Consider the following 100,013-nt stretch of genomic DNA (forward strand, 5'->3'; position numbering starts at 1 on the left):
TCCGGGGAAAGCAGATCTTTGATCAAATCCCATGCTGCGTCTGGGAGTTCGTAGCGCCTTGCCATGTGGGCCTCCAGCCAATCATGGCGGCTATTCTACTCATATCGACTTTTCGTACAGAACCTAGCGCCGCTCGATCAGGCTCGCCAGCGGCTGCTACGTGACGCTCGACGACGGCATGGATTCAGCCCGATGCCGTGGCGGTCGGTGCTCGAACAGCGGCTGGGCAGCAGCTTACCGCGGTGGCGGGGTATCTTGGGAGATTGGGCGGCCGGTGGGCTTGGCATCTGATGTGGCAACGATGCCATCCTGGTATTCGCAAGCATCGTTTGGGGCAGCGAAGTACACCACCATTTTCAGATGCCTGTGCTCATCGACCAGCAGCGTCTCATGCTGGAAGTCCATACGCACGCCATCGGCATTTTCGACCGAGCCGATGCCGTGCCGGGCGATTTCTCCATTCGTCGTTTGCCAGCCCTGCCTGAAACTGGGCGAGAGCCGCCGCAAATCCTCGACCAGGGCCAGCATGGCCGGGTCATCCGGCGCCACGGCGAAGTCATGGCGAAACTGCGCCAGCAGCTTGGGCGCATCGTCGTGCCAGGCGGGCAGTCGCCGCCGCATGTCGGGGTCGGAGAACATCATGCGCAAGAGGTTGCGCGCATCGCGGTCGCGCTGGCTGAAAGCGAACAGCGCGTCGGCCGCCGCGTTCCACGCCACCACGTCCCAGCGCAGGTTGAGCACATAGGCCGGCCTTGCCGTCAAATCGTCCAGCAACCGCTGGATCAGCGGCGTGACCGATGCCAGGTGGTGGGCCTCGGGTGGCGGCGGTCGCTTGTGGGCGAGCAGGAACAGGTGGCTGCACTCGGCATCGTCCAGCCTGAGCGCGTAGGCCAGGCTCAACAGGAATTTCTCCGAGACCTGGATGTCGCGCCCTTGCTCGAACCAGGTGTACCAGGTCAGGCCGACGCCGGCCAGCGCGGCCACTTCTTCCCGACGCAGGCCGGGTGTGCGTCGCCGTCCGCTGGAGGGCAGCCCGACGTCGGCGGGCGTCAACTTCTGCCGATGCCTGAGGAGAAACTCGGACAGCTCGTTCTTGGTGCGGCTGAGGCTTCGCTCGACCATGGCTATTGCCCTTGGTAATAGGATAATTACTTAAATTGTAATGTGATGATATTGCCCTGAGGATGTGCTCTCCGCAACCGATCCGAACACATCCGGAGGCCCATCTTGACAGCCCATGGCGATCCATTCCCGTGCCTGGAAAGACCTGACCAGACAAACTCTCCCTACCGCCGGGCTGCCGGGCCGCGTGAATGGATCGGGCTGGCGTTGCTGGCGCTGCCTACGCTGCTGATTGGGCTGGAAGTCACCCTGCTGCACCTGGTCTTGCCGGTTCTGCTGGTGGACTTGCGCCCAACCAGCGTGCAGGCGCTGTGGATCGTCGATATCTACGGTTTCATGATCGCCGGCTTGCTCGTCACCATGGGCACCTTGGGCGACCGCATCGGTCGGCGCAGACTGATGATGATCGGTGCCGCCGGCTTTGCGATTGCCTCCATGATCGCTGCCTTCTCGACCAGTGCGAACATGCTGATCGCGGCGCGTGCGGCACTGGGCGTGGCGGGTGCGACCTTGATGCCTTCGACCCTGGCGCTGATCAGCAACCTGTTTCTCCAGCCCCGGCAGCGCGCCCTGGCCATCGGGGTGTGGACCACCATGCTGGCACTGGGCATGGCCGCCGGTCCGGTGGTCGGCGGCGCACTGCTGGTGCATTACTGGTGGGGCGCGGCGTTTCTCATCGCGGTGCCTATCGTCGCCTTGCTGCTGGTGGCCGCGCCCATTCTGCTGCCGGAGTACCGCGCCCCGCAGCAGGGCCGGCTGGACATGCCGAGTGTCGTGCTGTCGCTGGCGGCCTTGCTGCCGATCATCTACGGCATCAAGCAGTTCGCCAAGGATGGACCCGGCGCTGTGGCGCTGCTCGCCATCGTCGCCGGGGTCGCGCTCATGGCCTTGTTCGTTCGGCGGCAACGCCGGCTGGCCAGCCCCCTGATCGACCTCGAGCTGTTCGCCAGCCGCACATTCAGCGTTGCCCTGGGTGTACTTCTGGTCGCGCTCGTCAGTGTGGGGGGCACACTGTTGCTGGTCACCCAGTACCTGCAACTGGTCGCTGGATTGTCGCCGCTGACAGCCGGGCTATGGCTGATGCCGCCAGCCCTGGCCATGCTGGCGGCCGGCATCGGTGCCCCTCTGCTGGCCCGGCGCATGCGGCCCGCAAATGTGATCGGTCTGGCGCTGGCACTGTCCAGCGTCGGCTACCTGATGCTGGCGCAGCTCGATGCTGCCGCCGAGGGGATTGCCTGGGTGGTCGCGTCCTTTTCGCTGGTGTACCTCGGCCTGGGCACGCTCGCCGCGTTGGGTACGGATCTGGTCGTGAGTGCCGCGCCCGCCGAGAAGGCCGGATCGGCCTCGGCCCTGTCGGAGATGGTTCAGGAACTGGGGCTGGCGGTCGGCATCGCCACCCTCGGTAGTCTGGCCGGCACGGTCTACCGCTTGCGCATGACCGCCCAATGGCCAGGCGGGCTGCCTCCCGACGTTCGCGACGCGGTAGCGGACAGCCTGGCGGGAGCCGTGTCGGTGGCACACGCATTACCGGCCGGTTTGCTGGAGCAGGCGCAAGCCGCTTTCGTCGCGGGATTGAGCATGGCGGCGGCCGTCTGTGCCATCGCAATCGCACTGCTCGTGCCGCTGGCAGCCGCGATGCTGCGACAGGCCCGGTGATACGCTGGTACCACGACTTGCGCGGCGTCCTGGCCGTCGCCCGGGCACATGGCGCAGAGATAGGATGGCCGGCGGCGGACGCCGCCGGCCAGGGGACTTACTTGATCTTGTCCAGCTCTTCGTCCGGCAGGGCGTAGCTGTGTTTCTCGTGGATCATGGTGGCGATCAGCGCGTAGAGGCTGACAGCGGCGACCAGGAAGCTGATGAACATCAGGACGGTCGGCTTGTCGGCGAAGGTGAAAACGGCGCTGGCGCCTTCGAAGGTGGTAATGCTCATGGCGATGCTCCTCGTGTAGGCCCGCCGCCGTCCGGCGGCGGGTCATGGCCTCAGGCCGTTTTGGTTTCGACGATCAGGGTGGTGCGCTCGACGCCGCCGCCCACGCTGGTGCTCTCGCCGTACATGGCGGCCCATTCCGGATAGGCCTGGGCCGGTACTTCGGTCAGATCGAGGCCGCGTTCCTCGGCATGCGCTGGAACCCGCAGCATGTCGAAGCGCTTGAGGGCGTAGGAGATGGCATAACCGGGGATGAAGCCCAGTGCCGCCATGACCAGGGCGCCGCCCACTTGGCCGGTAAAGCTGATTTCCGGCATGCCGTTCACGTTCGGATAGCCGGCGAGGAAGATGCCGCTGATCACCAGCCCGGCGAAACCGCCGAAGCCGTGTACGGCGAAGGCGCCGACCGCGTCGTCCAGCTTGAACTTGAGCAGCAGGTTGTTGACCAGCGGCGCCAGGGCCGACACGCCCATGCCGATCAGGTAGGCCAGCCCGGGATGGTAGAGATCCAGGCCCGGCGCCACCGAGATGATTCCGACCAGGCCGCCGGACATCATCCAGTACGGCTCGCGGGTGGTCAGGTAGGCGCCGATCAGGCCGCCGGCGAAGCCCATCAGGGTGTTGAAGGCGAAGGCCGAGAGGTTGGTCGGCTGGCCGTAGATGTTGATCCACTGGGCGCCGGCGTTGTAGATGATGCAGCCGCCGAGGAAGCCGAAGAAGCCGACGATGATCAGCATCAGGCCGACCACGCTCATCGGCATGCTGTGGCCGACGATGGCGTTGGCGCTGCCGTCCGGGTTGAAGCGGCCGATGCGCGCGCCGAGGTTGATCAGCACGCCCAGGGCGAAGAAACCGGCGATCATGTGCACCACGCCGGCGGCGCCGACGTCATGGTAGCCCCACTTGACGGTCAGCCAGCCTTCCGGGTGCCAGCCCCAGGCCGCGGCGAGCAGCCAGAGGAAACCGCCGAGAACGATGGTCATGATGATGAAGGCGCTCATCCGCGCGCGCTCGATGATGGCGCCGGAGAGGATAGAGCCGGTGGTGGCGGCGAACAGGGCGAAGGCGCCCCAGAAGATGCCGGTGGCATTGTCCTGGATGTTCGGACCCATGGCCTGGCTCCACGGCATGCCCTCGAGGAGGGCGTCCATGCGCGGTACCAGGCCGTCCGGGAAGGCGTTGTACACCGCCCAGCCGAGGAGGAACACGCTGGGAACGATGAAGCCGAACGCGAGGATGTTCTTCACGCCCGCGGCCAGGGCGTTCTTCAGGCGCGAGGCACCGATCTCGTAGGACAGGAAGCCCGCGTGAATGCAGATCATCAGGGCGATGCACCACCAGTAGAACATTTCCATGTTCAGGGTGTTGGTCATCTCTATCAGAGCCTGCAGCTCCTCCAGAGTGAGTGTCTTCTGCTCTTCCATCAATCAATCCTCGATGCGGTTCATTGGAATAGGTAAGTGCTGGCAGATCGAGTCAGGAGGTAAGGCCCCGGTTTTATCTATGGTTATAAAAAGTTCCCTTCAAGAAAAAGCAAGGCTTGTGCCAGCTCTCTCTTCCCGCTCCAGGGCTATCTGGCCTGCGCCTGTCCGCTGACGCCCCGCCTCGTGGCCGGTGAAAATTGCCCCGTTTTTGCCCGTCGAGCTGGCGCAGCGCCTGAATTTGGTTCAGCCGCGTTGCTGCAACATGGCCTGAATCTGCTGCACCGATTCCTGGGTACGTCGGGCCAGGTTGCGTACCTCGTCGGCCACCACCGCGAAGCCGCGTCCCTGTTCGCCGGCGCGCGCCGCCTCGATGGCCGCGTTGAGTGCCAGCAGGTTGGTCTGCTCGGCGATGCCCTTGATCACGCCCGCGACCTGGGCGATCTGCCCGTAGGTGTTGTGGATGCTGGCCTGCTCGCGTTCGCGCAGGGCGGCGGCGGTTTTCTCGTCGCTGATCTCGCGTACCGCGCCGGTGACGTAGAGCAGCTTGCCGTGGGCATCGCGCAGGCAGCGGCCGCGTTCGCGGAACCAGACTTCGCCACGGGTCTTGTGGCGCATGCGGTACTCCACGGCGTAGAAACCGTCGCCGTTCTTGTCCACCATCGAGGCGTTGAAGGCCTGCATGACCTGCTTGAGGTCGTCCGGGTTGACCACCTCGAAGTAGCTGTCCCAGCCGTCCGGGAATTCCGCCTGGCCGTAACCGATCAGTTCGCGGAACTGCTCGGACCAGCGGATCAGGTTCTGCGGGTGATCGGGGTCGCCATTGACCACGTTCATCGCCCAGCAGCCCTCGGTCAGGGTGCGCTTGGTCAGTTCCCAGACCTGGCGCTCCTCGTCCCAGTGCGCGCGCTCGGCCGTCAGCGTTTCGAACTGCTGGCGGCTGGCGTGCAGCTCGTCCTCCAGCAGGGCGCATTGCTGCTCGGCCTGGGCCAGGCGTTGTTGCAGCACGGCGTACTGCTCGGCGCTGCAGGGTGGCGGCGGCAGCCGCTCGGCATGCTGGCGGATGCGCTGCAACTCGGCCCAGTCGCGCTGCAGCCGCTCCAGGCTGCCGAGCAGTTGCGGCTGGCGCTGCAGGTGCGGCCGGGTCGCGTCCTGCGGCTGCTCGGCGAGCAGCCGATCGAGCCATTGGTTGAGTTCACTGGCCAGGTTCCTGGTCGCATTGCTGAACCACATCGGCCGATCCTCCCCAGGATGGTAGTGGTGGGTTGCCCTCCGCGATCGGCAACCGCCACCACATTCCCTAGCAATTCTCTTTCCAGAAAACAGCGGCAAGCCGGAAAAGCAGCGGCAAGCTGCAAGCCACAAGCAAACCGTGGGAGCCGCGACCCCGCGGCGAATAGCGGCCATGCCATGGATTCTGCGGAATGGCCGCCATCGTATCGCGCCGAGGTCGACGCTCTTACACGGTCGGTGGTTTTCCGCGATATCCGTAGGAGCCGCGACCCCGCGGCGAATAGCGGCCATGCCATGGATTCTGCGGAATGGCCGCCATCGCATCGCGCCGAGGTCGACGCTCCTACACGGTCGGTGGTTTTCCGCGATCTCCGTGGGAGCCGCGCCCCCGCGGCGAATAGCGGCCATGCCATGGATTCTGCGGAATGGCCGCCATCGTATCGCGCCGAGGTCGACGCTCCTACGCGGTCGGTGGTTTTCCGCGATCTCCGTGGGAGCCGCGACCCCGCGGCGAATAGCGGCCATGCCATGGATTTTGCGGAATGGCCGCCATCGCATCGCGCCGAGGTCGACGCTCCTACGCGGTCGGTGGTTTTCCGCGATCTCCGTGGGAGCCGCGCCCCCGCGGCGAATAGCGGCCATGCCATGGATTTTGCGGAATGGCCGCCATCGCATCGCGCCGAGGTCGACGCTCCTACGCGGTCGGTGGTTTTCCGCGATCTCCGTGGGAGCCGCGACCCCGCAGCGAATAGCGGCCATGCCATGGATTCTGCGGAATGGCCGCCATCGCATCGCGCCGGGGTCGACGCTCCTACACGGGTGGCGGTTTGCCGCTCTTGCGTGCGGACGCCTGACTTTTCTTGCAGCTTGAGGCTGTTTTCACGCTCTAACCCGGGTCTTTTCCGGGTCGTAGGCGATGGTGCTGCTGGCGACCGTGGCAGGAAGGCGTTTCTGCTGGCCGTCGAGCTTGCCGATTTCCAGGGCCGTACCCGGTTCGCAGTAGCCGACATCCAGCCGGCACAGGGCGATGTTCCGGCCCAGCAGCGGCGAGCGCGTGGCGCTGGTGATCACCCCGACCCGGGCGCGCCCGACGTGCACGCCGTCGCCATGGGCGGCCGGCTCGTTGCCCTGCAGTTCGAGGCCGACCAGGCGCTGTTGCGGATGGATATTGCGCCGCAACAGGGCCTCGCGGCCGATGAAGTCGTCCTGCTTGCTCTTCAGCGGTACGCTGAAACCGATGCCGGCCTCGAACGGATCGGTCTGGTCGCTGAACTCGTAGCCGGCGAAGATCAGCCCGGCCTCGATACGCAGGGTGTCGAGGGCGTGCAGGCCCAGCGGCACCAGGCCGAGGGGTTCGCCCAGTTGCCACAGGCGCGTCCACAGGGTCATGGCGTCATCCGGGTGGCACCAGACTTCATAACCCAGCTCGCCGGTGTAGCCGGTACGCGAGACCATCAGCGGCGGGCCGTCGTAGTCGTCCAGGCGACCGATCAGGAAGCGGAACCAGCCCAGTTCGGCGAGCGCCGGCTGGGTGCCGGGGGTCCAGATCATCTGCGCCAGCAAGTCGCGGCTGCGCGGCCCTTGTACGGCGATGTTGTGGATCTGCTCGGAGGCCGATTTGATCCATACCTTCATGCCCAGCTTCGCCGCCTGCTCGCGCAGCCAGACGCCGGCGTAATCCTCGCCGCAGATCCAGCGGAAGGCATCGGCGCCGAGGCGCAGCAGCGTGCCGTCGTCGAGCATGCCGCCATGCTCGTAGCACATCGCCGAGTACACCACCTGACCGACCGCCAGCTTGCGCACGTCGCGGGTCAGGCAGTAGTTGAGCAGCGCTTCGGCATCGGGGCCGATGACCTCGAACTTGCGCAGGGCGGAAAGATCCATCACCGCCACCCGTTGGCGGCAGCCGTGGTACTCCTCGATGGCGCCGTAGCCATCGTACTGGGTCGGCGTCCACCAGCCGCGGTAGTCGATGAACTGCCCGGTGAGGGCGCTGGTGCCCGGATGGAAGCCGCTTTCGCGGGTCAGTACCGGGTCTGCATCGGGTGTCTTGCGTGTGGCCATGGCGATACTGAAGCGCTCCTTGGCGTCGTAGAGTCGAACGTGGATATCGGTGGGCTGCCAGCCATTGGCCGGGTCGATGTCGTCGGGGCAACTGCTGCTGGCGCAGAGCAGGTCGCTCATGGCGCGCAGCAGCACGTAGTCGCCGGGGCGCGACCAGGGCTCGTCCAGCGTCAGTTGCTGGTGCGCGTCGATCGCGGTGTTGAAGAAGAAGTTGATCGCCGGCCAGCCGCGCCGGCCCTGCACGCCATGGGGCCGCAGGGCGCGGCTGATGTTGTCGCTGCAGTTGGCGTGGCCGAAGTAGCCCTGGGCTTCGTAGTAGCGCGCGGTGCAGGCCAGGGCGAAGGTGTCGTGGCGGCCGACGGTGTCGCGCCGCACCTCCAGCATCGGCTGCAGGTCGCGGCCGAAGAACTTGCCGAACAGGCCGGGACCGGGATAGGCAGTGCCGTTCAGGGTGCGGGTGACGGTGGGGTCGAGGTCGATCTCGCGGCCGCCGTCGAGGGCGCGGCGGTCGAAGGCGACGAAGTCCGAACACTGGCGCCCGGCGACGTCGATGACCTGGATGTACTGGCCGGCGCCGATCAGGTAGTCGCGGGCGCTGCCGGGGGCGATGGTGAATTCGTCGAGCACCTCGCCGAGGGGAGGCGGCAGCGTGGGGGTGAGCAGGCTGGGCGGATTGGCGCGATGGATCAGCAGGCGCAGTTCGCTGGCCCGTCGCTGGCTGTCCACCGCCGTGGCGGTTGCGGGCGCGGCGACGATCACCAGCAGTTCGCCGGCCGCCTGCAACAGGCGTTCGCTGCCAGCGGGCGAGCGGGGTGGCCACAGCGTGGCGGCCGCCGGCAGGTGCTGGCAGTCGATGGCGCGTCTGCTCAGGCCGAGGCGCACATGGGCCGACTCGCGGCTGCCGTCGGCCAGCAGCCGGGCGATGAAATCGGCGTTCGCGCTGGCCCGCAGACCCAGTGCGGCCAGCGCCTCGCGGCCATCCGCGGCGAAGGCCAGCAGCTCGGCCTGCTGATCGCCTTCGAGGTCGATCACCTGCAGACGGTCGTCGGCCTGCAGCGCCACCACGGTCAGCCCGCCGGGGGCGACGCGGTGGCGCTCCAGGGCCGGGGCGCGGGCGAACAGCGCCGGCTCCAGCGGCCGCGAAATCACGGGCGGATTGCTCTGCAGCGGCATGCTCAACTGGCCGTCTTCAAGGCGGCGGGAGACGTCGCCAGGTAGGCCGCCAGCGAGTCGTCGAGGGCTTCCAGCCAGGGCGTGTGATGGGGCGTGGCCAGGGTGCCGGTCATCAGCGAGCGATGGCACTTGTTGCGGTAGCCCATGATGTCTTCGTACTTGTCGTGCTTCCAGTCGAGGAAGGTCTGGTTCACCGCGGCGATATCGAAACTGGGGTAGTCGGTGGCTTCGATCAGCTGGCGGATGTACTCGCCCTGGAACTCGAACATCTGCTGGGCGCTTTCCAGGGCCAGCTCCCGGTCGCGCCAGGCCAGGTCCTCGGCGTGCATGTCGGCGTAGGCGGGCAGGGCGATGCGCCCGAGGATCACGTCGCGGGCGTACCAGGCCTGGGCATCGAACATATTGAAGCTGTACCACTGATCCTGCATGCCGAGGTAGATCAGCCTGGGGTTCTGCTCCCAGAAGATGCCCTTGTACAGGTTCAGCGGCCACAGGCGGTTGTCGGTCTTCAGCCGCAGCTCCTCGGCGAGGAAGGGGAAGTGGTGCTGGTAGCCGGTACACAGGATGATGGCGTCGACGCGCTTGCTGCTGCCATCGGCGAAGAACGCGGTGTTGCCGGCGACCCGGCTCAACAGCGGCTTTTCTTCCCAGTTCTCCGGCCACTTGTAGCCCATCGGGGCGCTGCGGTAGCAACTGGTGATCGAGCGCGCGCCGTACTTGTAGCACTGCGAGCCGATGTCCTCGGCCGAATAGCTGGCGCCGATGATGAGCACGTCCTTGCCCTTGAATTCCAGGGCATCGCGGAAGTCATGGGCGTGCAGCACGCGCCCGCCGAAGCGCTCGAAGCCATCGAAGGCGGGGACGTTGGGCGTGGAGAAATGGCCGCTGGCGACGATCACGTAGTCGAAGCTTTCGCTGTGGGTCCGATCCTCGTCGTAGTTGTGCACGGTGACGCTGAACCTGCCGCTCGCCGGGTCGTGGCTGACGCCGCGCACCGCGGTGTTGAACTGGATGTACGGGCGCACGCCGGCCTTCTCCACCCGGCCCTGGATATAGTCCCAGAGCACCTCGCGCGGCGGGTAGGAGCCGATGGGACGGCCGAAGTGCTCATCGAAGGTGTAGTCGGCGAACTCCAGGCACTCCTTCGGCCCATTCGACCACAGGTAGCGGTACATGCTGCCGTGCACCGGTTCGCCATGCTCGTCCAGGCCGGTGCGCCAGGTGTAGTTCCACATGCCGCCCCAGTCGCTCTGTTTCTCGTAGCAGACCAGTTGCGGAATCTGCGCGCCCTTGGCGGCAGCGGCCTGGAAGGCGCGCAACTGGGCCAGCCCGCAAGGGCCGGCCCCGATGATGGCGATTCGCATGCTCATGGTGATCTCCATGGTCCGGGTTTGTGGGAAATAAATTTTCCTGCCGAGAAAACCTTAAGGCATCGACCCGTGGCTGAAACTCTCCCGGAAGGGGTATCTCCTTGGGGGTAGCCGAACGCGCCCCGGAAGGAAGCAGAACCATGTCCGCAAGCTTCGCGATGGGGCGGGCCGCGCTTCTGTCGCGCCTTCGGAGAATTTCCTGCAGATTAAAAATCTTTCTTATCAGTGCGTTCCAGCGTCACCCGGACGGGGCATGGAACTTGCTCGATGGCTTGGCATGCTCCGTTGCCGAGAGGGGAGGGCGGATGTTCCACCTACTCATGCGCCGTTTCCCGCTGGCGTGGACCTGGCGCCGCGAGCCGCCATCGTCGGTGTGCCGCGCGTCGCTGCTGGAGTTGCCCTTGCGTCTGTTGCAGCAGCCGGACAGCGATGCGCCGTTGCTGAGCGTGCTGCCGCAGCTGGGCGAAGCCGTGCAGGCCCGCGCTATCGGCCTGCTGCTGCCGCAGTCGCAGCGGCCTGGCTGGCGCCGCCTGGGCGATGGCGCTGACGCCGGCGACTGTCTGCGCCATGCCGATGGCGCGCTGCCGCTGCCCGGGGCGATCCGGCTCTGCCGCGCCTGTCTGGCCGTGGGCCGCTATCGGGTGCTGTGCGGGCTGTCGGTCGAGGACGGCCGCCCGGCCATGCTGTGGCTGCAGTTCGCCGCCGCGCCGACCGATCCGCAGTGTGCGCTGCTGCGCGATCTGGCCCGGCGGTTCGGCGAGGTGCTGCAGGCTTTCGGCGAGGACCGGCGCCTGCGCCGCCGCGAGCTGAGTGCCGAGCGCGCTGTGCTGGCGCGCGAGCTGCACGACTCGGTGGCGCAGCAGCTCGGCTACCTGCAGATTCGCGCCAGCCGCTTGCAGGCGGTGCTCGATGATCCGGCCCAGCGCGACACCGCCACCGACATGCTCGGTGATCTGCGCGACACGCTGCAGCTGCTGCAGCGCCAGGTGCGCGAGCTGATCAGCGGCGCCCGCCTGACCATGGACGGCCGTAGCCTGCGCCAGGCCCTGGAGGCCTCGGTGGAGGAGTTCTCCCGGCGCAGCCGTTGCGTGTTCAGCCTGGACAACCGCCTGCCGGCCGACCGTTTGTCGCCCACCACGCAATTGCAGGTGCTGCAGATCGTGCGTGAAGCCCTGGCCAACGTGGTGCGCCATTCTCATGCGCGCCAGGTGCGCATCCAACTGCTCGATCTGAGCGCTGGCGGGATCGAGGTGCAGGTCAGCGATGACGGGGTCGGGCTACCCGACAGCCTGCCGCTCGACGGTCACTTCGGCCTGCGCATCATGCAGGAGCGTGCGGCCACCATCGGCGCCGAGCTGTGGATCGGATCGCTGTCGCCCCATGGCACCTGCGTGCGCTTGCGCTGGGGCTGCCCATGAACGGCCCGCTGAGCCTGTTGCTGATCGACGATCACCCCTTGCTGCGCCGTGGCCTGGCCGAACTGTTCGAGTCCAGCGGCGCGTTCCGCGTGGTCGGCAGCGTGGCCAATGGCGCCGAGGGGCTGGAACTGGCCAGCCGCCTGCAGCCGGATATGGTGCTGCTGGATCTGCATATGCCGGGCTTGGATGGTCTGGCCACTCTGGCGCGGCTCAAGCGCGGCCAGCCCCACTGCCGGGTGCTGGTGCTGACCGCGTCCCAGGCGCGTGACGACCTGCTGGCCGCGCTGCGCGCCGGCGCCGACGGTTACCTGCTCAAGGATCGCGAGCCGGAGGCGCTGCTGGCCGCGGCACTGGCCTGCGCGCGCGGCGAGCAGCGCCTGGAGCCGAACCTGACCGCGCTGCTGGTCAATGGCCTGCAGGGGCGCCATGAACACGGCGAGGCGTTTCCCGGCGCCGAACTGACCGAGCGCGAGCGGCAGACCCTGGCGTTGATCGCCGAGGGTTTCAGCAACAAACTGATCGCCCGCCAGCTGGGCATCAGCGACGGGACGGTGAAGATCCATGTGAAGCACCTGTTGAGCAAACTCAACCTGCATTCGCGCCTCGAACTGGCAGCCTGGGTTCATCGCAGCGGCCTGTTCAGCCTGGACGGAGCGCCGCGATGAGCTGGCGCGACGCCTGCCATGCCGGCCTGCTGCGCCTGCGCGCCGGGTTGGCGCGGCTATCGCGTGGGGCACAGCGCCACGACGGTTTCGATCAACTGCCGCTGGCGCTGGTGTGCCTGGACGCGGCAGGGCGCATGACCCGCCTCAATCCCGCCTGGGAAGAACTGACCGGCTACCCTTGCCGTGACTGCCTGCGGCGCAGCCATGCCCAGTTCCTGCATCTCGAAGACCAGCCGCTCTGGCAGCAGGGGTTGCAGGCATTGCGCGATGGCCAGCGCGACTGGTTGCGGATCCTCCGCTATCCGCACCGCGGCGGCGAACTGCACTGGGCCGAAGTGCGCCTGCGCCGCCGAGCCGATGGCTTCATCGCCAGCCTGGCCGACGTCACTGCGCAGATGCCGCAACGCCAGCAACTGCAGGCTCGCCATCGCAGCCTGAGCAACCTGCTCGACGGCCTGCCGCTGATGGTCTATCGCTGCCGCAACAACCGCCACTGGAGCATGGAGTACGTCAGCGCCGGCTGCCTCGCGCTGACGGGCTACCAGCCCGAGCAACTGATCGACAGCCACAGCCTGACCTTCAACGATCTGATCCATCCCGCCGATCGCGAACGGGTATGGCACAGCGTTCAGCAAGGGCTGCGCGGACGGCAGCCCTTCACCTTCGAGTACCGCCTGTTGTGTGCCGACGGCAGCGAGAAGGCGGTACTGGAACGGGGCTGCGGCATCTATTCCGATGCCGGCGACGTACTCGGCCTGGAAGGGGTGGTGCTGCAGCGCCAGGAGCATGAGGCGGGCTGCGCGTCGCGGCTCCCGGCCGAACTTGGGGACCGTGTGCCGGAGCCCTGAGTAGCGGCCCGGCGACGCCGCTGCAGAACGAAAGAACCGCGCCTGGGGCGCGGTCCGTTTCGTCGGGTGCCCGCCTGCCGAAGCCAGCCGGCCCGGGGCGCGACGCGGCTCAGGCGGCCGGCTTGAGCACCACCTTCGTCCAGCCCTTGTCGCGGTTGTCGAAGTGTTTGTAGGCCCTGGCGGCCTCGTCGAGCTTGAGGCTATGGGAGATGATCTGCGACGGCTTGGCCAGGCCGGCGTGGATCAGCGCCGCCAGGCGCCGGTTATAGGCCTTGACGTTGGCCTGGCCGGTGCGGATGGACTGGCCCTTGAACCAGAAACTGCCGAAGTCGAAGGCCATTTTCCCTTCCTTGGCCAGCTCGTTCTTGGCCCCGGGGTCCTCGGGTATGAACACGCCGACCACGCCGATCCCGCCGGTTGCCTTGGTCGACTGCACCAGGTTGTTCATGGTCAGGTGATTGACCTCGTGCCCATGCCGGTCGCAGCACTGATAGCCCACGCACTCGCAACCGCGATCGGTGCCGCGGCCATCGGTGAGGTTGAGGATCTGCTCCACGGCGTCATCCTCCACGGCGAGCACGGTGCGTGCGCCCATCTTCTCCGCCAGCTTCAGGCGATCGGGCTGGTTGTCGACCACGATCACATCCGCCGCGCCACGGATGATGGCCGAATGCGCGGCCATCAGGCCGACCGGCCCGGCGCCGTAGATGGCGATGCTCTCACCGGCCTGCAGGCCGGCCAGTTCGGTGGCATGCCAGCCGGTGGGGAAGATGTCCGAGAGCATGACGTAGTCGTCCTCGCGATCCTGCGCATCCTCCGGCAGTACCAGGCAGTTGAAGTCGGCGTAGGGCACGCGCAGCAGTTCGGCCTGCCCGCCCTGGTAAGGGCCCATCTCGGCAAAGCCATAGGCGGCACCGGCGCTGCCGGGGTTGGCGGTCAGGCAGAAGCCGGTCAGGCCTTTCTCGCAGTTCTCGCAAAAGCCGCAACCGATATTGAACGGCAGGCAGACACGATCGCCGACCTGGATGCGATCCACGCCCGAGCCGACCTCGATCACCTCGCCGAGGTTCTCGTGGCCGAAGATGCGCCCGGTTTCGAAACTGGTGCGGCCTTCGTACATATGCAGATCCGAACCGCAGATATTGGTGGTGGTGACCCGGATAAGGGCGTCGGTCGGTTTTTCCATCCGTGCGTCCGGTACGTTGCTGACACTGACATCGCAAGGCCCGTTATAGACGACTGCTTTCATGAACATCCCCCTTTGCCTACGGTGCATGCGCCGCGGCGGTCTTGTGGTCGAGTCACCCTTCGTCGAGCGAAGGGCACCTGTAGTGTTCGGGTCCCGCCCGCCACGGGAGTTCAGGTGCAATGCACGTCCACTCGACGGGTGGGCGCGTAGCGTTTCGGCTTTCGACAGGGGGAGGTCGTGGCCTGACCGGGGGCTGTTTTGCGCATGGCGAGACCATGTGGCGCCTGAGCCACAGGAGCGGAACGTCCGTTGCCGATGCTCTGCACGCTGCGGCGCTTTGGCGAGAAGAGGCGGCACACGATCGGCACCCCCCTGGCGCAACGCTATCGAGCCTATGGATCGAACTGGCGGCGCAGCCATGAGAAGGGGCCGACGAGGCAGAAGACCGTGTACGCCAGGGTTCGCGTCAGGACACGCAGCAGAAGTGGAGCGGGTTTCCAGCCAGGCTCGGGCACGAAGGTCCCGGCGGGGCGGAAATGCGCCAGGGGACGGGTCAGGAAACCATGCCACAAGCCTTCATGGGAAATCAGCACGCGCAGATTCTCTGCCACGAAGAAACCCGAGTGGCCGAAGTCGGCATGGCGGACGTTGAGCGTGCCCTTGGCGGCATAGCCTGCCGCTCCACCTGGGCCGGCCCCCGGAATGCTGTACTGGGCGAACGGCACGGCCCTGTCCTGCCCGCCGACGTGGTTGAGAACGGCTTCCAGCCGGCCATCGGCAATATGGCGATCCCAATCGAAATCGGGGCGTACGATGCTGGCCGCAGTGATGACACGGCCGAATCGCAGGTCGGCGAAGTCCGCATCTTCGAGGATGAGCGAGAAGAGATGAGTGCCGAAGCTGTGCGCGATGATGTCGGGGCTGGCGGGATGCCGGCTGTGCCTCGCCTGGCGGATCGCAATCCGGATTCTCTCGCCCAGCCGCTTCGCCAGCCTGCGATGCAGCCAACTGGCCAGCACGTCGATGGTCGCCCAGCCATATTTGTAGATGAGCACCGGCGCCGAATAGCTGAGACGGTTGGCGATCTCCCAACTGAACTCCTCCTGCCACTTGGCGCGGCTTTTCATGCCATGGATCACGATCACCCACCTGATGTCGCGGCTGCTTGCTCCCGCGAGCCGGTAGCAAGGCTCGGCGATGAGCTCTTCGCCCGCCTGCCGGTAATCCGTGTGGCAATAGGGGCAGATATCGTTGGTGGCGCCAGTCGGGAGCATGCGCCGGCACTGCGGCATCGGGCAACGGTAGGCCTCGATCCGCCTTGCCGTGGCCGACGCCACCAGGCTGTCGAAGAAAGCGTGCAGCGCTTCGTCGTCCGCCGATACGCCGACCGCCTGGGCGAACTGCGCCAGCGAGAATTCCAGGTCGTTGCCCTGCTCCAGGCGCTGGGCGATTTCCGCGCGCCAGCGGCTTTGCGGCGATGTCGAGGTGTTCATGGCTGGTTGTTGTAACCCCACAGCAGTTCGACGATCCTGAACACATCCTCGCGCTTGCATTGCGCCCAGATCCGCAGCCTGGCCTCGCGGCCATGGACCTGGACGGCGATGCGCCGGCTCATGCCGTGCTCTTCGGCAGCGAAATGCAGCATGCCCTGGGCCCTGTCGAACTGGCTCGTGTCCACGGCCTGGAGCACGACGCGAACCGGCTCCACGGCGTCGATTCCACCTTCGGCCAGGGTGGAGGCCATCTCGACATAGCCGCTGGCGAGTTCGAAGCGTGTCGAATGCACGCCTTTGCCCTTCATGGCCGCGACCTTCACCGCCTGGTCGAGCGGTATCGGCAGCGGGGACGTTTCGGCGCAGCCGATTGCCGCCAACGTCGCGCGGATGGCCGCGAACACTGCCTTGTGGTCGATGCCGGGGTTGCGATGGATGAGGATCGCGCAATAGGGATCGGCGAAGCGCCATTCGTAGCGAACGACGCTGCGCTCGAGGCGTTGGCGATAGGCATCGAAGCGATAGCGCTCCAGCTCCTCCTCCACGACGAAATCCTTGGCCTTGCAGCGATTCCAGCCTGCCTGGCTCTGGTGCCAGACCAGGGACAGGCCGCCGTTGCCCAGGCCGATGTGCTTGAGCTCGAGGGCGTCGGGAAAATCGAGGCTGGCGCTCGCATTCAACAGGTCGGCGTGCGGGCTCGCGGCGATGCCGGCAGCCAGCGCGGCGGGGTCGATCTGCGGCGGCTCGATCAGGTACAGATGCTGGTCGCCCCAGCCCTCGACTTCCGCGAGCCATGCCTCCAGCATTTCCTGGGTGATGCTGTCGGCCTCGATGGCCGCATCGAGGTTGGCCGCGAAATCGTCCTTCGTCGCCCCGATCCTGCTGCCGCTGCTGCGTAGCAACTCCTTGATGAACGCGTTGCCCTGGGCGACGACGACCCGGTGTACCAGTTCCTTGAGTTGCGCTTTGCTCAGCGGTTCCGTGGCCATGTCCCCTCCTGGTAATCCCGACCGTCATGCCAGGTCGAACGGCAGCGACAGACGTCCCGCGCATGAAATGGCTATGCGCCATCATACTGGTTCGGGAGGCGTTTCGCTGCTGTGGGATGAGCACCTGTCGGCGGGGCTGCAGCGAATAGGGCTGGTAGGCGAGCGGCCGCAAATCGAGGTGAACTAACGCGCCAGCGGCATGATCCTCTCTTTATAGGTGCGGGCCGCGTGAGCCGGATGGGCCTGCGCACCGAGCATCATCCCAGGATCGTTGAACGTTAAGGAGCCGCCGTGACCATTGCCGCCCACCCCGTCTACCGATGCACGCCAAGCCCGCTTCACGCGATCTTGCTTGCCGGAACCGTGCCTCTGTTTCTCGGCGCCTTGCTGAGCGACATCGCCTACTTCAAGACCTACCAGATCCAGTGGAGCAACTTCGCCTCCTGGCTTATTGCCGGGGGACTGGTGTTCTGCGGGCTGGCGCTGTTGTTCGCGCTGGTCAATCTGATCCGCGCGCAGCGCAAGGCCGGACGGCCCGTGACGTATTTCCTGCTGTTGCTGGTCGCGTGGGTGCTGGGCCTGGTCAACGCCTTCGAGCATGCGCAGGACGCCTGGGCCGCCATGCCCTCGGGCCTGATTCTGTCGGTAATCGTAACCCTGTTGAGCGGCGTTGCCGCGTGGCTGGGACTCAGCAACCTGCGTTCGGGAGATGTGCGATGAGACATTCGAGCGCACTGACCGTATTGAGCATGGCGCTGTTGCTGAGCGCATGCGGTGGCGAAGGGGACAGCACACAGGCACGCGGCCCGGATCCGCAACTGCCGGACCCTCAACGCAGCCTGTTGCCCAGCATGAAGATCGCCGAACCGGTGGAGTGGGGCGACCAAAGGCCAACGGTGCCTGAGGGCTACAGCGTCACGGCGATCGCCACCGATCTGCAGATTCCGCGGCAGACCCTGGTCCTGCCCAATGGCGATATCCTCGTGGCGGAAGGCCGTGGCGGCAACGCCGCGAAGCTCAAGCCGAAGGACGTGATCGCCAGCTACATCAAGGCCCAGGGCAACACCAAGGTCAAGGGCGGCAATCGCCTGACGTTGCTGCGCGATGCCGACGGCGACGGCACCTACGAGCTGCAGAGCGTATTCGCCGAGAACCTCAACGCGCCGTACGGCCTGGCCTTTGCCGATGGCAATCTGTACGTGGCCAACCAGGATGCGCTGGTTCGCTTCGATTACGAAGACGGCCAGACCGAGGCCAGCGGCCCGCCGACCAAGGTCGCCGACCTGCCTTCGGCGATCAACCACCACTGGACCAAGGCGCTGACCATCAGCCCCGATGGGCGTTTCCTGTATGTCGGGATCGGTTCCAACAGCAATATCACCGAGCGAGGCATGGAGGTCGAGATCGACCGGGCCATGGTCTGGCAGGTCGACGCCGAGACGGGGGCCCACAAGCCTTATGCGACCGGCCTGCGCAACCCGACGGCGCTGACGATCCAGCCTGAGTCCGGGCAGTTGTGGGCGGTGGTCAACGAGCGCGATGAGCTGGGGCCCGATCTGGTGCCGGACTACCTGACCTCGGTGCGTGAAGGCGGGTTTTACGGCTGGCCCTACAGCTATTGGGGCCAGAACGTCGACACGCGCGCGCAGCCGCAGAACCCGGAAAAAGTGGCCGCCGCGATCGAGCCGGACTACAGCCTGGGGTCGCACGTCGCCGCGCTCGGCGTCGATTTCTCCATCCCGGCCATGGGCGAGCAGTACGCCGACGGCGTCTTCGTCGGCGAGCACGGCAGCTGGAACCGTGCCAATCCGGTGGGCTACAAAGTGATCTTCGTGCCGTTCAGCAACGGTCGCCCGGCGGGCGAGCCGCTCGACTTCGCCACGGGCTTCCGCGATGCCGATGGGAAAACCCGCGGGCGTCCCGTGGGGGTCACCGTCGATCCAAGCGGCGCCCTGATCATCGCGGACGACCTCGCCAACACGGTGTGGAGGGTGACTCGCGATCAATGAGCGCCCGGGGCGTCCCGTCGGTCACCGCGCAGCAGCCCCTCATGAGCGCTACGCGGTGGACGGCGGAACAAGGCGCCCTTGCGCGGTCGTGGCCGACAGGAGCCTGAACCATTCCCAGGGAGATGCAGCATGGATCGACTCACCGGTGGCTGCCTTTGCGGCAATGTCCGGATCGTGGCGTCGGGGCTCCCCTACCGGGTCGGCCTTTGTCACTGTCTCGACTGTCGCAAGCACCATGGCGCGCTCTTTCACGCCTCCGCGATATTTCCTCGGGATGCGGTGACGATCGAGGGTGAAACACGTGACTACGCCGGGCGCTTTTTCTGTCCGCGCTGCGGCTCGTCCGTTTTCTCGCGCAGCGCAGATGAAATCGAAGTGAACCTGGGGTCTCTGGATGCCCCTGACCAACTGCTGCCAACCTACGAAAGCTGGATCGTCCGGCGCGAGTCCTGGCTGCCGCCGTTTCCGTTGACGCGGCGATACGAGGGGGATCGTGACCCCACGAGTCGCTTTGAGGAGTAGCGGCCAGGCGCGATCGCATACGCCTGCCCATCGCCGACTCGAGCATGGAGCCGTTTCCGCGACTCCAAGCCGGGTGGCGGCGATCAGGTCGAGGCGGTTCCGATGATCCACGTGAACAGTCGCTCCCGCGCTGCGTAGCCCGCTTGAAAGGTGAGAAATCGACGCGGTGCGGCATCGCTGCCTTTCCTTGTCTCGGGCTCGATAGGAACCTACCATCGGTCGTTCGCTGGAGCTGGGCTGCCAGCAGGCTGGCAACGAGGACACGAGGAAGTGAAGAGCAAGAGCAAAGGTGTGTCGGATGTAGAGGCGGCTTCGCGCCGGCTGTCCAGGAAAGAGCGGCGGCGTCAGTTGCTCGATACGGCGCTGCTGATCGTCCGGGAGGACGGGGCCGACCGGCTCACCCTGGGGCATCTGGCCGCGCGCGCCGGGGTCTCCAAACCGGTCGCCTACGATCACTTCGGAACACGTTCGGGGCTGCTGATCGAGCTTTACAAGTCGATCGACATCGAGCAGGTGAATGCGCTTCGGGAGGCCTTGACCCGCGGCGAGCGGAGCTTCGAGGAAACCATCCAGGTACTTGCCGCCGCCTACATTCGTTGCGCCGCCGATACGAACGGCGATTGGCATGCGGTAGGCGCGGCATTGGCTGGCAGCGCGGAGAAGGATGCCGTCTTCCAGGAACTGCTCGACAACTGCGTCCAGTTGTTCGTCTCGGTGTTGAAGCCGCACAGCACCCTGGCGCCGACCCAGCTGGAACACTGCTGCATCGGCCTGATCGGCGCGGGCGAGGCGCTCTCGGCCGCGCTTGTGCGCGGCAAATGCAGCGAGGCTGCCGCTGCCGCGGCGTTCGCCGCGTTGATCCGGGGCGGGGTGATGGCGACTCCGGGAAACTGAGCCATCCTGGGGCCAGGCTGAATGCAGCGCCCGGCAGACACCGCTCTTGGGAAATGGCCAGACGCTACGGATTGCGTCGGCTCGCAACGGCAGTTGCCTCACGCAGCCACTGAGCGCGGCTGGGTGGACGAAACGTTCCCGCGGCTGCGACGCCGCCGGGATCGTTTCAGCGCTGGCAAGGGCTGGCTCAGGCGCTCAGTTGCCCGGTCGCTGCTTGGTTGAATCCAGCTCAGCCTTTTTACCCGTTGTGACTTCGGTGATCTTCGCGGACTTTTCGATGGCGAAGTCGAAGACATCCTGCATTTTTGCAATGGCTTCGGTCGCCGTGCCGTTCAGGCCGCCATCGGCGGCCCAATCGAAATTCCAGACACCGGAGAGATCATCGGCACCCGCCACGTCATGGGTTTCGATCGCCGTGAATACATCCGGGTGACGTTGCATGTACTTGGCCGCATCGGCCACATCGGCCGGGACACTGCCCGAGGCGTTATTGGCCAGTTGCGACAGTTCCTGGCCGGTAATCGCGGACTTGCCGTTCTGTCGCAGGTAATCGGCAATGATCTTGCTCGATTTGGCGATATTCAATTTACCGTCGAAAATCGAGCTCGTGGAGTTTTGCAGATTCGAGTTCCCGCCAGCGGGTGAAACTGTAGTCATTGGCCCTGCTCCCCAGAAGATTTGAACGCAATGATGGTGCACACGCCGCTGACGGTAGCATGGGGCAACTGGCCACTGCGCAGCGGCTTCACAGCAATTCGCATCCAGACGAAGATTTCACAGCGTTTCACAGAGGGTGATCCGGCTGAGTGAGACGGCCAAGGCAGCAGTGGCTGTGCGCTGCGACCGACTATGTCGCCGATTGCGTTCAGGTACCGCACTCCTCGAAGCAAGAGGCACGGCTATCTCAAGTGCGGTGGGGATAATCCCCTGATACGTAGCGAAACTGCCGCCAGTCGCAGACTGTGACATGATCGCTATAGAGCCGAGACGTCCTGTAATTTAATGGCGCTGTTGGCCGCAACGCATATTTTCGGAGGTGCTGATGGTGGAGTTACCAGTGCCGGTTATCAGATCGCGAGTATTACATCGCCCATCTTGAAGACACTGCGGTAGGTTCATCCGCTTACGCCACCGGCTGGCTTGTGACAGATCCTTTCAGTCAGGCAAGATTTACGATTTAAGTTCAGGGAAGATGTTCATGACCGCTTTATTGCAGAGCGCTGCCGCGCAAATCCGCCATGCAGTTCGTGTCGCCACCGAAGGCTTGGTGGGGCGAGAGCAGTTGGCCGAGTTGATTGTTCTGGCCGCTGTTGCCCAAGAACACATCTTGGTGGTCGGCCCGCCTGGTACAGCCAAAAGTGCAGTAGTGCGGCGGGTTGCGCAGTCCATGGGGGGGCGCTATTTCGAGTACCTGCTTGGTCGTTTTACTGAACCTTCGGAACTGTTCGGCACAGTAGATCTGAAGAAATTGCGCGAAGGTACGGTGGAAACGGACGTCAGCGGTATGCTTCCTGAAGCCGACATTGTGTTTCTCGACGAAGTTTTTTTGGGCTCTACAGCAATCCTCAACACGCTGCTGGGAGTGCTTAACGAGCGACGCTATCGTCGAGGCCACACTCAGATCCAGTGTCCTCTGCGGGTCTGCGTCGGGGCTGCCAACGGCCTGCCTGACGACGAAGCCCTGGCGGCATTCGGGGACCGGTTCCTATTGCACCTTTTTGTTGAATCGATTCCCGATAATCAGTTGGAAGCCATGCTTGCGGGTGGTTGGCAGTCCGAGCAATGGCCTGTTCAGCAGTTGCTTGGATTAAGTGAGTTGGACACCCTCAGTCAGGCCCTGAAAGATGTCGACCTCATGCTTGTTCGCTCCACTCTGGCCCAGGCTATCCGTCGTCTGCGTGAGGCCGGTATTCAGTTGTCAGATAGACGCATCGTCAAATCCCAACGTTTGATTGCCGCTGCTGCTTTGCTCGGTGGTCGTATTGAGGCCAGCGAAGCGGATCTGTGGCCACTGTTGTATGTTCTGCCCACCAAGGAAACTCAGCAGCATGGCCGCGAGGTTCTGCGTGAGATCTTCGCGCAATCCAGTAACAGCCATTTGTACAGTGCTGTGGAGGAAGCGACCTTGCAGCCCATGTCACGGCTAAGTCGCCTACTGGAAACGGCCGAGGAGTACTTGGCACGCACCGAACCGCCGGCAAGCCCCTTACTAGAAAGTCTGCTGCGGGAGATCGATGCCAACTTCAATAGTCAGACCATGCCGGCACAATTACAGGAAGTGCGTGGGCAAATAACCTGCCTGTTATCGCCTGCGGTATGAGTGTCTCAGCAAGGGGGTGGACTTGGCGGCCACGGATGGTACCTGCAGAACCGCTGGCTGCCGTAGCTTGGGGAGCGGCCGCACGACGTCTGCATGCAAGGTTGGCACTGATGTCTGCAGAACAGGCAACACGCCTGCAAGCCACTGCCAATCGTGATGTATTGGTGGTGATGGGGGCTGCCAGCGATCTGCCTTGGATAGATGGTGTCGAGTACGCCTCGACAGATGAGCGGGCGCCAGGGTTGTGGCTACCCACCAGTTGGGAGCCTGAGATGCCGACTGATCTGCTGAGCCAGGCGTTGTCGGCGACATTTGCACGCTCACCGCTGCTGCTGTGGCGTTCTCCGCCGGCGGCGGTTCCTCTTGATCGACAACTCCCAGTGACGCCGCAGCTTCTGCAGCGAATCGAAGCGTATTGGGCGGGACGCTGATGCAGTTACCTGAGTCCCTACATCCCTGGCGTCAATGGCTGGAGTGGTTTGCTCCTGAGCAACTGCCGTTGTTCGCAGACCTGTTGGGCCGTATCAACCCGATTCTCGGGCCGTTTCGCGGTCTTCAACAGGGTGGTGTACCCGAGCCCGACGGATTAGGCGATCTGCAGCGCCGTGGAACTTACGAGCGGCTGTTATCCAGTGAGTGGCTGCTAGCCGATGAGATGCCTGACGAGTTCTTGCGTCGGGCAGCGGTCGGTGAGCATATGTTCCTCGCGCCGCAGTACCACGCTCGTCAGGCCAATCGCTTGATTGTCGTCTTGTTTGATGCCGGTCCTCTGCAATTGGGCGCAGCACGTCTGGTTCATCTTGCTTTGTTGATGTTGCTGGCGCGGCGGGCCTTGGAGGTTGGGGCCGAGTTGTGTTGGGGCATTCTGCAAAACGCGCCTGTTCTCTATGAACTCGAGAGCTCGGCGCAGCTCAAGCAGTTGCTCAACGCCCGCACCTATCAAGTGGTGGACGATGAACACTGGCAAACTTGGCGCGCCTGGCTGAGTGAACAGCAGCACAATGCCGGAGAGTGCTGGCTTGTTGGTCAACGTTTGCCCACAACTGATGGCCGGTCCTGCACCCACCGGGTTCAGATACATCGCAACCTTGACGGGCGAAGCCTGTCCTTTGAGTTGCAGGCTGCTGACCCCCGACGTGTATCGCTGCCCATTCCCGACGAACGTTTGGCTTTGCAACTGCTCAAAGGCCGGTTTGATGGTGAGGTGGTGGTCGTGCCCGTCAAGGGCAATGTTCCGCGCGTATCCTTGACCTTGCCGCCGGTCATCTCCGACGCGGGTACCCATGTTGCGCTGAAAATGCTCGATGACCCTGGAATGGTGGTTATCAGGCTACCGACTGAAAATCAGAAGAAGAACCTGGACGTGCGCCGTAGCCTCTGGAGTTCCGGGCGGGCTCCGCTGACTATAACCTTCGTGAACCGCACAGTTGGCGCGGTGTTGAGCGATGATCGGCAGCTTTGGTTCTGGAATATGCCAGGACTATTCCCGATCGATAAGCCTAGCCGCGAAGAACTACAACTACCTCCCGGTACTGCCACGCTTTTACCCGCAGTCTGGTTGCGTGGCAGCTCGACCGGCCGCCTCTTTCTGCTGGATAACCAGGGGCATCTCGCCAGTTGGGGAGCGCGGACGACAATATCTTCCAACCGGCACAATATAGGTAAAGCCCACCCTTGGGCGGATAAGGTTCTAGGCTTGGCCAAGGTCGATAAGGATGTCGTGGCCTATGTACGTAATGATGGTGGGCGCTTGTATGCCCATTCTATCGGTGCCGACGGCAATGCATCTTCCGCCCATGTGATTGGCGTAGCCGAAGGTGTGAACCAGGTACTGTTTGCTGCCAGTCAACTGTGGCGCCGGTCATTCGGTGGCTGTGCGTTGCGCTCTACCGACGATGGCAACGAAAGCTGGAGGGTGATCTCTGCCACCAGTTTCCCGGTGCAGGCGGAGCAGATCACTCTTGCTCGTGGTTGGAAAGCCCTAGGGTTGTTGCTGCAAAAGGGCGATGATCACTATTCACTGGTATTGCGTGGCCCCGATAAGCAAACCGTCGCCCTGTATTGCGAAGGCCAGCAGCGTGTCTTGTTCACAACATCCCATGCCATTTCCAGAGTTAGCTTCTGCCCCATGAGTGGTCTGGTCGCAGCCTTGACCAGCGCTCGCGAGTTGCTGGTGTACTCGGTTCATCTTCGAAGCATGCGCCTGCAAGTGTTCTGTACCCAAGCACCGGAAAATCCCAAGGCAGGCGCTGATGTTTGAGCGTGACACCGCGTTGATTCGCTGTCCGGTACTGATCGGCCATCAACAGATTGAAGGGATTTGGTTTCCCCACGAACGTTTTGACGAATGCGAGCGTATGCGCTTGATTTTGGCTCAATGGCAAGCCGGCGCCAGCGCCTACCGCTTCGTCGATGGCGACTTGCTGCGGTTTCGCCAGCCGTTATCAGTTCAGTGCGAAGCGCTGATTGGATGGCCGCTGATCCGTCAGGGGCGTGCGTTGTGTTCTGCGCTGCTGACTCAGCAGGAAATGCATAGCTTGTCCCCCGCCGATGTCTGGTTGGTACGTGGCAGTCATGTCAGCGCCTTGCAATTTCGCGATGCCTCACCGCTGGCACCAGGTCAGTGGGTTGATGTCAGCGATTACACCTTGCTGGACACTTATGACTGTCGCAGTACGTTGCCAGAACCTACGCTTGAATCTTTGGCGGTGCCAACCGATGTGCGGGAGATCCTTGGCGGCCCATTAAGGCCGGCCAGTCCTGAGCGGGAAGGAGTAATACAAGCGCTGCTGGAACGTCAGCGAAATGCGACAGAAACCCCGCCCCGAAAAACCGCCCTATCAGCGCACAACGGTTGGAGCAGCGCTGAAGGTCCTTCAACGCCTTGGTCCAAGCTGGGCATAACCCTTCTGTTATTTGGGGCCTTGTTCTGGATGGGAGGCCAGGACAGAAGTAGTGGCATATCCGAATTGCCGAAAAGTTCAGGATCCGTGTCGTTTGAAATAGGCAGCATGTTTATAGGCACGCTGATCGGTGCGGCGCTGTTCACCCTCTTCTTGGTAGGCATCCGAAAACTTCTGCATCGCTCCGCGCCAATGTCGGAGGCAACATCACAGGCACAACTTGCACAGCGTGCCACCCATGTTCAACACAAGCCCGCTGCCTGGCGTCGCTGGTTGACCCGGCTGACCCTTCATTCGCGCTTATCCGGGCTGTACGGCAAGCGTCAGGCTGCCTATATGCGGCGCATGCTAGAAATGTTCGAGAATGGTGATCTGGAAGAGGCGCTGCGACACGCGATTCCTTTGGGCAGCGGGCAGAGTTCCGGCGAACAGGCATTCGGTACTCCACAGCGTCGTCAGCAACTGACGATCAATCCGCAGCTTGGGCCAAGCCGCTCGATGATGTTCGAGGCTGATCTGGAGTCCCACCTCAGGCAAATCTACCGGCAGACGTTTGAACGTCTGGATCGTGAGGGACGTGTCGAAGAAGCAGTATTTGTCCTTGCTGAATTGCTGAAGGTGCGCAAAGAGGCTCTCGACTATCTGGAAAAACACGGCCGGCATCAGCAAGCAGCTGACCTTGCCTTTGCCTGGGATATGCCAGCAGCTGTGATCGTGCGTCTGCTTTGCTTGGCCGACAACTGGCAGCATGCGTTGCTAGTGGCTCGTCGTGACGACGCCTTTGGAGAGGCGGTGGTGATGCTGCAGGAAAAGTGGCCGGAGAGTGCCGACCGTCTGCGCCTCGAGTGGGCCGAAGCCCTGACCGGCAAGGGGCTCTGGCTGCAAGCCGTGGAGGTGATCTGGGATTTGCCGGGCGAGCGTGAGCGGGCTGCGCAGTGGTTGCTCAATGCCGAAGCAGCCGGAGGACGGCTTGCTGTCGGTGCGCTGGTCAAGCGGGCAATCTTACTGCCCGATACTCTGGCGGCCTACGGACCTTGGATCGAACGACTACGGGACGACTCCCGGCGTTTTGCCGAGCGTACTGCCCTTGCCGAAGCGTTGTTGTTGCATAAGGTTCAGGGAGGTGCACTGGCCTGGCTCACAGGCGCCACGATACACGCCATCGTCGCTGATCACGCATGCGGCCATGGGCGTCTGACTTCAAACCAGCTTCAAGCGCTAGTCAAAATGAGCAAGGACAAACTGCTGCAAGCCGATCTGCCGGGTAAGGCGCTGGTACTCCCGGACACGCCGTCGCTGGACGCAGTCTGCTCGACTCTTGAATGGACGGCACCGGAAAGAGGGGGGCGAGCCATTCTTGATGCGGTGCCGTTGGAAGATACACGCTACCTCGTGGCCCATGGTGAGGCTGGAGCGGTGGTGATTGATGCAACCGGCAAGACTCTCTTTCATTTCCCTGTGCCTGCACAGGCCATGGTCATCTCCCACAGTAGGCAAATGGCACTAGCGCTGGCCCGGCGCGATGACGTTTGGCGGATCAGTAAACTGGATCTGGTCAACCGTACTGCGACTGATCTGGGTGTGCTGATGCTGGATGTTTTCGCCAAATCATTCGACGGTATGGCCTGGACCATCGGCCGCGGGAATCAGTTACGTGTGGTCGACGTTGATCGTGGGCTTGCAACGCTGTGGCATGTCAGTGACTTGCCGGGCCAGATTTTCAGCTTGAGGGACGATTCGCAAGGCGAATACCTGTTGCTGGCTGATCCTCAGGAGGGCAGTCAGCTTTGGCACTACCGCCTGCCTGATCGCCGGCTAGTCAGCCGAGAGCCGATGCCCGCCAGGATTCGTGAAGATGGCTACCAGTTGTTCAGTGCCTCCAATGAAGCCGCTGAGTATTGGATCAAGTTCAGAGACGATGAACAACCAATCCTTGTGCTGGCGCAGCGCGGTGACCGTAAGGGTTACCGTTTACCCGATTTTGATGAAGGGGTTGCCCCCGATGATCCCCTACTCCTGTTTCTGTTCGAGGACTGGCTGCTGGTCGGCTATGCCGTTTCCGGGCAGGAAACCCGCTGGCATTTCATTCACCGCAGTAGTGACCAACTCTGCGCAGCAATTCAGTGGCCGTCACAACATGTGCAAGTGCGTCGCCAGGGATCCGATTGGTTGCTATTTGACGACCAGGGGCGTCTGAGCCATATCACTGTTGGTGATGCTAGCCAGCGTAATATCTCCCTCAATTGAGCGAATTCGCCCGATACCAGCGTTGCTGGAAGCGAAAAGAAGCAAAAGAGAGCAGATTTATTTACTGGCCTGTCCACACCTGCCTAAAAGTAAATTTATCTCTTTGCTGCCCTTTGCCTCGCTGCCTGCTGACCTGCGGGTTCGGGCAGGTCCCTTAGGGGCTGAATGACGACAGGTTCAGCCGTTGGCGCAGCGAAGTCCTTCAGAACCCCAAAACGAAAAACCCGCCAGAAGGCGGGTTTCTTGTGGTTTCAGAGAGCTTGGAAGCCTTCTCTGGAACCTTGTATGGTGCCGGCACCAGGAGTCGAACCCGGGACCTACTGATTACAAGTCAGTTGCTCTACCAGCTGAGCTATACCGGCATTTGAGGGCCGCCATTATAGCCATTGGCGAGGCCTTGTAAACTGGCTTATGACCTGTTTGCTTGGATGACGAGCTCGCCGAGAACGCCGGTTCGTTCGGCATGGCCGCTCAGGGCGAATGCGGGTTGGCCGAGCGGAGTGCGGCGGGCTACCCGGCACGGCTCGGCTGGTGAGAATATCTGGCTGACCAGCCGGCTTGCTGCCAGGGTTGACCCAGGCCCCATTCGAGGTTGCCATGCGCATCGAAATCAGAGTTGCCCGCGCGGACGACGCTGCCGCAATCCAGGCGATCTACCGTCCAGTCGTTGAAGGCACTGCGATTTCCTTCGAGGAGGTGGCGCCTACGGTCGAAGACATGCGGCAGCGGATCGTGTCGACCCTCCAGACCTATCCGTACCTGGTGGCCGTTCGCGAAGGCCGCGTGGTCGGCTATGCCAGCCAGCCAGCCAGCCAGCCAGCCAGCACCGCGCCCGCGCGGCGTATCGCTGCGCCTACGCGGGCATATCGTTGCCCAATGCTGGCAGTGTGGGACTGCATGAGCGCATGGGGTTCGACCACATCGGCACCTTCGCGCAAGTGGGCTACAAGCTCGGTAAGTGGCACGACGTGGGCTACTGGCGCCTGGAACTCTCGGAACGGTCCTGCCGTCCTCCGAGCGAGCCTTGTCCGTTTCCAAGCCTCGGGGCGTGAGCGCCCCTCGCATGCACTCCGCTTATATCCATTCGTTTGCTTGATTCCAGTCGCTTCAAGCCGGTTTTTTCTGGTCTGCCTGGAGGCTGTCTGCGGCGGCTTATGCACAAATCAGGTGCAGCTATAACGCTTTAGGAATTTTTCTGTGCGGTAATTTGCATGTTTCGCAAGTGACTGTTTTTAATGTATTTTTATTGTGTTCAAAAAATGAGCAGTTTGCCCGGCGCCTGATCTGCAGGGCGCTGGCGGGTTCTGCCCAGAATCTATCAACAAAGTTATCCACAGATTGTGTGTGCAACTTGCGGGCGTTCGGCGAGCAGCAGCAGGTTGCGTGGTGTGAGCTGTGCGGGGCAGAACTGGCCGAGGCGTACCGCGAAGCCCCGTTCCCCCAGGTACAGGGCGCGATCCAGCACCAGCCAGAGTTCCAGCGGGCGACGAAACAGGCCGCGCAGCAGTTCCAGGTTGCGCACCTCGGCGAGGCGCTGCCAGCCTGCCGCCTGCAGGGCCGTCCAGTCCTGGCTGGCGGGCGGCGCCGGCAGAGCCTTCAGGGATGCCAGGTCGCGGCAGTACCGGGCGAAGTCCTTCTTCAGCCAGGCGGGTGGTAGCGAAGGGGTCGGCAGGTAGTCGTCCACGCCGCGCAACTGGCGTTGCAGCAGGTCGAAGGCCAGGCGCCAGGCCATGGACTGGTCGCGCTGGCGACGCACCCGGTTGCCCGCGGTGACGGTCTCGCTCATCGGCAGCGCCAGGTCCTCCAGTGACAGCTCCAGCCGGGTGCTGCCGGCGGCTGCGGACAGGGGCTGGTAGCTGCTGGCGCGGGTGCGGTTGTAGCAGCACGGCGCGATGGCCAGGTGTGCGCAGCCGCTGGCGCTGGCCAGGCGCATCAACTGTACGTGCAGGTCGCCGCAGGCGTGCAGGGCGACGGGGCTGTGTTCGGGGCTGAGCTGCTCGGCGGCGCCGGCGCCGAGCACGTCCTGTTCGATATGCCGGGCCGGTATCCGCAGGCGCTGGCTGAGCTGGCGGCCGCTGTCGACCAGGGCGCGGTCGTGCTCCAGGCAGGTGAGGGCCTGTCCGTCCTGGGCCAGCACCCGGCCCAGGTGGCCTTTGCCGGCGCACCAGTCCAGCCAGTGGTGGGGCGCCCGGGCGAACTGCAGGCTGTCGGCGAAGGCGCGTATCTGTTGCCATTTGCGCCCGGGTACATCCACCGAGAAGTGGGCGGGCAAGTCCTTGCCCGCCCGCTGCGGCAGCTCGCCGACCTCGCTCAGCGCCCGGGCCTGGGCGGCGAGGCTCGGGAAGGGCGCCGGGGCATCGTGCAGCGTCGCCGGCTGGTTATGGCTGGCCTCGGCCTGCTCCAGGCTGCGTGCCCTGAGCCAGTTGGCCAGCTCGGCATGCTGCTGTTCCCAGGGCAGGACGTGGTGGCTGAACGGGCGCGGCTTCCACAGCGCCTGATGGGCACAGAGAAAGGCGTCCAGCGCCTGGAAGCGCTGGAGCAGGGCGTCGCCACTGAGGGGCGGGATGGGGTCGGGCTGGTTCATGGCGTGTCGACGGGCTGGGCACCCCGTCGGTTCAGCGGCCCTGGCAGGCGTCGACGCGCAGCCAGCGCTCCAGCAGCTTGAAGGCGTTGATCAGCACGAAGGTGATCAGCAGGTAGAACACCCCGGCGGCGAAGAAGCCTTCCACCGGCAGGTAGGTGCGGGCGTTCATGGTCCGCGCCATGCCGGTGAGTTCCAGCAGGGTCACGGTGCTGGCCAGGGCGCTGGCCTTGAGCATCAGGATCACCTCGTTGCTGTAGGCCGGCAGGCCGATGCGCGCGGCGCGCGGCAGCACGATATGCAGCATCGACTGCGCGCGCGACATGCCCAGGGCGCGTGCGGCCTCGATCTCGCCCGGCGGCACGGCCTGGATCGCGCCGCGCAGGATCTCGGCGATATAGGCGGTGGTGTGCAGGGTCATGGTGATCACCGCGCACCAGTACGGGTCACGCAGGTAGGGCCACAGTGGCCCTTGGCGCACCGCGTCGAACTGGGCCAGGCCGTAGTAGACCAGGAACAGCTGCACCAGCAGCGGCGTGCCGCGGAAGAAGAAGATGTAGCCATAGGGCAGGGCGCGCACGTACCAGTGCCGCGAGGCCCGGGCGATGCCCATGGGCAGGGCCAGGATCAGACCGGCGATGACGGCGACGGCGACCAGCTCGATGGTCAGCAGGGCGCCATCGGCCAGGCGTGGCAGCCATTTGATGATGACGTCCCAGTTCATGCCGCACTCCTGATGAAGCCGCGGCTGGCGCGCTTCTCGAGGAAGTGCAGGCCGATCATGGCGAGAATGGTCAGGCCGAGGTAGATGAACGCGGCGACGAGGTAGAAGGTGAAGGGTTCCTTGCTGGCGGTCACGGCGATCTGCGAGCGGCGCATCAACTCGTTGAGGCCGATCACCGAGACCAGGGCGGTGTCCTTCATCAGGATCATGAACAGGTTGCCCAGGCCGGGCAGGGCGACGCGCCACATCTGCGGCATGATCAGGCGCCAGAAGATCCGCGGCTTGGACAGGCCCAGCGCCTGGCCGGCCTCACGGTGGCCCCGGGGAATGGCCAGGATGGCGCCGCGGAACACCTCGGTGGCGTAGGCGCCGAAGCAGATACCCAGGGCGATGACCCCCGCGGCGAAGGGCGACAGCTCCAGGCTGTCGATACCGAGCAGGTCGGCCAGGCTGCGCATCAGGCCGACGGTGCCGAAATAGATGAGCAGGACCCAGAGCAGTTCGGGAATCCCGCGCACGATGGTCGAATAGGTGCCGCCAAGCCATTGCAGCGGCTTGTAGGGCGATGTCTTGGCGAGGGCGCCGAGCAGGCCGAGCACCAGACCCAGGCACAGCGCGGTCAGCGCCAGTTGGACGGTCATCAGGGTGCCGGCGGCCAGGGCCGGGCCGAATCCGGAAAGGTCGAAATTCATGGAAACTCAAGCGCCCGCACCGCCTGAAGCGGTGCGGGCAGGCTGCTTAGTAGATGCTGAACGGGAAGTACTTGTCGTTGATCTTCTTGTAGGTGCCGTCGGCGATGATTTCCGCCAGGGCGGTATTCAGGCGCTCGCGCAGGGCATCGCCCTTGCGCACGGCGATGCCGATCTTGTCGTCGTCGAATACCGGCTCGCCCTTGAACTCGAAGTTCTTGCCGGCGTCGCTCTTGAGCCATTCCCAGTTGACGAAGGTATCGGCCAGCACGCCGTCGACGCGGCCGGAGGACAGGTCGAGGTAGGCGTTTTCCTGGGTGTCGTAGAGCTTGATGTCGACCACGCCGTCGAGGTTGTCTTCCAGCCAGGTACCGGCGATGGTCGCGCGCTGCGCACCGATCACCTTGCCCTTGAGGCTGTCCTTGTCGCTCTTGAAGTCGCTGTCTTTCGGCGCGATGAACTGCAGCTTGTTGGTGTAGTACGGATCGGTGAAGTCGACGGCCTGCTGGCGCTCTTCGGTGATCGACATGGAGGCGACCAGGAAATCGAACTTCTTGGCGTTCAGGGCCGGAATGATGCCGTCCCAGTCGGAGGTGACCACTTCGCACTCGGCCTGCATCTTGGCGCACAGGGCCTGGGCGATTTCCACGTCGAAGCCGCCGACCTGGCCGCTGGCATCGATGAGGTTGAAGGGTGGGTAGGCGCCCTCGGTGCCGATCTTCAGTTTGTCAGCAGCGACGGCACTGGTGCCGAAAGCCAGAGTGGCGGCAGCTGCCAGCAGGATCTTCTTATAGCTGTGCATGCGTAGTTGCTCCGTGTTAACGATTGCTGGACATGAATTGTTTGCAACGTACCGACTTGGGATTATCGAACACCTGTTCGGGCGACCCCTGTTCTTCCACCAGCCCCTGGTGCAGGAACACCACTTCACTGGAGACCTGCCTGGCGAAATGCATTTCGTGGGTGACCAGCAGCATGGTTCGGCCTTCATCGGCGAGCGCGCGGATCACATTAAGCACTTCTTGTACCATTTCCGGGTCGAGGGCCGAGGTCGGCTCGTCGAACAGGATGACTTTCGGCTGCATGGCCAGCGTGCGGGCGATGGCGGCGCGCTGTTGCTGGCCGCCGGACAATTGATTGGGATAGGTATGGCGCTTGTCGCCAATCCCCACCTTGGCCAGCAGGGCCTCGGCGACGGCGGTGGCCTCGGCCTTGCTCTGGCCGAGCACGCGGCGTGGCGCCTCGATGATGTTGTCGAGCACGCTCATGTGCGGCCAGAGGTTGAAGTTCTGGAAGACGAAACCGATTTCGCTGCGCAGGCGGTTGATCTGTCTGCTGTCGGCGGCGACCAGCTCGCCATTTTTCTGGCTTTTCAGCTTGAGTTCTTCACCTGCGACGATGATCTGACCCTGGTGGGGATTCTCCAGCAGGTTGATGCAGCGCAGGAAGGTCGACTTGCCGGAGCCGGACGAGCCGAGGATGGAGATCACGTCGCCGTCGCGGGCGGTAAGGGAAATGCCCTTGAGCACTTCGAGGTCGCCATAGCGTTTGTGCAGATTGCGGATTTCCAGCGCGGGCGGGGCCTCAGCCATCAAGCAGTCCTCTTAATTCTTATGCGGATGGGGTCCGTGAGCGGCAGGGCTTTGGGCTGCAAACCTAGCATAGGCTCCAGAGGGCGCCAAGGGTGCTGCTGGCCTGCTGCCGCTACGGCTGCGAGGGGTGTCGCATCGCTGCAGTTGCTTGTCGCCCCGCTACAAAAACGCGGTTCGAGCGCCGCTCACTTCGAAAAAGACGCGCACCTTAGGTCCGTTGATGTTCCAGCGCAAGCCGCGTTGCGGTGAAGCATTGACAGACCCTCCCCATCCGTCTGGCAATTCCGGTGCCAGTTGCCGGGAGAATGCTTCAGGCGCCCAGCATGCCCTGCACCTTGTCGCGCAGGTCATTGAGGGAGAAGGGCTTGCCGATCATGTCCATCTGCGTGGCCAGTTCGCTGCCGTCGATGTCGACGATCTCCGCGTAACCGCTGGCGAACAGCACTTTCAACTCGGGGCGCAGGCGGCGGGCGGCGGCGGCCAGCTCCTGGCCGTTCATGCCCGGCAGGCCGATATCGGTCATCAGCAGGTCGATCCGTTCGTCGCTCTGCAGGATGGGCAGCGCCTGTTGCGCATCGCTGGCCTCGAGCACGTTGTAACCGAGTTCTTCCAGCACCTCGAGGGTGAGCATGCGCACCACATCGGAGTCCTCGACCAGCAGGATGCGTTGCTGCGGGGCACTCGCCTGGGCGTCGGGCTGTGATGATGGTTCTTGTTCCGGCATGGTTATACCTCGGTGGAAATAAAGGGTGACGCAGGTTCCCTGATCGATTTCGCTGTGTAGCCTGATCTGGCCCCCCGACTGTTTCATGAAGCCATAGACCATGGACAGTCCCAGTCCGCTGGCTTGGCCGATGCGCTTGGTGGTGAAGAACGGGTCGAAGGCATGGGCCAGCGTGTGCGCATCCATGCCGCAGCCATTGTCACGCACGCTGAGCGCAATGTAATCGCCCGGCGGCAGATCGGCGCAGCGGGTGTCGTCGCTGACCTGCACGTGTTCGCTGCCGATCTCCAGGCGACCACCGTTGGGCATGGCATCGCGGGCATTGTCGATCAGATGCAGCATAGCCTTGTGCAACTGCTCGGCATCGCTCGCGGTGTTTCCGGGGTCGGCGGCCAGTTGCAGGTGCAGACTGACGCCTGCGCCGGCCTGGGCCCGCAGGCTGGGTAGCATGGCACGAATCAGGCGGTTGATCTGTATCGGCTGGATGTCCAGCGACTGACGGCGGGCGAACGCCAGCAGGTTGCTGGTCAGGGTGGCGCCGCGCTGCGCCGAGGTCGAGGCGGCGCTGAGAAAGCGCGCGACTTCGGCGCGGGGGCCGGGCTGCAGGCGTCGCTCGATCAGGTCCAGGCTGACGATGATGCCGGCCAGCAGGTTGTTGAAATCATGGGCGACCCCGCCGGTGAACTGCCCCAGCGCTTCCATCTGCTGAGTCGTGGCCAGGGCCTCTTCGGCCTGGTGCAGGGTCTGTTCGGTGTGTTTCTCGCCGCTGATGTCGCGTCCGGAGCCATACAGGAAAGCGGCGCCGGGGGTGGCGCTCCAGGCGATCCAGCGATAGCTGCCGTCACGGTGGCGCAGGCGATGCTCGAAACGCCGGACCTTGCCTCCCTTGGCCAGGGTCTGGCGGGTATGTTCGCTGCCTGGCTGGTCGTCGGGGTGCTCGAGCCAGCGGGTGCTTCTGCCCAGCAGATCGTGGCTGCTCCAGCCGAGTGTTTCACTCCAGGCCGGGTTGATGCTCTGCAGCCTGCCCGCCAGGTCGGTGACGCACAGCAGGTCCTGGCTCAGGGCCCAGAGGCGTTCGTGTTCATGGGTCGCCTGCGTGCCCGCCAGCGCGGCTGCAGGTTGCGGTTCCGAGGGGGGCAGGGAGGCGTGCGCGTGCATCTTGGGAGTATCCGTGAATCGACAGGGCGATACGCCGCTGTGCTGCCTCCTTAGAGGGGAGGCCGTGGCGAAGATTCAAGGAATCGCCTGTGCCGGCAGGTGATTTATTGGTCGAACCAAAAGCCGCGGCGGATTTCCAAGGGCACTGGTCGTGGAGCATTGGCCAAAGCTCAGTCAGCACATTACCATCCGCCGTTTCGCGACTCCTTCTCGGCAGATCGATGAATCTGCCTTCCATGGCCAGGGATTTCCGATGACCAGTTCCGCTTCCATCGACGAGAACAGATTCAAGCGCATTCTGAGGCGCAATGTCGCATTGCCGCTGGGCGTCGGGGTGGTCGGTGCGATCTTCTTCGTGGGGCTGATCAGCTATCTGTTGTATGTGCTCGGCTGGGTGCAGCACACGGATCGGGTACTGAACAATGCCAGTGAAGGCCTCCGGTTGTCGATCGACCAGGAAACCGGTTTCCGGGGCTACCTGCTCTCCGGCGATGCGCGCTTCCTGCAGCCGTTCGAGGTGGCCCGGCCGCGGGTCAAGGCCGAGATGGAGAGTCTCAGCAAACTGGTGTCGGACAACCCGGCGCAGGTCGACCGTCTGCGCGGCATCATCGCCTTGCAGGAGGAGTGGAACACCTTCGCCCAGGAGGCCATCGCCGCCAAGCGTGCCGGGGGCAACTACCTGGACCCGGTACGCGATGGCCGTGGCAAGCAGTTGACCGACGCCATCCGCGCCGAGTACGACGCGTTCATCGCCATGGAGCAGCGTCTGCGTCAGGAGCGCAACGACAAGGCCACCAGCACGGCGACCAGCACCATTATCCTGTACCTGTTGTTCAGCCTGTCGTTCAGTGGCGTGCTGGCGTTTTTCGGGCGGCGTGAGCTGGTGCGCCTGACCGCTACCTACAGCGCCACCCTCAAGCAGCAGGCCGAGCATGCGGAGCACCTGCAGGCCCAGGCCTGGCTGCGCAACGGCCAGACCGAGTTGGGCGAGCGCCTGATCGGTCAGCAGGCCTTGCCCGTGCTCGGGCGCAACATCCTGGAGTTTCTCGCCGGTTACCTTGACTCCGCGGTGGCGGCCGTCTACGTAAGGGAAGAGCACGGTGGCCTGCGGCGCATCGCCTCCTACGGTTTTTCCCGCGAGCAGGAGGCGGCCGATCAGTCGTTCTACAGTGCCGAGGGCATGGTCGGCCAGGTCGCGCTGGGGCGCCGGCTGCTGACCCTGGAGCAACTGCCCGACGACTACCTCAAGGTCAGCTCCGGCCTGGGCAGCGGCGCGCCATTGACGGTGGCGCTGTTGCCGATCGACAACGATGGCGAGGTCAATGGTGTGGTCGAGCTCGGTTTCCTGCGCCCCTTGCAGGAACGTGACATGGATTTCCTCCGGCAGATTGCGGCCAGCCTGGGCGCCTCGGTCGAGGCGGCGCGCTATCGCCAGCGTCTGCAGGAAGTGCTGGCCGAGACCCAGCAGCTCAACGAAGAGCTGCAGGTGCAGCAGGAAGAGCTGCGCACCGCCAATGAAGAACTGGAAGAACAGTCGCGCATCCTCAAGGATTCCCAGGCGCACCTGGAGACCCAGCAGGCCGAGCTGGAGCAGACCAACGAACAGCTGTCCGAGCAGCGCGACGCCCTGGACGATCGCAACAACGCGCTCAGGCGCGCCCAGGAGCAGCTGGAGGAGCGCGCCGAGGAGCTGCAGCGCGCCAGCCGCTACAAGTCGGAGTTCCTCGCCAACATGTCCCACGAGCTGCGCACGCCGCTGAACAGTTCGCTGATCCTGGCCAAGCTGCTCGCCGACAACCAGAAAGGCAACCTGGACGCCGAGCAGGTCAAGTTCGCCGACTCGATCTACTCCGCCGGCAACGACCTGCTCAACCTGATCAACGACATTCTCGACATTTCCAAGGTCGAGGCCGGCAAGCTCGACCTGCGGCCGGAAAACGCCAACGTCCTGCGCCTGGCCGAAAGCCTGGAGAACACCTTCCTGCCGCTGGCCGGGGAAAAGAACCTGGGCTTCAGCGTGCAGGTCGATCCGGACGTGCCGCGCATGCTCTATACCGACCGCCTGCGTGTCGAGCAGATCCTCAAGAACCTGCTGTCCAACGCCATCAAGTTCACCGAGCAGGGCGCCGTGGGGCTGAGCGTGACGCGGGTCGACAATGGCGTCGCCTTCGCCGTGCGCGACAGCGGCATCGGTATCCGCGAGGACCAGCAGGCGTACATTTTCGAGGCCTTCCGCCAGGCCGATGGCACCACCAACCGGCGTTTCGGCGGTACCGGCCTGGGCCTGTCGATTTCCCGGGACCTGGCCGAATTGCTCGGCGGCTCGATCAGCGTTTCCAGCGTGCCGGATCAGGGCAGCGTGTTCACCCTGGTGCTGCCGGAAAGCTACGTGGCGCCCGAGTACGAGGAGCCCGTTGCGCTGCTCCCGCCGGCCCGCGGCAGTTCGCCGGAGGCGCTCCTGCCCGTGCCGGCCGCCGGGGCGACCGACGAGGAAGTGGCGCCGGCGAGTTTCCCCGATGACCGTGGCATGGCCGTGCTGGGTGGGCGCTGCGTGCTGGTGATCGAGGACGAGCCGCAATTCGCCCACATCCTGTACGACCTGGCCCACGAGCTGGACTACCGCTGCCTGGTCGCCCATTGCGCCGAGGAGGGCATGCGCCTGGCCGACAGCCACAACCCCGATGCGATCCTGCTCGACATGCGCCTGCCCGACGAGTCCGGTTTGTCGGTGCTGCAGCGTCTCAAGGAAAACCCGCGCACCCGGCACATCCCGGTGCACGTCATTTCCGTCGAGGACATGGCCGAGGCGGCCTTGCACATGGGCGCGGTGGGCTATGCCCTCAAGCCGGCCACGCGCGAGCAGCTCAAGGGCGTGTTCGGCAAGCTGGAGGCGCGCCTGACGCAGAAGATGAAACGCGTGCTGCTGGTCGAGGACGACAAGTTGCAGCGCGACAGCATCGCCCGCCTGATCGGTGACGACGACATCGAGATCGTCGCCGTGGAATTCGGCGAGCAGGCGCTGGAGCAACTGCGCCACAACCTGTTCGACTGCATGATCATCGACCTCAAGCTGCCCGACATGCAGGGCAACGAACTGCTGGCGCGCATGGGCAGCGAGCAGATCCGTTCCTTCCCGCCGGTGATCGTCTACACCGGACGCAACCTGACCCGCGGCGAAGAGACCGAACTGCTCAAGTATTCGCGCTCGATCATCATCAAGGGCGCGCGTTCGCCCGAGCGCCTGCTCGACGAAGTCACCCTGTTCCTGCACATGGTCGAATCCGAGCTGTCCAGCGAACGACAGAGCATGCTCAAGACCGCGCGCAGCCGCGACAAGGTGTTCGAGGGCCGGCGCATCCTGCTGGTGGACGACGACGTGCGCAATATCTTCGCCCTCACCAGCGCCCTGGAGCACAAGGGCGCGCAGGTCGAGGTGGCGCGCAACGGCCGCGAGGCCATCGACAAGCTGGAGGCGGTGAGCGAGATCGATCTGGTGCTGATGGACGTGATGATGCCGGAGATGGATGGCTACGAGGCCACCCGGCGCATCCGTGAGAACCCGCGCTGGCGCAAGCTGCCGATCATCGCGGTGACGGCCAAGGCGATGAAGGACGACCAGGACCTGTGCATGAAGGCCGGTGCCAACGACTACCTGGCCAAGCCCATCGACCTGGATCGCCTGTTCTCGCTGATCCGCGTCTGGCTGCCGAAGCTGGAGCGCATCTGAATGCCCGACCGCACGCTGGATATCGAGCTGCGCCTGTTGATCGAGGCGATCTACCTGCAGTACAGCTACGATTTTCGTGACTACTCCGGCTCGTCGCTCAAGCGCCGGATGGTGCACGCCATGCGTCAGTTCGATTGCTCGAGCCTCTCGGCGCTGCAGGCGCGGATCATCCATGACCCGGCCGCCTTCATGCAGTTGCTGCAGTTCCTCACCATTCCGGTGAGCGAGATGTTTCGCGACCCCTCCTACTTCCAGGCATTGCGCCAGGAAGTGGTGCCGTTTCTGCGCACCTACCCCTCGCTCAAGCTGTGGGTCGCCGGTTGCAGCACCGGTGAGGAGGTCTACTCGCTGGCCATTCTGCTGCACGAGGAAGGCTTGCTCGAGCGCACCCTCATCTACGCCACCGACATCAATCCGCATTCTCTGGAAAAGGCCAAGAGGGGCATCTTCCCCCTCGGCAGCATGCGCCTGTACAGCGAGAACTATCAGCGCTCCGGTGGCAAGGGCTCGCTCGCCGACTACTACACGGCCGCCTACGACGGCGCCCTGTTCGACAAGGCCTTGTGCGAGAACGTGACCTTCGCCGACCACAGCCTGGCGACCGACAGCGTGTTCTCCGAGACGCAGTTCATCTCCTGCCGCAATGTGCTGATCTACTTCAACAAGAAACTGCAGGATCGCGCCTTCGGCCTGTTCCATGAGTCGCTCAGTCACCGTGGCTTTCTCGGTCTGGGGAGCAAGGAGAGCCTGGATTTCTCTGCCTACAGCACCCGCTTCGAGGCGGTGAACCGGCAGGAACGGGTGTTCCGCAAGTTATGAGCAGCCAGGTGCGGCCGTTGCAGGCGGTGGTGATCGGGGCCTCGGCGGGTGGCGTCGAAGCGCTGCTGACCCTGTTCGGCACCTTGCCGGCGGCTTACGGCCTGCCGCTGGTGGCGGTTCTGCATCTGCCGGAGGAACGCGACAGCCTGCTCCCCGAGCTGTTCTCCCGGCGCCTGGCGTTGCGCGTCAAGGAAGCCCAGGACAAGGAGCCGCTGCAGCCCGGCACCCTGTACTTCGCGGCTCCCGGATACCACCTGTGCATCGAGGCCGACCGCTGCTTCTCCTACAGCCGTGAAGCGCCCGTGCACTATTCGCGTCCCTCCATCGACTACCTGTTCGAGTCCGCGGCTGACGTCTACGGCCCGCAGTTGCTGGGCATACTGCTGACCGGCGCCAACCAGGATGGCGCCATCGGCCTCGCCACGATAAAGCGCAGGGGCGGCCTGACCGTGGTTCAGGAGCCGCAGGAGGCACAGGTTGCGACCATGCCGGAAGCGGCACTGGCGCTGCACCGTCCCGATTTCATTCTTCCCTTGCGGGGTATTCTCGCGTTGCTAGCTGAACTGGACTCGACCCATGCTGAGTAGCACCGGATGCAAGTTACTGATCGTCGACGACCTGCCGGAGAACCTGCTGGCCCTGGAAGCGTTGATTCGCCGCGATGACCGCGAGGTGTACAAGGCGCTGTGTGCCGATGATGCGCTGGTGCTGCTGCTCGAGCACGAGTTCGCGCTGGCCATTCTCGATGTGCAGATGCCGGGCATGAACGGCTTCGAACTGGCCGAGCTGATGCGGGGTACGGAGAAGACCAAGCACATTCCCATCGTCTTCGTCAGCGCCGCCGGGCGTGAGATGAACTACGCCTTCAAGGGCTATGAAAGCGGCGCCGTGGATTTCCTCTACAAGCCCCTGGACATCCAGGCGGTGCAGAGCAAGGTGGCGGTATTCGTCGACCTGTACCGCCAGCGCAAGGTGATGACGCGGCAGCTGGAAGCCCTGGAACAGGCACGCAAGGAACAGGATGCGTTGCTCGGCGAACTGCGCGCCACCCAGGGCGAACTGCAGCACGCGGTACGCATGCGCGACGATTTCATGTCGATCGTCTCCCACGAGCTGCGCACCCCGCTCAACGGCCTGATCCTCGATACCCAGTTGCGCAAGATGCACCTTTCCAGGGGCAACATGGCGGCCTTCAGCGAAGACAAGCTCAAGGCCATGTTCGAGCGTGACGAACGACAGATCCACAGCCTGATCCGCCTGATCGAAGACATGCTCGACGTGTCGCGCATCCGCACCGGCAAGCTGTCGATCCGCCCGGTGGAGTTCGATCTGGCCCAGACCGTGCGCAACGTCGCGGAAAACTTCGCCCAGCAGATGGAAGTGGCCGGCTGCGAATTGCAGCTCGACAGCGACGAGGCGCTGCCTGGCCGGTGGGATCAGTTCCGCGTGGAACAGGTGATCAGCAACCTGCTCAGCAACGCCTTGCGTTACGGCGCCGGTCGGCCCATCGAAGTGCGGGCGCGGGCGGTCGACGGCGGCGTGCAGGTCGAGGTGCGCGACCATGGCATCGGCATTTCCCGGGAAAACCAGCAGCGCATCTTCCAGCAGTTCGAGCGCGCGGTCGGCAGCGAAGCGGTGGCCGGGCTCGGCCTGGGGCTGTTCATCTCCGACCAGATCGTCAAGGCCCATGGCGGCCGTATCGAGGTCGACAGCCGTCTCGGTCAGGGTTCGGTGTTCAGCCTGTGGCTGCCCCAGGAGCAAGGCGCAGATATAGGTTGAACTCGGCTGGGCGGCAAGGTCGAAGCGAAGGTGAAAAAGCCGCCCGCCGTCGGGCCAAGGAGCTGGTCGCATGAGTCATCCCACGCCAACCGTGCTGATCGTCGAGGACGATCCGCTCCTGTTGATGCTGCTCGCCGAATACCTGCAGGGCGAGGGCTACGTCGTGCTGCAGGCCGATTGCGCCACGGCGGCCTTCGCCATTCTCGCGGCCAGGCCGCACCTGGATCTGCTGATCACCGATTTCCGCCTGCCCGGTGGCGTATCCGGCGTGCGCATCGCCGAGCCGGCATTGCTGCTGCGGCTTGATCTCAAGGTCATCTTCATCAGCGGCCATCCCGCCGAAGTGCGCGAAACCGGTAGTGCGCTGCTCGACTCCGCGCCGCTGCTGAGCAAGCCTTTCACCCTCGACACCCTGCGCGCGCAGATCGACCACCTGCTCGACTGAAGCCAGGCTCAGGCTTTTCACGGCAACGGCTCTTACCGCGATGGTATCGATAGGCGCCTCGCCTTCACCCATTCCCAGGCTCGCCTGCGCCATTAGGCAGCGCTGCCTGCAAGCATGCCTATGGGACGATCCGAGGCCAGGGCTAGTGTCGGGTCGGTTTCGGCGCTTGTGGCTCTTCCACGGGGCGCTGCGGGCGATCCGGCTCCCTGGGCGGAACCGGTGAGCGCGGCGGCAGGTCCGGATCGATCACCGAACCCGGGTCTTCGTTACCCGGATCGTTGATCGGCTCCTCGTCCGGCAGCTGTGGATCGTTCGCGGCATTCAGGGCGATGGTGACGTGCATGGCTGGCTCCGGCTACGTTCGGCACGGATCGATAGATCCGTCCATGCAGGTTGGAGGAGCGGCCTGCCACAGGTGTTCAGGCTATCCGCCAGGCGGTGTTTTTCCGCGGACAATAAAAATGGCCGGGGGCCATTTTTGACGTCGCTTGCGACGGTCCGCAGGATGCCGCCACGGATGGCAGGCCACAAAGAAACCGGCTCGAGGCCGGTTTTCCGTTTTCTCCGATGCTGCTGGCACCACGGATGTTTATCCCGGTGCGATCGAATCCCGAGAATATCGAAGCGAGTTAGTTTCGCCCGATCCGCCGTCGTCAATTGAGTATCCATGCCCGCGACCTGGGCAAAAGTCGGGCTACATGCCTCACTCGCTCAACTTCGTGTCGGTGATAGGGTCACGCGGCGTGGTGATAGAGGCGCTTGACGACGGGCTGGTCGCGCTGTTCGGCCTGCCACAGGTCGTAGCTCGCCTGCATGGTCAGCCAGTGGCGCGCCTGGCCAATGCCGGCGCGCTCCAGACGTACGGCCAGGTCGGGTGTGATCGAGGCGTGGCCGTTGAGCACCTTGGACAGTTGAACCCGCGAATAGCCCAAGGCCGTGGCGAAGTCGGTGATCGTGATATCCAGCTCGGGGAGCACGTCCTCGCGCAGGGTTTCCGCAGGGTGCGGCGGGTTGTGCATACGCATGGCAAGTCCTCTAGTGGTAGTCCTGATAATCGACCAGTTCGGCGTCCTCGCCGATGAAGCGGAAGGTCAACCGCCAGTTACCGGAGACGCGCACCGACCAGTGGCTTGCCAACTCGCCTTTCAGAGGGTGCAAGCGCCAGCCGGGCAGATCCATGTCGGTGGCCTGGGTCGCGTCATTCAGCGCGAGCAGTTGGCGAGACAGGCGTCTGGCATGGTCAGCCTGGATGCCCTTCGTCTTGCCGGTCGTGAAAAAGACCTCAAGCCCTTTGTGTTTGAATGTCTTGATCATGAGGGGATTGTAAACAACATGTTTACGCTAATTCAAGGCATCTCTGTAAATAACCTGTTTACAGTTCGACACACGCTGAAGCAGGTTGCGGTGGGCTTTCTGGCTGACGCATCGAAAGACACGCCATGCAGCGGCGTTGTTAAACCATGTTAAGGGCTGAAGACATATCAGCGGCCTGTGAACATGCAGGTTTTCTAAGGTGTCTTGCGCTGCTTGAGTCACGCCTTTTCCACTTAAGCTTTTTGCTAAGTGGTCATAGCGACTCAGCAGCACAAAAAACGAAGTGTTCTCAGGTACGAAAGCCATTTCAATCTGCTGGCGGAGCTTGAGCCGCCCCGCCCAAACAGGCGAAATCCATTTGTCAGCGTCACCGCAATGGTGACGAAGATAGTTCGCGTTCTACCGGTAACCGCCGTTATCCAGGCTGCTCAGGATAGGCCGTTCAGGCAATCCGCAACAGGGTACGAATAGCGGCCAACTCGGCGGAGGTTGCCGACTGGCCGCTGGCTATGATCCTGTCAGCCCACTGGGCGCCGCTCAGTTCCTCGCCACGCTCGACCAGATGGCCGAAGCGCTCGAAGGCCCGCTCCAGATCATTGACCATTGCAGGATAGAAGGGGCCACCATAGAAGCGAATCCTCAAGCGCCCTGAGGCAGAACGTTTGATCCCATACCGAGCACCAGGCCGGCACATATCGATTAGCCCGGCGGCGGTATCAACCAAATAGGATGCCCGTAGTCGCTGTGTCACCCATTTCCCCATCTGCACCATGTGCGATCTCCCTTGAATCGCACATGCTATCTAAAACCCATTTTGGGATAAACCTAAAACGGGTTTATTTAGGTTGCCGGCCCACAATCCGGTATACCCATGAAAACCATTCATTCCGCACCCTACCAGCGGCTGCTCGCCTTGTTGATAGAAGCACGCAGGGACGCGGACATGACGCAGCAGGAATTGTCTGCGAGGCTGGGACGGCCACAGTCGTTCGTGTCGAAGTTCGAGCGCGGCGAACGCCGGCTGGATGTCATCGAGTTTCTGGAGGTGGCACGCCACATTGGCGCCAACCCCTATGTACTGTTGTTCCAGGTGGAGCCCTTGATGGCTCTACCTTCGCCGACATGATGGTGACATTGAGTGGCGACTGATGCGCCATGGCCTGTACTGGGACAGATGGAAAGGTTGGGGGGGGAGGTGTTCGGCATCGGCTTGCGTGACCGGCCTTGGAGTCCGTTGCTATGGCTGTCTTTAAGGCTTTGGCTTCGGGGGGCTTTTGGGTGGCCGAACTGGATATGTCCCAAAGATGTCCCTAAGCGTTTGAACATGCAGTGGGGAAAATTGCAGACAACAAAAAGCCCGCACTGGGGCGGGCTCTCTGCTGGGTTTTCGGGTGATTTTGGCACCACCTGAAAACGAAAGGTGGTGCCCAGGGACGGAATCGAACCGCCGACACGGGGATTTTCAATCCCCTGCTCTACCGACTGAGCTACCTGGGCAACGGGGCGCTATTAGACGGATTTAGCTTTTGCCTGTCAAGCGCGAGTTGGAAAAATATTTAAAGATAACGGGCGTTTACGTGGCGAGGGGCTATTCGCTGGGGGGAACGTAGCCGTCCGCCTTGGCGTAATCCTCGCCGGAGAGGAACTTGTCCATCTCGGCCTGGAGGAATTTGCGGTCCTCGGCGTTCATCATGTTCAGGCGACGTTCGTTGATCAGCAGCGTCTGGTGTTTCTGCCATTCCTCCCAGGCCTGCTTGGAGACGTTCTGGTAGATGTCCTCGCCTTTGGCGCCCGGGTAGGGCGCGCGATCCAGGCCGGGCAGTTGTTGCTTGTGCTTGCGGCACATCACGGTGCGGGTCATGCCATTTCTCCTGTGTTCAGTGCTTCGGCCGCGCGTTTGAGCAGGGTCTTCACCGGAGCGGCGAGGCCCAGGCGCGGCGGGGTGGCGAGGTTATACCAGAGCCAGTCGGCCTCGGCCACGTGGCCCGGCGTGCCGTCGACCTCGATCAGCCAGGGCTCGATGGCCAACTGGAAGTGGCTGAAGGTGTGGGTCAGGCCGCTCAGTTCGCGGCGGGCGCCGAGCTGCAGGCGGTGTTGGCTGGCCAGTGGCGCCAGGGCGGCGAGGTCGTCCAGTTCCGGCAGGCTCCACAGGCCGCCCCAGAGACCGGTCGACGGGCGTCGGTAGAGCAGGATGTCGCCGTCACGGTTGGCCAGGATCGGCATCAGCGTGCGCTTCTGCGGTAGCGCCTTGCGGGGCTTGGCCACCGGGTAGCGGATTTCCAGGCCGAGCATATGGGCCTCGCAGCCGCTCTGCAGGGGGCAGATCAGGCAACTGGGCTTGCTCCGCGTGCACAGCGTGGCGCCCAGGTCCATCATTGCCTGGGTGTAGTGGTTGACCCGGGTCTGCGGCAGGAAGCGCTCGGCCACGGCCCACAGCTGTTTCGCCACCTTGGGCTCGCCCGGATAGCCTTCCTGGGCCACGTAGCGGGCCAGTACGCGTTTGACGTTGCCATCGAGGATCGGCGCGCGCAGGCCCATGCTCAGGCTGGCGATGGCGCCTGCGGTGGAGCGGCCGATGCCGGGCAGGGCGGTGAGGGACTCGACGTCGCGCGGGAATTCGCCGCCATGCTCGCGCATGACGATCTGCGCGGTCTTCTGCAGGTTGCGGGCGCGGGTGTAGTAGCCCAGGCCCGTCCACAGGTGCAGCACTTCGTCCTCGGGCGCCTCGGCCAGGTCGCGCACCGTGGGCAGGGCGGCCATGAAGCGGTCGAAATAGCCGAGCACGGTGCTGACCTGGGTCTGCTGCAGCATGATTTCCGATACCCACACGCGGTAGGGCGTGATGTCCTGCTGCCAGGGCAGGTCCTTGCGCCCGTGCAAGTCGTACCAGTTCAGTACCGCGCTGGAAAACTGCTCGGCGTTCATCGGTTGAACAGGCCCTTGAGGGCGTCTTTCAGTTCCGGGCTGACCTTGTCGCCGAGCTTCTCTTCGAGTTTTTCGTTGATGCGGTCACCGGCCAGTTTGGCGGCGACCTTGCCCATGCCTTCCTGGTCCAGGCGGCAGGCCTTGGCGCCCAGTTCCAGCGGGCCGCGACAGTGCAGCGGCCAGGCAATGCCAACGTAGCGACGGTTGACTTCGCAGGCGGGGTCCGGCATTTCGCGCTGGTCGCCTTCGATGGTGATGCCGACCCGGTAATCCAGGCCCAGCACGCGCAGGTCGAGGTCGCCATTGCCGGCCACGCTGAGGCCGGGGACGCGGGCCTTGAGGTCCGGGTTGTGGGCCACGCCGTTGCGCAGGCTGAGGCTGCCCTGCAGGGTCTCGAAGGGGGTGTCCTTGCTGCGCGGCTCGCCTGCCAGCGGCTTGCGGTTGAGGGTGGCAATGCCGCGGCACAGTTGCTGCTCGAGGTTGGCATCGACCAGCACGCCGTCATTGAGCAGGAAGCTGGCCGTGCCGTTGAGCGCCTCGACCCAGGCTTTCTGGCTGTTGCCGCTGGTGGTCAGGTCGCTCTGCAGGTCGAGCAGGCCCTTGAGTGGTGCCGCGCGCTCCGGGCTTTTCAGGAACGGTTCGAGGGCAATGCGTTGCAGACGGCTGTGCAGGCCGAGTACCGGCACGGCCGGGCGTACGTCGGCCGTGGCCTTGACGTCGAAGGTGCCGCTGCCCAGGTTGCCGCGCAGTTCTTCCAGGGTCAGCGAGCCGCCCTGGCTGCGGGCCTTGAGGCTGAGGTTGTCGATTGCCTGCTGTTTCAGGGTCAACTGGCCGAGGTTGAGGGCCACTTGCAGGTCGAGCTTGCGCAGGGTGTTGATCGGCAGCACCTCGGCCGAGCTCCAGGCCTGCTGGGTGGGCGCGCTGGGCACCGGGGTGCTGCCGTTCTGTCCGGCATTGGCGATGCTTTCGCGCACTTCGGCCTGGCGTGCGGCCCCGGCACTCTTGTCGTCCTTGGCGGGGGCGGGCAGATAGCGGTCGAGGTCGAGGCGGTCGCCCTTGAGTTGCAGGCGCAGCGCCTGCTTGGCGAAGTCGGCCACGGCGATCTGCCCGGAGAAGCTGCTGTCGTCGAGCTTGATGCTCAGGTCATCCAGCGACAGGCTGTTCGGCGTGCCGTTGAGGCGGGTGACCAGTTCGAATTGCGCCAGGGTCTTGCCGTCGCTCATCGCTGGCAGCTTCTGGCCGAGGCTGGCGAGGAATTCGCGCAGGTTCACCGGCGCCACCGACAGCCCGCCGCTGAGCTTCGGCGCATCGTTGAGGTCGCGCACCTTCAGCTCGCCCAGGGCGCGCAGCTGGTTGGCCGAGAGTTTCAGGCCATTCCACTCGGCCACCTGGGCGGCGAGGTCGACCAGCAACTGGCCCTGCATGGCGTAGGTCAGGGTCTGGCCGTTGAACGGCTCGCCGGAGGCCTCCCCGGAAAGTTTGGCGTCTTCGAGCTGATAGCGCTTGAGCACGCGGTCGAAGCGCAGCTCGCCCTGCAGTTCGCTGCGCGCCCGCATGACCGGCTGGTTGCTGCCGAAGAAGGCGCTGAGCTTGATCGGCACGCTGGCGCCCTCGCGGATCGCGCCGGTGGTCAGCTGGATGCTCTCGGCGCTGAATTGCTGGCCCTTCTGCGCGTCGTGGTAGTCCACCCGGGCGCCATTGACGATCAGGCTGTCGATGTCCAGCTTGATCGGCTGGGCGCTGCTTGCTGTGCTGCCGCTCGGCACGGACTGCGGCGTGTCGCTGGCGGCGCTCTGGTCCGCCTGGGCATCCGCCGCCGCGGCTGTGCGTGGTTGGCCGACGTCTTCCCAGTTGCCGTGGCCGTTCTCGTCGCGTTGCAGGTCCAAGTTGAGGCCGTCGACGCGGATGTCGCTCATCTGCACTTCCTTGCGCAGCAGCGGCAGCACGCGCACCGACAGGCCGAGCAGGCGCAGGGTGGCGAAGGGCTTGTCCGGGGTGCTGGCGCTGGCCAGGGTGGCGTCGGTCAGTTCCAGGCCGAGCCAGGGGAACAGGCTCCAGCCGATATCGCCATTGAGGGTCAGCTCCAGGTTGGCCTTGTCCCTGGCCAACTGACGGATTTCGTCTTTGTAATCGTTGGGATCGAACAGGTGGGTCAGGGCGAAGCCCAGGGCCACGATGATCAGCAACAGCCCGAGGAAGAACAGACCCAGGAGTTTGCCGAGCGCTTTCATGGACGAATCCTTTTCGATGACGAGAAATTGGAGTGCGCGAGTATAGCGCCGACGAGCGCGGCGGGGCTAAAGACGATCCGCCACACGCTCGGCAATCGCCAGGCTGGCGGTCAATCCCGGTGATTCGATGCCGAACAGGTTGACCAGCCCCGCGAGGCCGTGATCCGTGGGCATTTGGAGAACGAAGTCGGCGGCCGGTTCCCCGGCGCCGCTGAGTTTCGGCCGGATGCCGCTGTAGCCGGGGATCAGCCTGTCGGCGTCGAGCGCCGGAAAATAGCGGCCGATGGCAGTGGCGAAGGCGTCACGCAACTGCTCGTCGACGCGGTAGTCGATCGTCTCGAGATAGCGGGTGTCCGGGCCGAAGCGCAACTGGCCGCCCAGGTCGAGGGTGGCGTGCACGCCGAGGCCGGCGGTGTTGGCTTCCGGCATCGGGTAGACCAGATGCCGAAACGGCGAACGGCCGCTGTAATTGAAGTAGCTGCCCTTGCACAGGTGCAACTGGGGGATGTACTGCGCCGCCAGGCCCTGGGTATGGCGGGCCAGGTGCTGGGCGAACAGCCCGCCCGCGTTGATCACCCGCTGCGCCTTGAGGCTGAAGGCCTCGCCGGCGCTGGTGCCGCTGGCGATCCAGCCGTCGCTGGCCAGTTCGAGCCGGTCGACCCGGGTCTGCAGCACCAGTTGTGCGCCCTGGCGTTCGGCCCGGGCCAGCAGCGACTGCATGAAGGCGTGGCTGTCGATGATGCCGGTGTTCGGCGACAGCAGGGCGGCCACGCCGCGCACGGCGGGTTCCAGGGTGGCGAGGCGGGCGGCCGAGATGGGCTGTAGTTCGTCCACGCCGCAGGCTCTGGCATTGCTGGCGAGTTGCTCGAGCTTGCCGCGTTCTTCGGCGCCGACCGCCACCAGCAGTTTGCCGAGGCGCCTGTAGGGCACCCGGTGCCGCTCGCACCAGCCATACAGGCGCTCGCGGCCTTCCAGGCACAGTTCGGCCTTCAGCGAGCCGGGCGCATAGTAGATCCCGGCATGGATCACTTCGGAGTTGCGGCTGGAGGTGTGGCTGCCGATCAATGTCTCGGCCTCGACGATCAGGGTGCTGCGCCCGGGCTCCGCCAGGCGGGCGGCGCAGGCCAGGCCCAGGGCTCCGGCGCCGATGATCAGGGTGTCGATGCTATCCATGGCGTACCGTCGAATGCAGGGAGCGGGCGGCTGAGCATAGCAAGCCGCGGTGGCTTCCGTGTGTCACGCTGGCGGCCGTCTGGTGAATTGTCGTCCGCTGAAGAGCGGATCGCCATCCCGCCCGGGAGCTCTGCGCCGCGCCTGTCCCCTCCTGCCGCCGGTGTCGGCAATCCGCGGCGTTGGCAGGCCCCGCGAGCCGAGACGGATGATTCGTTTAAAAATATTTTGCTTTATGTTTAACACCGTTATTCTTGCGTTTCCCAAGTGCTCCCTCACTGGTTTGCCAACAACTAACAATTAAAGAGAAGAAAATGACTGACGCCATCGTGCAAAACGGCGCTTCAGCGACGACTCCAGCGTTCCTTTCCAAGGAGCGCATCATCGCGAAGCCGGGCTTCAACCGCTGGCTGGTTCCACCAGCCGCCCTCGCAATCCACCTGTGCATCGGCATGGCCTACGGGTTCTCCGTATTCTGGCTGCCGTTGTCGAAAGCCATCGGTATCGACAGCGCCGTCGCCTGTGCGCCGGATATCGGCTTCTTCGAGCAGATCTTCGCCAGCAACTGCGACTGGCAGATTTCCATGCTGGGCTGGATCTACACCCTGTTCTTCGTCTTCCTCGGTTGTTCGGCCGCCGTATGGGGCGGGTGGCTGGAGCATGCCGGCCCGCGCAAGGCCGGTGTGGTCTCGGCGCTGTGCTGGTGCGGTGGCTTGCTGATTTCCGCGTTCGGCATCTATACGCACCAGATCTGGCTGTTGTGGATCGGCTCCGGGGTGATCGGTGGCATCGGCCTGGGGCTGGGCTACATCTCGCCGGTTTCGACCCTGATCAAATGGTTTCCGGACAAGCGCGGCATGGCCACCGGCATGGCGATCATGGGCTTCGGTGGCGGTGCGATGGTCGGTGCGCCGCTGGCCGCCGAGCTGATGGGCCACTTCGCCAGTGAAACCAGTGTGGGTGTCTGGCAGAGCTTCGTGGTCATGGCGGTGATCTACTTCATCTTCATGATCGGTGGCGCGCTGGCCTACCGTGTTCCGCCGACCGGCTGGAAGCCGGCGGGCTGGGTCGCACCGGCGGCCAAGGCCAACAACGCGATGATCACCAAGGGCCACGTGCACGTGAACACCGCCTGGAAGACGCCGCAGTTCTGGCTGGTCTGGGCCGTGCTGTGCCTGAACGTGTCGGCCGGTATCGGCATCATCGGCATGGCTTCGCCGCTGCTGCAGGAGGTCTTCGCCGGCAAGTTGCTGGGCAACGATCTGTCCTTCAACGAGCTGAACGCCGTCCAGCTGGGGCAGATCGCCGCCATCGCCGCCGGCTTCACCGGCCTGCTCAGCCTGTTCAACATCGGTGGGCGCTTCTTCTGGGCCTCCTGTTCGGACTTCATCGGTCGCAAGGGCACCTACTTCGTGTTCTTCGCCCTGGGCTTCGCGCTCTACGCCGCCGTGCCGATGCTCGGGCACCTGGGTAGCCTGGCGCTGTTCGTCCTGGCGTTCTGCATCATCCTGTCGATGTACGGCGGCGGTTTCGCCACGGTTCCCGCCTATCTGGCGGACCTGTTCGGCACGCAGATGGTCGGCGCCATCCACGGACGCCTGCTCACCGCCTGGGCGGTGGCTGGTGTGCTTGGTCCGGTACTGGTCAACTACCTGCGCGAATACCAGCTGAGCATCGGCGTGGAGCGTGCTGCCGCCTATGACATCACCCTGTACATCCTCGCCGGCCTGCTGGTGCTGGGCTTCATCTGCAACCTGCTGGTGCGTCCGGTGGCGCCCAAGTACTTCATGACCGAAGAAGAGCTGGCCGCCGAGCGTGCTCATGGCGAGAAGGCCGCGCCGAGTGCGAGCGAACTGGAATGGGCGGCCAACCCGGCCACCCGGCCGCTGGTGATCGCCGCCTGGCTGGCAGTGGGTATTCCGCTGGCCTGGGGGGTGTGGATCACCCTGCAGAAGACCGTCGTACTGTTCCAATAAAAGCCGAGAAAAGCGCTGGAGGCTGGAAGCTGGACGAAAAAGCCTGGTAGCCCGGGTTGAGCGGAGCGACACCCGGGGAGGTTTTACCTGGGTGTCGCTCCGCTCAACCCAGGCTACGGGGCAGAAGCCGATAAGAGCGCCAAAGGCTGGAGGCTGGACGAAAAAGCTTGACTGGGGCAAGGCCGACCACAACCCTGTCCAGCCTCCAGCCTCCAGCCTCCAGCCTCCAGCCTCCAGCCTCCAGCCTCCAGCCTCCAGCCTCCAGCCTCCAGCCTCCAGCCTCCATTTTTCCCCTATGGATTTCTAGGTTCGTCGCTAATTGGCCTATAATGCCTGCCCTTTCGCCCAACGATTTTGTGGAGCAGGTGATGGCCGAACGTACGGCATTCGTCGAGCGCAATACCCTGGAGACCCAGATCAAGGTCTCCATCAACCTGGATGGCACCGGCAAGGCGCGTTTCGATATCGGCGTGCCTTTCATGGAGCACATGCTCGACCAGATCGCCCGCCACGGCCTGATCGACCTGGACATCGAGTGCAAGGGCGACCTGCACATCGACGATCATCACACCGTCGAGGACGTCGGCATCACCCTCGGCCAGGCCTTCGCCAAAGCTGTCGGCGACAAGAAGGGCATGACCCGCTACGGCCATTCCTACGTGCCGCTGGATGAAGCGCTGTCGCGCGTGGTGATCGACTTCTCCGGCCGCCCGGGCCTGCAGATGCACGTGCCGTTCACCCGCGCCGTGGTCGGCGGCTTCGATGTCGACCTGTTCCAGGAGTTCTTCCAGGGCTTCGTCAACCATGCCCTGGTCAGCCTGCACATCGATAACCTGCGTGGCGTGAACACCCACCACCAGATCGAGACCGTGTTCAAGGCCTTCGGCCGCGCCCTGCGCATGGCCGTCGAGCTCGATCCGCGCATGGCCGGGCAGATGCCATCGACCAAGGGCGTGCTCTGATGCAGACGGTTGCTGTCATCGACTACGGCATGGGCAACCTGCACTCGGTGGCCAAGGCGCTGGAGCACGTCGGCGCCGGCCGCGTGCTGGTGACCAGCGATGCCCAGGTGATCCGCGAGGCCGACCGGGTGGTATTCCCCGGCGTCGGCGCGATTCGCGATTGCATGGCCGAGATCCGCCGCCTGGGCTTCGATGCGCTGGTGCGCGAGGTCAGTCAGGATCGGCCGTTCCTCGGTATCTGCGTGGGCATGCAGGCATTGCTCGAGCGCAGCGAGGAGAACGACGGTGTCGACTGCATCGGCCTGTTCCCCGGCCAGGTGCGCTTCTTCGGCAAGGACATGGTCGAAGACGGCGAACCGCTCAAGGTGCCGCACATGGGCTGGAACGAGGTGAGCCAGGCGATCAGGCATCCGCTGTGGCACAACATCCCCGATCTGGCGCGCTTCTACTTCGTGCACAGCTATTACATCGAAGCGGGCAATGTCCGCCAGGTGATCGGACGCGGCCACTACGGCAAGGATTTCGCCGCGGCGCTGGCCGACGGCTCGCGTTTCGCTGTGCAGTTCCACCCGGAGAAGAGCCATACCCATGGCCTGCAGCTGCTGCAGAACTTCGCCGCCTGGGATGGCAGGTGGTGAAGACGCGCGCTGCGCGCGAGGCTGGACGCCGAAGGCCGGACGATACCGTACCGCTTTTTCGTCCAGCCCTCAGCCTTTAGCCTCCAGCGAACCTGACAGTCAGTTTTTTGAGGAATATTTTCCAATGTTGATTATCCCCGCTATCGACCTCAAGGACGGCGCCTGCGTGCGTCTGCGCCAGGGCCGCATGGACGACTCCACGGTGTTCTCCGACGACCCGGTGAGCATGGCCGCCAAATGGGTGGAAGGCGGTTGCCGGCGTCTGCATCTGGTCGACCTCAACGGCGCCTTCGAAGGCCAGCCGGTCAACGGCGAAGTGGTCACCGCCATTGCCAAGCGCTACCCGAACCTGCCGATCCAGATCGGCGGCGGTATCCGCTCGCTGGAAACCATCGAGCACTACGTCAGGGCCGGGGTCAGCTACGTGATCATCGGCACCAAGGCGGTCAAGCAGCCCGAGTTCGTCGCCGAGGCCTGCAAGGCCTTTCCGGGCAAGGTGATCGTCGGCCTGGATGCCAAGGACGGTTTTGTCGCCACCGACGGCTGGGCTGAAGTCAGCAGCGTGCAGGCCGTCGACCTGGCGCGCCGCTTCGAGGCCGATGGCGTGTCGGCGATCGTCTATACCGACATCGCCAAGGACGGCATGATGCAGGGCTGCAACGTCGAGGCCACCGCGGCCCTGGCCGCCGCCAGCCGTATCCCGGTGATCGCCTCGGGCGGTATCCACAACCTGGGCGATATCGAGAAGCTGCTGCTGGCCCGTTCGCCGGGCATCATCGGCGCCATCACCGGGCGGGCCATCTACGAAGGCACCCTGGACGTCGCCGAGGCCCAGGCGTTCTGCGATCGGCAGGCAAAAGACGAATAAAGGCGCTGAAAGCTGAAGGCTGGACGATGGCCGAGTTGCCTTTTCGTTCAGCGTCCAGCGTCCAGCCTCCAGCGAATTCAGGATTGGGAGGCCCGCATGGCCCTCGCTAAACGCATCATCCCCTGCCTCGACGTGGACAATGGCCGTGTGGTCAAGGGCGTCAAGTTCGAAAACATCCGCGACGCCGGTGACCCGGTGGAAATCGCCCGGCGCTACGACGAGCAGGGCGCCGACGAGATCACCTTTCTCGATATCACCGCCAGCGTCGACGGTCGCGACACCACGCTGCACACCGTCGAGCGCATGGCCAGCCAGGTGTTCATCCCGCTGACCGTGGGCGGCGGCGTGCGTACCGTGATGGACATCCGCAACCTGCTCAACGCCGGCGCCGACAAGGTATCGATCAACACGGCTGCGGTGTTCACCCCCGAGTTCGTTGGCGAGGCCGCTTCGCGCTTCGGCTCGCAGTGCATCGTCGTCGCCATCGACGCCAAGCGGGTATCGGCGCCGGGCGAAACGCCGCGCTGGGAAATCTTCACCCATGGCGGACGCAAGCCCACCGGCCTCGATGCGGTGGCCTGGGCGCAGAAGATGGAAGGCCTGGGCGCTGGCGAGATCCTCCTGACCAGCATGGATCAGGACGGCGTGAAGAGTGGCTACGACCTCGGCGTGACCCGTGCCATCAGCGAGGCGGTCGGCATTCCGGTGATCGCTTCCGGCGGTGTCGGCAACCTGCAGCACCTGGCTGACGGCATCATCGAAGGCAAGGCCGCGGCGGTGCTGGCGGCAAGCATCTTCCATTTCGGCGAATACACCGTGCCGGAAGCCAAGGCCTACATGGCCAGTCGCGGAATCGTGATGCGCTGAGCGCTTGCTCGGGCCGAGCATTCCTGTGCAGGCTGCACGGGAACGGTCAGGCTTGGGTGCACGGGCAAGAGCGGCCTTTCGTAGGGTGGACGACGCTTTATCCGTCCACCGCTCTGCAATCGCAATGGTGGATGAAAAGAGCGTCATCCACCCTACGACTGGCGGTTGAGGCCTAGGCTCTCGTTTCGGTATGAACTGCAGGATCAAGGCGATAGCGGCCGTTCGTAGGATGGGTGAAACCCATCGGCAATTGATGGGTTTCACCCATCCTACAGGCTGCCTCGCTTCTAGCTTGAAGCTTGTGGCTTGCAGCTCAACGTCCGCTTCCGTCTTATGGCTGCCATCTCAATTACGCATGTTGGCCCGGTTCAGGCGTTCAGCGCCTCGTCGGCATGCAGGCTGCGTTTGAACTCCGACGGTGACAGTCCCACTTTCTTCCTGAAGAAGCGGCTGAAATACGCCGGGTCGTCGAAGCCCAGGCGGGTCGCCACCGTGGCGATGTTGAACTCGGAATGCGCCAGCAGGCGCTTGGCCTCCAGCGCCAGGCGGTGCTGGATGACTTCGGTGGCGGTCAACCCTTCGGCGACCTTGGTCGCTTCGGAGAGTCTGCGCTCGGTGATGTGCAGCATCGAGGCGAAACGCCCGGCGCTGACCAGGGTGATCGGTTCCTTTTCCAGCAGTTTGCGAAAGCGTCGCGCCAGCACGATGTTCGGCGAGGCGTGATCCTGGATGTCCGTCACGCTGATCAGCCGCGCCGCGTGCAGGAAGAAGATGTGCAGGTAGGAGCGGATGATGTCGTGGTAGCCGGTGCGCTCGCCGCGGTATTCCTCCTCGATGCGGTCGATGACCCGTTGCAGCTGGATGGCGACCTCGTCGGTCAGGTACAGCGCCTGGATCGGATCGGCCATGCGGAAGAACGGGATGTCGCTGATTGCCACGTCGTTGCGCATGTTCAGCAGGAAGTACTCCGCGCTGAAATTGAGGTTGTAGCCGGCGGTGTCGTCGGACAGTTCGAAGTCGTGGATCTGCCCCGGCATCATGAAGAACAGGGTGTTGGGTTTCACGCAATAACGCACCGAGTCGATGACGTGCGTGCCCGAACCCTGGGTGACCCAGATGACATGGAAGAAATCGTGTCGATGGGGGTAGGGCAGGATATTCATGCGGTGCTGCATGCGCGCGAAATCGAATGTCGCCGACTTCACCGAGTCGCCGAAATCCCTGATCTTGTACGTGGGAATGCTGCAGCAATTGCAGGCATACATGGCTCGCTCTCCTGCCCTTCGGGCTTTTGTTCTTGTTAGGAAAGTGTCGCTATACGAGCGCCAGCCCCGGGGGCTTTCAGCGCCGACTGACGATGAGTTGAACACAGACTTGGACAATTAGTACAGGCAAAAAACCGCCCTGGAAAAAAGTCCAAGAATGCCGTGTCTATTGTCCTAACGACGTGCGTGGCGGCCTTCCTATACTCGCCTCCATCGACCTTCCAAGGTGCCCTGATCCAGAACGACGCCGGGACTGGAAGCTGCCATCCGGCCGGCTGTCTCCGCCCACGAAAACCCCGCGAGGGAAAACAGCGATGAATAATAAGAACAAGACATTGGCATTCGACGAGACAGGAGGGAAAGGGGCGCGACCGCGCTTCGACCCGCTGGCCGTCGTCGACCGTCTCAACGACCTCGTCACCCGGCTGTGCGGCCTGGCCATGCTGGTCATGGTGCTCTGCGTGGTCGCCGGTATCCTCACCCGCTTCGTCTTCAGTCACCTGCAATACGACCTGGCCCTGCCCTGGACCGAGGAAGTGTCGCGTTACCTGATGATCTGGGTGGTGTTCCTCGGCGCCGCGGTGGCCGCGCGCAAGGGCAAGCTGATCGGCGTGCAGGTGCTGATCTACGCCCTGCCGCGCAAGCTCGGCGCCGGGCTCAAGTACCTGTCGATCCTGCTCTCGCTGGGCTTCTACCTGATCCTCATCTGGGTCGGCCTGGAATGGGCCGAGCTCGGCCGTACTCAGGGCTCTCCGGTCATGGAGCTGCCCATGGTGGCGACCTATTCGGCGATGTCGGTGGGTTTCAGCCTGTCCGTGCTCAATACCCTGGCGCTGGTCTACGAGGCCTGGCGTTCGCAGGACGGCATCCTCGGCGCCGAGGAGGACGATGAAATCGTCACCGCTCTGGCGGAGGGCAAGGCATGATCGGCATTCTCTTCATCTCCCTGCTGGTGCTGATGTTCGTCGGCGTGCCGATCGCCATCGCCCTCGGCGCGTCCTCGATGGTGGTGCTGAGCTACCAGGGCATGCCCTTGGTCACCGTGGCGCAGAGCGTGTTCGAGTCCCTCGACTCGTTCAGCCTGATGGCCATTCCGTTCTTCATTCTCGCCGGCAACCTGATGCAGTCCGGCGGCATCGCCAAGCGCCTGGTCAACCTGGCCAACGCCATCCTCGGCTGGATCCGCGGTGGCCTCGGCGGTGTGGTGGTACTGACCTCGATGTTCTTCTCGACCATGTCCGGCTCGTCCTCGGCAACCACCGCGGCGGTCGGCTCGGTGCTGATCCCGGCGATGGAGAAAAAGGGCTATCCACGCCCCTTCGGCGCCGCGGTGGCGGCCAGTTCCGGCGAGCTGGGCGCGATCATTCCGCCGTCGATCCCGATGATCGTCTACGCCCTGACCGCCAACGTCTCGGTGGCCTCGATCTTCCTCGCCGGCATTCTGCCCGGCCTGCTGGTCGGCCTCTCGCTGATCGTCTGCACCTGCCTGATCGCCCGGCTGCGCAACTACGACATGATCGAGCCGATCACCCTGCGCCAGTGGACGCTGGGCGTACTGCTCGCGCTCAAGCAGTCGTTCTTCGCGATTCTCATGCCGATGGTGATTCTCGGCGGTATCTACAGTGGCATGTTCACCCCGACCGAAGCCTCGGTGGTGGCGGTGGTGTACGGCCTGGTGGTGGGGCTGTTCATCTACCGCGAACTGAGCTGGCGCGACCTGCTGGATGTGTTCGGCCGCTCGGCGGTGACCTCGGCGATCATCCTGATCATCGTCGCCTTCGCCGCGATCTTCGCCTACATGCTGACCATCAATCGCGTGCCGCACATGCTCGGTACCCTGATCACCGGCATTTCCGACAACCCGCTGGTGTTCCTGCTGATCGTCAACGTGGCGCTGTTCCTGATCGGCATGTTCCTCGAGACCCTGGCGGCGATCATCATCCTCGCGCCGATCCTGGCGCCAGCGGCCATGCAGTTCGGCATCGACCCGGTGCACTTCGCCTGCATCATGGTGGTCAACCTGGCGGTCGGCATGGTCACCCCGCCGGTCGGCGTCAACCTGTTCGTCGCCTGCCAGGTGGCCAACGTGCGCATGGAGCAACTGATGCGCCCGCTGCTGCTGTTCCTCGGCGTACTGATCATGGACGTGATGATCATCACCTACGTGCCGGCGCTGTCCACCTGGTTCCTGCCCTGAGTCCTCCACACAACAACAATTAGGAGAGTCACCATGAAACCCATCATCCGTTCGCTCGCGACCTGCCTGTGCGCCCCCGCGCTGCTGCTCGCCGCCGGCTCAGCCTCGGCGCTGACCCTCAACCTCGGCCACACCCTGGCGCCGGAAAGCCATTACCAGGTGATGGCGGAAAAGCTCGGTGAATTGATCGAGCAGAAGTCCGCCGGCGAGATCACCATCAACACCTTCCCGCAGTCGCAACTGGGCGGCGAGGTGAAGATGATCCAGTCGGCCCGCAGCGGCACCCTGGACATGTTCGTCACCGCCCAGGCGCCGTTGACCTCGACGGTCAAGGCCTTCAGCTTCTTCGACGTGCCCTACCTGTTCGACAGCGTCGACCAGGCCAACACAGCGTTGGCCGGGCCATTGGGCAAGCATTTCCTCGAGATGCTGCCGGACTACAACCTGGTCGGCCTGGGCTGGCTGTCGGCCATGGAGCGCAACGTGTTCGCTTCCAAGCCGGTCGACAGCGAGCGAGGCATGCACGGCCTCAAGCTGCGCGTCATGCAGTCGCCCGGCTATGTCAGAACCTACGAGGCGCTGGGCGCGCAGCCCACGCCGATGGCCTACGGCGAGCTGTACATCGCCCTGCAGCAGGGGGTGATCGACGGTGGCGATACCTCGCCCGATCAGTTCGTCATGGACAAGTTCACCGAGGTCAGCAAGTTCTACAGCATCACCCGGGTGCACTACCTGCCGGGCCTGCTGATCATGTCCAAGCGTCGCTGGGATTCGCTGAACGACCAGCAGAAGGGCTGGCTGCAGGAAGCCGCCGACGAAGCCCTGGCCTACGGCATCGAGTACTACAAACGCTCCTACGACGAATCCATCGAGCGCATGCAGGCGGGTGGCGTGACCGTGGTCGAGACCGATGTCGCCCCGCTGCGCGAGAAGAGCGCCAAGGTGCGCGAGCAGCTCATCGAACAGGTTCCCGAGGGCCGCAAGCTGCTCGAGCTGCTGGAAACCTCCACCCAGGCCGCACCACAGTGAAGGAGGGCGCCATCATGCAAGCCAGAGCCAACATGGAACGCTACGCCATGGGCGATATCGAGCGTTTTTCCAAGACCGTCGGCGAATCGGACGTCTACCTGTTCGCCGGTATCGTCGGCGACTTCTACGGCGTGCACCTGAACGAGGAGTTCGCCAAGCAGACCCGCTTCGGCAAACGCATCGCCCAGGGCGCCTTGTCGATCGGTTTCATCGCCACGGTGATGGGCTATCTGGCGGCGCGCGCCGAGGGCCCGGGGGCGGTGTCCTACCGCTACGACATCACCTTCCGCGCCCCGGTGTTCATCGGCGAGACGGTGACCGCGCAGCTGGAGCTGATCGAGAAGAACCTCGAACGCAGCATCTGCATCTTCAAGGCCACCGTCCTCAATCAGGACGGCGTCACCGTCGCCGATGGGCAGACCTATCTGAAAGTCCTGTGAGCGAAAACCGATGAACGATCCGCGAAACGACGGCGGCGGGCTGAGTGTGCGCCGCGAAGGGGCGGTGGCCGTGCTGGCCATCGACCGGGTGCACAAGCACAACGCCCTGAGTCCGGCGATCCTGCAGCAGCTCGACACGCAGCTGACGCTGTTGCAGGCGGCTACCGAGGTGCGTGCGCTGGTGCTGACAGGCGAAGGTGAACGCGCCTTCATCGCCGGCAACGACATCGAGCACCTGGCCCAGGTCGATGCTCACGAGGCGTTCGCCTTGATGGAAGCGGGCCAGCGCCTGGTCAGCCGCCTGCGCGACTACCCCAAGCCGGTGGTGGCGATGGTCAATGGCTACGCCCTGGGGGGCGGTCTGGAGCTGGCGCTGGCCTGCGACTTCATCGTCGCCTCGCGCCAGGCCAGCTTCGGTTTCCCGGAGATCCGCCTGAACACCTTTCCCGGCTGGGGCGGTACGCAACTGGCGGTGCGTGCGATCGGCCTGGCGCGGGCCAAGGAAATGATCATGAGCGGCCGCCGCTACAGCGCCGAGGAGGCCTGGGAAATGGGCCTGGTCAATCGCCTCTGCGAGCCCGCCCACCTGCACGAAGAAACGCTGGCGTTGGTTGCCACGCTGATCGAGCGTGACGCCACCTGCCTGAGCCTGGCCAAGCGCCTGTGCAACGGCGCCGAGGATTGGGCCTTCGCCGACGGCCTCGGCAGCGAAGCCGCCCTGTATGGGGTGAATTTCAGCCGGGCGGAGGCGCGCGACGGTCTGCGCGCCTTCCTCGGCAAGAGTGGAGAACGCAAGCATGGCTGAATCACTGACAAGCGCGCTGAGTTCGCTGCCCATCGGGCTGAGCGAGGAGCAGGGGATGATCCGTGAGTCCGCCCGGCGTTTCGCCGAGGCGCACATCGCGCCCGTCGCCGCCGAGCTGTGGGAAGAGCAGGGCTTTCCCTATGCCGTCTGGCGCGAGGCGGCGCGGCATGGCTTCAGTGGCCTGCCATATGCCGAGCAGGACGGCGGCAGCGGCGGCGACTGGCTGTCGTTCGTCATCGTGCTGGAGGAGTTCGCGCGCATCGACTGCGCCATCGCCAATGCCTTCATGGCCAATTCCAGCGTCGCCACCCTGCTCGCCGAGTTTGGCGACGCGGCGCAGAAAGCCACCTGGTTGCGACCAATCCTGCAGGGCGAGGCGATCGGCGCGATCGCCCTCACCGAGCCGGACGCCGGTTCCGATGCCGCGGCCATCCGTACTCGCGCCGAGCGCGATGGCGACGGCTGGCGCCTGAATGGGGCGAAGACCTTCATCAGCAATTCCGGCACCGAGATCACCGGGCCCATCGTGGTGGCGGCGGTCACCGGCACCCGGCCGGACGGGCGCAAGGCGATTTCCAACCTGGTGGTGCCCCATGGCACGCCGGGCCTGAGCTATGGGCGCAAGCTGAAGAAGATCGGTTGGCGCGCCTCGAGCACCTGCGAGCTGTTCTTCGACGACTGCCGCGTCCCTGCCGGCAACCTGCTCGGCGTCGAAGGCGCGGGGCTGCGCCAGACCCTCGGCACGGTCACCGGCGGGCGCATCCTGATCGCCGCGCTGGCCCTGGGCATCCTCCAGGGTTCGCTGGATCGGGCGCATGCCTACCTGCGCGAACGCAGCGCCTTCGGTTCGCGCCTGGAATTCTTCCAGGCCCTGCAATTCAAGCTCGCCGACATGGCCCGCGACACCTACACCGCGCGCCTGGCGATCTACGATGCGGCGCGGCGCAAGGACGCCGGCCAGCCCTACGCCCTGGAGGCCTCGATGGCCAAGCTGCACGCCAGCGAATGTGCGATGCGCGCAGCGCACCAGGCGGTACAGATCCACGGCGGCTACGGCATCTGCAGCGAATTCGCCGTGGCCCGCGCTTTCGGCGACGCCAAGGTGCTGGAGATCGTCGAGGGCACCTCGGAAATCCAGCGACAGATCATTGCCCGGGCCATGGGCCTGGCACAGGAGGGTTGAACATGCTCAAGGGAATCAAGGTCGTCAGTTTCACTCATTACCTGCAGGGGCCTTCGGCGGTGCAGATGCTTGCCGACGCCGGCGCCGAGGTGGTCAAGATCGAGCCGCCGAAGGGCGCCTTCGAGCGCCACTGGTCAGGTCACGATGCCTTTCTCGACGGGGTCAGTGTGTTCTTCCTGCTGGCCAACCGCAACCAGCGCAGCATTTCCCTCGACCTGCGCAGCGAGGAGGGCAAGGTCATCGCCCTGAAGCTGATCGGCGAGGCCGACGTGCTGGTGGAGAACTACCGTCCCGGGGTGCTCGACAAGCTGGGGTTCGGCTACGAGGCGATGAAGGCGCTGAATCCCGGCCTGGTCTACTGCTCCTGCACCGGCTACGGCAGCGACGGCCCCTATGTGCAGCGGCCCGGTCAGGATCTGCTGCTGCAGGCGATGAGCGGCCTGGCGATGCTCAGTGGCGACGGCGATCGCGCCCCGGTCGGGGTCGGTTCGGCGATCGTCGACCAGCACGCGGCGATCCTCGCCGCCTTCGGCGTCACCGCCGCGTTGCTGGCGCGCCAGCACAGCGGCCTGGGCCGGCGGGTGGAGAGCAACCTGCTCAACGCCGCCCTCGACCTGCAGATCGAACCCTTCAACTATTACCTGAACAAGGGCGAACTGTGGCCGCGCAGCACCCCGGCCATGGGCTCGCGCTTCCACCCGGCGCCCTATGGCATCTACCGCACCGCGGACGGCTGGATCGCGATTTCCCTGAGCGCCATGGAACCGTTGTCCGCCGCCTTCGCCGAGCCGGAGCTGAAGGCTTATTCCAAGCATGACCAGTCCTACAAGCGCGAGGAGATCCATGCGCGGATCGCCAAGCTGTTGCTCGGCAAGGGCACCGAGCAGTGGTTCGCCATCTTCACCGAGCACGGCATCTGGCACGCGCCGGTCAACGACTACGCCCAGGTCGAGCAGGACCCGCAGGTGCAGTGGAACCGCAGCATCGTCGAATTCGACTACCCGCGCGCCGGCAAGGTGCGCCTGCTCAACCACCCGCTGCGCTACGACGGCGAGGTGCCGCCGCTGCGTCGGCCGCCACCGCTGCACGGCGAGCACTCGCGGGAAATCCTCGAGGAACTGGGCTACGACGCCGAGGCGATCGATGCGCTGCTGCAGCGAGCCGTGGTGATCGGTGCGGAGGAGCCGCGATGAGTAGCATGCCGAATACCTTCGACGACCTGCAGGTGGATGACTGCCTCAGCCTCAGCCGCTCGATCAGCGCTGCCGACGTGGCACTGTTCGCCGAACTGTGCGGCGACGACAACCCGTTGCACATGGACGACGCCTTCGCCGCGGGCACCGCGTTCGGCCGCCGGGTGGTGCACGGCATGTTCTCCGCCGCGCTGATTTCCGCGGTGCATACCCGGCTGACCGGGCCGGGGTTCGTCTATGTCGGGCAGAACCTGAGTTTCAAGGGGCCGGTGCATATCGGCGATACCCTCAGCGTGGAGGTGCGGGTGGCGGAGAAGAAGGCGGCCAAGCAGGTGCTGGTCTGCGAAAGCCGGGTGGTCAACCAGAACGGGGTCAGCGTCGTCGAGGGACGCTCGGCCCTGAAAGCCCTCGGCGCCGTCAGCCTTGACGCCTGAAGCGGCACTCGCCGCACAGCGCCGGAGCACCGTCACCGCCTATGGCGTACTGGCCTATGCGGTGCTGATCTGGGGCGCCAACGTCTCGGTGATCAAGCTGCTCACGGTCGACCTGCCGGCGCTGCCCCTGTCCGCGTTGCGCATGATCCTGGCGCTGCTGTGCATCTGTGCCATCTGCCTGCTGCGCGGTCAGCGCCTGGTGCGCATCGGCTGGCGCGACTGGGGCTGGCTGATCGGCGCCGGCGGGCTGATGGTGTATGCCCACCAGATTTTCCTGGCCCAGGGCGTAGCCACGTCGTCGGCCACCAATGGCGCACTGATTCTCGGCCTCAATCCGATCTTTTCCGTGCTGCTCGGCTACCTGCTGCTCGGCGAGCGGCAGACCCGACGCAGCCTGGTGGGCATCGCCCTGGGCCTGACCGGCGCGGCGCTGGTGGTGCTGCACGGTGGCGCGCTGCACCTGGGGGCTTCCGGCGATACGGCGCTGTTCGCCGCGCTGTTCACCTATGTCGCCGCCGGGGTATGCATCCGCCGCGTGTCTGCCGCGGTGCCGCCGCTGCTGTTGGGGCTGTACATGCATGTGGTCGGTGCCGTGTTGCTGGCGGCGCACGTCGCGCTCACCGAGCCGCAGGTGGTGTGGCGTCTGCCCGGGCTGGACGCCGAGTTCTGGTGGCTGGTGGCAATCTCGGCGTTCTTTTCCACGGCCCTGGGCAACCTGTCCTGGGCCTATGGCATCGCCACCATCGGCCTGAGCCGTTCTTCTGTATTTCTCAACTGGTTGCCGATTTCCGGGGTGCTGTTCGCCGTGCTGTTCCTGCACGAGCCCCTGGGGCTGTGGCGCATCGCCGGGTTGGTGTGCGTGGTGCTCGGCACCTATATCGCGCTCAGGCCGCAGGGCGTCAGGCCGTGAACGGCGCAGGCAGGACGTGGCGCCGGCATGGCGGGGTGGATCGGGGCGCGTAGCTGACGCTTTTTTCATCCACCATGGTTGCCCCGCCCCGGGTGTCGCTACGCTCGACCCGGGCTACAGGAACAAGAGATTCGGCGTGATCGGAGAGCGCCTTGCTCCTTGGCCTGCAAGAGCCCGTTCGCAAGAGGGCTCGCCTGTAGGCGCGTCGACCCAGGCGCGATGCGATGGTGGCCATCCAGCAGAATCTGCGGTGTGGCCGCCATTCGCTGCGAGGTCGCAGCTCCTACACAAGTGACAGTCCGCGGGTGGATCGGCGCGCAAGCCCGTAGCCTGGGTTGAGCTCGGCGAAACCCGGGTTGCCCCGCCCCGGGTGTCCGTTCGCAGGCAGAGGGCCCACCTGTAGGCGCGTCGACCCCGGCGCGATGCGTTGGTGGCCATTCAGCAGAATCTGCGCTGCGCTCGCCATTCGCTGCGAGGTCGCAGCTCCTACACAAGTGTGACAGTTCAAGGGTGGATTGGCGCGCAAGCCCGTAGCCTGGGTTGAGCTCGGCGAAACCCGGGTTGCCCCGCCCCGGGTGTCCGTTCGCAGGCAGAGGGCCCACCTGTAGGCGCGTCGATCCCGGCGCGATGCGCTGGTGGCCATTCAGCAGAGTCTGCGCTGCGCTCGCCATTCGCTGCGAGGTCGCAGCTCCTACACAAGTGACAGTCCGCGGGTGGATCGGGGCGCAAGGACGGGCGAATCGTACAAGCATTTCTCGGCATCGTCCTAACCGGCCCGGTAGACGAGTTCCTATCCTGAGCACCCTTACAACAACAATCGAGGAGCGACACGCTATGCCGAATGCAACGCTTTCCCCACCCGCCCTGGACGCCGAGCTGGGCCGTCTGGCTGGCGAGGCGCTCGATCTTCTGGCGCGCAAGCTGCTGGAGGACGAGCGCAGCCTGGGTCTGGCCTTTCCCATCTATACCGACGCAGATGGAAACTGGGTGACCCAGTACGCCTCGGTGTCGGCCGGCTATTCGGGCGAGACCTGGAGCCACGGCAACTGGCATTGCGGTTTCTGGGTCGGCCTGCTGCTGGCCAGCCATATCCATACCGGCGAGCGGCGCTTCCTCGAACTGGCCCGCGAACGCCTGCGCCTGATCGAGCACCGCGCCGAGGATCCGCACACCCACGACATCGGTTTCATCTTCGACAGCAGCGCGATTCCCTTCTGGCAACTGACCGGCGAGCGCGACTGCGCCGAGATCGCCCTGCGCGCCGCCCAGCGTCTACGGGCACGTATCGTCGCCACTGCCGGCGGCGCCTATGTGTCGTCCTGGGGGCCGCTGGACGACCCGCGCGGGCGCAGCAGTTCGGCCATCGACACCATGGCCAACCTGCCGCTGCTGTACTGGGCCTCGGACTACAGCGGCGACGCCAGCTTCCGCCTGGCCGCCCAGGCCCATGCCGATTGCACCTGGGCCCATTTCGTACGCCCCAACCGTTCCACCTACCATGCCCTGGAGTACGACACGGTCAGTGGCGAACGCCTGCGCGGCTACACCTACCAGGGCAGCGGCGACGAATCCGACTGGAGCCGCGGTCAGGCATGGGCGATCTACGGCTTCACCCAGTCCTGGCTGGAGAGTGCCGACCGGCGCTATGCCGAGCACGCCCTGGAACTGACCGACTACTACCTCGAGCGGCTCGGCGACGACCCGGTGCCGCCCTGGGATTTCGATGCCCTGCCGCCCCATGACCGGGTGCGCGACACTGCCACCACGGCCATCGTCGCCTCGGCCCTGCTCGACCTCGCCGCCAGCCTCGACGACGCCCAGCGCGCCGCTTTCCTGCGCGGCAAGGCTGAGTGGATGCTCACCGGCCTGTGCGCCACCTACCTGGCCCGGGAGCCGGCGCAGCGGGGCTTGCTCACCGATGGCTGCTACTCCATGCCGCACCGCCTGGGAGAACGCGGCGCGACCCTGTTCGGCGATTTCTACTGCGTCGAGGCCCTGTGCAAATTGCTCTACCCGGGGCGTTTGCGGCCGGCTCACGGGGCGCGTTCGATCGACCTGCCCGGCGCCGCGGAGGTTTCCCATGCAGCCCATTGACAGCTCTACCTGCCTGCCCGTCGACCTGGATCGTGCCGTACTGGTTGGGCGGGTCTGGCGTGGCGCGCCGCATCATGGCCCTGCGCTGGTCGCGGTACGCGACGGCCAGGTGGTCGACATCAGCCGCAGCGTGGCGCTGATGGCCGACCTGCTCGACCGTGACGACCGCCTCGAACTGGCCCGGCACGCCCCCGGCGAAGCCCTCGGGGCGGCCACGGACTGGCTCGCGCGCAGCCTCGACCCGCAGGCCGAGGAGCGCCTGCTGGCGCCCTGCGACCTGCAGGCGATCAAGGCCTGTGGCGTGACCTTCGCGGTCAGCCTGCTGGAGCGGGTGATCGAGGAGCAGGCCGGCGGCGATGCCGGCAAGGCCAGGGATATCCGTGCCAGTTTGCAGGCATTGATCGGCGACGACCTGTCGCGTATCCGTCCAGGCTCGCCCGAGGCAGAGGCCCTGCGCGAAGAGCTGAGCCGGCGCGGCGCCTGGTCGCAATACATGGAAGTGGGCATCGGCCCCGACGCCGAGGTGTTCTCCAAATCCCAGCCGATGTCGGCCGTCGGTTTCGGCGCCTGCGTCGGCCTGCATCCTCAGTCACAGTGGAACAACCCCGAGCCGGAGATCGTCCTGGCGGTCAACGCCCGGCGCCAGGTGGTCGGCGCCAGCCTGGGCAACGACGTCAACCTGCGCGATATCGAGGGGCGTAGCGCATTGCTGCTGGGCAAGGCCAAGGACAACAACGGCTCCTGCGCCATCGGCCCGTTCATCCGCCTGTTCGACGAGCACTTCGACCTGGATACCGTGCGCCAGGCCGAAGTCGGCCTGACCATCGACGGCGCCGACGACGGTTTCCGCCTGCAGGGCCACAGCCACATGCGCGAGATCAGCCGCGACCCGCAGAACCTGGTCGAGCAGACCTGCGGCGAGCATCACCAGTACCCGGACGGTTTCATGCTGTTTCTCGGCACCATGTTCTCGCCGATCCAGGATCGCGGCGAGGCCGGCGCCGGTTTCACCCATCACCTCGGCGACCGGGTGAGCATCGCCACGCCGTCCCTGGGCACGCTGGTCAACGAGGTGCGCCACTCGACGGCGATCGCGCCCTGGCAGTTCGGCGTGCGCGCGCTGTACCGCAATCTGGGAGAACGAGGTCTTTTGCCCCGCTAGCAAGGAGTGCCAGGCATGCGATTCGACAACTACATCGACGGCCGCTGGCGCGCAGGCGCCGAGTACCGCGGCAATCTCAACCCGTCCGACCAGGACGACCTGATCGGCGACTATGCCCAGGCGGATGCCGGGCAGACCGGCGAAGCCATCGCCGCCGCCCGCGCGGCGTTCCCGGCCTGGGCGCAGGTGTCCCCGCAGCAGCGCTTCGACATACTCGACGGTGCCGGCAGCCTGATCCTCGCCCGCCGTGAAGAACTCGGCCGGCTGCTCGCCCGTGAGGAGGGCAAGACCCTGCCCGAGGCGATCGCCGAAGTCGGTCGCGCCGGACAGATCTTCAAGTTCTTCGCCGGCGAGGCCCTGCGCCTGCACGGCGAGATTCTCGGCTCGGTGCGTCCCGGCCTGAACGTCGAGGTGACCCGGGAACCGCTCGGCGTGGTGGGGTTGATCACGCCGTGGAATTTCCCCATGGCGATACCGGCCTGGAAGATCGCCCCGGCCCTGGCCTACGGCAACACCCTGGTGTTCAAACCGGCTGAACTGGTGCCGGGCTGTGCCTGGGCGCTGGTCGACATCCTCAATGAAGCCGGCGTGCCCGGGGGCGTGGTCAACCTGGTCATGGGCGCCGGCGCGGTGGTCGGGCAGGCGTTGAGCGAGTCGCCACAGGTCGATGCCGTCAGCTTTACCGGTTCGGTGCACACCGGCCAGCGCATCGCCGCGGCCTGCCTGCCGCTGCGCAAGAAGCTGCAACTGGAGATGGGCGGCAAGAATCCCATGGTGGTGCTCGACGACGCCGACCTCGAGGTGGCGGTCGAGGCCTGCATCAACGGAGCCTTCCATGCCACCGGCCAGCGCTGTACCGCTTCCAGCCGGCTGATCGTCACCGCCGGCATCCATGACCGCTTCGTCGCGGCGATGCTCGAGCGCATGGCCGCTCTGCGCGTCGGCCATGCCCTGGAGGCGGCGGTGGACATCGGCCCGGTGGTGGATGCCGCGCAACTGCGCCGGAACCAGGCTTACCTCGACGTGGCCAGGGCCGAAGGCGGCCTGGTGCACGGCGGCGAACTGCTGGAGCGGGACACGCGCGGTTTCTTCATGCGCCCGGCGCTGGTGGTCGGCGCCGAGCCGCACATGCGCATCAGCCGTGAGGAAGTCTTCGGGCCCATCGCCTCGATCCTGCGGGCCGAGGACTATGCCGAGGCCCTGGCCATGGCCAACGACAGCGAGTTCGGCCTGTCGGCGGGCATCTGCACCCGCTCCCTGAGCCATGCCAGCCACTTCAAGCGGCATGTCCAGGCCGGCATGGTGATGATCAACGCGGCCACCGCCGGGGTCGATTACCACGTGCCTTTCGGCGGGCGCAAACATTCCAGCTACGGCCCCAGGGAGCAGGGCAGCCATGCCCGTGAGTTCTACACCCTGGTGAAGACCACCTACCTGAACGCGGGCAGCGTGCCGGCCTGAGCCAGCGATTCCATCGTCCAGAGGCCATGTTGTCGCGCGGCAGGATGGGTGATAACCCATCGATTGCCGATGGGTTATCACCTGCGCGGCCCGATCCGCTCTGCCATGTCGGTTTCAGGCGAGCCGAATCCTCGAAGATTGCCGCCGTTGCGCGCAACGCCTTTCCTTACCTGCCATCCATTGCGATATGTCGCGGTGCGCCGAAAAGCCTCTGCGCGCCGTCGTGGTGCGTCGCAGTGCCGCAATAATGCGGGTGTCGGGCGATTCGGGTTCAGTCTGCGCCAAAACAGGGCTAAGCTTGTCCACCTCTCTCAACATGTCCTGATGTCGGTAAGGTGTGATGCTCATGTGGAAACGTCTGTGGTTGGCGGCGGCTGGAGCCCTGCTATTGATGGCATCGGTAGCGCGCGCCGAGATCGACCCGAACTACAACGTGGTGTTGCTGACGGAAAACTTTCCGCCTTACAACATGGCGATCAACGGCAAGAACTTCGCCCAAGAAGACAATATCGACGGCATCGCCGCGGACATCGTCCGTGAGATGTTCAAGCGTGCCGGCGTGTCCTATAGCCTGACCCTGCGCTTTCCCTGGGATCGCATCTATAAGCTCGCTCTGGAAAAGCCGGGCTATGGCGTCTTCGTCACCGCGCGCCTGCCGGAGCGCGAGTCGCTGTTCAAGTGGGTCGGCCCCATCGGCCCCGACGACTGGGTACTGCTCGCCCGGGCGGACAGCGACCTGCAGGTGAACGACCTGCAGCAGGCCGGCCAGTACAGGATCGGCGCCTACAAGGGCGATGCCATCGCCGAGTACCTGGAGGGCGAGCAACTGCAGCCCATTACCGCATTGCGCGATCAGGAAAACGCCCGGAAACTGATGGCGGGGCAGATCGACCTGTGGGCCACGGGAGACCCGGCCGGGCGTTACCTGGCCAGGCAGGAAGGGGTGAGTGGCCTGAAGACGGTATTGCGCTTCAACAGTGCCCAGCTGTATCTGGCGCTGAACAAGGACGTGCCCGACGAGGTGGTACAGAAGCTGCAAGCCGAACTGGACAAAATGCGCAGCGAAGGCTTCGTCGACGATATTCTCGGCAGTTATCTATAGGGCGGGATCGCCATGAGCCCGCCACCATGGATGACGGCGTGATGTCGCCGGGTTTGCAAGGAAGCCGCTGACCATAACCATAAATCAAGCGGGCGGGACGACTCATGTGGAAAACTGTGAAAAGCGTATGGCTGTGCGGGCTCCTCATCGCGGCCGGTGCGGCCAGGGCCGAATTGGCGGCTGACTACAAGGTGGTGTTGCTCACGGAGAATTTCCCGCCATTCAACATGTCGGTGGATGACAAGAACTTCGCCCGGGACGATGGCATCGATGGCATCAGCGCCGAGATCGTCCGCGAGATGTTCAAGCGCGCCAAGATCGACTACAGCCTGAGCCTGCGCTTTCCCTGGGATCGCCTGTACAAGCTGACCCTGGACAAGCCCAACTACGGCCTGTTTTCCACCACCTTCACCCCCGAGCGGCAACCGCTGTTCAAGTGGGTCGGCCCCCTGGCCAGGACCGGTTGGGTGCTGCTCGCCGCGCCGGGCAACAACCTCAGCGTCAACAGCCTGAAAGAGGCTGGCCAGTACACCATCGGCGCCTACAAGAACGATGCGGTCAGCCAGCACCTGGAAAACCAGGGCCTGTCGCCGGTCAACGCGCTGCGTGACCAGGAGAACGTGAAAAAACTCACCAGCGGCAAGATCGACCTGTGGGCCACCACCGATCCGGTCGGCCGCTACCTGGCCAAGCAGGAAGGCGTCAGCGGCCTGGTCACGGTGCTGCGCTTCAACGACGCCGAGCTGTACCTGGCGCTGAACAAGGACACGCCGGATGAAGTGGTGCAACGCCTGCAGAAGGCGCTCGATGAGCTGCGCAACGAAGGTTTCGTCGACGAGATGACCAACAGCTACCTGTAAACGCGGGCCCGAAAAAAGCCCGGTACGGCATGGCCGTACCGGGCTTTTTCAATGGCGGGTAACCCAGCAAGCGGGGTCACGGCGCAGTGGTTTCAGGGGGTGCGGGTGACGTTCAGCCCCTTGAGCAGGTTGAGGGCCTGGCTCAACTGGTAGTCATCGTCCTGCGGCCGCGCCGGCTGGCTGGCTTTACCCTGGCTTGGCCGATCGGCGCCACCGTTGCCGTTGCCCAGGTGACCTTGCAGGTCGGCTTCCTTGAGGCTCGGGTCGTCGTTCTCACGGGTCAGCCTGGCCCGCGCCACTTCGACGTCGGGGACGATGCCCTGGGCCTGGATAGAGCGGCCGTTGGGGGTGAAGTACAGGGCGGTGGTGAGCTTCAGGGCGCGGTCGTTGTTCAGCGGCAGCACGGTCTGTACCGAGCCCTTGCCGAAGCTGTCGGTGCCCATCACCACGCCGCGTTTGTGATCCTGCAGGGCGCCGGCGACGATTTCCGAGGCTGAAGCGCTGCCGCCGTTGATCAGCACCACCAGTGGCACGCCTTCGCTGGCGTCGAGCGGGTCGGCGGAGAAGCGCAGTTCCGAGTTGGGGATACGGCCCTTGGTGTAGACGATCAGGCCCTGCTTGAGGAAGTGATCCGCCACCTCGACGGCCGACTGCAGCACGCCACCCGGGTTGTTGCGCAGGTCGAGCACCAGGCCGCTGAGCTTCTTGCCGTTGTCCTTGCGCAGCTTGTTCAGGGCCTTGCCGACTTCCTCGCCGGTGTTGACCTGGAACTGGGTGACGCGGATGTAGCCGTAACCGGGGTCGAGCAACTGGCTCTTGACGCTGGTGACCTTGATCACCGCGCGCGCCAGTTCCACGTCGAACGGCCTGCCGCCATCGCGTACCAGGGTCAGGACGATCTTGCTGCCGGCCTTGCCGCGCATCTTCTCCACGGCTTCCATCATCGACAGGCCCTTGGTCGGCTTGCCGTCGATCTTGACGATCAGGTCCCCAGGCTGGATGCCGGCCCTGGACGCCGGCGTGTCGTCGATGGGCGAGACCACCTTGACGAAGCCATCCTCCATGCCCACCTCGATGCCCAGGCCGCCGAACTCGCCGCTGGTGCTTTCCTGCAGCTCGAGGAAGGCCTGCGGGTCGAGGTAGGCGGAGTGTGGGTCGAGGTTGCTGAGCATGCCCTTGATCGCGTTTTCCAGCAGGGTCTTGTCGCTGACCGGCTCGACGTAGGCGGCCTTGATGCGGTCCATCACCTCGGCGAAGGTGCGCAACTCGTCCAGTGGCAGTGGCGGCACGCTCTCGCTGGTCGGCGGCGGAGGCGCGATGGGCGCCTGGTCGGCATGCAGCAGCGGTGCGCCACTGAGCAGAGCGATCGCCAGGGCCAGGGACGTGAGGCGGGACAATTGCGGCATATCGAGCTAACTCCTACGGAATGAGGTGGCGCCTATCCTTGCGCCCGACACCATTGTGCGGGGTCGCTGGCGCGGCCCTGCTGGCGAATCGCGAAATACAGGGCCGGGGTGTCCTGGCCGCCACTGGTGCCGACCGTAGCGATCGGCTCGCCGGCCTTGACAATGTCACCGGCATCCTTGAGCAGGCTCTGGTTGTGCCCGTACAGGGTCAGGTAGCCGTTGCCATGGTCGAGAATGACCAGAAGCCCGGCTCCGCGCAACCAGTCGGCGAAGACCACGCGACCACCGTGCACGGCGCGCACCTGGCTGCCGGCCGAGGCGCCGATCAGCACACCGTCCCATTTAGTCCGAGCGTCTTCGCCGCGCGGGGTTCCATATCTCGCCACCAGGCGACCGTCGACCGGCCACGGCAGCTTGCCCTTGGCACTGGCGAACGGGCCGCCATAGACCGCGCCGGAGCTGACCAGCGGACCACCGGCGGGGCGGCTCTCGCGGGGTTTTTCGCGGGCGGCGGCGAGGGCGCGCTGGCGTTCCTGCTCGGCTTCGCGGGCCTGGCGGGCCAGGGTTTCCTCGATGGTCTTGAGCACGCGGCCGAGGTTGGCCTGATCCTGCTGGCGCGCCTTGAGGCGCTGATCGCGGGCGGCGTAATCCTTGTTCAGCCTGGCCAGCGCCAGCTGGCGTTCCTTGCGCACCTCGGCCAGTTCGGCCTTGCGGCTGTCCAGCGCGCTTTTCTGCGCCTGCAGCCGCTCCTGCTGCCGGCTGATGTCCTGTTCGACGTTGGCCAGTTGCCGCAGGGTCTCGTTGAACGCCGACAGTTGCTCCATGCGCGCATCGGCCAAGTAATCGTAATAGGTCAGCGTGCGCGAGAATTTTTCCGGATTCTGCTGGTTGAGCAACAGCTTGAGGTACTCCTGGCGGCCGCTCTGGTAGGCGGCGCGGGCCTGGATGCCGATCAGTCGCTGTTGTTCAAGGCGCGCGCCCTGGAGTTTTTTTTTCTCCTGGTCGAGGCGCTTGATTTCCTCTTCGCTCTTCTGCAGCTCGTTCTGCAGGCCTTTGACCTGTTTCTCCAACTGGCCCATTTCGGTTTCGGTGGCCTGCAGCTGTTTCTGCACGCCGGATTTGTCCTGCTGCAGTTTTTCCAACAGCTTTTTCAGCTCGGCCACGTCGGCGCGCGCCGCTTCCAGCTGTTTTTGCGTGTCGGCTTTCTGATCGGCAAAGGCCGGGGTCAGCAGGCAGGCGAGAAGAATCAGGGCGAGGGCACGAAACATGGGGCAGGCGATACCTGGCGGGGAACCTGCCTAGTATGCCCGTGGCGCGGGGCAAAAAAAACGCCCTGGGTCGCGAATGCCGACCCAAGGCGTTCGGCGGTGTCCCAACGGGGTCAAAGCATCTCGTGCTCGATCCACTGCAGCACCGACGAGTGGCCTGGCGCCCAGCCGAGCAGGCGGCGCGCGCGCTCACCGCGTACCCGGCTGTTGGAGCCCAGGCCGTAGTTGGCCATCTCGTAGCCCCACTCGGCTTCGGCCTGGGCCAGCGGCCAGTCCTGGGCTTCACCGAGCTGCAGGGCGCGGGCCATGGCGGCGGTCATGTCGCGGAATGCGGCTTCGCCGTTCTCGACGAAGTAGAAGGTGCCGGCCGGGGTTTTCTCCAGGGCCAGCAGGTACAGCGCCACCACGTCCTCGATATGCACGTTCGACCAGATGTTCAGGCCGCGGCCGACATGCCGGACCACGCCGGACTTGCGGGCCTGCCGCAACAGGCGTGGCAGTTGTACGCTTTCCCGTGGCAGGCCGAGGGCGTGGCCGTAGATCAGGCTGTTGCACAGCACGGCGCTGCGGACGTCGCGCGAGGCGGCGGCGAGCACCAGGTCGTCGATGGCCACGCGGGCGGCCTTGTCCGCGGTTGGCGCCGGCAGGTTGTCTTCGTGGACGATCTCGCTCGACGCCGAGTCGCCGCCACAGGCGTCGCCGACGATGCTCGAACCGCTGGTATGCAGCAGCACCTTGCCCGAACCGTCCAGGCCTTCGATCAGCGCCTCGACGGCGCCACGGTGGTCGCTGCTGGCGGCATTGATCACCGCATCGGCGGCCCGGGCCTGGGCGATCAGCAACTGCCGGTCGTCGAGGCTGCCGAGCAGCGGGGCGATGCCCAGCGCGGCCAGCTCGTCGGCCTGTTCGGCGCGGCGTACCAGGCCGGTGACGGTGTGGCCGGCGCGAACCAGACCGGTTGCGATGGAGCCGCCGATGTAGCCAGCGGCGCCGGTGACGAAGATGTTCATGGGCGTTCTCCTGAATGGGCCGCCAGTATGGGCAGCGCCGGCGCGGCGAGTAACCGGCCGCGGCTCAAATCAGAATTGCCCCGGGAGCAAGAGTAGTCCTGAAAGGAAAAGGCCCCGGCAGGGGCCTGGATAAGCTTTTTTAGCAGGAACAGGGCCGCCCGTGCGGGAGCGTCGTCCCCGGCGCGATGCGATGGCGGCCCTCCGACAAAATCCGTGGCGCGAGCCGCAATCGCCGCGGGGGCGCGGCTCCCACAGAGCCAGGAGAAACCGCCGTTTGGCGGGCCACATGCTCGACTGGCTGGCAGTAGGCAGGGGCTTCGGGCGACGCCGCTCATCCCCTCATTTCAGGGTGACGATGCTGGTGCCGGTCATTTCCTGCGGGATGGGCAGGCCCATGAGGGTCAGCATGGTCGGCGCCACATCGGCCAGCACACCGCCTTCGCGGATGCTGACGTCGCGCTTGCCGACATAGATGAACGGCACCGGCTCGCAGGTGTGGGCCGTGTGCGCCTGGCCGGTGTCCTCGTCTTCCATCTGTTCGACGTTGCCGTGATCGGCGGTGAGCAGCGCTTCGCCGCCGACCTTGTCCAGCGCCTCGACGATGCGCCCGACGCACTGATCCAGGCATTCGACCGCGGCCACGGCCGCCTCGAACACGCCGGTGTGGCCGACCATGTCGCCATTGGCATAGTTGACTACGATGACGTCGTAACGCTGGTTCTCGATGGCGTCGACGATCTTGTCGGTGACCTCGGGGGCGCTCATCTGCGGCTGCAGGTCATAGGTGGCGACGTTCGGCGAGGGGATGAGGATGCGTTCCTCGCCGGGAAAGGGCTCTTCGCGGCCGCCGGAGAAGAAGAAGGTGACGTGGGCGTATTTCTCGGTCTCGGCGATGCGCAGCTGGGTCTTGCCGTTGTTGGCCAGGTATTCGCCGAGCACGTTGACCAGCGGCTCGGGCTTGAAGGCGCTGGGCGTGTCGATGCTCGCCGCGTACTGGGTGAGCATGACGAAGCCGGCGGTCTGCGGCACCCGGGCGCGTTCGAAGGCATCGAAGCCGGGTTCGACGAAGGCGCGGGTCAGCTCGCGGGCGCGGTCGGCGCGGAAGTTCATGAACACCACGGCGTCGCCATCCTCGACGCTCACCGGAGCGCCGACCGTGGTGGCCTTGACGAACTCGTCGCTCTCGCCACGGACGTAGGCCGCTTCCAGGCCGGCGAGCGCCGTCTCGGCGGCGAACTGGCCCTGGCCGGCGGCGATCAGGTTGTAGGCCTGGGCCACGCGATCCCAGCGATTGTCGCGGTCCATGGCGAAGTAGCGGCCGATCAGCGAGGCGATGCGGCCCTTGCCGAGCCTGGCGAAGGTGGCGTCGAGCAGCTCGATGGAGGCCTGGGCGCTTTTCGGCGGCGTGTCGCGGCCGTCGAGGAAGGCGTGCAGGTAGATCTTCTGGGCGCCGCGGCGGGCGGCCAGTTCAGCCATGGCGACCAGGTGATCCTGGTGGCTGTGCACGCCGCCGTCGGAGAGCAGGCCGAGAATGTGCACGGCCTTGCCGGCGTTCACCGCCTTGTCCACGGCGCCGGCGATCGCGGCGTTGTCGAAGAATTCGCCGTCGCGGATCGCCTTGGTCACGCGGGTGAAGTCCTGATACACCACGCGCCCGGCGCCCAGGTTCATGTGACCGACCTCGGAGTTGCCCATCTGCCCGTCGGGCAGGCCCACGTCCATGCCGCTGCCGGAGATCAGCCCATGGGGCCGGGTGGCCAGCAGGCGGTCGTAGACCGGGGTGCTGGCGGCGAAGATGGCGTTGTACTCGGGGGTGTCGCTGTGGCCGAAGCCGTCGAGGATGATCAGAACCAAGGGTTTGGGCGCTGCGCTCATACTGGGCTCGCTCTGCTTGAGGGACACATGGAAAAGATCAGACATTCTACGACCAAGGAAAGATCCCGTCACCGCCGTACGGCCTTTGGAGGGACTCTCGTGGCTGTGTATACTGGCCGGCATTTTACCGTCCCCGGAACCGCGTGATGCTTGCCAACCTCATTGAATTCGCCACCACCCACTTCGTACTCAGCGGGCTGTTCGTCATCATCCTGGCGCTGCTGATCTTCACCGAGCTGCGCAAGGGCGGCCAGAGCCTGAGCAGCCGCGAGCTGACCGCGCTGATCAACAGCGAGCAAGGCGTGGTGATCGATGTGCGCAACAAGAAGGACTTCGCCGCCGGCCATATCGTCGGCGCCCTGCACATTCCTTACGACAAGCTGGCTTCGCGGATCGGCGAGCTGGAGAAGCACAAGGCCAAGACGCTGATCGTCGTCGATGCCCTCGGCCAGCAGGCCGGCAGCGCCGCCCGCGAACTGAAGAAGGCCGGTTTCACCGCCGCCAAGCTGTCCGGCGGCATCGCCACCTGGCGCGGCGACAATCTGCCCGTGGTGAAGTGACATGGCCGACGTCGTCATCTACTCCAGCGACTGGTGCCCCTACTGCATTCGCGCCAAGCAGTTGCTCACGCACAAGGGCGTGCCGTTCGACGAGATCCGTGTCGACGGCAAGCCCGATCTGCGTGCCGAGATGACGCGCAAGGCCGGCCGCACCTCGGTGCCGCAGATCTGGATCGGCAGCGCCCATGTGGGTGGCTGCGACGAGCTCTACGCCCTGGAGCGCGCCGGCAAGCTCGATGCGTTGCTCGGCGCCTGATTCAACAACCCTCATCCTCAGTCCATACAGCAGAAGGCTTTGCCATGACCGAACAAGCTAGCGGTGCCGCCCAAGGCGAGCAGACCCCCCAGTTCTCCCTGCAGCGCATCTACGTGCGCGACCTCTCCTTCGAGGCGCCGAAGAGCCCGGAAATCTTCCGTCAGGAGTGGACGCCGAGCGTGGCCATGGATCTCAACACCCGGCAGAAAGCGCTCGATGGCGATTTCCACGAAGTGGTGCTGACTCTCTCGGTCACCGTGAAGAATGGTGAGGAAACCGCGTTCATCGCCGAAGTCCAGCAGGCCGGTATCTTCCTGATCAAGGGCCTGGACGCAGCCTCCATGAGCCACACCCTGGGCGCGTTCTGCCCGAACATCCTGTTCCCCTATGCCCGCGAAACCCTGGACAGCCTGGTGGTGCGCGGCTCGTTCCCGGCGCTGATGCTGGCCCCGGTGAACTTCGATGCGCTGTACGCCCAGGAACTGCAACGTCAGCAGCAGGCGGCCAACTGAGTCGTCAGTCGTTGCAGAAAGAGCGCCCTTCGGGGCGTTTTTTTATGAAAAGACAAAAGCCGATAAAAGCCGATAAAAGCGCTTGAGGCTGAAGGCTGGACGAAAAAGCCTGGTAGCCCGGGTCGAGCGCAGCGACACCCGGGAAGGGGTCACCTGGGTATCGCTGCGCTCAACCCAGGCTACGGGGTAGAAGCCGATAAAGGCGCTAAAGGCTGAAGGCTGAACGAAAAAGCTTGATGGTGGCGAGGCCCGACCAAAACCCTGTCCAGCCTCCAGCCTCCAGCCTCCAGCCTCCAGCCTCCAGCTTCAAAGCGCCGTGCTGAATCCGTTTTGCCGCCACGCCTCATACACGGCGACCGCCACGGTATTGGACAGATTGAGGCTGCGGCAGCCTTCGCGCATGGGCAGGCGCACCCGTCGCTCGGGGGGCAGGGCGTTGCGCACCTCCTCGGGCAGGCCACGGCTTTCCGGGCCGAACAGAAAGGCATCGCCGGGCTGGTAGCGCACTTCATGGAAGGGTTGCGAGCCCTTGGTGGTGAAGGCGAACAGCCGTGGCTGGCCAAGGCTGTCGAGGCAGCTCGGCAGGCTGGTGTGGCGCTGCAGGGTGGCGTATTCGTGGTAGTCCAGCCCGGCCCGTCGCAGGCGCTTGTCGTCCAGCTCGAAGCCCAGCGGTTCGATCAGGTGCAGGTGGCAGCCGCTATTGGCGCAGAGCCTGATAATGTTGCCGGTGTTGGGCGGAATTTCCGGTTGAAAAAGGATTACATGGAACATGCACGGCTCCGAGCCAGAAGACGGCCCGTATTCTACGCCCGATAAGCCGCCAAGGCCGCGCCCCTGGGTGCGGGTGATCGGCTCGCTGGCGCTGTTCGGCTTTCTCGTCGGCCTGATGATCGGCCGCCTGTTCCACCCGCCGGCGCTGCACATGAAAGAGGTGGTGGCGGAGGACGACCGCGTGCTGCTGTGGTTCAACGTCGAGCCACAGGTGCGCGTCAGCGATTTCCATGGCGCGTTCGTGTTGCGTTTCGAGGGGTTGGGGCGCGAGCAGCAGGGCCAACTGCAGGTGGCCGGCAAGGCCGCCAACTGGCGCGTGCAGCGTGATGGGAGGGAATTGGAGTTGCGTGTCCTGGCGGCCCGTCCCCTGCGCGGCGAGTGGAATGCCGAGGAAGTCGATGGTCGCTGGCGCCTGACGATTCGTCTGGCGCCGCGGTAGCGGATAAAAGAGGGGGTTACCCGGCCTGCCTGTACCAAGGCCCCCGAAGAAAGAAGGGAGTTCCCGGCCTGCCTGTACCGAGGCTCCCAAAGTAAAGAGGGGAATCCCCGGCCTGCCTGTACCAAGGTCCCCGAAACTGGGTTGTCTGTACCATTGCAGGTGGCGTGCCAGTTTCTGTTTTTTTCTGCAGGCCCCGTGATTACTGGCCTCTGGCATGTATGGTCGATGTCTGGCATGCGCGGAGCATGGTCGTGGATGTTCCGCTCGAGTGCATGAGCGCACTGCCAGTGCGCCGATCGCGTGCATTTTCATATACCCGGGAAAGGAGCCCCCGGGTATCGCTGCGCTCAACCCAGGCTACGATACCGGGGTGCCTTTCGGTGGTCGCCGAAGACGACAGGCCATAAAAAACGCCGCGGCCCGGTCGGGGTGCGCGGCGTTCGGTTGTCGCGGCGGCGGATCAGCTGTCGTCGCTGTCGTCCTCCTCGGCGCCGTCGATCTTCATGCCCAGTTCCTTGATCTTGCGGGTCAGGGTATTGCGCCCCCAGCCCAGCAGTACCGCGGCATCGCGGCGGCGGCCGGCGGTGTGCTTGAGGGCGGTCTCGATCATGATGCGCTCGAAGGCCGGCACGGCGCTGTCGAGCAGGTTCGACTGGCCGCGCGCCAGGGCCTGGTCGGCCCACTGGCGCAGCGCCTGCTCCCAGTTGCTGACCGGTGCGTTGTCCTGTGGCTGGGTGAGCAACTCCGGCGGCAGGTCATCGACGTGCACTTCGCGGCCGGAGGCCATCACGGTGATCCAGCGGCAGGTGTTCTCCAACTGCCGCACGTTGCCCGGCCAGGCCAGTTGTTGCAGGTAGTCCTCGGTCTCGCTTTTCAGCAGCTTGGGCTCGACCGCCAGTTCGGTGGCGGCGCGGGCGAGGAAGTGGCGGGCCAGGGTTGGAATGTCTTCGCGGCGGTCGGACAGGCGCGGGATGTGAATGCGGATGACGTTGAGGCGGTGGAACAGGTCCTCGCGGAACTTGCCGGCCTGCACCAGGTTTTCCAGGTTCTGGTGGGTGGCGGCGATGATGCGCACGTCCACTTTCACCGGCGTATGCCCGCCGACCCGATAGAACTCGCCATCGGCCAGCACGCGCAGCAGGCGGGTCTGGGTATCGGCCGGCATGTCGCCGATCTCGTCGAGGAACAGGGTGCCGCCGTCGGCCTGCTCGAAACGGCCGCGACGCTGGTTGGCGGCGCCGGTGAAGGCGCCTTTCTCATGGCCGAACAGCTCGGACTCCATCAGGTCCTTGGGGATCGCCGCCATGTTCAGGGCGATGAATGGCGAGGCCGCGCGTGGGCTGTGGCGGTGCAGGGCGTGCGCCACCAGTTCCTTGCCGGTACCGGATTCGCCGTTGATCAGCACGGTGATGTTGGAGTGGCTCAGGCGGCCGATGGCACGGAACACCTCCTGCATCGCCGGCGCTTCACCGATGATCTCCGGGGTGCGCGCCTGCGCTGCGGGAACCTGCAGGCCCTGCTGTTCCTGGGCGTGCTGGTTGGCGCGCTTGACCAGGGACACGGCCTCGTCGACGTCGAAGGGCTTGGGCAGGTACTCGAAGGCGCCGCCCTGGTAGGACGCCACCGCGCTGTCCAGGTCGGAATGGGCGGTCATGATGATCACCGGCAGGCGCGGATACAGCTCGCGGATCCTGGCCAGCAGATCCAGGCCGCTGGCTCCCGGCATGCGAATGTCGGAAATGATCACGTCCGGCTGCTGGCGGCTGAGCCGGCCGAGCACGCCATCGGCGCTGTCGAAGCTCTGGGTGGTCATGCCTTCCTGTTGCAAGGCTTTTTCCAGGACCCAGCGGATGGAGCGGTCGTCGTCAACGATCCATACGGTTTCACTGCGGCTCATGTCGGAGTTGCTCCTTGTTCCAGCGGCAGAAAGATCGAGAACACGGTGTGGCCCGGATGGCTCTCGCATTCGATCAGGCCTTGATGCTGACTGATGATGTTCTGGGTGATGGCCAGGCCCAGGCCGGTGCCGTCGGCACGGCCACTGACCATGGGATAGAAGATGGTTTCCTGCAGTTCCTGCGGGATGCCGGGGCCGTTGTCGATGATCTCGATCTTGGTCACCAGGCGGTGGCGGATATAGCCGATGGTGAACTGGCGCAGGGTGCGCGTGCGCAGGGTGATGCGACCCTGGCGGAACTCGTGCTTGGAACTGATCGCCTGCATGGCGTTGCGCACGATATTGAGCACGGCCTGGATCATCTGCTCGCGATCGATCATCACGTCGGGAATGCTCGGGTCGTAGTCGCGCACCAGAATGATGCCACCCTGGCTCTCGGCTTCGACCAGGCTGCCGACGCGCTCCAGCACTTCGTGAACGTTGGTCATCGCGAGGGAGGGCAGCTTGTTCGAGCCGAGCATGCGGTCGACCAGGTTACGCAGGCGATCGGACTCCTCGATGATGACGTTGGTGTAATCCTTCAGACTTTCTTCCGGCAGTTCGCGGGCCAGCAGCTGGGCCGCGCCACGAATGCCGCCCAGCGGATTCTTGATCTCGTGGGCCAGGCCACGCACCAGCAGCTTGGTGGTTTCCTGCTTGGACAGCTGAGCCTCTTCCTTGGTGATGCGCAGCAGCCGGTCGCGGGGGTGCACCTCGAGCAGGAGCATGGTTTCGCCCCGGCTGAGCACCGGGGTCACGGCGTAGTCGACGGTGATGCTCTGTCCGGTCTGGGAAGTCAGCACCGCTTCGCGCTTGTTGAATGGATGGGCCTGCGCCACCGCCTGACGCAGGGCGCCAAGGGCTTCACTGGACTCGGTGAACAGCTCGCTGATGAACTGGCCGTGGCTGCGCTGACCACTGACGGCCAGCAGCATTTCCGCCGCCGGGTTCATGTATTCCAGGCGCAGGTCCGCGTTGAGCAGCAGCGTCGCCGTGGTCAGGTTGTCGAGCAGTAAGCGGTGCAGTGCGTCGTTGATGATCATAAGTCGGGATCCGCCGGCGTCTCGCTGCATGCCTGGAATGCTTCGGGTGCGTGGATATGGCGATGGTCGTCGTGGGTATGGCCTGCCAAATGTCGCTCCTCGTGCGGTGTGTTCTGCGGCAAAAGGGCCGGTAGCCCATGGCCTCGAAAGGCATTCGGTCTCGGCTTCTCCGGCAATGACGGGAAAATGCAAGAAGCAAACCAAGGCCCCTAAAAGACGCGCGTAAATGACGAGTGGAGCGGTTTTGGCCGCTTTTCGGCGCAGCGCGGGGGTGCGGTATGTCCTAAATTGGTACGAGTATAGAAATCAGTGCGAATGTTTGCACTGATATGGTGCGTCAAGGGCGCTGGACCGCGTTCCTGGGTCCAGTTGGGGGCTCCGGCTTTCGATCAAAAACGCTTGCGGCTGGAAAGCTGGACGAAAGAGCCCATGGGGTTTGCTTGTCGTTCAGCCTCCAGCCTTTAGCGCTCTTGTCGGCCGTCCCCGCGCCTACGCAAGGATCGTGAACAGGTTCTTAGAGAAAGGGCAGGATACGGATGAGGCCCTTGTCCTCTTCCTTGGGTTTGTCCTTGAGCGGGCATTCCGGGCGCACGCCGTAATCGTCCTTCTTGCAGGGGTTGGCCAGGCGTTTCTGCGCCAGCGAGATGCGCAGCATGTGGAAGGGCTGGCTGGGGGTGCGCTCGACGATGCGACCCTGGGCGTCGACGATTTCGACGGCGATCTGGTGCGTGCCCCTGTCGATGTTCTCCAGCGCGAATACCGGGCTGCGGCCGGCGGCGGCCAGTGGCTGGCCGTCCAGCAACAGGCGATAGCCATGCCCCGGGTGCAGGCCGGGTTCGCTGGTGGCCGTGACGATCAGGTTGCCGGCATTGTCGCGGATGCTCGCATCGGGCTGCGGAATGAGGATGCGCAGCAACTGGTAGTTCAACACCGGGCCGGGTTCGGCCATCTGCGCCGGGACTGTCGGTGCGGGGGGCGGGCTCATCCGATTGGACGGCGCCAGTTGCAACTGCTGGGCATTGCTGCCGTTGCGCGGGCTGTCGGTGAAGACCCGGTTGCCTTCCTCGTCGATGTAGGTATAGACCTGGGCGAAGCCTGGCAGGGCGATCAGCAGGAGGCCGAAAAGCAGATTACGCATGGTTCAGTTGGCCGGTCTGGGAGGAGGCGGAGGTGGTGGGCGCAAGGCCGGGCTGCTGGTATTGACCCGCTGCACGGTGAAGGTGACGGTGTCGCTCTGCTGGAGCACCTGGTCGCCGCTGAGGACTTCGACGGCCAGGCTGTGTTCGCCGCGGTCGATCTGGCTCAGTTGCAAGCGCGTGACGTTGCTGGGACGACCGTAGGGTTTGCCGTCGAGCAACAGGCGCAGGCTGTGTCCCGGGCTCAGGCGCGGGACGATGTGTACCCCCACGCTGAAGGTGCCGTTGTTCGCCCGCAGCGCTTCGCCGTCGGGCAGGTCGGTCAGTGCCAGCACCCGGTACGGCGCTTGCTCTGCCGCTTGCGGGGCGCTGCTCGGCGGTGTCGCCGGCGCTGGTGGCGGTTGCACGGTATTGGTCTGCTTCAGCTCCACGCTCTGTGCATCGATGCCGTCCGGCGGCTGGTTGGTGAACACGGTATTGCCGTTGCTGTCGGTGTACTTGTAGATCTGTGCGCTGACGGGCAGGGCCAGTATCAGCAGCAGGCAAGCGAGCAGGGGGCGCATTGGGCCTGTCTCCCGATTCGATGAATGGGGGTTAGCTTCAAGCTTCAAGCCACAAGCTGCAAGTGGTAAACAGCTTATCGCTTCAGGCTTGCGGCTTGCCGCTCAAAAAATCGCCGGGAGCGATTTTTGACGTCGCGGGAGGCGGCCCGCAGATACCGTCTTGCTCCTTGACCCGCAAGAACCCGTCCACAGTCTGGGTGCGCACGTGGGAGCGTCGACCCCGGCACGATGCGATGGCGGCTATGCCGCAGAAATCGCGGTATGGCCACGATTCGCCGCGGGGTCGCGGCTCCTACGAATCCGGCAATTCTGCGCTTATTTGTTGAATCCCGGGTGGCCGCCAGGGATGGCAGGCTAAAAAAAACCTCCCCGGCAGAGGGCCGGGGAGGTTTCTGTCACGCCGCTATGCGGTGTGGCGCGGGATCAGACGCTGTAGTACAGGTCGTATTCCAGCGGGTGTACGAAGGTGCGAACCTTGATTTCTTCTTCGCTCTTCAGCTCGATGTAGGCATCGATGAAGTCATCGGAGAAAACGCCGCCCTTGGTCAGGAAGGCGCGGCCCTTGTCCAGCTCTTCCAGGGCTTCCTTCAGGCTGCCGCAGACTTGCGGGATCAGCTTGCCTTCTTCCGGCGGCAGGTCGTACAGGTTCTTGTCGGCGGCATCGCCGGGATGGATCTTGTTCTGGATGCCGTCCAGGCCGGCCATCAGCAGGGCGGCGAAGGCCAGGTAGGGGTTGGCCGCCGGGTCCGGGAAGCGCGCTTCGATGCGGCGGGCTTTCGGGCTGGAGACGTAGGGGATGCGGATCGAGGCGGAGCGGTTGCGCGCCGAGTAGGCCAGCATCACCGGTGCTTCGAAGCCCGGCACCAGACGCTTGTAGGAGTTGGTCGACGGGTTGGTGAAGCCGTTCAGGGCCTTGCCGTGCTTGATGATGCCGCCGATGAAGTACAGGGCGGTCTCGGACAGGCCGGCATAGCCTTCGCCGGCGAAGGTGTTCTTGCCGTCCTTGGAGATCGACATGTGCACGTGCATGCCCGAACCGTTGTCGCCGTACAGGGGCTTGGGCATGAAGGTGGCGGTCTTGCCGTAGGCATCGGCCACGTTGTGCACGCAGTACTTCAGGGTCTGTACTTCGTCGGCCTTGTTGACCAGGGTGTTGAACTTCACGCCGATTTCGTTCTGGCCGGCAGTCGCCACTTCGTGGTGGTGAACCTCGACGACCAGGCCCATTTCTTCCAGGGCATTGCACATGGCGGTGCGGATTTCATGGTCGTGGTCGACGGGTGGCACCGGGAAGTAGCCGCCCTTGACGCCCGGGCGGTGGCCCTTGTTGCCGCCGTCGATGTCGCCGTCGGTCATCCAGGAGCCCTGTTCGGAATAGATCTTGAACATGGAGCCGGAGATGTCGGACTTGAACTTCACTTCGTCGAAAACGAAGAACTCGGGTTCCGGGCCGACGAACACGGTGTCGCCGATGCCGGTGGATTTCAGGTACTCCTCGGCGCGCTTGGCGATGGAGCGCGGGTCGCGATCGTAGCCTTGCATGGTGCTCGGCTCGGTGATGTCGCAGACGATGATCAGCGTCGGCTCTTCGGTGAACGGGTCGAGCACGGCGGTTTCGTCGACCGGCGAGAGGATCATGTCGGAGGCTTCGATGCCTTTCCAGCCTTGGATGGAGGAGCCGTCGAACATCTTGCCGTGTTCGAAGAAGTCTTCGTCCAGGGCGTCACGGGCCGGAATGGTCACGTGCTGTTGCTTGCCCTTGGTGTCGGTGAAGCGCAGGTCTACCCACTTCACGTCGTGTTCTTTGATGAGTTGAATCGCCTTCGACATGCTGTCCTCCAGGTGGATAAGGCTCTAACGGTGAGCCCTTCTATATAGTTCGTGAAGCCGGGCGAGATAGTCTGCCAGGACAACCTGCCTCACAAGAGAGCAATTTGCATGCCAGTGCCCCGTGATGGGGTGATGCCCCGAAACCTAGCGCTGGCGGGGACTTGCTGTGGCAAACCCCCATGCGTTGGCGCCTTTGTGGTGCGCGATACTTATCTTGTGGTTTATTTTGGTGCGACCAAAGATGTCGTGAGTATTTTTGATCAAAGCTTGAGCAATTTCCGCTATAATCCGCGCCCCTGTTTTCAGGCCATTGCGGCTGACGCTTGCTCACATGAAACTGATCGTCAAAGTTTTCCCGGAAATCACCATCAAGAGCCCGCCGGTGCGCAAGCATTTCATCCGGCAGTTGGCCAAGAACATCCGTTCGGTGCTGCGCGACCTCGATCCGCAGCTGCTGGTCACAGGTGTGTGGGATAACCTGGAAGTGAAAACCGCGATCACCGAGCCGCGCTGCCTGCAGGAAATGATCGAGCGTCTCGGCTGCACGCCGGGCATCGCCCACTTTCTCCAGGTCGACGACTATCCGCTCGGCGATTTCGACGACGTGCTGGACAAGTGCAGGCGCCACTTCGCCGATCAGTTGTCCGGCAAGGTCTTCTCCGTGCGCTGCAAGCGCGCCGGCAAGCATGCCTTCACCTCCATGGACATCGAGCGCTACGTCGGCAGCCAGCTGCGCCAGCAGTGCGGCGCGGCCGGGGTTTCCCTGAAGGCGCCGGACGTCGAAGTGCGCATGGAGATTCGCGACCAGCGCCTGTTCGTCATCCATCACCAGCACCGCGGCCTGGGCGGCTATCCCCTGGGTGCGCTGGAGCAGACGCTGGTGCTGATGAGCGGCGGCTTCGACTCCACCGTGGCGGCCTACCAGATGATGCGCCGCGGGATGATGACCCATTTCTGCTTCTTCAACCTCGGCGGTCGCGCCCATGAGCTGGGGGTGATGGAAGTCGCCCACTACCTGTGGCAGAAGTTCGGCCGTTCGCAGCGCGTGCTGTTCATCAGCGTGCCGTTCGAGGAAGTGCTCGGCGAGATCCTCGGCAAGGTCGACAACAGCCACATGGGCGTGATCCTCAAGCGCATGATGTTGCGCGCTGCCAGCCGCCTGGCCGAGCAGCTGCAGATCGACGCCCTGGTGACCGGCGAGGCGATCAGCCAGGTGTCCAGCCAGACCCTGCCCAACCTCTCGGTGATCGACTCGGCCACCGACAAGCTGGTGCTGCGTCCGCTGATCGCCAGCCACAAGCAGGACATCATCGATACCGCCGAGGCCATCGGCACCGCCGAATTCGCCAAGCACATGCCAGAATACTGCGGTGTGATTTCGGTGAACCCGACCACCAAGGCCAAGCCGCACCGCGTTGCCCACGAAGAGGCGCAGTTCGACATGGCGGTGCTCGAGCGCGCCCTGTCGCGCGCGCGCCTGCTGCCGATCGACAAGGTCATCGAGGAGCTCGGCCAGGACGTGCAGGTCGAAGAGCTCGCCGAGCCCCTGGCCAGTCATGTCGTCATCGACATCCGTCACCCCGATAGCGCCGAGGAGCAGCCGCTGGAGCTGCCCGGCATCGAAGTGCAGGCGTTGCCGTTCTACGCATTGAACAGCCGCTTCAAGGAGCTGGATGCCACTCGTCAATACCTGCTGTATTGCGACAAGGGCGTCATGAGCCGCTTGCATGCCCACCACCTGCTCAGCGAGGGACATGCCAATGTGCGGGTCTATCGTCCGGTAGAGCAGACGCAAGCCACAAGCCACAAGCTGCAAGAAGGCGCCCGATGATCTATTGCCCTTTCCGGCGCAGCGTAAGGCGCCGCCGCCATCCTCCCGACCGGGCATTTCCTGCAATGCCCCTGACGCTTTTTACTTGTAGCTTGCGGCTTGAAGCTTGCCGCTTATTTTAGGAACCGAATTGTGATCGAGAATCTACGCAACATCGCCATCATCGCCCACGTTGACCACGGTAAAACCACCCTGGTCGACAAACTCCTGCGTCAGTCCGGCACCCTGGAGCGCGGCGAGCTCAACGACGAGCGCGTGATGGACAGCAACGACCAGGAAAAAGAGCGCGGCATCACCATTCTGGCGAAGAACACCGCGATCAACTGGAACGGCTACCACATCAACATCGTCGACACCCCCGGCCACGCCGACTTCGGCGGTGAAGTCGAGCGCGTGATGTCGATGGTCGACTCCGTGCTGCTGCTGGTCGACGCCCAGGACGGCCCGATGCCGCAAACCCGCTTCGTGACCAAGAAGGCCTTCGAAGCCGGCCTGCGTCCGATCGTGGTGATCAACAAGGTCGACCGTCCGGGCGCGCGTCCCGACTGGGTGCTGGATCAGATCTTCGATCTGTTCGACAACCTCGGTGCCACCGAAGAACAGCTGGACTTCAAGGTCGTCTACGCCTCGGCCCTGAACGGCATTGCCGGTCTGGATCACACCGACATGGCCGAAGACATGACTCCGCTGTACCAGTCCATCGTCGACAACGTTCCGGCTCCGGCCGTTGACCGCGAAGGCCCGTTCCAGATGCAGATCTCGGCGCTGGACTACAACAGCTTCCTCGGCATCATCGGCGTGGGTCGTATCGCCCGTGGCCGTGTCAAGCCGAACACCCCGGTGGTCGCCATCGACGCCGACGGCAAGCGCCGCAATGGTCGTATCCTCAAGCTGATGGGCCACCACGGCCTGCACCGCGTCGATGTGGAAGAAGCCGCTGCCGGTGACATCGTCTGCATCAGCGGCATGGATCAGCTGTTCATCTCCGACACCCTGTGCGACATCAACAATGTCGAAGCGATGAAGCCGCTGACCGTCGACGAGCCGACCGTTTCCATGACCTTCCAGGTCAACGATTCGCCGTTCTGCGGCAAGGAAGGCAAGTTCGTCACCAGCCGCAACATCAAGGAACGTCTGGACAAGGAGCTGCTGTACAACGTGGCCCTGCGCGTCGAAGAAGGCGATTCGGCCGACAAGTTCAAGGTCTCCGGCCGTGGCGAGCTGCACCTGTCGGTCCTGATCGAAACCATGCGCCGCGAAGGCTTCGAAATGGGCGTTGGCCGTCCGGAAGTGATCATCCGCGAAGTCGACGGCGCCAAGCACGAGCCGTTCGAGAACGTCACCATCGACATCCCGGAAGAAGCCCAGGGCAAGGTCATGGAAGAAATGGGCCTGCGCAAGGGCGACCTGAGCAACATGGTTCCGGATGGCAAGGGCCGCGTGCGCCTGGAGTACAACATCCCGGCCCGTGGTCTGATCGGTTTCCGCAACCAGTTCCTGACCCTGACCAACGGCGCGGGCATCCTGACCTCGATCTTCGATCGTTACGACGTGATGAAGTCGGGCCACATGTCCGGCCGTCAGAACGGCGTACTGGTGTCGATCGATACCGGCAAGGCGCTGACCTACTCCCTGGAAACCCTGCAGGCGCGCGGCAAGCTGTTCGTCGAGCACGGCCAGGAGATCTACAACGGTCAGATCGTCGGTCTGAACAGCCGCGATAACGACCTGGGCGTCAACCCGACCAAGGGCAAGAAGCTCGACAACATGCGTGCCTCGGGCAAGGACGAAACCATCGCCCTGGTGCCGCCGGTGCGCTTCACCCTGGAGCAGGCCCTGGAATTCATCCAGGATGACGAACTGTGCGAAGTCACGCCGAAGTCGATCCGTCTGCGCAAGAAGATCCTCGACGAAGGCGAGCGTACCCGCGCGGCCAAGAAAGCCAAGAACTGATCCCGGTTCCGGCTGACTGAACAGCCCCCGCAGGCTCTCGCCTGCGGGGGCTTTTTCATGCCCGGCGTGCGGACGTGTGGTTCGGCGATGCCGTCTCGCAATTGTGCGGGCGTTGGACGTCTATCGTCGTAGAGTCGATATACTGCAGGTTCTACCGGGCCCGATAGGGCGGTATGGCTATTCTGTCGTTCAGGGATTTTCGTGCATGCAATGGATCTTCATGCTGGGAGGGTTGGCGCTTGGGGCGCTGCTACTGGGGGCGTTGAGCGGCGGGCCGATGGCTGGTGCGGCGCTGGGTGCCGTGTTGGGCTTGGCGGCCGGGCAGGCTATGGCGCTGCAGGCGTTGCGGCTGCAGCATGAAGCGCTGCGCAAGACCCTGACGGAACTGATCGCCCGCTTCAATCATGGCACCGGCGATCTGCACGAACGCCTGCTGCGGCTGGAGCAGGGCGCTGCGGCGGAGCCCGCCGGGCCTGCGCCCGAGCCGGGCGAAGAGCCGCTGGCCGACACGCCGCTCGAGCCCGTGGCGTCCGCGCCGGTCGAGCCTGCCAAGCCCGTCGTCGAGCATGAATGGACGCTGGATCTGGCGCTTCCCGACGCCACTGCGCCAGCACCTGAGCCCGAGCCCATCCCCGTGCCAGCCCCGCCTGCGCCCGTCGCGGCGGCGGCACGCGAGGTCGAGCCGCCCGCGCCGACCTGGTTCGAGCATGGCCTGGCCGCCGCGCGCGACTGGCTGCTGGGCGGCAATACCGTATTGCGTGTGGGCCTGGTGCTGTTGTTCCTCGGCCTGGCCTTCCTCCTGCGCTACGCCTCCGAACGCGTGGTGGTCGCCGTGGAATGGCGCTACGCCGGCGTGGCACTGGCGGCGATCGCCCTGCTGGCATTGGGCTGGTGGCTGCGGCGGCGGCGCCCGGGCTATGCCTTGCTGCTGCAGGGCGGCGGCATCGCCGTGCTGTACCTGACGGTGTTCGCCGCCATGCGGCTGCACCCGCTGATCAGCGCGCAGATGGCTTTCGTGCTGCTGGTGCTGGTGACCCTCTGCTCGGCCGTGCTGGCGATCCTGCAGGATGCCCGCGGGCTGGCCGCGGCGGCGGCGCTGGGCGGCTTTGCCGCCCCCATCCTGGCGTCCAGCGGCGGTGGCAGCCATGTGGCGCTGTTCGGTTATTTCGCCTTGCTCAACGCCGGCATCTTCGCCATCGCCTGGTTCAAGGCCTGGCGCGTGCTCAACCTGATCGGCTTCGTCGGCACCTTCGGCATCGGCCTGGCCTGGGGGCTGCGTTCCTACACGGCGGATCTGTGGCTCAGTACCCAGGCCTTCCTGCTGCTGTTCTTCCTGATGTACGTGGCCATCGGCCTGCTGTTCGCCCGCCGCCGTCTGCTCGAGGCGCCCGGTGTGCCGGAGGATGGCTCGCGTGGAGCGTTGCTGAAGTGGTCGGCGCGCCAGGCCGGCTACGTGGATGGCAGCGTGCTGTTCGGTACGCCGCTGGTCGGCTTCGGCCTGCAGTATGCCGTGGTGCAGCATCTGCCCTTCGGCCCGGCGTTCAGCGCCCTGGCCATGGGGCTGTTCTACATGCTGCTGGCGAGGGTGCTGGCCGCACGCGCTCCGGGGCGGGCCTTGCTGCTGGTGGAAACCTGCCTGGCGCTGGGCGTGATTTTCGGCACCCTGGCCATTCCGTTGGGCCTGGATGCACGCTGGACGTCCGCGGCATGGGCCGTGGAGGGCGCCGGTCTGTACTGGCTCGGTCTGCGTCAGCAACGCCCGTTCGCACGGCTGTTCGCCTTGCTGTTGCAGGTGGGCGCGGCCCTGGTGTTCCTGTACGGGCTGCGTGTCGGAGATAGCACGCTGCTGGCGGGTTCGGCGCTGGGCGCCCTGATGCTCGGCGCGGCGCTGCTGTTCAGCTTCCTGCAGTTGCGCCGCATGGACGCGGGCCAGGTGCCGGAGCACGAACGCCTGCTGCAGCCGCTGCTGGCCTGCGGCGCTCTGCTGTTCCTCTACCTGATGGCGCCGCTGTGCTTCGGCCCTTACGCCACGGTGGCCGCCTGGGCCGTGGCGGGCGCGGCGACGCTGCTCGCGGGGCTGTACCTGGGCGCTCGCAGCGTACTGCTCAGCGCCTTCGCCGTGCAGTTGCTCGCGGGGCTGAGCTACCTGCTGTTCAGCGATACGTTCGAGCGGATGGTGGCTGTCGAGGCGTTGCGTCCCCTGGCCCATCTGGGCTTCTGGGCGCCAGCGTTGCTGGCCTCGGCAGGGCTGTTCTGCGCCTGGCGCCTGCACCTCGGCGGGCGTGTCGCACGCGCCGATCTGCTGCCCCTCGATCTGGAGGAGCTGTCGCGGCTGGCGCTGCTCTGGGGCGCGGCCTGGTGGCTGGTGACGGTGCTGAGCGAAATCTCGCGCTTCGTCGCCGCCGACCTGCGTGGGCATGTCTTCCTGCTGGTGAGCGTCGCTTGCCTGGCGCTCGCCGTTCCTGGCGCCCTGCGCCAGCGCTGGCCGGCATTGGCGCTGCTGTGCCTGGCGCTGATTCCGCTGGGTTTCTGCGCGCTGCTTGGCCTGTGGCACCTGGGCTATCACCCGTTGGCGGCGTTCGGCTGGCTCGCCTGGCCGGCCGTGTTCGCCCTGCATTTCCTGGCCCTGCGGCGTCTGCAGGGGCTGGCGCCACCCCTGGCGATTCGCCTGAGCCATGTGCTCGGCTGCTGGTTGCTGCTGGCGGTACTGGCCCTGGAGCTGCGTTTCCTGTTCTTCGCCCTGGCCGAGCAGTACAACGCCTGGCGCTGGCTGGGCTGGGTGCTGGTGCCATGCGCTTACCTGGTGCTGATGAGCCTGCGCCGCTCGCTGCCCTGGCCGGTGGCGGCCTATCCGCTGGAGTACCGCAGCTATGCCGCGCTGCCGTTGGCGGTGTTTCTGCTGGGCTGGTTCTGGCTGGTCAACCTGTTCAGTGACGGTTCCGCCGAACCGCTGCGCTATCTGCCGCTGATCAACCCGCTTGAACTGGGCATGCTGTTCGTGCTGTTCGCCCTGTATCGCTGGGCGGCAGCCGGTCTGCCGCCCCTGGGCGTCGAGGTGCGGCAATGGCAGGGAGCGACGCAGGCGGTGCTCGGCGCTTCGCTGTTCGCCCTGCTGAGCATGATGGTCTGTCGCAGCGCCTTCCACTGGGCGCAGGTGCCCTTCGAGCTGGATGCCCTGCTGGATTCGCGCGTGGTGCAGGCCGGATTCTCCATCGTCTGGACGCTGATCGCCCTGAGCCTGACGGTCGGCGGTCACCTGCGTGTGCGGCGCGAGCTGTGGATGGTCGGCGCGGCCTTGATCGGCGTGGTGGTGGTCAAGCTGTTCTTCGTCGACCTGGGCAACAGCGGTAGCCTGGAGCGCATCATTTCCTTCATCGGCGTCGGGGTGTTGCTGCTGGTGGTCGGGTACTTCGCGCCCTTGCCGCCCAGACGCGATGACAACGACGCGCAGGTGCCGGCATGAGGCGGCAGTGGAGAACCGGCCTTGCCCTGCTGGGCATGGCCCTGGCGGCGCAGGCGGCCGAGGTGCGCGAGAACGTCACCGACTACGCCACCAGCGTGCCGTTGACGCTCAGCGGCGAAGGCCCCTGGTATCGCCTGCAACTGCCGATGGAGGCGCACCTGGCGGCGCGGCATGCCGACTTTCGCGATCTGCGCCTGTTCAATGCCGAAGGCGAACTGCTGGCCTACAGCCTGATTCCGGGGGCCGCGCGTTTTGCCGAGAGCCAGCAGAGCGCCACGCTGCGGCTGTTCCCCCTGCGTGGCCCGGCCGACCGTAGCGAGGCGCTGCCGACGCTGCGTGTGCGACGTGGCACCGATGGTTCGATCATCGAACTGAACGCGGCAGCAGAGACCCCGGCTGCGTCCGACCTGTTGCGGGGCTGGCTGCTGGATGCCAGCGCCACGGATTTCCCCCTGCAGCGCCTGCAACTGCAATGGAATGCCGACAGCGAGGGCTTCCAGCGCTTCAGCATCGAGGCCAGCGACGATCTGGACCACTGGCGTCCGCTGGGCGAAGGACAGATCGCCCGGTTGAGTTTCGATGGCGAGCGCATCGACAAGAACGAGGTGGAGTGGCCGCCCACCCGCGCGCGTTACCTGCGCCTGCTGTGGCAGATGCCGGAGCAGGCGGCGAGCCTGAGCGCGGCCACGGTCAGCGGCACGCGCAGTACGGCCCAGCCGGCGGCGCTGGTCTGGTCGCAGGGGCTGACGGGGCGGGCCGACGACAAGGGGCGGTATACCTGGACACTGCCGCTGGCGCTGCCGCTGGAGCGGTTGCGCATCGAGGTCGAGCAGCCCAACAGCCTGGCTCCGGTGCTGTTGCAGGGACGCTGGGATAGCAGTGCGCAGTGGACGCCGCTGGCGCGTAGCGTGCTCTATCGCCTGCCGGTCGACGGCCACGAGGTGGTGCAGGATCAGATCGAGTTGCCGCAATGGCCGGTCAGCCAGTTGCGCCTGCAGGTCGATGGCCGCGGTGGCGGACTGGGTCAGCACGCGCCTCGTCTGAGTGTGGCGCTACGGGCCAGCGAATTGCTGTTCCTGGCGCGTGGCAGTCCGCCCTATCAACTGGCGCTGGGCAAGGCCGACGCCCAGGCCGGCAGCCTGCCGGTCACCACCCTGGTGCCGGGGTTCACGCCAGAGCGCCTGGAAAGCATGGGCCGGGCCGTTCTCGGCAGTGCGCTTGCCGAGGTCGACATGGTGCCCGGGCCGGCCCAGGCGGCGTGCGCCGACTGGAAGCGCATCGCGCTGTGGGCGGTGTTGCTGCTGGGCGTCGTCGTTCTGCTGTTGATGGCCCTGAGCCTGCTGCGGGCCTCCAGCGACAGGCCATAAGATCCATGTCTTTCAACATGTTGGCGGCTCAGGGGTAACAGCCGAGAAGAGCGCTGGAGGCTTGAGGCTGGACGAAATGCGGCGTTGCTCTTCTCGTCCAGCCTTCAGCGCTCTTTGCGGCTTTATAGCTGTTGTTACCCGGTAGCCGTCTTTCGAAGACGTTGAAAGGCATGGCCATGAGGGCTGGCGCCGCTTACTTGGGCCGCCAGGCGCAGTAGCCCGGGCGCGGCCCGACCCTGGGATGATTGCGGCAGGTGTCCGGGCGGCGCTCGTAGATGGTGCACAGGCGCGTCTTGCGATCCAGGTAGTAACAGTCGTTGTTGCTCATGCGGGTCAGGGTGAAGACCCCGGACTTCTGGTTGAAACGTTCGACCAGGCCGTCTTTCTGCAAGCGCTTGGCGACCAGCTTGGGCGGGTCGCCACGTTCGAACTCGTCGACCACGCCGATCCGGATCAGGTCGGCGATACGCACTTCCACCGGCAACTGGCAGCAACTGGATATGCAACTGTGGCACATGTCGCTGGTGTACCTGGCCCAGGTGTCCAGGCGGTCGATTTCGGCAGCGGCGATCAGGTTGCTTTTCATCAGGACGGGGTTTCGACTCGGTTCGGGTGAGAGGAACGGCGCGCGATGATAGCCATGTTGACGAATTTGTGAACAGGCATCTGCCAACTGGTTGTGCCTCGAGCGCCCGCTGTCGCACCGAGGCCAAGAAAAACCTCCTGGAAAATAGGTTATTTGCAGTATCTTTAGCGAGCGTGAAAGTCTAGGCACGATCTGCCGGTTTTCTTCCGAAACGGCCAGTACGGGCGCTTTCATGGTGCCCCGGCGCTTGCCGTTAACCGTCGTTTGAATGGGTCCATCTCCTTGTCCGCCCCTGTTCCGTTTTGTCCAGGCCCGTACCGCCCGTATCCATGCGCCGCGTCGACGGGTCCGTCGCCGTTGCGTCATGCCCGCGGCATGGGGATGCCACGATGAGGGCCTGCATGAACACCCAGTGGCAGTTCAACGTGGCCGTTCTGCTGACGGTTCTGGTGTTCTTCGGCGGCGTGCTGCTGGCTCGCTGGGTCACCCGGCAGCGCGATTTTCCCGGACGCACCGCCTTCACCCTGATGCATCTGGCCAGTATGTGGTGGATCGCCACGGCGGGCCTGGAAGTGGCCACCCAGACGTCAGGCTGCAAGCTGTTCTGGGCGTCGATGTCCTGGCCGGGCATCGTCTCGGTGCCGACCTTCTGGGCGCTGTTCCTCTGGCAATACGTCAACAGCGTGCGCAAGCCGCTGGCGACCCGCAGCGTGCTCGGGCTGATCGTGGTGCCGGTGCTGATCTGGCTGCTGGTGCTGAGCAACCCCTGGCACGGCCTGTTCTATGGTGAGCGGACCGGGCCGCTGTCGACCCAGCCGGGAGCGCCGATCCATTACCAGCACGGGCCGCTGTTCTACGCCGCGGCCGTTTACGTCTACGCCTTCATGACCTTCAGCCTTGGCGTGGTGCTGCGTGCCGCCTTCACCAGCCATGGCGTGCATCGTCGTCACTACCTGGCTTTCGTGCTGGTCACCGCGATTCCCTGGGCCGCCAATATCGCCTATGTGGTGTTTGGCGTGGTGATCTTCGGTGTCGATCCCACGCCGTTCAGTTTCGTCTTTACCCTGGCGGCCTTCTCCTGGCTGATCCTCGGTGTCCGGTTGTTCGACCTGTTGCCGGTGGCCCGCCATCTCCTGCTCGAGGCGCTGCCCGATCCGGTGCTGGTGGTCGATGCCCGCTGGCGGGTGATCGAAGCCAACCAGGCGGCGCTGCAACTGGCCGATTCCGATCCCGGCTGGCAAGGGCGCAAGCTCGAAGACTGGCCGGTATTCGGCCGCGACCTGCAGGCCTTGCTGCAGGAACGGGGGCAGCAGGAGCAACTGCTGACCCTGGCCAGTTCGGCGCGTTATTTCGAAGTGCGGGTGCGCGCCATCGAGCGCGTGACCCGCCATGGCACCCTGCTGCTGGGGCAGATGCTCTACCTGCGTGACGTGACCCAGCGCCACCTCGGCGAACTCCGGCTGGCCGAAGCGCTGGCGTTGAGCGAGGAGCGTCTGCGCACCATCTCCAGCCTGCATGAGCAATTGCAGGAGCAGGCGTTGTGCGACCCGCTCACCGGGCTCTACAACCGCCGCTTCCTGGACGAGCTGTTCGGCCGGGAACGGGCCCGTGCGCAGCGCGACGGCAAGCCATTGTCCCTGGCCCTGATCGACCTCGACCACTTCAAGCAGCTCAACGACGCCCATGGCCATCTGGATGGCGACGACGTGCTCAAGGGCGTCGCCCAGCATCTGCTGGTGAACTTGCGCAGTTCCGACGCGGTCTTTCGTATCGGCGGCGAGGAGTTCCTGCTGATCCTGCCTGGCGCCGATGCCGGCGAAGCGCGCGAGCGCCTGGAGTCCATCTGCCTGAGTCTGGCGCAGCAGGCCATCGTCACGCGCAGCGGTGTCCGTCACGTGACCCTGTCGGCCGGGCTGGCGCTGTGGCCCGAGCAGGGGCTGGAACTCGACGAGTTGCTGCGGGTGGCGGATGCCGCGCTGTACCAGGCCAAGCGTAATGGGCGCAACCGTGTCTGCGTGCTGGCGAGCTGAGCGGGCGGCGGTTCGGCCCTGAGGCGCCAGTTCCTGGAAAGGGTTAAACTCTTTCCGATTTCTTTCCTTCCGGAGTCCTTCATGTCCCGCGTTACCCTGAGTCGCTACCTCATCGAGCAGACCCGTAGTCACAATACCCCGGCCGATCTGCGCTTCCTCATCGAAGTGGTGGCGCGCGCGTGCAAGGAAATCAGCCACCAGGTCTCCAAGGGCGCGCTGGGCGGCGTGCTCGGCAGTGCGGATACCGAGAACGTGCAAGGCGAAGTGCAGAAGAAGCTCGACGTGCTGTCCAACGAGATCCTCCTGGAAGCCAACGAGTGGGGCGGCCACCTGGCCGGCATGGCCTCCGAAGAGATGGACAACGCCTACCAGATTCCCGGCAAGTACCCCAAGGGCGCCTACCTGCTGGTATTCGACCCGCTGGACGGCTCCTCGAACATCGACGTCAACGTTTCCGTGGGCACCATCTTCTCGGTGCTGCGCTGCCCGAGCGATGAGATTTCGCAGAACGACTCCCTGCGCGAAAATGCCTTCCTGCAACCCGGCACCAAACAGGTCGCGGCCGGCTACGCCATCTACGGCCCGCAGACCATGCTGCTGCTGACCCTGGGCGACGGCGTCAAGGGCTTCACCCTGGATCGCGAGCTGGGCAGCTTCGTGCTCACCCACGACGACATCCGCGTGCCGGAAAGCACGGCCGAGTTCGCCATCAACATGTCCAACCAGCGCCACTGGGAAGCCCCGGTCAAGCGCTATGTGGACGAACTGCTGGCCGGCGAGGAAGGCCCGCTGGGCAAGAACTACAACATGCGCTGGATCGCCTCCATGGTCGCCGACGTGCACCGCATCCTCACCCGTGGCGGCCTGTTCATGTACCCGCGCGACGGCCGCGAGCCGGACAAGCCTGGCAAGCTGCGCCTGATGTACGAAGCCAATCCGATGTCCTTCATCGTCGAGCAGGCCGGTGGCGCCGCCACCGATGGCGTACAGCGCATCCTCGACATCCAGCCGACCTCGCTGCACCAGCGGGTGCCGGTATTCCTCGGTTCCCGGGAAGAAGTCGAGCGCGTGACCGGTTACCACAAGGCCTGATCGATGCCGCCCTGGCAGCCGTTGCTCGACTGGTGGTTCGGCCCGTCGACGGCGGCGCTCGAGATCGCGCGGGCTCGCCACTCGCTGTGGTTCGGCAAGCGCAGGCCTAGGGTCTGTTGACGTTTCACGCACGGCCGCGCCGGAGCCCGTTTTGCCGCGAGGCAAGGTACGAGCCGCGAAGTTTAGCGGGCTAAATGAGCCGGCGAGAAACGCCGCATCGCGGCAAAACGGGCCCGGCCCTGCGGGTGGGGCCGCCTAGGTTGCGCGAAAAATCTCGCCATGCGTTGTTGGAGGACTTGGCAAGGGAACACGCGGACGGCTAGTCCATTCCCTGCGTCCTCCGCCTAGCGGATCGCCGCCCGGCCTGGCGAGATTTCTCGCGGCAACGCGGCTCGCGCTGAAACGTCAACAGACCCTAGGATGCCGAGGCGCGCGATCGCTTCGGCGAACAGGTCGAGCAGGCCCTGCAGGGTGGCCTGCAGCACTGGTCACGACAGCCCGAGGGTTGGTTGGCGCGAGTGCTGTTGCTCGACCAGTTGCCGCGCATGCTCTACCGGGACAGCTCCAAAGCCTTTGCCGGCGATGCCTTGGCCCGGGTACTGGTGGAAGAGGGCGTGGCCCAGGGCTGGGACGCACGGCTGACGCCGATACAGCGGGTGTTCATCTACCTGGTGTTCGAGCATGCCGAGGATCTGCCGACGCAGAACCGCGCCCTGGCCTGCTTTGCCGCGCTGCATGAGCGGGCGCCCGCCGCCGAACGCGAGTTGTTCGCCGGCTTTCTCGACTATGCCGAGCGCCATCAGCGGGTGATCGCACGCTTTTCCCGTTTCCCCCACCGTAATGCCATCCTCGGGCGCACCAGTACCGAGCAGGAGCAACGCTTTCTGCTGGAACCGGGCTCGCGCTTCTGACGTCCAATCTGCACCGCGTGCAACGTCGGTGTGCCCACCGTTGAATGGAGTTCCCAGCATGTCCTTGCGCCATTTCGCCCTGCTGTCCTGCGTCCTGCTCCTGGCCGCTTGCGGCAAGGTCAATCAGGAAAACTACGCCAAGCTCCACGCCGGCATGACCAAGGCCGAAGTGGAGGAACTGCTCGGCACGGCGACCGAGTGTTCCGGGGCCCTGGGCATGTCGAGCTGCACCTGGGGAGACCAGGTCAGCTTCATCAGCGTGCAGTACGCAGGTGACAAGGTCATGATGTTTTCCGGCAAGGGGTTGAAGTGAGATGACGGCGATACGTCCTTGGATGCTTGCGCTGGCCGCAGTCGTGCTGGCCGGCTGTGCCAACTCGGGTACCGGCGTGGTGCCGCCGCAGACGGTGAAGACGGTCGACCTGCAGCGCTACCAGGGCACCTGGTACGAGGTGGCGCGCCTGCCGATGTTCTTCCAGCGCAACTGTGCGCAATCCGAGGCGCATTATGCCCTGCAGGAGGACGGCAGCATGGCGGTGAGCAACCGCTGCCTGACCCGCGAGGGCGACTGGACGCAGGTGCAGGGGCGCGCCGTGCCGCAGGTCGAAGGCCAGACCGACAAGCTGTGGGTGACCTTCGACAACGGGTTCAGCCGCTTGCTGCCTGGCGTGAGCAAGGGCGAGTACTGGGTGCTCGAGCTGGATGACGACTATCAGGTGGCGCTGGTCGGCCATCCGAATCGCAAATACCTCTGGTTGCTGTCGCGCACGCCGCAGATCGCCGACGAGGTGCGCGATGAGTTGCTGACGGTGGCGCGCCGCCAGGGCTATGACACCGACGAGCTGATCTGGCGCGAAGGCGCCAACCGGCGCGCTGAAAGGTCTTTGCTTGGCAGAGACTGCGCGTTCCCTCCGCATCAGGCAGCATCGGGCTATGTACCGATGGTGGGTTGCGGCGGCCTGCTCCAGGGACGACCGTCAGACCGAATGCGTCTCTACCCACCCTACGATCCGCGCCAGTCATCCGTAGGATGGGTGAAGC

The 100,013-nt window shown here is 64.7% G+C and carries 84 protein-coding genes, 2 tRNA genes and 4 pseudogenes; 51 read left to right on the forward strand and 39 right to left on the reverse strand.

Translation table 11 applies throughout. From position 1 onward, the window contains the following. Positions 1-234: 234 nt before the first annotated feature. Entirely contained in the window at positions 235-1,053 is an 819-nt protein-coding gene (locus DNK34_RS19130) for a helix-turn-helix transcriptional regulator (protein WP_242675224.1), read from the reverse strand. A 174-nt stretch (positions 1,054-1,227) separates the two neighbouring features. Here DNK34_RS19130 and DNK34_RS19135 point away from each other — a divergent pair, with 174 nt between their 5' ends. Then, the gene (locus tag DNK34_RS19135; RefSeq protein ID WP_242675225.1) at positions 1,228-2,778 is read left to right on the forward strand and encodes an MFS transporter; all 1,551 of its coding nucleotides are present in this window, start codon (positions 1,228-1,230) and stop codon (positions 2,776-2,778) included. 97 nt (positions 2,779-2,875) lie between these two features. Here the strand turns inward: DNK34_RS19135 and DNK34_RS19140 are convergent, their stop codons facing one another. The 5 genes from DNK34_RS19140 to DNK34_RS19160 all read right to left on the reverse strand — a co-directional run bounded on the left by DNK34_RS19140 (position 2,876) and on the right by DNK34_RS19160 (position 10,313). Then, entirely contained in the window at positions 2,876-3,055 is a 180-nt protein-coding gene (locus DNK34_RS19140) for a hypothetical protein (RefSeq protein ID WP_131176639.1), read from the reverse strand. A 50-nt stretch (positions 3,056-3,105) separates the two neighbouring features. Then, positions 3,106-4,476, reverse strand: a complete 1,371-nt coding sequence (locus DNK34_RS19145) for an ammonium transporter (protein WP_131176640.1) — start codon at positions 4,474-4,476, stop codon at positions 3,106-3,108. A gap of 243 nt (positions 4,477-4,719) precedes the next feature. Next, positions 4,720-5,706 carry a methyl-accepting chemotaxis protein gene (locus tag DNK34_RS25990; protein WP_131176641.1) on the reverse strand — a complete coding sequence of 329 codons (987 nt, stop codon included), beginning with the start codon at positions 5,704-5,706 and terminating at the stop codon, positions 4,720-4,722. 879 nt (positions 5,707-6,585) lie between these two features. Beyond that, positions 6,586-8,943 carry a trimethylamine N-oxide demethylase gene (locus DNK34_RS19155; protein ID WP_131176718.1) on the reverse strand — a complete coding sequence of 786 codons (2,358 nt, stop codon included), beginning with the start codon at positions 8,941-8,943 and terminating at the stop codon, positions 6,586-6,588. Positions 8,944-8,945: 2 nt separating this feature from the next. After that, a complete protein-coding gene (locus tag DNK34_RS19160) occupies positions 8,946-10,313 on the reverse strand; it encodes an NAD(P)-binding domain-containing protein (RefSeq protein ID WP_131176642.1) in 1,368 nt (455 codons plus the stop codon). A gap of 305 nt (positions 10,314-10,618) precedes the next feature. Here DNK34_RS19160 and DNK34_RS19165 point away from each other — a divergent pair, with 305 nt between their 5' ends. From DNK34_RS19165 to DNK34_RS19175, 3 genes are read left to right on the forward strand one after another with little or no spacing between them, the layout of a single operon-like run. Then, entirely contained in the window at positions 10,619-11,731 is a 1,113-nt protein-coding gene (locus DNK34_RS19165; RefSeq protein WP_165497331.1) for an ATP-binding protein, read from the forward strand. Then, complete coding sequence (locus DNK34_RS19170; RefSeq protein WP_131176644.1) at positions 11,728-12,396, forward strand: response regulator; 669 nt, start codon at positions 11,728-11,730, stop codon at positions 12,394-12,396. Before DNK34_RS19165 ends, DNK34_RS19170 begins: the two co-directional genes overlap by 4 nt. Then, positions 12,393-13,244, forward strand: coding sequence for a PAS domain-containing protein (locus DNK34_RS19175; RefSeq protein WP_131176645.1), 852 nt, complete (start codon positions 12,393-12,395; stop codon positions 13,242-13,244). Before DNK34_RS19170 ends, DNK34_RS19175 begins: the two co-directional genes overlap by 4 nt. Before the next feature lie 109 nt (positions 13,245-13,353). Here the strand turns inward: DNK34_RS19175 and DNK34_RS19180 are convergent, their stop codons facing one another. The 3 genes from DNK34_RS19180 to DNK34_RS19190 all read right to left on the reverse strand — a co-directional run bounded on the left by DNK34_RS19180 (position 13,354) and on the right by DNK34_RS19190 (position 16,915). Continuing rightward, the gene (locus tag DNK34_RS19180) at positions 13,354-14,493 is read right to left on the reverse strand and encodes a glutathione-independent formaldehyde dehydrogenase (RefSeq protein WP_131176646.1); all 1,140 of its coding nucleotides are present in this window, start codon (positions 14,491-14,493) and stop codon (positions 13,354-13,356) included. A gap of 332 nt (positions 14,494-14,825) precedes the next feature. After that, entirely contained in the window at positions 14,826-15,926 is a 1,101-nt protein-coding gene (locus DNK34_RS19185; protein WP_131176647.1) for a hypothetical protein, read from the reverse strand. After that, positions 15,923-16,915 (reverse strand): hypothetical protein, encoded by a 993-nt coding sequence (locus tag DNK34_RS19190; protein WP_131176648.1) that lies wholly within the window; start codon positions 16,913-16,915, stop codon positions 15,923-15,925. The genes DNK34_RS19185 and DNK34_RS19190 overlap by 4 nt, the downstream gene beginning before the upstream one ends. A 291-nt stretch (positions 16,916-17,206) precedes the next feature. Here DNK34_RS19190 and DNK34_RS19195 point away from each other — a divergent pair, with 291 nt between their 5' ends. The 4 genes from DNK34_RS19195 (at position 17,207) to DNK34_RS19210 (ending at position 20,340) form a co-directional block, all read left to right on the forward strand. Further along, positions 17,207-17,635, forward strand: a complete 429-nt coding sequence (locus DNK34_RS19195) for a DUF2231 domain-containing protein (RefSeq protein WP_131176649.1) — start codon at positions 17,207-17,209, stop codon at positions 17,633-17,635. Next, on the forward strand, positions 17,632-18,924 hold the full coding sequence (locus DNK34_RS19200) for a PQQ-dependent sugar dehydrogenase (protein WP_131176650.1): 1,293 nt from the start codon (positions 17,632-17,634) through the stop codon (positions 18,922-18,924). Before DNK34_RS19195 ends, DNK34_RS19200 begins: the two co-directional genes overlap by 4 nt. A 129-nt stretch (positions 18,925-19,053) precedes the next feature. Next, positions 19,054-19,446, forward strand: a complete 393-nt coding sequence (locus tag DNK34_RS19205) for a GFA family protein (protein WP_131176651.1) — start codon at positions 19,054-19,056, stop codon at positions 19,444-19,446. Positions 19,447-19,716: 270 nt separating this feature from the next. Then, positions 19,717-20,340 (forward strand): TetR/AcrR family transcriptional regulator, encoded by a 624-nt coding sequence (locus tag DNK34_RS19210; RefSeq protein WP_242675356.1) that lies wholly within the window; start codon positions 19,717-19,719, stop codon positions 20,338-20,340. A gap of 195 nt (positions 20,341-20,535) precedes the next feature. Here DNK34_RS19210 and DNK34_RS19215 read toward each other — a convergent pair whose 3' ends face one another. Further along, entirely contained in the window at positions 20,536-20,997 is a 462-nt protein-coding gene (locus tag DNK34_RS19215; RefSeq protein ID WP_131176652.1) for a hypothetical protein, read from the reverse strand. A gap of 541 nt (positions 20,998-21,538) precedes the next feature. On the opposite strand from DNK34_RS19215, the gene DNK34_RS19220 reads away from it, so the two are divergent. From DNK34_RS19220 to DNK34_RS19235, 4 genes are read left to right on the forward strand one after another with little or no spacing between them, the layout of a single operon-like run. Then, on the forward strand, positions 21,539-22,660 hold the full coding sequence (locus DNK34_RS19220) for an AAA family ATPase (protein WP_131176653.1): 1,122 nt from the start codon (positions 21,539-21,541) through the stop codon (positions 22,658-22,660). Continuing rightward, positions 22,657-23,091: a bpX5 domain-containing protein gene (locus DNK34_RS19225; RefSeq protein ID WP_131176654.1), complete on the forward strand. Its 435-nt coding sequence runs from the start codon at positions 22,657-22,659 to the stop codon at positions 23,089-23,091. Before DNK34_RS19220 ends, DNK34_RS19225 begins: the two co-directional genes overlap by 4 nt. After that, complete coding sequence (locus tag DNK34_RS19230; protein ID WP_131176655.1) at positions 23,091-24,920, forward strand: hypothetical protein; 1,830 nt, start codon at positions 23,091-23,093, stop codon at positions 24,918-24,920. Before DNK34_RS19225 ends, DNK34_RS19230 begins: the two co-directional genes overlap by 1 nt. Then, positions 24,913-27,810, forward strand: a complete 2,898-nt coding sequence (locus tag DNK34_RS19235) for a bpX6 domain-containing protein (protein WP_131176656.1) — start codon at positions 24,913-24,915, stop codon at positions 27,808-27,810. Before DNK34_RS19230 ends, DNK34_RS19235 begins: the two co-directional genes overlap by 8 nt. Before the next feature lie 286 nt (positions 27,811-28,096). Here the strand turns inward: DNK34_RS19235 and DNK34_RS19240 are convergent. Beyond that, positions 28,097-28,172, reverse strand: a tRNA-Thr gene (locus DNK34_RS19240). Positions 28,173-28,407: 235 nt separating this feature from the next. Between DNK34_RS19240 and DNK34_RS19245 the strand changes: the two are divergent. Next, positions 28,408-28,862: pseudogene (locus DNK34_RS19245) on the forward strand (GNAT family N-acetyltransferase). 275 nt (positions 28,863-29,137) lie between these two features. Here the strand turns inward: DNK34_RS19245 and DNK34_RS19250 are convergent. The 7 genes and pseudogenes from DNK34_RS19250 to DNK34_RS25995 form a co-directional block, all read right to left on the reverse strand. Further along, entirely contained in the window at positions 29,138-30,394 is a 1,257-nt protein-coding gene (locus DNK34_RS19250) for a methyltransferase (protein WP_131176657.1), read from the reverse strand. A 31-nt stretch (positions 30,395-30,425) separates the two neighbouring features. Further along, the gene (locus tag DNK34_RS19255; RefSeq protein WP_131176658.1) at positions 30,426-31,115 is read right to left on the reverse strand and encodes an ABC transporter permease; all 690 of its coding nucleotides are present in this window, start codon (positions 31,113-31,115) and stop codon (positions 30,426-30,428) included. Then, positions 31,112-31,807 (reverse strand): ABC transporter permease, encoded by a 696-nt coding sequence (locus tag DNK34_RS19260; protein ID WP_131176659.1) that lies wholly within the window; start codon positions 31,805-31,807, stop codon positions 31,112-31,114. Before DNK34_RS19260 ends, DNK34_RS19255 begins: the two co-directional genes overlap by 4 nt. Positions 31,808-31,853: 46 nt before the next feature. Next, positions 31,854-32,606, reverse strand: a complete 753-nt coding sequence (locus DNK34_RS19265) for an ABC transporter substrate-binding protein (protein WP_131176660.1) — start codon at positions 32,604-32,606, stop codon at positions 31,854-31,856. A gap of 16 nt (positions 32,607-32,622) precedes the next feature. Beyond that, the gene (locus tag DNK34_RS19270; protein ID WP_131176661.1) at positions 32,623-33,396 is read right to left on the reverse strand and encodes an ABC transporter ATP-binding protein; all 774 of its coding nucleotides are present in this window, start codon (positions 33,394-33,396) and stop codon (positions 32,623-32,625) included. A gap of 310 nt (positions 33,397-33,706) precedes the next feature. Then, positions 33,707-34,822, reverse strand: coding sequence for an ATP-binding protein (locus DNK34_RS19275; RefSeq protein ID WP_411269323.1), 1,116 nt, complete (start codon positions 34,820-34,822; stop codon positions 33,707-33,709). Positions 34,823-34,870: 48 nt separating this feature from the next. Further along, a pseudogene (locus tag DNK34_RS25995) lies at positions 34,871-35,278 on the reverse strand (PAS domain-containing protein); the annotation flags it as partial. 253 nt (positions 35,279-35,531) lie between these two features. Here DNK34_RS25995 and DNK34_RS19280 point away from each other — a divergent pair. The 5 genes from DNK34_RS19280 (at position 35,532) to DNK34_RS19300 (ending at position 42,048) form a co-directional block, all read left to right on the forward strand. After that, positions 35,532-39,005 (forward strand): response regulator, encoded by a 3,474-nt coding sequence (locus tag DNK34_RS19280; protein WP_131176663.1) that lies wholly within the window; start codon positions 35,532-35,534, stop codon positions 39,003-39,005. Continuing rightward, positions 39,006-39,824, forward strand: coding sequence for a CheR family methyltransferase (locus DNK34_RS19285; RefSeq protein WP_131176664.1), 819 nt, complete (start codon positions 39,006-39,008; stop codon positions 39,822-39,824). After that, positions 39,821-40,411 (forward strand): chemotaxis protein CheB, encoded by a 591-nt coding sequence (locus DNK34_RS19290; RefSeq protein ID WP_131176665.1) that lies wholly within the window; start codon positions 39,821-39,823, stop codon positions 40,409-40,411. The genes DNK34_RS19285 and DNK34_RS19290 overlap by 4 nt, the downstream gene beginning before the upstream one ends. Then, positions 40,401-41,603, forward strand: a complete 1,203-nt coding sequence (locus DNK34_RS19295; protein ID WP_131176666.1) for a hybrid sensor histidine kinase/response regulator — start codon at positions 40,401-40,403, stop codon at positions 41,601-41,603. Before DNK34_RS19290 ends, DNK34_RS19295 begins: the two co-directional genes overlap by 11 nt. Positions 41,604-41,673: 70 nt before the next feature. Then, positions 41,674-42,048, forward strand: a complete 375-nt coding sequence (locus DNK34_RS19300; protein ID WP_131176667.1) for a response regulator — start codon at positions 41,674-41,676, stop codon at positions 42,046-42,048. Positions 42,049-42,190: 142 nt separating this feature from the next. On the opposite strand, the gene DNK34_RS19305 is transcribed toward DNK34_RS19300, so the two are convergent. The 4 genes from DNK34_RS19305 to DNK34_RS19320 all read right to left on the reverse strand — a co-directional run bounded on the left by DNK34_RS19305 (position 42,191) and on the right by DNK34_RS19320 (position 44,134). Beyond that, positions 42,191-42,391 carry a hypothetical protein gene (locus tag DNK34_RS19305; protein ID WP_131176668.1) on the reverse strand — a complete coding sequence of 67 codons (201 nt, stop codon included), beginning with the start codon at positions 42,389-42,391 and terminating at the stop codon, positions 42,191-42,193. 391 nt (positions 42,392-42,782) lie between these two features. Then, positions 42,783-43,073: a HigA family addiction module antitoxin gene (locus DNK34_RS19310; protein WP_131176669.1), complete on the reverse strand. Its 291-nt coding sequence runs from the start codon at positions 43,071-43,073 to the stop codon at positions 42,783-42,785. A 10-nt stretch (positions 43,074-43,083) separates the two neighbouring features. Then, on the reverse strand, positions 43,084-43,362 hold the full coding sequence (locus DNK34_RS19315) for a type II toxin-antitoxin system RelE/ParE family toxin (RefSeq protein WP_131176670.1): 279 nt from the start codon (positions 43,360-43,362) through the stop codon (positions 43,084-43,086). 442 nt (positions 43,363-43,804) lie between these two features. Beyond that, positions 43,805-44,134, reverse strand: coding sequence for a hypothetical protein (locus tag DNK34_RS19320; protein WP_242675358.1), 330 nt, complete (start codon positions 44,132-44,134; stop codon positions 43,805-43,807). A 99-nt stretch (positions 44,135-44,233) separates the two neighbouring features. On the opposite strand from DNK34_RS19320, the gene DNK34_RS19325 reads away from it, so the two are divergent. After that, a complete protein-coding gene (locus DNK34_RS19325; RefSeq protein ID WP_131176671.1) occupies positions 44,234-44,488 on the forward strand; it encodes a helix-turn-helix domain-containing protein in 255 nt (84 codons plus the stop codon). A 295-nt stretch (positions 44,489-44,783) separates the two neighbouring features. Here DNK34_RS19325 and DNK34_RS19330 read toward each other — a convergent pair. The 5 genes from DNK34_RS19330 to DNK34_RS19350 form a co-directional block, all read right to left on the reverse strand. Then, positions 44,784-44,859: transfer RNA gene (locus DNK34_RS19330), tRNA-Phe, on the reverse strand. A gap of 91 nt (positions 44,860-44,950) precedes the next feature. Continuing rightward, positions 44,951-45,223: an oxidative damage protection protein gene (locus DNK34_RS19335; RefSeq protein ID WP_131176672.1), complete on the reverse strand. Its 273-nt coding sequence runs from the start codon at positions 45,221-45,223 to the stop codon at positions 44,951-44,953. After that, positions 45,220-46,287, reverse strand: a complete 1,068-nt coding sequence (gene mutY, locus DNK34_RS19340) for an A/G-specific adenine glycosylase (RefSeq protein ID WP_131176673.1) — start codon at positions 46,285-46,287, stop codon at positions 45,220-45,222. The genes DNK34_RS19335 and mutY overlap by 4 nt, the downstream gene beginning before the upstream one ends. Then, complete coding sequence (locus tag DNK34_RS19345) at positions 46,284-48,518, reverse strand: AsmA family protein (protein ID WP_131176674.1); 2,235 nt, start codon at positions 48,516-48,518, stop codon at positions 46,284-46,286. Before DNK34_RS19345 ends, mutY begins: the two co-directional genes overlap by 4 nt. Positions 48,519-48,584: 66 nt before the next feature. Then, complete coding sequence (locus DNK34_RS19350) at positions 48,585-49,691, reverse strand: NAD(P)/FAD-dependent oxidoreductase (RefSeq protein ID WP_131176675.1); 1,107 nt, start codon at positions 49,689-49,691, stop codon at positions 48,585-48,587. A 311-nt stretch (positions 49,692-50,002) separates the two neighbouring features. Between DNK34_RS19350 and DNK34_RS19355 the strand changes: the two genes are divergently transcribed. The 5 genes from DNK34_RS19355 to hisF all read left to right on the forward strand — a co-directional run bounded on the left by DNK34_RS19355 (position 50,003) and on the right by hisF (position 54,999). Further along, positions 50,003-51,664, forward strand: coding sequence for an OFA family MFS transporter (locus tag DNK34_RS19355; RefSeq protein WP_131176676.1), 1,662 nt, complete (start codon positions 50,003-50,005; stop codon positions 51,662-51,664). 368 nt (positions 51,665-52,032) lie between these two features. Next, positions 52,033-52,626: an imidazoleglycerol-phosphate dehydratase HisB gene (gene hisB / locus DNK34_RS19365; protein ID WP_131176677.1), complete on the forward strand. Its 594-nt coding sequence runs from the start codon at positions 52,033-52,035 to the stop codon at positions 52,624-52,626. After that, positions 52,626-53,264: an imidazole glycerol phosphate synthase subunit HisH gene (hisH, locus tag DNK34_RS19370; RefSeq protein WP_131176678.1), complete on the forward strand. Its 639-nt coding sequence runs from the start codon at positions 52,626-52,628 to the stop codon at positions 53,262-53,264. The genes hisB and hisH overlap by 1 nt, the downstream gene beginning before the upstream one ends. Positions 53,265-53,388: 124 nt before the next feature. Next, positions 53,389-54,132 carry a 1-(5-phosphoribosyl)-5-[(5-phosphoribosylamino)methylideneamino]imidazole-4-carboxamide isomerase gene (gene hisA / locus DNK34_RS19375; RefSeq protein ID WP_131176679.1) on the forward strand — a complete coding sequence of 248 codons (744 nt, stop codon included), beginning with the start codon at positions 53,389-53,391 and terminating at the stop codon, positions 54,130-54,132. A gap of 96 nt (positions 54,133-54,228) precedes the next feature. Continuing rightward, positions 54,229-54,999 (forward strand): imidazole glycerol phosphate synthase subunit HisF, encoded by a 771-nt coding sequence (gene hisF, locus DNK34_RS19380; RefSeq protein WP_131176680.1) that lies wholly within the window; start codon positions 54,229-54,231, stop codon positions 54,997-54,999. A gap of 368 nt (positions 55,000-55,367) precedes the next feature. On the opposite strand, the gene DNK34_RS19385 is transcribed toward hisF, so the two are convergent. Continuing rightward, a complete protein-coding gene (locus DNK34_RS19385; protein ID WP_131176681.1) occupies positions 55,368-56,264 on the reverse strand; it encodes a helix-turn-helix domain-containing protein in 897 nt (298 codons plus the stop codon). Between the two features lie 314 nt (positions 56,265-56,578). Between DNK34_RS19385 and DNK34_RS19390 the strand changes: the two genes are divergently transcribed. From DNK34_RS19390 to DNK34_RS19455, 14 genes are all read left to right on the forward strand, one after another. Beyond that, on the forward strand, positions 56,579-57,190 hold the full coding sequence (locus DNK34_RS19390) for a TRAP transporter small permease (RefSeq protein WP_131176682.1): 612 nt from the start codon (positions 56,579-56,581) through the stop codon (positions 57,188-57,190). Further along, positions 57,187-58,461 (forward strand): TRAP transporter large permease, encoded by a 1,275-nt coding sequence (locus DNK34_RS19395; protein WP_131176683.1) that lies wholly within the window; start codon positions 57,187-57,189, stop codon positions 58,459-58,461. The genes DNK34_RS19390 and DNK34_RS19395 overlap by 4 nt, the downstream gene beginning before the upstream one ends. Before the next feature lie 33 nt (positions 58,462-58,494). Further along, a complete protein-coding gene (locus tag DNK34_RS19400; RefSeq protein ID WP_131176684.1) occupies positions 58,495-59,490 on the forward strand; it encodes a TRAP transporter substrate-binding protein in 996 nt (331 codons plus the stop codon). Between the two features lie 14 nt (positions 59,491-59,504). After that, positions 59,505-59,930 (forward strand): MaoC family dehydratase, encoded by a 426-nt coding sequence (locus DNK34_RS19405; RefSeq protein WP_207389973.1) that lies wholly within the window; start codon positions 59,505-59,507, stop codon positions 59,928-59,930. 10 nt (positions 59,931-59,940) lie between these two features. Continuing rightward, complete coding sequence (locus DNK34_RS19410; protein ID WP_131176685.1) at positions 59,941-60,735, forward strand: enoyl-CoA hydratase/isomerase family protein; 795 nt, start codon at positions 59,941-59,943, stop codon at positions 60,733-60,735. Beyond that, positions 60,728-61,918: an acyl-CoA dehydrogenase family protein gene (locus DNK34_RS19415; RefSeq protein ID WP_207389972.1), complete on the forward strand. Its 1,191-nt coding sequence runs from the start codon at positions 60,728-60,730 to the stop codon at positions 61,916-61,918. The genes DNK34_RS19410 and DNK34_RS19415 overlap by 8 nt, the downstream gene beginning before the upstream one ends. 2 nt (positions 61,919-61,920) lie before the next feature. Next, positions 61,921-63,111 (forward strand): CaiB/BaiF CoA transferase family protein, encoded by a 1,191-nt coding sequence (locus tag DNK34_RS19420; RefSeq protein ID WP_131176686.1) that lies wholly within the window; start codon positions 61,921-61,923, stop codon positions 63,109-63,111. Beyond that, positions 63,108-63,545 carry a MaoC family dehydratase gene (locus DNK34_RS19425; protein ID WP_131176687.1) on the forward strand — a complete coding sequence of 146 codons (438 nt, stop codon included), beginning with the start codon at positions 63,108-63,110 and terminating at the stop codon, positions 63,543-63,545. The genes DNK34_RS19420 and DNK34_RS19425 overlap by 4 nt, the downstream gene beginning before the upstream one ends. Further along, the gene (locus DNK34_RS19430; RefSeq protein WP_131176688.1) at positions 63,535-64,455 is read left to right on the forward strand and encodes a DMT family transporter; all 921 of its coding nucleotides are present in this window, start codon (positions 63,535-63,537) and stop codon (positions 64,453-64,455) included. The genes DNK34_RS19425 and DNK34_RS19430 overlap by 11 nt, the downstream gene beginning before the upstream one ends. 834 nt (positions 64,456-65,289) lie before the next feature. Then, a complete protein-coding gene (locus DNK34_RS19435) occupies positions 65,290-66,549 on the forward strand; it encodes a glycoside hydrolase family protein (protein WP_131176689.1) in 1,260 nt (419 codons plus the stop codon). Next, a complete protein-coding gene (locus DNK34_RS19440; RefSeq protein WP_131176690.1) occupies positions 66,536-67,711 on the forward strand; it encodes a fumarylacetoacetate hydrolase family protein in 1,176 nt (391 codons plus the stop codon). The genes DNK34_RS19435 and DNK34_RS19440 overlap by 14 nt, the downstream gene beginning before the upstream one ends. A 15-nt stretch (positions 67,712-67,726) precedes the next feature. Continuing rightward, on the forward strand, positions 67,727-69,172 hold the full coding sequence (locus tag DNK34_RS19445; protein ID WP_131176691.1) for an aldehyde dehydrogenase family protein: 1,446 nt from the start codon (positions 67,727-67,729) through the stop codon (positions 69,170-69,172). Between the two features lie 346 nt (positions 69,173-69,518). Beyond that, the gene (locus DNK34_RS19450; protein ID WP_131176692.1) at positions 69,519-70,274 is read left to right on the forward strand and encodes a substrate-binding periplasmic protein; all 756 of its coding nucleotides are present in this window, start codon (positions 69,519-69,521) and stop codon (positions 70,272-70,274) included. Between the two features lie 104 nt (positions 70,275-70,378). Next, a complete protein-coding gene (locus tag DNK34_RS19455) occupies positions 70,379-71,134 on the forward strand; it encodes a substrate-binding periplasmic protein (RefSeq protein WP_131176693.1) in 756 nt (251 codons plus the stop codon). 92 nt (positions 71,135-71,226) lie between these two features. On the opposite strand, the gene DNK34_RS19460 is transcribed toward DNK34_RS19455, so the two are convergent. The 4 genes from DNK34_RS19460 to gpmI all read right to left on the reverse strand — a co-directional run bounded on the left by DNK34_RS19460 (position 71,227) and on the right by gpmI (position 76,693). Further along, positions 71,227-72,540, reverse strand: coding sequence for a S41 family peptidase (locus DNK34_RS19460; RefSeq protein ID WP_131176694.1), 1,314 nt, complete (start codon positions 72,538-72,540; stop codon positions 71,227-71,229). A gap of 32 nt (positions 72,541-72,572) precedes the next feature. Continuing rightward, positions 72,573-73,808, reverse strand: coding sequence for a murein hydrolase activator EnvC family protein (locus DNK34_RS19465; protein ID WP_131176695.1), 1,236 nt, complete (start codon positions 73,806-73,808; stop codon positions 72,573-72,575). A gap of 113 nt (positions 73,809-73,921) precedes the next feature. Then, positions 73,922-74,818, reverse strand: a complete 897-nt coding sequence (locus DNK34_RS19470; protein ID WP_131176696.1) for an NAD-dependent epimerase/dehydratase family protein — start codon at positions 74,816-74,818, stop codon at positions 73,922-73,924. A gap of 339 nt (positions 74,819-75,157) precedes the next feature. Beyond that, positions 75,158-76,693, reverse strand: coding sequence for a 2,3-bisphosphoglycerate-independent phosphoglycerate mutase (gpmI, locus tag DNK34_RS19475; RefSeq protein ID WP_131176697.1), 1,536 nt, complete (start codon positions 76,691-76,693; stop codon positions 75,158-75,160). Between the two features lie 146 nt (positions 76,694-76,839). Between gpmI and DNK34_RS19480 the strand changes: the two genes are divergently transcribed. The 3 genes from DNK34_RS19480 to secB are packed head-to-tail and all read left to right on the forward strand — an operon-like array spanning position 76,840 to position 78,021. Beyond that, positions 76,840-77,253: a rhodanese-like domain-containing protein gene (locus DNK34_RS19480; RefSeq protein ID WP_131176698.1), complete on the forward strand. Its 414-nt coding sequence runs from the start codon at positions 76,840-76,842 to the stop codon at positions 77,251-77,253. A 1-nt stretch (position 77,254) separates the two neighbouring features. Continuing rightward, positions 77,255-77,509, forward strand: coding sequence for a glutaredoxin 3 (grxC, locus tag DNK34_RS19485; RefSeq protein ID WP_131176699.1), 255 nt, complete (start codon positions 77,255-77,257; stop codon positions 77,507-77,509). 44 nt (positions 77,510-77,553) lie between these two features. Continuing rightward, positions 77,554-78,021 (forward strand): protein-export chaperone SecB, encoded by a 468-nt coding sequence (secB, locus tag DNK34_RS19490; RefSeq protein WP_131176700.1) that lies wholly within the window; start codon positions 77,554-77,556, stop codon positions 78,019-78,021. 306 nt (positions 78,022-78,327) lie between these two features. Here the strand turns inward: secB and trmL are convergent, their stop codons facing one another. Then, positions 78,328-78,792, reverse strand: a complete 465-nt coding sequence (trmL, locus tag DNK34_RS19495) for a tRNA (uridine(34)/cytosine(34)/5-carboxymethylaminomethyluridine(34)-2'-O)-methyltransferase TrmL (protein WP_131176701.1) — start codon at positions 78,790-78,792, stop codon at positions 78,328-78,330. Between trmL and DNK34_RS19500 the strand changes: the two genes are divergently transcribed. Next, positions 78,791-79,231, forward strand: a complete 441-nt coding sequence (locus tag DNK34_RS19500; protein WP_131176702.1) for a hypothetical protein — start codon at positions 78,791-78,793, stop codon at positions 79,229-79,231. The genes trmL and DNK34_RS19500 overlap by 2 nt on opposite strands. A gap of 460 nt (positions 79,232-79,691) precedes the next feature. Here DNK34_RS19500 and ntrC read toward each other — a convergent pair whose 3' ends face one another. From ntrC to glnA, 5 genes are all read right to left on the reverse strand, one after another. Further along, a complete protein-coding gene (gene ntrC, locus DNK34_RS19505; protein WP_131176703.1) occupies positions 79,692-81,128 on the reverse strand; it encodes a nitrogen regulation protein NR(I) in 1,437 nt (478 codons plus the stop codon). After that, positions 81,125-82,210 (reverse strand): nitrogen regulation protein NR(II), encoded by a 1,086-nt coding sequence (glnL, locus tag DNK34_RS19510; protein ID WP_131176704.1) that lies wholly within the window; start codon positions 82,208-82,210, stop codon positions 81,125-81,127. The genes ntrC and glnL overlap by 4 nt, the downstream gene beginning before the upstream one ends. Before the next feature lie 514 nt (positions 82,211-82,724). Next, positions 82,725-83,348, reverse strand: coding sequence for a DUF4124 domain-containing protein (locus DNK34_RS19515; RefSeq protein WP_131176705.1), 624 nt, complete (start codon positions 83,346-83,348; stop codon positions 82,725-82,727). 3 nt (positions 83,349-83,351) lie between these two features. Beyond that, positions 83,352-83,909 carry a DUF4124 domain-containing protein gene (locus tag DNK34_RS19520; protein WP_131176706.1) on the reverse strand — a complete coding sequence of 186 codons (558 nt, stop codon included), beginning with the start codon at positions 83,907-83,909 and terminating at the stop codon, positions 83,352-83,354. A gap of 423 nt (positions 83,910-84,332) precedes the next feature. Further along, positions 84,333-85,739 (reverse strand): glutamate--ammonia ligase, encoded by a 1,407-nt coding sequence (glnA, locus tag DNK34_RS19525; protein WP_131176707.1) that lies wholly within the window; start codon positions 85,737-85,739, stop codon positions 84,333-84,335. Positions 85,740-86,070: 331 nt separating this feature from the next. Between glnA and thiI the strand changes: the two genes are divergently transcribed. From thiI to DNK34_RS19545, 4 genes are all read left to right on the forward strand, one after another. Further along, entirely contained in the window at positions 86,071-87,570 is a 1,500-nt protein-coding gene (gene thiI / locus DNK34_RS19530; protein ID WP_131176708.1) for a tRNA uracil 4-sulfurtransferase ThiI, read from the forward strand. 132 nt (positions 87,571-87,702) lie between these two features. Continuing rightward, a complete protein-coding gene (gene typA, locus DNK34_RS19535; RefSeq protein WP_131176709.1) occupies positions 87,703-89,523 on the forward strand; it encodes a translational GTPase TypA in 1,821 nt (606 codons plus the stop codon). Positions 89,524-89,728: 205 nt separating this feature from the next. Beyond that, positions 89,729-92,986: a DUF2339 domain-containing protein gene (locus DNK34_RS19540; protein ID WP_131176710.1), complete on the forward strand. Its 3,258-nt coding sequence runs from the start codon at positions 89,729-89,731 to the stop codon at positions 92,984-92,986. Next, a complete protein-coding gene (locus tag DNK34_RS19545; protein WP_131176711.1) occupies positions 92,983-94,353 on the forward strand; it encodes a DUF3999 domain-containing protein in 1,371 nt (456 codons plus the stop codon). The genes DNK34_RS19540 and DNK34_RS19545 overlap by 4 nt, the downstream gene beginning before the upstream one ends. Before the next feature lie 193 nt (positions 94,354-94,546). Here the strand turns inward: DNK34_RS19545 and DNK34_RS19550 are convergent, their stop codons facing one another. Beyond that, positions 94,547-94,942 carry a YkgJ family cysteine cluster protein gene (locus DNK34_RS19550; RefSeq protein WP_131176723.1) on the reverse strand — a complete coding sequence of 132 codons (396 nt, stop codon included), beginning with the start codon at positions 94,940-94,942 and terminating at the stop codon, positions 94,547-94,549. 386 nt (positions 94,943-95,328) lie between these two features. Here DNK34_RS19550 and DNK34_RS19555 point away from each other — a divergent pair, with 386 nt between their 5' ends. From DNK34_RS19555 to DNK34_RS19580, 5 genes and pseudogenes are all read left to right on the forward strand, one after another. Continuing rightward, a complete protein-coding gene (locus tag DNK34_RS19555; protein ID WP_131176712.1) occupies positions 95,329-96,969 on the forward strand; it encodes a histidine kinase N-terminal 7TM domain-containing diguanylate cyclase in 1,641 nt (546 codons plus the stop codon). Positions 96,970-97,050: 81 nt separating this feature from the next. Next, positions 97,051-98,061, forward strand: coding sequence for a class 1 fructose-bisphosphatase (locus DNK34_RS19560; RefSeq protein WP_131176713.1), 1,011 nt, complete (start codon positions 97,051-97,053; stop codon positions 98,059-98,061). A 419-nt stretch (positions 98,062-98,480) separates the two neighbouring features. Continuing rightward, positions 98,481-98,972, forward strand: a pseudogene (locus DNK34_RS19570) (DUF924 family protein); the annotation flags it as partial. 58 nt (positions 98,973-99,030) lie between these two features. After that, a complete protein-coding gene (gene bamE / locus DNK34_RS19575; RefSeq protein WP_131176715.1) occupies positions 99,031-99,285 on the forward strand; it encodes an outer membrane protein assembly factor BamE domain-containing protein in 255 nt (84 codons plus the stop codon). 22 nt (positions 99,286-99,307) lie between these two features. Next, positions 99,308-99,829: pseudogene (locus tag DNK34_RS19580) on the forward strand (lipocalin family protein); the annotation flags it as partial. Positions 99,830-100,013 lie beyond the last annotated feature (184 nt).

This window comes from Phytopseudomonas dryadis (assembly GCF_004327355.1).
Lineage (GTDB): Bacteria > Pseudomonadota > Gammaproteobacteria > Pseudomonadales > Pseudomonadaceae > Aquipseudomonas > Aquipseudomonas dryadis.

What these genes read in the sequence shown, in the direction of transcription:
- DNK34_RS19140 (WP_131176639.1), bottom strand. Translation starts at nt 3,055, where the DNA reads ATGAGCATTACCACCTTCGAAGGCGCCAGCGCCGTTTTCACCTTCGCC.
- DNK34_RS19145 (WP_131176640.1), bottom strand. Translation starts at nt 4,476, where the DNA reads ATGGAAGAGCAGAAGACACTCACTCTGGAGGAGCTGCAGGCTCTGATA.
- DNK34_RS25990 (WP_131176641.1), bottom strand. Translation starts at nt 5,706, where the DNA reads ATGTGGTTCAGCAATGCGACCAGGAACCTGGCCAGTGAACTCAACCAA.
- DNK34_RS19155 (WP_131176718.1), bottom strand. Translation starts at nt 8,943, where the DNA reads ATGCCGCTGCAGAGCAATCCGCCCGTGATTTCGCGGCCGCTGGAGCCG.
- DNK34_RS19160 (WP_131176642.1), bottom strand. Translation starts at nt 10,313, where the DNA reads ATGAGCATGCGAATCGCCATCATCGGGGCCGGCCCTTGCGGGCTGGCC.
- DNK34_RS19165 (WP_165497331.1), top strand. Translation starts at nt 10,619, where the DNA reads ATGTTCCACCTACTCATGCGCCGTTTCCCGCTGGCGTGGACCTGGCGC.
- DNK34_RS19170 (WP_131176644.1), top strand. Translation starts at nt 11,728, where the DNA reads ATGAACGGCCCGCTGAGCCTGTTGCTGATCGACGATCACCCCTTGCTG.
- DNK34_RS19175 (WP_131176645.1), top strand. Translation starts at nt 12,393, where the DNA reads ATGAGCTGGCGCGACGCCTGCCATGCCGGCCTGCTGCGCCTGCGCGCC.
- DNK34_RS19180 (WP_131176646.1), bottom strand. Translation starts at nt 14,493, where the DNA reads ATGAAAGCAGTCGTCTATAACGGGCCTTGCGATGTCAGTGTCAGCAAC.
- DNK34_RS19185 (WP_131176647.1), bottom strand. Translation starts at nt 15,926, where the DNA reads ATGAACACCTCGACATCGCCGCAAAGCCGCTGGCGCGCGGAAATCGCC.
- DNK34_RS19190 (WP_131176648.1), bottom strand. Translation starts at nt 16,915, where the DNA reads ATGGCCACGGAACCGCTGAGCAAAGCGCAACTCAAGGAACTGGTACAC.
- DNK34_RS19200 (WP_131176650.1), top strand. Translation starts at nt 17,632, where the DNA reads ATGAGACATTCGAGCGCACTGACCGTATTGAGCATGGCGCTGTTGCTG.
- DNK34_RS19205 (WP_131176651.1), top strand. Translation starts at nt 19,054, where the DNA reads ATGGATCGACTCACCGGTGGCTGCCTTTGCGGCAATGTCCGGATCGTG.
- DNK34_RS19215 (WP_131176652.1), bottom strand. Translation starts at nt 20,997, where the DNA reads ATGACTACAGTTTCACCCGCTGGCGGGAACTCGAATCTGCAAAACTCC.
- DNK34_RS19220 (WP_131176653.1), top strand. Translation starts at nt 21,539, where the DNA reads ATGACCGCTTTATTGCAGAGCGCTGCCGCGCAAATCCGCCATGCAGTT.
- DNK34_RS19225 (WP_131176654.1), top strand. Translation starts at nt 22,657, where the DNA reads ATGAGTGTCTCAGCAAGGGGGTGGACTTGGCGGCCACGGATGGTACCT.
- DNK34_RS19230 (WP_131176655.1), top strand. Translation starts at nt 23,091, where the DNA reads ATGCAGTTACCTGAGTCCCTACATCCCTGGCGTCAATGGCTGGAGTGG.
- DNK34_RS19235 (WP_131176656.1), top strand. Translation starts at nt 24,913, where the DNA reads ATGTTTGAGCGTGACACCGCGTTGATTCGCTGTCCGGTACTGATCGGC.
- DNK34_RS19250 (WP_131176657.1), bottom strand. Translation starts at nt 30,394, where the DNA reads ATGAACCAGCCCGACCCCATCCCGCCCCTCAGTGGCGACGCCCTGCTC.
- DNK34_RS19255 (WP_131176658.1), bottom strand. Translation starts at nt 31,115, where the DNA reads ATGAACTGGGACGTCATCATCAAATGGCTGCCACGCCTGGCCGATGGC.
- DNK34_RS19260 (WP_131176659.1), bottom strand. Translation starts at nt 31,807, where the DNA reads ATGAATTTCGACCTTTCCGGATTCGGCCCGGCCCTGGCCGCCGGCACC.
- DNK34_RS19265 (WP_131176660.1), bottom strand. Translation starts at nt 32,606, where the DNA reads ATGCACAGCTATAAGAAGATCCTGCTGGCAGCTGCCGCCACTCTGGCT.
- DNK34_RS19270 (WP_131176661.1), bottom strand. Translation starts at nt 33,396, where the DNA reads ATGGCTGAGGCCCCGCCCGCGCTGGAAATCCGCAATCTGCACAAACGC.
- DNK34_RS19275 (WP_411269323.1), bottom strand. Translation starts at nt 34,822, where the DNA reads ATGGAAGCGCTGGGGCAGTTCACCGGCGGGGTCGCCCATGATTTCAAC.
- DNK34_RS19280 (WP_131176663.1), top strand. Translation starts at nt 35,532, where the DNA reads ATGACCAGTTCCGCTTCCATCGACGAGAACAGATTCAAGCGCATTCTG.
- DNK34_RS19285 (WP_131176664.1), top strand. Translation starts at nt 39,006, where the DNA reads ATGCCCGACCGCACGCTGGATATCGAGCTGCGCCTGTTGATCGAGGCG.
- DNK34_RS19290 (WP_131176665.1), top strand. Translation starts at nt 39,821, where the DNA reads ATGAGCAGCCAGGTGCGGCCGTTGCAGGCGGTGGTGATCGGGGCCTCG.
- DNK34_RS19295 (WP_131176666.1), top strand. Translation starts at nt 40,401, where the DNA reads ATGCTGAGTAGCACCGGATGCAAGTTACTGATCGTCGACGACCTGCCG.
- DNK34_RS19300 (WP_131176667.1), top strand. Translation starts at nt 41,674, where the DNA reads ATGAGTCATCCCACGCCAACCGTGCTGATCGTCGAGGACGATCCGCTC.
- DNK34_RS19305 (WP_131176668.1), bottom strand. Translation starts at nt 42,391, where the DNA reads ATGCACGTCACCATCGCCCTGAATGCCGCGAACGATCCACAGCTGCCG.
- DNK34_RS19310 (WP_131176669.1), bottom strand. Translation starts at nt 43,073, where the DNA reads ATGCGTATGCACAACCCGCCGCACCCTGCGGAAACCCTGCGCGAGGAC.
- DNK34_RS19315 (WP_131176670.1), bottom strand. Translation starts at nt 43,362, where the DNA reads ATGATCAAGACATTCAAACACAAAGGGCTTGAGGTCTTTTTCACGACC.
- DNK34_RS19320 (WP_242675358.1), bottom strand. Translation starts at nt 44,134, where the DNA reads ATGGTGCAGATGGGGAAATGGGTGACACAGCGACTACGGGCATCCTAT.
- DNK34_RS19325 (WP_131176671.1), top strand. Translation starts at nt 44,234, where the DNA reads ATGAAAACCATTCATTCCGCACCCTACCAGCGGCTGCTCGCCTTGTTG.
- DNK34_RS19335 (WP_131176672.1), bottom strand. Translation starts at nt 45,223, where the DNA reads ATGACCCGCACCGTGATGTGCCGCAAGCACAAGCAACAACTGCCCGGC.
- mutY (WP_131176673.1), bottom strand. Translation starts at nt 46,287, where the DNA reads ATGAACGCCGAGCAGTTTTCCAGCGCGGTACTGAACTGGTACGACTTG.
- DNK34_RS19345 (WP_131176674.1), bottom strand. Translation starts at nt 48,518, where the DNA reads ATGAAAGCGCTCGGCAAACTCCTGGGTCTGTTCTTCCTCGGGCTGTTG.
- DNK34_RS19350 (WP_131176675.1), bottom strand. Translation starts at nt 49,691, where the DNA reads ATGGATAGCATCGACACCCTGATCATCGGCGCCGGAGCCCTGGGCCTG.
- DNK34_RS19355 (WP_131176676.1), top strand. Translation starts at nt 50,003, where the DNA reads ATGACTGACGCCATCGTGCAAAACGGCGCTTCAGCGACGACTCCAGCG.
- hisB (WP_131176677.1), top strand. Translation starts at nt 52,033, where the DNA reads ATGGCCGAACGTACGGCATTCGTCGAGCGCAATACCCTGGAGACCCAG.
- hisH (WP_131176678.1), top strand. Translation starts at nt 52,626, where the DNA reads ATGCAGACGGTTGCTGTCATCGACTACGGCATGGGCAACCTGCACTCG.
- hisA (WP_131176679.1), top strand. Translation starts at nt 53,389, where the DNA reads ATGTTGATTATCCCCGCTATCGACCTCAAGGACGGCGCCTGCGTGCGT.
- hisF (WP_131176680.1), top strand. Translation starts at nt 54,229, where the DNA reads ATGGCCCTCGCTAAACGCATCATCCCCTGCCTCGACGTGGACAATGGC.
- DNK34_RS19385 (WP_131176681.1), bottom strand. Translation starts at nt 56,264, where the DNA reads ATGTATGCCTGCAATTGCTGCAGCATTCCCACGTACAAGATCAGGGAT.
- DNK34_RS19390 (WP_131176682.1), top strand. Translation starts at nt 56,579, where the DNA reads ATGAATAATAAGAACAAGACATTGGCATTCGACGAGACAGGAGGGAAA.
- DNK34_RS19395 (WP_131176683.1), top strand. Translation starts at nt 57,187, where the DNA reads ATGATCGGCATTCTCTTCATCTCCCTGCTGGTGCTGATGTTCGTCGGC.
- DNK34_RS19400 (WP_131176684.1), top strand. Translation starts at nt 58,495, where the DNA reads ATGAAACCCATCATCCGTTCGCTCGCGACCTGCCTGTGCGCCCCCGCG.
- DNK34_RS19405 (WP_207389973.1), top strand. Translation starts at nt 59,505, where the DNA reads ATGCAAGCCAGAGCCAACATGGAACGCTACGCCATGGGCGATATCGAG.
- DNK34_RS19410 (WP_131176685.1), top strand. Translation starts at nt 59,941, where the DNA reads ATGAACGATCCGCGAAACGACGGCGGCGGGCTGAGTGTGCGCCGCGAA.
- DNK34_RS19415 (WP_207389972.1), top strand. Translation starts at nt 60,728, where the DNA reads ATGGCTGAATCACTGACAAGCGCGCTGAGTTCGCTGCCCATCGGGCTG.
- DNK34_RS19420 (WP_131176686.1), top strand. Translation starts at nt 61,921, where the DNA reads ATGCTCAAGGGAATCAAGGTCGTCAGTTTCACTCATTACCTGCAGGGG.
- DNK34_RS19425 (WP_131176687.1), top strand. Translation starts at nt 63,108, where the DNA reads ATGAGTAGCATGCCGAATACCTTCGACGACCTGCAGGTGGATGACTGC.
- DNK34_RS19435 (WP_131176689.1), top strand. Translation starts at nt 65,290, where the DNA reads ATGCCGAATGCAACGCTTTCCCCACCCGCCCTGGACGCCGAGCTGGGC.
- DNK34_RS19440 (WP_131176690.1), top strand. Translation starts at nt 66,536, where the DNA reads ATGCAGCCCATTGACAGCTCTACCTGCCTGCCCGTCGACCTGGATCGT.
- DNK34_RS19445 (WP_131176691.1), top strand. Translation starts at nt 67,727, where the DNA reads ATGCGATTCGACAACTACATCGACGGCCGCTGGCGCGCAGGCGCCGAG.
- DNK34_RS19450 (WP_131176692.1), top strand. Translation starts at nt 69,519, where the DNA reads ATGTGGAAACGTCTGTGGTTGGCGGCGGCTGGAGCCCTGCTATTGATG.
- DNK34_RS19455 (WP_131176693.1), top strand. Translation starts at nt 70,379, where the DNA reads ATGTGGAAAACTGTGAAAAGCGTATGGCTGTGCGGGCTCCTCATCGCG.
- DNK34_RS19460 (WP_131176694.1), bottom strand. Translation starts at nt 72,540, where the DNA reads ATGCCGCAATTGTCCCGCCTCACGTCCCTGGCCCTGGCGATCGCTCTG.
- DNK34_RS19465 (WP_131176695.1), bottom strand. Translation starts at nt 73,808, where the DNA reads ATGTTTCGTGCCCTCGCCCTGATTCTTCTCGCCTGCCTGCTGACCCCG.
- DNK34_RS19470 (WP_131176696.1), bottom strand. Translation starts at nt 74,818, where the DNA reads ATGAACATCTTCGTCACCGGCGCCGCTGGCTACATCGGCGGCTCCATC.
- gpmI (WP_131176697.1), bottom strand. Translation starts at nt 76,693, where the DNA reads ATGAGCGCAGCGCCCAAACCCTTGGTTCTGATCATCCTCGACGGCTTC.
- DNK34_RS19480 (WP_131176698.1), top strand. Translation starts at nt 76,840, where the DNA reads ATGCTTGCCAACCTCATTGAATTCGCCACCACCCACTTCGTACTCAGC.
- grxC (WP_131176699.1), top strand. Translation starts at nt 77,255, where the DNA reads ATGGCCGACGTCGTCATCTACTCCAGCGACTGGTGCCCCTACTGCATT.
- secB (WP_131176700.1), top strand. Translation starts at nt 77,554, where the DNA reads ATGACCGAACAAGCTAGCGGTGCCGCCCAAGGCGAGCAGACCCCCCAG.
- DNK34_RS19500 (WP_131176702.1), top strand. Translation starts at nt 78,791, where the DNA reads ATGCACGGCTCCGAGCCAGAAGACGGCCCGTATTCTACGCCCGATAAG.
- trmL (WP_131176701.1), bottom strand. Translation starts at nt 78,792, where the DNA reads ATGTTCCATGTAATCCTTTTTCAACCGGAAATTCCGCCCAACACCGGC.
- ntrC (WP_131176703.1), bottom strand. Translation starts at nt 81,128, where the DNA reads ATGAGCCGCAGTGAAACCGTATGGATCGTTGACGACGACCGCTCCATC.
- glnL (WP_131176704.1), bottom strand. Translation starts at nt 82,210, where the DNA reads ATGATCATCAACGACGCACTGCACCGCTTACTGCTCGACAACCTGACC.
- DNK34_RS19515 (WP_131176705.1), bottom strand. Translation starts at nt 83,348, where the DNA reads ATGCGTAATCTGCTTTTCGGCCTCCTGCTGATCGCCCTGCCAGGCTTC.
- DNK34_RS19520 (WP_131176706.1), bottom strand. Translation starts at nt 83,909, where the DNA reads ATGCGCCCCCTGCTCGCTTGCCTGCTGCTGATACTGGCCCTGCCCGTC.
- glnA (WP_131176707.1), bottom strand. Translation starts at nt 85,739, where the DNA reads ATGTCGAAGGCGATTCAACTCATCAAAGAACACGACGTGAAGTGGGTA.
- thiI (WP_131176708.1), top strand. Translation starts at nt 86,071, where the DNA reads ATGAAACTGATCGTCAAAGTTTTCCCGGAAATCACCATCAAGAGCCCG.
- DNK34_RS19540 (WP_131176710.1), top strand. Translation starts at nt 89,729, where the DNA reads ATGCAATGGATCTTCATGCTGGGAGGGTTGGCGCTTGGGGCGCTGCTA.
- DNK34_RS19545 (WP_131176711.1), top strand. Translation starts at nt 92,983, where the DNA reads ATGAGGCGGCAGTGGAGAACCGGCCTTGCCCTGCTGGGCATGGCCCTG.
- DNK34_RS19555 (WP_131176712.1), top strand. Translation starts at nt 95,329, where the DNA reads ATGAGGGCCTGCATGAACACCCAGTGGCAGTTCAACGTGGCCGTTCTG.
- DNK34_RS19560 (WP_131176713.1), top strand. Translation starts at nt 97,051, where the DNA reads ATGTCCCGCGTTACCCTGAGTCGCTACCTCATCGAGCAGACCCGTAGT.
- bamE (WP_131176715.1), top strand. Translation starts at nt 99,031, where the DNA reads ATGTCCTTGCGCCATTTCGCCCTGCTGTCCTGCGTCCTGCTCCTGGCC.